Annotated in this window: 113 protein-coding genes, 2 tRNA genes and 1 pseudogene (2 of these 116 only partly in view); 48 read left to right on the top strand and 68 right to left on the bottom strand. The window is 61.5% G+C overall.

Annotated features, from left to right (window positions below):
• A protein-coding gene (locus tag NKH16_RS01070) for a sulfotransferase family protein (protein ID WP_352448858.1) crosses the window boundary here: on the top strand, window positions 1–10 show its end. Its footprint begins 686 nt before the window's first position; the window shows 10 of its 696 coding nt (coding positions 687–696); its start codon lies off the left edge, out of view; the stop codon is at window positions 8–10.
• A 23-nt stretch (window positions 11–33) separates the two neighbouring features.
• Here the strand turns inward: NKH16_RS01070 and NKH16_RS01075 are convergent, their stop codons facing one another.
• Entirely contained in the window at window positions 34–1431 is a 1398-nt protein-coding gene (locus NKH16_RS01075; protein ID WP_352742746.1) for a glycosyltransferase family 2 protein, read from the bottom strand.
• Between NKH16_RS01075 and NKH16_RS01080 the strand changes: the two genes are divergently transcribed.
• The 4 genes from NKH16_RS01080 to NKH16_RS01095 all read left to right on the top strand — a co-directional run bounded on the left by NKH16_RS01080 (window position 1348) and on the right by NKH16_RS01095 (window position 5434).
• Window positions 1348–2403: a glycosyltransferase family 4 protein gene (locus tag NKH16_RS01080; protein WP_352897982.1), complete on the top strand. Its 1056-nt coding sequence runs from the start codon at window positions 1348–1350 to the stop codon at window positions 2401–2403. The two genes, NKH16_RS01075 and NKH16_RS01080, sit on opposite strands and share 84 nt — an antisense overlap.
• A gap of 113 nt (window positions 2404–2516) precedes the next feature.
• The gene (locus NKH16_RS01085) at window positions 2517–3290 is read left to right on the top strand and encodes a glycosyltransferase family 2 protein (RefSeq protein WP_352742749.1); all 774 of its coding nucleotides are present in this window, start codon (window positions 2517–2519) and stop codon (window positions 3288–3290) included.
• Between the two features lie 108 nt (window positions 3291–3398).
• Window positions 3399–4121, top strand: coding sequence for a glycosyltransferase (locus NKH16_RS01090; RefSeq protein WP_352448862.1), 723 nt, complete (start codon window positions 3399–3401; stop codon window positions 4119–4121).
• A gap of 275 nt (window positions 4122–4396) precedes the next feature.
• On the top strand, window positions 4397–5434 hold the full coding sequence (locus tag NKH16_RS01095) for a phosphatidylglycerol lysyltransferase domain-containing protein (protein WP_352742750.1): 1038 nt from the start codon (window positions 4397–4399) through the stop codon (window positions 5432–5434).
• Window positions 5435–6023: 589 nt separating this feature from the next.
• Here the strand turns inward: NKH16_RS01095 and NKH16_RS01100 are convergent.
• The 8 genes from NKH16_RS01100 to NKH16_RS01135 all read right to left on the bottom strand — a co-directional run bounded on the left by NKH16_RS01100 (window position 6024) and on the right by NKH16_RS01135 (window position 14844).
• Window positions 6024–7100, bottom strand: coding sequence for an ABC transporter ATP-binding protein (locus tag NKH16_RS01100; protein ID WP_352742751.1), 1077 nt, complete (start codon window positions 7098–7100; stop codon window positions 6024–6026).
• Window positions 7097–7897, bottom strand: coding sequence for an ABC transporter permease (locus NKH16_RS01105; protein ID WP_352698994.1), 801 nt, complete (start codon window positions 7895–7897; stop codon window positions 7097–7099). The genes NKH16_RS01100 and NKH16_RS01105 overlap by 4 nt, the downstream gene beginning before the upstream one ends.
• 1 nt (window position 7898) lies before the next feature.
• Complete coding sequence (locus NKH16_RS01110) at window positions 7899–8759, bottom strand: ABC transporter permease (protein ID WP_352742805.1); 861 nt, start codon at window positions 8757–8759, stop codon at window positions 7899–7901.
• Between the two features lie 66 nt (window positions 8760–8825).
• Window positions 8826–9845 carry an ABC transporter substrate-binding protein gene (locus NKH16_RS01115; RefSeq protein ID WP_352646106.1) on the bottom strand — a complete coding sequence of 340 codons (1020 nt, stop codon included), beginning with the start codon at window positions 9843–9845 and terminating at the stop codon, window positions 8826–8828.
• An 83-nt stretch (window positions 9846–9928) separates the two neighbouring features.
• Window positions 9929–11404: an aldehyde dehydrogenase gene (locus NKH16_RS01120; RefSeq protein WP_352742753.1), complete on the bottom strand. Its 1476-nt coding sequence runs from the start codon at window positions 11402–11404 to the stop codon at window positions 9929–9931.
• Complete coding sequence (locus tag NKH16_RS01125) at window positions 11401–12459, bottom strand: LLM class flavin-dependent oxidoreductase (RefSeq protein ID WP_352742755.1); 1059 nt, start codon at window positions 12457–12459, stop codon at window positions 11401–11403. Before NKH16_RS01125 ends, NKH16_RS01120 begins: the two co-directional genes overlap by 4 nt.
• A gap of 5 nt (window positions 12460–12464) precedes the next feature.
• The gene (locus tag NKH16_RS01130; RefSeq protein WP_352742757.1) at window positions 12465–14264 is read right to left on the bottom strand and encodes an alpha/beta fold hydrolase; all 1800 of its coding nucleotides are present in this window, start codon (window positions 14262–14264) and stop codon (window positions 12465–12467) included.
• The gene (locus NKH16_RS01135) at window positions 14257–14844 is read right to left on the bottom strand and encodes an amino acid synthesis family protein (RefSeq protein WP_352742758.1); all 588 of its coding nucleotides are present in this window, start codon (window positions 14842–14844) and stop codon (window positions 14257–14259) included. Before NKH16_RS01135 ends, NKH16_RS01130 begins: the two co-directional genes overlap by 8 nt.
• Window positions 14845–14982: 138 nt before the next feature.
• Here NKH16_RS01135 and NKH16_RS01140 point away from each other — a divergent pair, with 138 nt between their 5' ends.
• Both NKH16_RS01140 and dusA read left to right on the top strand, forming a co-directional pair.
• Window positions 14983–15654, top strand: coding sequence for a GntR family transcriptional regulator (locus tag NKH16_RS01140; protein WP_352448871.1), 672 nt, complete (start codon window positions 14983–14985; stop codon window positions 15652–15654).
• Between the two features lie 197 nt (window positions 15655–15851).
• Entirely contained in the window at window positions 15852–16844 is a 993-nt protein-coding gene (gene dusA, locus NKH16_RS01145) for a tRNA dihydrouridine(20/20a) synthase DusA (RefSeq protein ID WP_352897989.1), read from the top strand.
• Between the two features lie 8 nt (window positions 16845–16852).
• Here dusA and NKH16_RS01150 read toward each other — a convergent pair whose 3' ends face one another.
• On the bottom strand, window positions 16853–17557 hold the full coding sequence (locus NKH16_RS01150; protein WP_352897992.1) for a TIGR02281 family clan AA aspartic protease: 705 nt from the start codon (window positions 17555–17557) through the stop codon (window positions 16853–16855).
• A 13-nt stretch (window positions 17558–17570) separates the two neighbouring features.
• Window positions 17571–17804 (bottom strand): DUF1289 domain-containing protein, encoded by a 234-nt coding sequence (locus NKH16_RS01155; RefSeq protein WP_031193575.1) that lies wholly within the window; start codon window positions 17802–17804, stop codon window positions 17571–17573.
• Window positions 17805–18001: 197 nt separating this feature from the next.
• On the opposite strand from NKH16_RS01155, the gene NKH16_RS01160 reads away from it, so the two are divergent.
• On the top strand, window positions 18002–19000 hold the full coding sequence (locus tag NKH16_RS01160) for a nicotinate-nucleotide--dimethylbenzimidazole phosphoribosyltransferase (protein WP_352448874.1): 999 nt from the start codon (window positions 18002–18004) through the stop codon (window positions 18998–19000).
• Window positions 19001–19004: 4 nt separating this feature from the next.
• Here the strand turns inward: NKH16_RS01160 and NKH16_RS01165 are convergent, their stop codons facing one another.
• Window positions 19005–20519 carry a sensor histidine kinase gene (locus tag NKH16_RS01165; RefSeq protein WP_352742762.1) on the bottom strand — a complete coding sequence of 505 codons (1515 nt, stop codon included), beginning with the start codon at window positions 20517–20519 and terminating at the stop codon, window positions 19005–19007.
• Window positions 20520–20594: 75 nt separating this feature from the next.
• Between NKH16_RS01165 and NKH16_RS01170 the strand changes: the two genes are divergently transcribed.
• The 4 genes from NKH16_RS01170 to NKH16_RS01185 all read left to right on the top strand — a co-directional run bounded on the left by NKH16_RS01170 (window position 20595) and on the right by NKH16_RS01185 (window position 23195).
• The gene (locus tag NKH16_RS01170) at window positions 20595–21218 is read left to right on the top strand and encodes a thermonuclease family protein (RefSeq protein WP_352742763.1); all 624 of its coding nucleotides are present in this window, start codon (window positions 20595–20597) and stop codon (window positions 21216–21218) included.
• 41 nt (window positions 21219–21259) lie between these two features.
• Window positions 21260–21871 (top strand): glutathione S-transferase, encoded by a 612-nt coding sequence (locus NKH16_RS01175; protein WP_352448877.1) that lies wholly within the window; start codon window positions 21260–21262, stop codon window positions 21869–21871.
• 13 nt (window positions 21872–21884) lie between these two features.
• The gene (locus NKH16_RS01180; RefSeq protein WP_502894919.1) at window positions 21885–22502 is read left to right on the top strand and encodes a uracil-DNA glycosylase family protein; all 618 of its coding nucleotides are present in this window, start codon (window positions 21885–21887) and stop codon (window positions 22500–22502) included.
• A 201-nt stretch (window positions 22503–22703) separates the two neighbouring features.
• Window positions 22704–23195, top strand: a complete 492-nt coding sequence (locus tag NKH16_RS01185) for an Lrp/AsnC family transcriptional regulator (RefSeq protein WP_023675006.1) — start codon at window positions 22704–22706, stop codon at window positions 23193–23195.
• 11 nt (window positions 23196–23206) lie between these two features.
• Here NKH16_RS01185 and NKH16_RS01190 read toward each other — a convergent pair whose 3' ends face one another.
• From NKH16_RS01190 to NKH16_RS01240, 11 genes and pseudogenes are all read right to left on the bottom strand, one after another.
• Window positions 23207–23779 carry a DUF3299 domain-containing protein gene (locus tag NKH16_RS01190; protein ID WP_352742765.1) on the bottom strand — a complete coding sequence of 191 codons (573 nt, stop codon included), beginning with the start codon at window positions 23777–23779 and terminating at the stop codon, window positions 23207–23209.
• A gap of 62 nt (window positions 23780–23841) precedes the next feature.
• Entirely contained in the window at window positions 23842–24423 is a 582-nt protein-coding gene (locus NKH16_RS01195; RefSeq protein ID WP_352742766.1) for a GNAT family N-acetyltransferase, read from the bottom strand.
• Window positions 24383–25087, bottom strand: a complete 705-nt coding sequence (locus tag NKH16_RS01200; RefSeq protein ID WP_254817259.1) for a DNA alkylation repair protein — start codon at window positions 25085–25087, stop codon at window positions 24383–24385. The genes NKH16_RS01195 and NKH16_RS01200 overlap by 41 nt, the downstream gene beginning before the upstream one ends.
• Before the next feature lie 9 nt (window positions 25088–25096).
• Window positions 25097–25972: pseudogene (locus tag NKH16_RS01205) on the bottom strand (NAD(P)-dependent oxidoreductase); the annotation flags it as partial.
• Window positions 25973–26030: 58 nt separating this feature from the next.
• A complete protein-coding gene (locus tag NKH16_RS01210; protein ID WP_023675012.1) occupies window positions 26031–26858 on the bottom strand; it encodes an ABC transporter permease in 828 nt (275 codons plus the stop codon).
• Window positions 26855–27568: an ABC transporter permease gene (locus tag NKH16_RS01215; RefSeq protein ID WP_352742767.1), complete on the bottom strand. Its 714-nt coding sequence runs from the start codon at window positions 27566–27568 to the stop codon at window positions 26855–26857. The genes NKH16_RS01210 and NKH16_RS01215 overlap by 4 nt, the downstream gene beginning before the upstream one ends.
• A 118-nt stretch (window positions 27569–27686) precedes the next feature.
• A complete protein-coding gene (locus NKH16_RS01220) occupies window positions 27687–28469 on the bottom strand; it encodes an ABC transporter substrate-binding protein (RefSeq protein WP_352742768.1) in 783 nt (260 codons plus the stop codon).
• Between the two features lie 213 nt (window positions 28470–28682).
• A complete protein-coding gene (mobB, locus tag NKH16_RS01225) occupies window positions 28683–29192 on the bottom strand; it encodes a molybdopterin-guanine dinucleotide biosynthesis protein B (protein ID WP_023675015.1) in 510 nt (169 codons plus the stop codon).
• Entirely contained in the window at window positions 29189–29818 is a 630-nt protein-coding gene (gene mobA / locus NKH16_RS01230; RefSeq protein ID WP_352754748.1) for a molybdenum cofactor guanylyltransferase MobA, read from the bottom strand. Before mobA ends, mobB begins: the two co-directional genes overlap by 4 nt.
• 58 nt (window positions 29819–29876) lie before the next feature.
• Window positions 29877–30797 (bottom strand): DMT family transporter, encoded by a 921-nt coding sequence (locus NKH16_RS01235; RefSeq protein WP_352742772.1) that lies wholly within the window; start codon window positions 30795–30797, stop codon window positions 29877–29879.
• Between the two features lie 122 nt (window positions 30798–30919).
• Entirely contained in the window at window positions 30920–31276 is a 357-nt protein-coding gene (locus NKH16_RS01240) for a hypothetical protein (RefSeq protein ID WP_023675018.1), read from the bottom strand.
• Window positions 31277–31474: 198 nt separating this feature from the next.
• On the opposite strand from NKH16_RS01240, the gene NKH16_RS01245 reads away from it, so the two are divergent.
• Window positions 31475–32203 carry a DUF1579 family protein gene (locus NKH16_RS01245; protein WP_352875494.1) on the top strand — a complete coding sequence of 243 codons (729 nt, stop codon included), beginning with the start codon at window positions 31475–31477 and terminating at the stop codon, window positions 32201–32203.
• A 51-nt stretch (window positions 32204–32254) separates the two neighbouring features.
• Here NKH16_RS01245 and NKH16_RS01250 read toward each other — a convergent pair whose 3' ends face one another.
• Together NKH16_RS01250 and moaA are read right to left on the bottom strand one after the other, a co-directional pair.
• Window positions 32255–32728 (bottom strand): hypothetical protein, encoded by a 474-nt coding sequence (locus NKH16_RS01250; protein ID WP_023675020.1) that lies wholly within the window; start codon window positions 32726–32728, stop codon window positions 32255–32257.
• Between the two features lie 55 nt (window positions 32729–32783).
• Complete coding sequence (gene moaA / locus NKH16_RS01255) at window positions 32784–33779, bottom strand: GTP 3',8-cyclase MoaA (protein WP_352742775.1); 996 nt, start codon at window positions 33777–33779, stop codon at window positions 32784–32786.
• A 199-nt stretch (window positions 33780–33978) separates the two neighbouring features.
• Between moaA and NKH16_RS01260 the strand changes: the two genes are divergently transcribed.
• Window positions 33979–34332 (top strand): gamma-butyrobetaine hydroxylase family protein, encoded by a 354-nt coding sequence (locus NKH16_RS01260; RefSeq protein ID WP_352456745.1) that lies wholly within the window; start codon window positions 33979–33981, stop codon window positions 34330–34332.
• Window positions 34333–34355: 23 nt separating this feature from the next.
• Here NKH16_RS01260 and NKH16_RS01265 read toward each other — a convergent pair whose 3' ends face one another.
• A complete protein-coding gene (locus NKH16_RS01265; RefSeq protein ID WP_352821654.1) occupies window positions 34356–34784 on the bottom strand; it encodes a nuclear transport factor 2 family protein in 429 nt (142 codons plus the stop codon).
• Between the two features lie 158 nt (window positions 34785–34942).
• Here NKH16_RS01265 and NKH16_RS01270 point away from each other — a divergent pair, with 158 nt between their 5' ends.
• Entirely contained in the window at window positions 34943–35554 is a 612-nt protein-coding gene (locus NKH16_RS01270; protein ID WP_352898002.1) for a pyridoxamine 5'-phosphate oxidase family protein, read from the top strand.
• A gap of 27 nt (window positions 35555–35581) precedes the next feature.
• Here the strand turns inward: NKH16_RS01270 and NKH16_RS01275 are convergent, their stop codons facing one another.
• Window positions 35582–36034, bottom strand: coding sequence for a MarR family winged helix-turn-helix transcriptional regulator (locus tag NKH16_RS01275; protein ID WP_352448891.1), 453 nt, complete (start codon window positions 36032–36034; stop codon window positions 35582–35584).
• Window positions 36035–36081: 47 nt separating this feature from the next.
• Between NKH16_RS01275 and NKH16_RS01280 the strand changes: the two genes are divergently transcribed.
• Complete coding sequence (locus NKH16_RS01280; RefSeq protein WP_352456749.1) at window positions 36082–36990, top strand: alpha/beta hydrolase; 909 nt, start codon at window positions 36082–36084, stop codon at window positions 36988–36990.
• A gap of 34 nt (window positions 36991–37024) precedes the next feature.
• On the opposite strand, the gene NKH16_RS01285 is transcribed toward NKH16_RS01280, so the two are convergent.
• Window positions 37025–37639, bottom strand: coding sequence for a TetR/AcrR family transcriptional regulator (locus NKH16_RS01285; protein ID WP_352833124.1), 615 nt, complete (start codon window positions 37637–37639; stop codon window positions 37025–37027).
• A 98-nt stretch (window positions 37640–37737) separates the two neighbouring features.
• On the opposite strand from NKH16_RS01285, the gene NKH16_RS01290 reads away from it, so the two are divergent.
• Together NKH16_RS01290 and NKH16_RS01295 are read left to right on the top strand one after the other, a co-directional pair.
• Complete coding sequence (locus NKH16_RS01290; protein WP_352898005.1) at window positions 37738–38484, top strand: SDR family oxidoreductase; 747 nt, start codon at window positions 37738–37740, stop codon at window positions 38482–38484.
• A 219-nt stretch (window positions 38485–38703) separates the two neighbouring features.
• On the top strand, window positions 38704–40596 hold the full coding sequence (locus tag NKH16_RS01295) for a L,D-transpeptidase family protein (protein ID WP_352898006.1): 1893 nt from the start codon (window positions 38704–38706) through the stop codon (window positions 40594–40596).
• A gap of 11 nt (window positions 40597–40607) precedes the next feature.
• On the opposite strand, the gene NKH16_RS01300 is transcribed toward NKH16_RS01295, so the two are convergent.
• Entirely contained in the window at window positions 40608–41084 is a 477-nt protein-coding gene (locus tag NKH16_RS01300; protein ID WP_352774143.1) for a hypothetical protein, read from the bottom strand.
• Window positions 41085–41206: 122 nt separating this feature from the next.
• The gene (locus NKH16_RS01305; protein WP_023675031.1) at window positions 41207–41458 is read right to left on the bottom strand and encodes a PepSY domain-containing protein; all 252 of its coding nucleotides are present in this window, start codon (window positions 41456–41458) and stop codon (window positions 41207–41209) included.
• Window positions 41459–41952: 494 nt separating this feature from the next.
• On the opposite strand from NKH16_RS01305, the gene NKH16_RS01310 reads away from it, so the two are divergent.
• Entirely contained in the window at window positions 41953–42411 is a 459-nt protein-coding gene (locus NKH16_RS01310) for a hypothetical protein (protein ID WP_352898008.1), read from the top strand.
• Here NKH16_RS01310 and NKH16_RS01315 read toward each other — a convergent pair.
• Window positions 42386–42709 carry a RusA family crossover junction endodeoxyribonuclease gene (locus NKH16_RS01315; protein WP_352898010.1) on the bottom strand — a complete coding sequence of 108 codons (324 nt, stop codon included), beginning with the start codon at window positions 42707–42709 and terminating at the stop codon, window positions 42386–42388. The genes NKH16_RS01310 and NKH16_RS01315 overlap by 26 nt on opposite strands.
• A 159-nt stretch (window positions 42710–42868) precedes the next feature.
• Between NKH16_RS01315 and NKH16_RS01320 the strand changes: the two genes are divergently transcribed.
• Entirely contained in the window at window positions 42869–43813 is a 945-nt protein-coding gene (locus NKH16_RS01320) for an anti-phage phospholipase (RefSeq protein ID WP_352898011.1), read from the top strand.
• Between the two features lie 12 nt (window positions 43814–43825).
• Entirely contained in the window at window positions 43826–44740 is a 915-nt protein-coding gene (locus NKH16_RS01325) for an anti-phage nucleotidyltransferase (protein WP_352898014.1), read from the top strand.
• Window positions 44741–45121: 381 nt separating this feature from the next.
• Here NKH16_RS01325 and NKH16_RS01330 read toward each other — a convergent pair whose 3' ends face one another.
• Both NKH16_RS01330 and NKH16_RS01335 read right to left on the bottom strand, forming a co-directional pair.
• The gene (locus NKH16_RS01330) at window positions 45122–45619 is read right to left on the bottom strand and encodes a hypothetical protein (protein WP_352898017.1); all 498 of its coding nucleotides are present in this window, start codon (window positions 45617–45619) and stop codon (window positions 45122–45124) included.
• A 60-nt stretch (window positions 45620–45679) separates the two neighbouring features.
• Entirely contained in the window at window positions 45680–46087 is a 408-nt protein-coding gene (locus tag NKH16_RS01335) for a hypothetical protein (RefSeq protein ID WP_352898020.1), read from the bottom strand.
• 728 nt (window positions 46088–46815) lie between these two features.
• On the opposite strand from NKH16_RS01335, the gene NKH16_RS01340 reads away from it, so the two are divergent.
• The gene (locus NKH16_RS01340) at window positions 46816–47100 is read left to right on the top strand and encodes a hypothetical protein (RefSeq protein WP_352898023.1); all 285 of its coding nucleotides are present in this window, start codon (window positions 46816–46818) and stop codon (window positions 47098–47100) included.
• Window positions 47101–47986: 886 nt separating this feature from the next.
• On the opposite strand, the gene NKH16_RS01345 is transcribed toward NKH16_RS01340, so the two are convergent.
• Window positions 47987–48061, bottom strand: a tRNA-Val gene (locus NKH16_RS01345).
• A gap of 103 nt (window positions 48062–48164) precedes the next feature.
• A complete protein-coding gene (locus NKH16_RS01350) occupies window positions 48165–48848 on the bottom strand; it encodes a phosphoglycolate phosphatase (protein WP_352471880.1) in 684 nt (227 codons plus the stop codon).
• A gap of 144 nt (window positions 48849–48992) precedes the next feature.
• Here NKH16_RS01350 and rpiA point away from each other — a divergent pair, with 144 nt between their 5' ends.
• The 3 genes from rpiA (at window position 48993) to gor (ending at window position 51795) form a co-directional block, all read left to right on the top strand.
• Entirely contained in the window at window positions 48993–49724 is a 732-nt protein-coding gene (rpiA, locus tag NKH16_RS01355) for a ribose-5-phosphate isomerase RpiA (protein WP_352898025.1), read from the top strand.
• A complete protein-coding gene (locus NKH16_RS01360; RefSeq protein WP_352898028.1) occupies window positions 49711–50289 on the top strand; it encodes a DUF2059 domain-containing protein in 579 nt (192 codons plus the stop codon). The genes rpiA and NKH16_RS01360 overlap by 14 nt, the downstream gene beginning before the upstream one ends.
• Before the next feature lie 117 nt (window positions 50290–50406).
• Window positions 50407–51795, top strand: a complete 1389-nt coding sequence (gene gor / locus NKH16_RS01365; RefSeq protein WP_352742788.1) for a glutathione-disulfide reductase — start codon at window positions 50407–50409, stop codon at window positions 51793–51795.
• A 57-nt stretch (window positions 51796–51852) separates the two neighbouring features.
• On the opposite strand, the gene mgtE is transcribed toward gor, so the two are convergent.
• Both mgtE and NKH16_RS01375 read right to left on the bottom strand, forming a co-directional pair.
• Window positions 51853–53217: a magnesium transporter gene (mgtE, locus tag NKH16_RS01370; RefSeq protein ID WP_352821653.1), complete on the bottom strand. Its 1365-nt coding sequence runs from the start codon at window positions 53215–53217 to the stop codon at window positions 51853–51855.
• Between the two features lie 271 nt (window positions 53218–53488).
• Window positions 53489–55378, bottom strand: coding sequence for an ABC transporter ATP-binding protein/permease (locus tag NKH16_RS01375; protein ID WP_352448904.1), 1890 nt, complete (start codon window positions 55376–55378; stop codon window positions 53489–53491).
• Between the two features lie 627 nt (window positions 55379–56005).
• On the opposite strand from NKH16_RS01375, the gene NKH16_RS01380 reads away from it, so the two are divergent.
• Window positions 56006–56440 carry a hypothetical protein gene (locus tag NKH16_RS01380; protein WP_352742792.1) on the top strand — a complete coding sequence of 145 codons (435 nt, stop codon included), beginning with the start codon at window positions 56006–56008 and terminating at the stop codon, window positions 56438–56440.
• Window positions 56441–56453: 13 nt separating this feature from the next.
• On the opposite strand, the gene NKH16_RS01385 is transcribed toward NKH16_RS01380, so the two are convergent.
• Together NKH16_RS01385 and NKH16_RS01390 are read right to left on the bottom strand one after the other, a co-directional pair.
• Complete coding sequence (locus tag NKH16_RS01385; protein WP_352742794.1) at window positions 56454–57131, bottom strand: DsbA family oxidoreductase; 678 nt, start codon at window positions 57129–57131, stop codon at window positions 56454–56456.
• A gap of 23 nt (window positions 57132–57154) precedes the next feature.
• Window positions 57155–58942: an extracellular solute-binding protein gene (locus NKH16_RS01390; RefSeq protein ID WP_502911659.1), complete on the bottom strand. Its 1788-nt coding sequence runs from the start codon at window positions 58940–58942 to the stop codon at window positions 57155–57157.
• A gap of 264 nt (window positions 58943–59206) precedes the next feature.
• Here NKH16_RS01390 and NKH16_RS01395 point away from each other — a divergent pair, with 264 nt between their 5' ends.
• A complete protein-coding gene (locus NKH16_RS01395; protein WP_352448908.1) occupies window positions 59207–59836 on the top strand; it encodes an invasion associated locus B family protein in 630 nt (209 codons plus the stop codon).
• A 123-nt stretch (window positions 59837–59959) separates the two neighbouring features.
• Here the strand turns inward: NKH16_RS01395 and hspQ are convergent, their stop codons facing one another.
• Window positions 59960–60283, bottom strand: a complete 324-nt coding sequence (gene hspQ / locus NKH16_RS01400; protein ID WP_352613626.1) for a heat shock protein HspQ — start codon at window positions 60281–60283, stop codon at window positions 59960–59962.
• Window positions 60284–60504: 221 nt separating this feature from the next.
• The gene (locus NKH16_RS01405; protein WP_352898037.1) at window positions 60505–61713 is read right to left on the bottom strand and encodes a UbiH/UbiF family hydroxylase; all 1209 of its coding nucleotides are present in this window, start codon (window positions 61711–61713) and stop codon (window positions 60505–60507) included.
• Window positions 61714–61816: 103 nt separating this feature from the next.
• Between NKH16_RS01405 and NKH16_RS01410 the strand changes: the two genes are divergently transcribed.
• The 8 genes from NKH16_RS01410 (at window position 61817) to NKH16_RS01445 (ending at window position 70093) form a co-directional block, all read left to right on the top strand.
• Complete coding sequence (locus NKH16_RS01410) at window positions 61817–62713, top strand: DUF2182 domain-containing protein (RefSeq protein ID WP_352747200.1); 897 nt, start codon at window positions 61817–61819, stop codon at window positions 62711–62713.
• A gap of 14 nt (window positions 62714–62727) precedes the next feature.
• Window positions 62728–63342 carry a DUF1326 domain-containing protein gene (locus tag NKH16_RS01415; protein ID WP_352471871.1) on the top strand — a complete coding sequence of 205 codons (615 nt, stop codon included), beginning with the start codon at window positions 62728–62730 and terminating at the stop codon, window positions 63340–63342.
• Between the two features lie 35 nt (window positions 63343–63377).
• The gene (pcsA, locus tag NKH16_RS01420) at window positions 63378–64154 is read left to right on the top strand and encodes a phosphatidylcholine synthase (RefSeq protein ID WP_502894951.1); all 777 of its coding nucleotides are present in this window, start codon (window positions 63378–63380) and stop codon (window positions 64152–64154) included.
• A gap of 18 nt (window positions 64155–64172) precedes the next feature.
• A complete protein-coding gene (locus NKH16_RS01425) occupies window positions 64173–65150 on the top strand; it encodes a quinone oxidoreductase family protein (protein ID WP_352747203.1) in 978 nt (325 codons plus the stop codon).
• A 152-nt stretch (window positions 65151–65302) separates the two neighbouring features.
• The gene (locus tag NKH16_RS01430; protein ID WP_502894945.1) at window positions 65303–66895 is read left to right on the top strand and encodes an ABC transporter ATP-binding protein; all 1593 of its coding nucleotides are present in this window, start codon (window positions 65303–65305) and stop codon (window positions 66893–66895) included.
• Window positions 66892–68004: an ABC transporter permease gene (locus NKH16_RS01435; protein WP_352448966.1), complete on the top strand. Its 1113-nt coding sequence runs from the start codon at window positions 66892–66894 to the stop codon at window positions 68002–68004. The genes NKH16_RS01430 and NKH16_RS01435 overlap by 4 nt, the downstream gene beginning before the upstream one ends.
• Complete coding sequence (locus tag NKH16_RS01440; protein WP_352448916.1) at window positions 68004–68978, top strand: ABC transporter permease; 975 nt, start codon at window positions 68004–68006, stop codon at window positions 68976–68978. Before NKH16_RS01435 ends, NKH16_RS01440 begins: the two co-directional genes overlap by 1 nt.
• Window positions 68979–69025: 47 nt before the next feature.
• Complete coding sequence (locus tag NKH16_RS01445; protein ID WP_352448917.1) at window positions 69026–70093, top strand: BMP family ABC transporter substrate-binding protein; 1068 nt, start codon at window positions 69026–69028, stop codon at window positions 70091–70093.
• 62 nt (window positions 70094–70155) lie between these two features.
• Here NKH16_RS01445 and rimO read toward each other — a convergent pair whose 3' ends face one another.
• The 4 genes from rimO to NKH16_RS01465 all read right to left on the bottom strand — a co-directional run bounded on the left by rimO (window position 70156) and on the right by NKH16_RS01465 (window position 73245).
• The gene (gene rimO / locus NKH16_RS01450) at window positions 70156–71469 is read right to left on the bottom strand and encodes a 30S ribosomal protein S12 methylthiotransferase RimO (protein ID WP_352747209.1); all 1314 of its coding nucleotides are present in this window, start codon (window positions 71467–71469) and stop codon (window positions 70156–70158) included.
• A gap of 151 nt (window positions 71470–71620) precedes the next feature.
• On the bottom strand, window positions 71621–72280 hold the full coding sequence (locus tag NKH16_RS01455; RefSeq protein WP_023675054.1) for a TerC family protein: 660 nt from the start codon (window positions 72278–72280) through the stop codon (window positions 71621–71623).
• A 190-nt stretch (window positions 72281–72470) separates the two neighbouring features.
• On the bottom strand, window positions 72471–72878 hold the full coding sequence (locus NKH16_RS01460; RefSeq protein WP_352747212.1) for a DUF930 domain-containing protein: 408 nt from the start codon (window positions 72876–72878) through the stop codon (window positions 72471–72473).
• Between the two features lie 277 nt (window positions 72879–73155).
• Window positions 73156–73245: transfer RNA gene (locus NKH16_RS01465), tRNA-Ser, on the bottom strand.
• A 306-nt stretch (window positions 73246–73551) separates the two neighbouring features.
• Here NKH16_RS01465 and NKH16_RS01470 point away from each other — a divergent pair.
• From NKH16_RS01470 to NKH16_RS01510, 9 genes are all read left to right on the top strand, one after another.
• Window positions 73552–74436, top strand: a complete 885-nt coding sequence (locus NKH16_RS01470) for a GNAT family N-acetyltransferase (protein ID WP_352747214.1) — start codon at window positions 73552–73554, stop codon at window positions 74434–74436.
• A gap of 271 nt (window positions 74437–74707) precedes the next feature.
• Window positions 74708–75931 (top strand): septal ring lytic transglycosylase RlpA family protein, encoded by a 1224-nt coding sequence (locus tag NKH16_RS01475; RefSeq protein WP_352747217.1) that lies wholly within the window; start codon window positions 74708–74710, stop codon window positions 75929–75931.
• 130 nt (window positions 75932–76061) lie between these two features.
• Window positions 76062–77192: a D-alanyl-D-alanine carboxypeptidase family protein gene (locus NKH16_RS01480; protein ID WP_352448967.1), complete on the top strand. Its 1131-nt coding sequence runs from the start codon at window positions 76062–76064 to the stop codon at window positions 77190–77192.
• Window positions 77193–77256: 64 nt separating this feature from the next.
• On the top strand, window positions 77257–77931 hold the full coding sequence (tmk, locus tag NKH16_RS01485) for a dTMP kinase (RefSeq protein ID WP_352448921.1): 675 nt from the start codon (window positions 77257–77259) through the stop codon (window positions 77929–77931).
• Window positions 77928–78983, top strand: a complete 1056-nt coding sequence (locus NKH16_RS01490; protein ID WP_352448922.1) for a DNA polymerase III subunit delta' — start codon at window positions 77928–77930, stop codon at window positions 78981–78983. Before tmk ends, NKH16_RS01490 begins: the two co-directional genes overlap by 4 nt.
• Window positions 78984–79136: 153 nt before the next feature.
• Window positions 79137–80687 (top strand): methionine--tRNA ligase, encoded by a 1551-nt coding sequence (gene metG / locus NKH16_RS01495; protein WP_352448923.1) that lies wholly within the window; start codon window positions 79137–79139, stop codon window positions 80685–80687.
• On the top strand, window positions 80687–81481 hold the full coding sequence (locus tag NKH16_RS01500) for a TatD family hydrolase (protein WP_352448924.1): 795 nt from the start codon (window positions 80687–80689) through the stop codon (window positions 81479–81481). The genes metG and NKH16_RS01500 overlap by 1 nt, the downstream gene beginning before the upstream one ends.
• A 3-nt stretch (window positions 81482–81484) precedes the next feature.
• Window positions 81485–82303, top strand: a complete 819-nt coding sequence (locus tag NKH16_RS01505; RefSeq protein ID WP_023675062.1) for an MBL fold metallo-hydrolase — start codon at window positions 81485–81487, stop codon at window positions 82301–82303.
• Between the two features lie 202 nt (window positions 82304–82505).
• Window positions 82506–83096 (top strand): hypothetical protein, encoded by a 591-nt coding sequence (locus tag NKH16_RS01510; protein WP_352821645.1) that lies wholly within the window; start codon window positions 82506–82508, stop codon window positions 83094–83096.
• 101 nt (window positions 83097–83197) lie between these two features.
• Here the strand turns inward: NKH16_RS01510 and NKH16_RS01515 are convergent, their stop codons facing one another.
• Genes NKH16_RS01515 through NKH16_RS01530 form a run of 4 tightly spaced genes read right to left on the bottom strand, consistent with a single transcriptional unit; the run spans window position 83198 to window position 85823 of the window.
• Complete coding sequence (locus NKH16_RS01515) at window positions 83198–83752, bottom strand: DUF2076 domain-containing protein (RefSeq protein WP_352747224.1); 555 nt, start codon at window positions 83750–83752, stop codon at window positions 83198–83200.
• Between the two features lie 32 nt (window positions 83753–83784).
• Window positions 83785–84492, bottom strand: a complete 708-nt coding sequence (locus NKH16_RS01520) for a Bax inhibitor-1/YccA family protein (RefSeq protein ID WP_352747227.1) — start codon at window positions 84490–84492, stop codon at window positions 83785–83787.
• A 24-nt stretch (window positions 84493–84516) separates the two neighbouring features.
• The gene (locus NKH16_RS01525; RefSeq protein ID WP_352747230.1) at window positions 84517–85290 is read right to left on the bottom strand and encodes an anti-sigma factor family protein; all 774 of its coding nucleotides are present in this window, start codon (window positions 85288–85290) and stop codon (window positions 84517–84519) included.
• Complete coding sequence (locus NKH16_RS01530; protein ID WP_502894949.1) at window positions 85287–85823, bottom strand: sigma-70 family RNA polymerase sigma factor; 537 nt, start codon at window positions 85821–85823, stop codon at window positions 85287–85289. The genes NKH16_RS01525 and NKH16_RS01530 overlap by 4 nt, the downstream gene beginning before the upstream one ends.
• 218 nt (window positions 85824–86041) lie before the next feature.
• On the opposite strand from NKH16_RS01530, the gene NKH16_RS01535 reads away from it, so the two are divergent.
• Window positions 86042–87226: an amino acid aminotransferase gene (locus NKH16_RS01535; RefSeq protein WP_352747234.1), complete on the top strand. Its 1185-nt coding sequence runs from the start codon at window positions 86042–86044 to the stop codon at window positions 87224–87226.
• Between the two features lie 136 nt (window positions 87227–87362).
• On the top strand, window positions 87363–88187 hold the full coding sequence (gene mazG, locus NKH16_RS01540) for a nucleoside triphosphate pyrophosphohydrolase (protein WP_352747236.1): 825 nt from the start codon (window positions 87363–87365) through the stop codon (window positions 88185–88187).
• Between the two features lie 6 nt (window positions 88188–88193).
• Here the strand turns inward: mazG and hflX are convergent, their stop codons facing one another.
• From hflX to dusB, 8 genes are all read right to left on the bottom strand, one after another.
• Window positions 88194–89585: a GTPase HflX gene (gene hflX, locus NKH16_RS01545; RefSeq protein WP_352747239.1), complete on the bottom strand. Its 1392-nt coding sequence runs from the start codon at window positions 89583–89585 to the stop codon at window positions 88194–88196.
• The gene (hfq, locus tag NKH16_RS01550) at window positions 89586–89831 is read right to left on the bottom strand and encodes an RNA chaperone Hfq (RefSeq protein ID WP_006202172.1); all 246 of its coding nucleotides are present in this window, start codon (window positions 89829–89831) and stop codon (window positions 89586–89588) included.
• 145 nt (window positions 89832–89976) lie between these two features.
• A complete protein-coding gene (locus NKH16_RS01555) occupies window positions 89977–90840 on the bottom strand; it encodes a D-amino-acid transaminase (protein ID WP_352747242.1) in 864 nt (287 codons plus the stop codon).
• An 88-nt stretch (window positions 90841–90928) separates the two neighbouring features.
• Window positions 90929–92290: a nitrogen assimilation response regulator NtrX gene (gene ntrX, locus NKH16_RS01560; RefSeq protein ID WP_352615761.1), complete on the bottom strand. Its 1362-nt coding sequence runs from the start codon at window positions 92288–92290 to the stop codon at window positions 90929–90931.
• Window positions 92280–94565, bottom strand: coding sequence for a sensor histidine kinase NtrY-like (locus tag NKH16_RS01565; RefSeq protein WP_352821634.1), 2286 nt, complete (start codon window positions 94563–94565; stop codon window positions 92280–92282). The genes ntrX and NKH16_RS01565 overlap by 11 nt, the downstream gene beginning before the upstream one ends.
• 129 nt (window positions 94566–94694) lie before the next feature.
• A complete protein-coding gene (ntrC, locus tag NKH16_RS01570; protein WP_023675074.1) occupies window positions 94695–96155 on the bottom strand; it encodes a nitrogen regulation protein NR(I) in 1461 nt (486 codons plus the stop codon).
• Window positions 96152–97294, bottom strand: a complete 1143-nt coding sequence (locus NKH16_RS01575) for a two-component system sensor histidine kinase NtrB (protein ID WP_352747246.1) — start codon at window positions 97292–97294, stop codon at window positions 96152–96154. Before NKH16_RS01575 ends, ntrC begins: the two co-directional genes overlap by 4 nt.
• Window positions 97291–98316, bottom strand: coding sequence for a tRNA dihydrouridine synthase DusB (gene dusB / locus NKH16_RS01580; protein WP_352747247.1), 1026 nt, complete (start codon window positions 98314–98316; stop codon window positions 97291–97293). The genes NKH16_RS01575 and dusB overlap by 4 nt, the downstream gene beginning before the upstream one ends.
• Before the next feature lie 179 nt (window positions 98317–98495).
• Here dusB and NKH16_RS01585 point away from each other — a divergent pair, with 179 nt between their 5' ends.
• Both NKH16_RS01585 and NKH16_RS01590 read left to right on the top strand, forming a co-directional pair.
• Window positions 98496–99716, top strand: coding sequence for a bifunctional 2-C-methyl-D-erythritol 4-phosphate cytidylyltransferase/2-C-methyl-D-erythritol 2,4-cyclodiphosphate synthase (locus NKH16_RS01585; RefSeq protein WP_352747249.1), 1221 nt, complete (start codon window positions 98496–98498; stop codon window positions 99714–99716).
• Window positions 99713–100222, top strand: a complete 510-nt coding sequence (locus NKH16_RS01590; protein WP_352507412.1) for a CinA family protein — start codon at window positions 99713–99715, stop codon at window positions 100220–100222. Before NKH16_RS01585 ends, NKH16_RS01590 begins: the two co-directional genes overlap by 4 nt.
• On the opposite strand, the gene NKH16_RS01595 is transcribed toward NKH16_RS01590, so the two are convergent.
• From NKH16_RS01595 to eno, 11 genes are all read right to left on the bottom strand, one after another.
• Complete coding sequence (locus NKH16_RS01595; protein WP_352457493.1) at window positions 100198–100659, bottom strand: type II toxin-antitoxin system RatA family toxin; 462 nt, start codon at window positions 100657–100659, stop codon at window positions 100198–100200. The genes NKH16_RS01590 and NKH16_RS01595 overlap by 25 nt on opposite strands.
• A 12-nt stretch (window positions 100660–100671) precedes the next feature.
• Window positions 100672–101637 (bottom strand): lipoyl synthase, encoded by a 966-nt coding sequence (lipA, locus tag NKH16_RS01600; RefSeq protein WP_352457494.1) that lies wholly within the window; start codon window positions 101635–101637, stop codon window positions 100672–100674.
• A 137-nt stretch (window positions 101638–101774) separates the two neighbouring features.
• A complete protein-coding gene (locus NKH16_RS01605; RefSeq protein WP_352747251.1) occupies window positions 101775–102032 on the bottom strand; it encodes a GlsB/YeaQ/YmgE family stress response membrane protein in 258 nt (85 codons plus the stop codon).
• A gap of 98 nt (window positions 102033–102130) precedes the next feature.
• A complete protein-coding gene (gene lpdA, locus NKH16_RS01610; RefSeq protein ID WP_352747252.1) occupies window positions 102131–103582 on the bottom strand; it encodes a dihydrolipoyl dehydrogenase in 1452 nt (483 codons plus the stop codon).
• A 374-nt stretch (window positions 103583–103956) separates the two neighbouring features.
• Complete coding sequence (locus NKH16_RS01615) at window positions 103957–104595, bottom strand: SGNH/GDSL hydrolase family protein (protein ID WP_352747255.1); 639 nt, start codon at window positions 104593–104595, stop codon at window positions 103957–103959.
• Window positions 104592–105011 (bottom strand): hypothetical protein, encoded by a 420-nt coding sequence (locus tag NKH16_RS01620; RefSeq protein ID WP_352747258.1) that lies wholly within the window; start codon window positions 105009–105011, stop codon window positions 104592–104594. The genes NKH16_RS01615 and NKH16_RS01620 overlap by 4 nt, the downstream gene beginning before the upstream one ends.
• A gap of 17 nt (window positions 105012–105028) precedes the next feature.
• Entirely contained in the window at window positions 105029–106447 is a 1419-nt protein-coding gene (locus tag NKH16_RS01625; RefSeq protein ID WP_352747261.1) for a pyruvate dehydrogenase complex dihydrolipoamide acetyltransferase, read from the bottom strand.
• Window positions 106448–106465: 18 nt separating this feature from the next.
• Entirely contained in the window at window positions 106466–107869 is a 1404-nt protein-coding gene (locus NKH16_RS01630; protein WP_352448944.1) for a pyruvate dehydrogenase complex E1 component subunit beta, read from the bottom strand.
• A gap of 15 nt (window positions 107870–107884) precedes the next feature.
• Complete coding sequence (gene pdhA / locus NKH16_RS01635; protein WP_352448968.1) at window positions 107885–108874, bottom strand: pyruvate dehydrogenase (acetyl-transferring) E1 component subunit alpha; 990 nt, start codon at window positions 108872–108874, stop codon at window positions 107885–107887.
• 222 nt (window positions 108875–109096) lie between these two features.
• Window positions 109097–109417, bottom strand: a complete 321-nt coding sequence (locus NKH16_RS01640; protein WP_023675088.1) for an FtsB family cell division protein — start codon at window positions 109415–109417, stop codon at window positions 109097–109099.
• A gap of 135 nt (window positions 109418–109552) precedes the next feature.
• Window positions 109553–110256, bottom strand: partial view of a phosphopyruvate hydratase gene (eno, locus tag NKH16_RS01645; RefSeq protein WP_352747263.1) — the 3' portion only. Its footprint extends 571 nt past the window's final position; the window shows 704 of its 1275 coding nt (coding positions 572–1275); the start codon falls outside the window, past its right edge; its stop codon occupies window positions 109553–109555.

Genomic DNA, 110256 nt, shown 5'->3' on the forward strand with positions numbered 1-110256 from the left:
TTATGCATGATCGGCATCTGCTTGAAATGCCGTCTACCAATCAATTTTGTCGATCAAACCCGTTTTGAACAGGCTGTGAGCTCCTTCGTACAGCATTGACTGTTCGCTCATCGCGCTGAGAGCGGCTTTACCGCTCGATACCTCATGATACTGGCGATATTTGGAAGCGCCGTTCCAATACTGACCTTCCGCCACCGCGACCTGCGCCTTGTCGTTGAAATCGGCGAAGAACTTGAAATGAAGCAGGCCAGCCAATCCCTTTATATAGTTTCGCCAGTAGGGCAGCGGTGAGTGAATCGACGTAAAAATCGTCTGGCGATCAACATATATCAGAGGAAACTTGGTCAACTTGTGCTGCCTGGCGAAAAGCCGGGTTCTCGGGCCGCCTGTGATCTTGAGATGCCGGGGGCTCCTCGTCACCTCATAGCCGCTGCCGTCGAAATGGTCCGCAACTTGCCATGGCGGCACGATGGGATCGAAGGGTACGTCCCAGATGTTTCCGCTCGGATACATGTCGATCATCGGCGCCAGCAGGCGTGTCATTCCGCGCCGCTTGAGCCAGTCGGCCATCGCACCGAGCGGATGCTGATCCATACCGTCATAGACAAGATATTCGTCCGCATCCACGGTTAGATACCAGCGAGGCTGACCATAGATCTGCACAATCCGCTGACGCCAAAGGTTTCCCAAGTCCGACTGCGAATAGGTGATCGGCGAGCTGAATAGATCGACATCTGGCTGCTCGGCCAGAAGCTCAGCTGTTCCGTCTGTCGAGCGATCATCAAGGACGGCGAATCTGGTGACGCCGAGTTCGCGATAGTGCTTCAGGAACGGGCGTAGCCTGTCCGCCTCGTTGCGGATGACGAGGATCAAGGGCAGGTCATTCGCTTTAAGGGGCGTTATCGGCCGCAGCGATGACACTTCTGCCCGTCTTCCGAAGGTGTGTCTCAGCCGATATATGGCGGTGTCGGTAATCGTCCGGCGGACAATGGCGGGCCAGGTTGCTTTGCTCAAGCCATCGATTCCCCTCATGGCGGTCACCGCCCGGCTGGAGCTGGCGCTGATCCGCTGTTTGCAGTTAATTTCTACATGCAGCACCGTTAGGCAAATCGCAAGCAGTTGCGGACAATGGACACAGGCCTGTTCTGAGTTCCGGCGGGTGAGCTTTCCAAGTGTTGCCGATGCGAGCTGGCCTCTATAGACATCGTCAGATGGCAACAAGGCCGGAGCCCAGACCCCATGCACGCCGGCATTCGTGGCACCGAAAATCAATTCGACAGGCCGCTCCTGTTCGTGCGCCAGCGTTATGCGCCTTTCGGTGGAGGCGAGATCATGTTGGAAAACATCATGGCCGCATTCGCCGCGCGTCAGCGGCGGGTGGCCGTGCTGTCCGGCGACTGGCCGCGTTATGAAGGCATCGAGTTCATCCATTGTGCCGGCCGCCGGTTTCCGCGTTCGCTGCGGGCGACGTCCTTTGCTCAAGCCGCCTGCCGCAAGATCGCCGAGATGCCGCCGGCACTGGTGCAGAGCAACGATCGTCTCCCGTGCTGCGATGTCTTCCGGGCCGGGGAGGGCGTTCATGCCGCCTATCTTGCCGAGCGGCGGCGTTTCGAGACGCGGCTTGGCAGGGCGGCAATGGCGCTGAGCCCCTTTCACCGCCAGACGCTGCGCCTTGAACGTGCAACCTACGCCAGCCCGAGGCTCAAAGCTGTCATTGCCATTTCGAAGATGGTGGCAGAGGACATTGTCCGTCACTACGATTATCCGGCGGAAAATGTACACCATATTCCCAACGGGGGTGATCTCGACCGCTTCAACCCGCAGCTGCGCCAGCAGCATCGGGCGACAATCCGCGCGCGGCTCGACGTCGACGAAAACAGGCCGGTCGTCCTGTTTGTCGGCTCGGGCTTTGCGCGAAAAGGACTTCTTGCACTGATGAAGGCGGTCGCCAGGCTCGATGGCGAGCCTGAATTGTGGGTCATCGGCCAAGATTCGCGCGCCAACGCCTTCAGGCAGGCCGGTGACAGGCTCGGTCTCGGCGCACGGCTCAAGATGCTGGGGCCGCAGAAAGACATGCTGCCGTGGTACGGCGCGGCCGATATTGCCGTGCTGCCTTCCATCTATGATCCTTTCGGCACAGTGGTCATCGAAGCGATGGCCAGCGGCTTGCCCGCCGTGGTAAGCACCGGCTGTGGAGCGCGCGAGCTTGTCGAGCGGTTCGAGCCGACGCTCGTTTGCGATGCGGCCAGCGAAAGCGACCTCGCTGCAGCGCTCGCGCACGCGCTGCGGTTGTCGTCACGACCTGACACCGCGGCCCGGGTGAGAGCGGCGGCCGAACACTATGATTTCAATGTCATGATCAAGCGAATGATGGCGCTGTATGAAAGCCTTGATCTGAAATGATTTTCGACTTTGTTGAATTAGGTTAGTACCCTCAGTGTGCTAACGGGCCGGGAGCCGATGCTGCAGATGCATTCGAATGACAGTGGCAGCTTTGATGCCGGAGCATTCTGACCGTGCCGGCGCTCTCGGTCATTATCATCACCCGCAACGAGGAGGCGTCCATCGCGCAATGCCTTCGGTCGGTCCATTTTGCCGATGAGATCGTCGTCCTCGACAACAACAGCAGCGACAGGACCAGGGAGATTGCCGGTGCTCTGGGGGCAAAGGTTCTGATGACCGTCGATTGGCCCGGTTTTGGCGCGCAAAAAAACCGTGCGCTGGCCGCGGCAACGGGGGATTGGATCCTGTCGCTGGATGCCGATGAGTGGGTGGAGGCGCCGCTCGGCGCGGAAATAAGGGCCGCAATCGCCAACCCAAAAGCCAATGACGGCTTCGAAATACCAAGAAGATCGCGCTTTTGCGGGCACATTGTCCGCCATAGCGGCTGGTCGCCCGATCTGGTGCTCAGGCTCTTCCGTCGCCGCTCCGGGCGGTTCAGCGACGACACCGTGCACGAGAAGGTATTGGTGAACGGGAAGGTCAGCCGATTGTCCCAGCCGATCGAGCACGATTCCATTACCGACTTGGCAGATGCCCACGACAAGATCGGCCGGTACGCAGAAGCGTCCGCCGTGCAACTGCTTGCCGAGGGCAAAAAAAGCTCGATAGGCAAGGCGGTTTTGCGCTCGGTCTGGGCCTATGTGCGCAGCTATATTTTCCGGCTGGGATTTCTGGACGGTTCCATTGGTGCGATGGTGGCCGCGTATTCGGCCAGCTACACCTATCAGAAATGGGCCCGTGTCGCATTGGGAATGCGAGGCCCGGTCCACCCAAAAAAGCAACGCTGAGGCCAGGACAAATCTGTGAGAAACCGGCTTGGTTGACCGCAATTGTTGCCGAGCCATCGCCAACTAGTTAGTGTACGACCGTAAAAATCGAAAGCCAGGGTAGTGAATATGACTGATGCGTTTAGGGTATTTATCGGATGGGACAGCCGTGAGCCGATCGCGTACGACGTCGCGCGACACTCGCTGCTCAAACATGCGTCGGCGCCTGTCTCCGTCATTCCGATCAAACAGGACGAGATGCGTGCCCGCGGGCTCTATTGGCGGGAAAAAGATCCGCTCGCCTCAACGGAGTTCACCTACACGCGCTTCCTCACGCCCTTTCTCGCCGACTACACGGGTTGGGCCCTGTTTTGCGATTGTGATTTCCTGTGGCTTGGTGACGTCGCAGGCCTGCTGAAATATACGGACTCGGACAAGGCGGTCTATTGCGTCCAGCATGACTATACGCCGAAGGCCACAACCAAGATGGATGGTGTGGTCCAGACGTCCTATCCTCGGAAAAACTGGTCGTCGCTGATGCTGTTCAATTGCGCGCATCCTTCGGTCAGATCGCTCACGCCAGAGGTCGTGAATCAGGAAAGTGGCGCCTATCTTCACCGAATGCAGTGGGTTGCCGACAAAGATTTGGGCTCATTGCCGGTAGAGTGGAATTGGCTCGAAGGTTGGAATGAAAAGCCTGCGGTCGGCACACCTAAGGCGGTCCACTATACCAGCGGCGGCCCGTGGTTTGCCGAATGGCAGAATGTCGACTACGCCGATTTGTGGATAGCAGAACGCGACGAGTTCCTGGCTTCCGATCAAGCGGAATCTTCTCAGAGCGCCGTTCGATAAGAACATCGTGTTTGGCAGGTGACCTGGGCGCTTCCGAAAGTGGCATTGATTTTCGTGTCGCCAAGGGCGCAGCAACCAGCCGTCAGGCGCGGGGCGTCGACAACAATGCGTGTTGCCGCCTGGGGGCGGGACCGGGGCAGATTGCGCCTACGAATCTGGCGGCTCCGGCCGGGTAAACATGCCGCGCTGAGATAAGGATCAGCTCGCGGCAATATGATCGGTTTTTTGGGTCCGTCAGCTCTTTCATCGGCCTAGCCGGCACGCGAAAGTCGACCATGCCGTCACTGCGAAGACGCCTCGATCGTTTCCTGGAGAACCGCGGGCCTAAAATACCGCGGCTGCAGCTGAACCATGTCGAGCGCCTGGCGCTGGTCCGTCGCCATGGTGATTTTTCCCTTGCCTATTCGACCGCCGTGCAGAAGGGGCTTCACTACTTCGGCGATGCCCAGGGCTACATCGCTTACGGCAGCAAAACGCGACATCATTTCGCGCTCGGTGATCCAGTGGCTGCCCCGGCCGATCGGCGCGACTATATCAGACGTTTCATCGAGGTTGCCGGCAGCCCGTGGTTCGTGCAGATCGGCGACCAGACGGCGCGCGTGCTTGCCGGGCTTGGCTATCACGTCAACCGCCTCGGCGTCGACACCAGGCTTGTCCTGCCCAGACACGACTTTTCCGGAAAGCGCAATGAGACAGTGCGCTATTCCGAACGCTGGCTCTTGAAGAAGGGTTTTTCCTTCGCGGAGGACAACGGGACTGTCTTCCTCGACGAGATTGCCAGGCTCTCCCAGAATTGGCGGGCCGACCGCATCGTCAGGCGCTGGGAGATGAGATTTCTCAACAGGCCGTTTGCCGATCACCTTGGCGTCGATATGCGCCGTTTCGTCCTGCACGGTCCGGATGGGGAGCTCGTGGCCTTGCTGGATTTCGATCCGCTGTTCAGCGACGGCAAGGTCATCGGCTACACCACCTCGTTCAAGCGCAAGCACATCGATGCCTCGGCGCATGCCGAGATCGGCCTGACCAAATTCGCGGTCGACCGCTTTCGCGATGAAGGTGCTTCCGTCGTCACCCTAGGCCTGTCGCCGCTTGTCGAAATCGGACCTGGCGGGTTTGCCGAAAGCGATTTCTGGCGGCACGCCTTCCAGCGTGCCTATGACTCCCCCTGGGTCAATCGCACCCGCTTCAATCTGCAGGGGCAGGCGGCCTTCAAGCGCCGGTTCCATGGTGTCGAAGAGCCGACCTATCTTGCCTTTCGCAAGGGGACCTTTTTCGAAGCGCTTTCTCTGCTCCGGCTGATCAGGGCCGTCTAGCGCCTAGTGGCTGGGCGCTCGTCGTCTCCTAGTATGGTCGACCTCACACCGGTCAGGCTTGGTTGTTTAGGTGGGAAAGGAATGCCGCGGCGGGAAGCAAAAGACCGGCTGCGAACCGCCGGCCCATTCTGCGGCGTCCCCCAGTCCCGCCGGGGCACTTTTGGCAGCCTGAGAACGGCTCCGCGTCAGCGCCAAGGGGTCGGATTCACGGTTGCTGCAGCGTACCGCCAGGAATAACGAGGGTACCCTGGCCTGGCCTTGAGTATCTGAAGCCTATGAAGAACAAAGCAACGATGATCAAACAAATGACGATGACCGCGACGACGCTGCCAGGATGGTGTCCGGTATCTGGCGGTTGGACCATTGCCTTCCCGTATGGCTATCGCCGCTGACCTTCTTCATCTTCCAACCGAGCATGACGACTGTCAATGGATACGGGACTTGCGCCCGCCATCCAATCAGCCGACTGCAGCGTCGATCACGTTGCGCGTTGCTGACCGAAGCTGATGATGGACCTAACCACAGCTTGTCCCCAAGCACGCTTCCATCGCTGCGAAGCGTTGAAGGGCGGCGATCCACCGCGGCTTGGTCAGGCCGGAAACAGGAATGCAGCAGCGGGATCGAAAAAGATCTGTCGGCTGCAGGGCCACACATCCTGCGATTGCATAGCGGCGGAGGTCGGCCTGATGTCAACCTCCTGTCCAGCGGCGATGCGCGCGACGATCCGCCGGCGCTCGCCGTAAAATGCGATGTCGACGATCTCGACATTCAGTTCCGCGCTCGCCGGGCTCCGCTCCATGCTAAAGGCTTCGGGCCGGATCATCAGCCTGGTCTTCTGGCCTTTGCCGAACGTGCCGTTGGCCCTGACTCCGGATATGACCGAACCGTCTGTCATGCGGATCGTTGTCGTGCCGTTGGTGGTGCCGAGATGTTCGGCGGCGAGGAAATTCGAATTGCCGATGAAGCCGGCGACGAAATCGGTCGCCGGCCTGAGATAGAGATCCTCGCCGGTGCCGGTCTGCTCGATGCGGCCATCCTTGAACAGGGCGATTCGGTCCGACAGATGCAGCGCCTCTTCCTGATCGTGGGTGACGTAGAGAATGGTGACGCCGGTCTGGCGATGGATGCGGCGGATTTCGCCCTGGATTTCCTCGCGCAGCTTCTTGTCGAGCGCCGACAATGGCTCGTCCATCAAAAGGATCGGAGGATCGTAGGCCAGCGCCCGGGCCAGCGCGACGCGCTGCTGCTGGCCGCCCGACAGCGCACCGGGTAAGCGTCCGGCAAAGCTTTCGAGCCGCACCAAGGCCAGCATGTCGGCGACCTTTTTCTTCACCTCGGCGTCCGGCCGGCGGCGAACCCGCAGCGGAAAAGCGACGTTTTCGGCCACCGTCAGATGCGGAAACAGCGTGTAGCGCTGGAAGACCATGCCGATGTTGCGCTTGTGCGAAGGCACTGCAAGCAGCGACTTTCCTTCCAGCAAGACATCGCCGGAAGTCGGGTCCTGAAAGCCGGCGATCGCGTAGAGCGTCGTCGATTTTCCCGAACCGGAGGGCCCGAGGAAGGTCAGGAACTCGCCCCTGGGAATGTCCAGCGTGACGTCGTGCACGGCGACGATCGCCCCAAACGCCTTGCGCAGATTGCGGATGGAGAGGAAAGGGTGGGTCATGTCCGGAACTTTCGCTGCAGCAGCGCCGTCATCACCATCAGGGCAAGCGTCAGCCCGACCAGCAGGCTGGAGGCAGCGGCGATCACCGGACTGAGGTCCGACCGCAGACTGCCCCAGATCTTGACGGGCAAGGTTTGCAAGCTGGGGCTGGCCATGAAGATCGCCACCACGACTTCGTCCCACGAGGCGAGGAAGGAAAAGATCGCGGCGGAGAAGATGCCGATCCGGATCGACGGCAAGGTGATCCTGAGCCTGGCCTCGAGCGGGCTTGCCCCGCAGACGATTGCCGCGTCCTCGATCGACTTGTCGAACCCTTCGAGCGCGGTGGCGATCGGAATGATGGCGAAGGGCAGCGCCAGCACGGTGTGGGCGATGACGAAGCCGATGGTGGTGCCGCCGAGGCCAAGGCGAAGGAAGAAGGCGTAGATGGCGATGGCGAAGACAACGACGGGCAGCACCATCGGCGTCAGCAGCAGGCCGCGCAGGATCTCACGTCCGGCAAACCTTCCGCGAACCAGGGCAAAGGAGGCGAGCAGGCCGATCGCTACTGCCAGGATCGCCGTCATGGTGGCGATCCGAGCGCTGGTCAGCGCGGCGTCGAGCCAGGCCGGATCGGCAAAAAGCTCCTGGTACCATTTGAGCGTCCAGCTGGGCGGCGGAAAAGCCAGCCAGCGCGACGAGCCGAAGGAGAGCAGGACAATGAAGACCACCGGCAACAGAAGAAAGCCAGCGACCAGCGCGGTGAAGCCGAGCAGGGCAACCCGCAGCCAACCCATGCGGTCATAGTCGAGCAGCATCTCAGATGCCTCCGCTCGTGCGCCTGGCACCGACAAGGCGCAGCTGCAGTGCGTAGAGAACCATGGTGACGACAAGCAGGATGAAGGCAGCGGCGCTGCCGAGCCCCCAGTTGAGCAGCGACTGGACCATCTGCGCGATCATTTCGGCAAGCATCATGTTCGACGTGCCGCCGAGCAGTGCCGGCGTTACGAAGTAGCCGAGCGACATGACGAAGACCATCAGGCCGCCGGCCGCGACACCGGGCAGCGACAGCGGCACGAGGATGCGGCGGAACGCCTGGAAAGGGCTTGCGCCGCACAGCGACGCCGCACGCAGCGTCATCGGATCGATCGCCCGTAACGTGCCGACCAGCGGCAGGATCATGAAGGGCAGCATGATATAGACCATGCCGATAGTGACTCCGGTGAGATTGTTGATGAGTGGCAGCGGCTGGTCGATGACGCCGATGGTCATCAGCGTCCGGTTGATCACGCCGGTACGCTGCAGGAGCACCATCCAGGCATAGGTGCGGGTGAGCAGGTTCGTCCACATCGACAGAATGATGATGCCGAAGATGATCGAGGCCAGTCCCGAAGGCATGATCGCCAGCATCCAGGCGACCGGAAAGGCGACAAGGACCGTGACGATGGTGACCAACGCCGCGACCAGGAATGTGTTGAAGAACACCCGCGCATAGGTGCCGTCACCAAGCAGGGCAGCATAGTTCTGCAAGCCTGGCTCGGGCTCCGTGACACTGCGCAAAAGCAGCGCCAGCACGGGGACGACGAAGAACAGCATAATCAGAATCAGGGCCGGCAGCAGGCCATTGAGACCTGCCGGCACCCGCACCGTTCCAAAGTTCCGGCGTGTTTCGACCGACATGACAGCGACCCGGCTACGGGACGAGACGGCGCGAACCGTCTCGTCCATTGCGGTTCAAGGGCGGGCTTATTTCGCCTGCCAGGCATACCAGCGCGCGGCGATGGTGTCGCGATTGGCGGCCCAGTAGTTCATGTCGAGATTGATCTGTCCGTCGACATGAGCGTCCGGCAGCGATTTCACGGCATCGGCCGGCATCTCTGCCTTGGCCTTGGTGTTGATCGGCGCATAACCGCTGGCTTCGGCAAATTTGGCCTGGCCGGCGGGGCTGCTCGCCGCGGCGAGGAATTTCATCGCCGTATCCTTGTTCTTGGCACCCTTCGGTACCACCAGAACGTCGGCTGCGGTCAGGTTCTGGTTCCAGGAGACGCCGACATCGGCGCCATCCTTGTCCAGTGCGAAGACGCGGCCGTTCCACAACTGGCCGAACGTTGCTTCGCCGGATGCGATCAATTGCTGCGACTCCGCCCCGCCGCCCCACCAGACGATGTCCGACTTGATGGTGTCGAGTTTCTTGAAGGCGCGATCGAGATCCAGCGGATAGAGCTTGTCCGCCGGAACACCATCGGCCAGCAGCGCGATCTCGATGACACCGGGCGCCGACCATTTGTAGAAGGTCCGCTTGCCCGGGAATTTCGTCAGGTCGAACATGTCGGCCCAGCCGGCCGGTTCACCCGAAACGGCGCCCTTGTTCCAGGCGAGCACGAAGGAATAGTAGAAACTGCCGACGGCGTGATCGGTGGTGAAGCGCGGATCGAGGTCGGCCTTCGGCACGGTCTTGAAGTCGATCGGCTCGAGCAGACCGTCCTTGGCCGCCTTGATGGCGAAATCCATCTCGACGTCGACGACGTCCCAGTTGACACTGCCGCTGTCGACCATCGCCTTCAGCTTGCCGTAGTCGGTCGGGCCGTCCTGCATGACCTTGATGCCGGATGCAGCGGTGAACGGCTCGGCCCAGGATTTGGTCTGCGCTTCCTGGGTCGTCCCGCCCCAGCTGGTGAACACCATGTCCTCGGCCTTTGCGGCCGTCGTTGCCAGAACTGTCGTTGCAATAAATCCGGCAAGGAAGCCGGTGATGATCAGTTTCATGTCGTTCTCCTCTGTTGTTTTCGTTGTTGTCTGTTCGCGATCGGTCGTTTTCGCCTTGATCGCGCATCTCCGGCCAGCGGCGGCTACCGCATGACAAAAGGATCGGGAATCGGGTCGTCGGAGGTGCGTATCCACACCGATTTCGAACGCGTGTAGTCGCCGATCGCATCGAGGCCGCCCTCGCGGCCGAGCCCGGATTGGCCGTAGCCGCCAAACGGAACCAGCGGCGAGACCGCCCGATAGGTGTTGATCCAGACCACGCCGGCATGGATGCCGCGCGCCATGCGGTGGGCTTTTGCCAGATTGGTGGTGAACACGCCGGACGCCAGGCCGAACTTCGTGTCGTTGGCGAGCGAAAGCGCTTCAGCTTCGCTGTCGAAGGCTAGCACACAGAGCACCGGGCCGAAGAGCTCTTCGCGCACGCAGGCAAGGGTCTGATCAGGCGCGTCGATAATCGTCGGCGCGTAATAGAAGCCGTCCGCCATGCCCGCGGGGCGGATGCCGCCGGTGACCAGTTGCCCGCCCGCGGCCAGGCTTTCAGCAATGATCTTCTCTATCCATTCGCGCTGGCGCGAGGTGGCGAGCGGTCCCATTTCGATCGCGGGATCCTGCGGATCGCCAATCCTGATCGCCTCGGCCTTGCGCTTGAGCCGGGCGAGGAATTCGTCCTTCACGGAGCGCTGGACCAGCAGCCGCGAGCCGGCGACGCAGCTCTGGCCGGTGGCAGCGAAGATGCCTGCAACGACCGCGTTGGCGGCGCTGTCCAGATCGGCATCGGCAAACACCACGACCGGGCTTTTGCCGCCGAGCTCGAGCGTCGTGAAGGCGAGGTTTTCCGCCGTATTCCTGACGATCTGCCGAGCGGTCGAGGGACCGCCGGTGAAGGCGACGCGGGCGACGAGCGGATGACTGGTCAGCCGGTGACCGCAATCGTGGCCGAAGCCGGTCAGGATGTTCACGGTCCCGGCGGGAAATCCCGCCTCATGGACGAGTTCGGCGAAGGCCAGCAACGGGGCAGGGCCGTCTTCCGATGCTTTCAGAACGATGGTGCAGCCGGCCGCCAGCGCCGGCCCGAGCTTGACGGCGGACAGGAAGAGCTGCGAATTCCACGGCACAATGGCGGCTACGACGCCAATTGGCTCCGGCCGGATGGTCACTTCCATGTCGGCCTTGTCGATGGGAACAAACGAGCCCTCGTGCTTGTCGGCCAGCCCGCCATAATAGCGGTAATAGTCGCCGACATAGGCGATCTGGGCGCGGGTCTCGCGGATGATCTTGCCGGTATCGCGCGTCTCGAGTTCCGCCAGCCGGTCGGCATTGGCGACCACCAGATCGCCGAGCCGCACCAGAAGCTTGCCGCGTGCCGTTGCCGTCATTGCCGGCCACGTGCCGGAGCCAAGCGCCCGGTGAGCAGCTTCGACGGCGCGGTCGACGTCATCAGACGATGCAGCGGGCATCTTCGCCCATGGCGCGCCCGTCGAGGGATCGATGCTGTCGAAGGTCGCCGCCACTTCGACGAAGCTGCCGTCAATATAGTTCCTGAATTGAGTGGTGCTCATCGCAATCCAGCTTTCGGCTCGGAAAAGGCCGGCATCACCCTGTCGATGAAGAGCTGCAGCGATTTCTTCTTGCGCCGATGGGAAAGGCCGCTGTCGATCCAGATCGAATACTGATCGTAGCCGAGCGCTTCGTAGGCCTTCAGCCTGGCGATCACCTCGTCGGCTTCGCCAATGACCAGGTTCTGCTTGATCTTGTCAGGCGCATATTGCGGCATGGCCGCGATCTCGTCTTCGGTCAGCGCTTCCATTATGCCCTGGTGCACCGGCTTCTTGTTCTGGAACCAGGCGCCGAACTGGCAGTAGAACTGCGACAGATCCTGCGCGAGCCGGTCAGCCTCCGCGGCATCCTCGGCGACGAAAGTATGCATCAGCAGCATGATCTCCGGCCTTGGTACGTCGGGGTGGGCATTACACGCCGCGTTGAAACGCTCCATCAGGCTGGTCACTTCGCCATCGCCGGAGGCAAGCGGCGTCACCTGGACGTTGCATTTGCTGGAAACCGCAAAGTCGTGCGAGTTCGGATCGCGTGCGGCCACCCAGATCGGCGGATAAGGCTTTTGCAGCGGCTTGGGCGACGAGGTGGTTGAAGGAAACGACCAGAACTCGCCGGCGAGTTCGAAATCTCCATCCCACAGGCCGCGGATCGCCGGCACCATCTCGCGCATACGCTGGCCGGCACCCCAGGCCTCGAGGCCTGGGAAAAGTCGCTGGTATTCGTAAGCGTAGGCGCCGCGCGCAATGCCGATGTCGAGACGGCCGCCGGTGACGACGTCGGCCATCGCCGCTTCGCCGGCAAGCTTGATCGGGTGCCAGAACGGCGCGACGATGGTTCCGGTTCCGAGCCGGATGCGCCTGGTTTTGGCGGCGAGCCAGGCGATGTTGATGAACGGGTTTGGCGAGATGGTGAATTCCATCCCGTGATGCTCGCCGATCCAGGCAGTCTCGAACCCTGCCTCTTCGGCCTGGACAACCAGGTCCTCCAGCTCGCCGACAAGCTCGGAATGCCGCTTGGCCGGATCCGATCGCTCCATGTGCACGAAAAGCGAAAACTTCATCGGTTTCACCCGCGGCCGGAAAGAGGAATTTGAGAAGGCGAGGGCTTGGCGAGCGGCCGGACTTCGCCTTCGACCTCGTTGCCGACATAGACGCCGAATGCATCTTCCGTACGTTCGCGCGCATAGCGGGCAAGCATCGAACGCACCGCGGGATCGGCGATCTTCAGATCGGCGATCTGCTCGATGTCGACAAGCCGCATCTGGCGATCGTCGGAATAGGATCCCTCGACCGTTCCGCGATAATAAACATGCGTGCGCCAAGGCTCGGCGGCATCGTCCCACACCGCGAACAGGAAGCCGAGCTGGGCGTCTATGGCCCTGGCGGCAAGGCGCCCCTTGAGGCTGCGCGCATCGTTGGGCGTGCCCAGTCCGCGCCCCGCAGGCAATTCATAAATCCCGTCGGCCGTTTCGACGAACAGCACACGGCCCTCGTTCTCGAGAATGGCGCCGACCTCCGTATCGGGGGGCGCCGCCGCCAGCGCCTCCTGGCTGAGGCCAGGCGTGACGTAGGTGCCTCTGCAATAACCGAGGGGCTGGGCTCCGTTGTGGCTGAAGTCGCGGACGCGGCCGATGAGGATCGAGTGATCGCCAGCATCGACCAGCTGCTCCATGCCGCAATCGAACACCGCAACGGAGCCGTCGATCAGCGGATTGCCGGTCCGGCCCGGTTGCCAGCTCACGGCCGCGAACTTGTCCGCTGCTTTGGAAGCGAAGATGCCGGAATGGGCCTTCTGGTCCTCTGACAGGATGTTGATGGCAAAACCTCTCGACGTCGAAAAAGCACTGTGCCCCAGCGCCCTCTTGGCGATGCAGACAAGCACCAACGGCGGCTCGAGCGAGACCGAGGTGAAGGAGTTGGCGGTGAAGCCGCGCGGTTCGCCTTCCGCGCTGATCGTGGTGACGATGGTGACGCCGGTCAGGAACGAGCCGAGTGCGCGCCGGAATTCGCCTCTATCAAAGACTGCATCCGTCTCCGGCTTCACGCCAGCGTCTCCTTCCGTGTCGAGAAACTCCATGATGTGTTTGGTCACTTTTTCAGGAGAAACCATTGCCATCATGTGCCTTTCTCCATTGAGCACGAGGCATTGGCCGTGCGGCGCTAGCCTCGCCATCGCCGCCGACATGACCGGGGTCGAATTGCTGTCTTGCGACCCGGTCATGAACAGGGCCGGCGCGGCAAGACCGGGGAGAGCATCGGCGTGCTCAGCATCGGCATGGGCAAAGAGGCGATAGGTGCGCGCGTAGCCTTCGGGGTCGACCCTTTCAAGGGCGGCGCGCGCTGTGGTGGCCGCCCCGATAAGGTTCGCCGGCAGCGGGTCGCCGAACCAGCGGGCAAGCGTAGCCGCAATGGCGGAAGGGTTGCCATGGGTGCCGAGCGCGGCCGCACGCTGGCGTACGGCCTGCGCCAAGGCCGCGGGGCGGCGGAATACCGCATTGAGACAGACGATGGAGCGAACGCGCGAAGGGGTGCGAAGGGCGATCTCCAGAGCGACCAGCGCGCCCATCGAATGGCCAACGATCGACACCGACGCCACGCCAAGATGGTCGAGAAGGCGAACCGCCTGATCGGCGAAATCCGACAGGCTGGCTTCTTCCGGCGGCAGCGGTGAAACGCCGTGGCCGAGCATGTCGATGGCGATCAGGTCATGATGGTCTTTCATCGCCGCGATCTGATCGTGCCAGATCGCGGCGTTCATGCCGACACCGTGAATGAGCAGAACCGGCGCGCCGGAGCCGGCGCGGATGAAGCCGGTGCCGTCCGGAGCCGTGTCTCGGACCCATGCGGCGGCAGCGACGTCAGCCATGCAGGTCTCCGACCTCCTTGAGGTCCTGATAGCGATCGCCGATACGATGGTGCGGGCGGCCGCCAATCGAAGCGCCAAGCGCCACCACCAGCTCGTCGGGCGCGGGCGCGTCGCCGATCTGGAAATGTACGGTCAGATAGTGGGAGCGGCGGCCTTCGTCGTTCTTGTCCATCAGCGGGATCATGATCGGGGTGTTCGGCCCTCCGCGCAGATTGGTGAAGGCGAGATAGGTCTTGGCGCCGACCGCGCGACGGTAATGGTTGCCGAAATGCAGCGTATGGATCAGCGCCGATGCATGCTCGATCTCGCCCGCCGTGCCGCAGACCGCGGCCTTGCCATAACCCTCTATCGCCTCGCCGGAGCCGGCAACGGCGATAATCTCGCGGGTCAGCAGTTCGCCGAAGACGGGAGCAATGACGCGGATCTCCGGCGACAGGTCGTCGGTGAAACCGCGGCCCGCCCAAGGGTTTGTCAGCACGGCGGCGACGCCGATCAGGCGCAACGGTTTTGGGGCTTCCTTGCCGCCCTCGATTAACGTGTTCTCGATGTAAGTGACGATCTTTCGAATGGCTGGTTTCATGAAGTCCTCGGTCGCCACGGCGCTGTGCAGCGCCGAAATCTTTACGCCATCTTATGGTATACCATACTATGGAGCACCAGAAGTCTTGTCAATCGGCTATGGAATCTGTTTTGTGGCCGGATTGGATGGGGAGAGAAAATGTCAGGCGATACGCTGCGGATCGACCGCTCTGCCAAGACGCTGAGGACGCTGGCGCTGGAGCGCATGCGTGAAGCGATCATGGGCTTCCATTTCCAGCCTGGTGAAAGGCTGGTCGAGCGGCCGCTATGCGATCAGCTCGGGGTGAGCCGTTCCGTCGTGCGCGAGGTGCTGCGGCAGCTGGAGGCGGAAGGCCTGGTGCAGATGATACCGGGCCACGGACCCGCCGTGGCCAAGCCGGATCTCGGCCGCACCGACGAAATCTATGAATTGCGGGCGCTGCTCGAGGGTATCGCGGCGCGGGCTTGCGCCTTAACGGCCACGGACGCGCAGATCGCTTTGCTCGATGCCGCCTTGACGAACCTGCTTGAGGCGTGGGCGTCCGGTGCGCCTGTCGAGGTGATGCGGGCAACGACCAAGTTCTACGAAACGCTGTTCGAGGCGGCGGACAAGCGCATTGCCTGGGAAATCGTGACGGGGCTGAATGTCCGCATCAACCAGCTCCGCTCAATGACGATCGCGTCGGAGAACCGCCGCGAGCCGGCGATCGCCGAAATGACCGAAATCATGGATGCAATCCGGTCGCGCAGGCCGGACGAGGCGGAGGAGGCGGCGCGGCGGCATGTCGAATCCGCGTGGCAGATCGCCCGCAACACGCTTCGCCTTGGCTGACTGGTATGCCGCCGGCGGTCCATCGTTCCACGGCAAGGCATCTAACTGGTGCGTACAGTGACATGTGTAACATGCCAATTTGCTTTCAGTTGCGGCGGCAAAATCGTATATCGGGTTAGCTGGGTGTGCATCTCTTGCCAAATTGCTCTGTCATTCGAACGGAGTATCGGACGGACTGAGACAGAAAAAATAGTAAAATGAATATCTTACGCCACAAAGTTGCCGTGGCGCCGATGATGGATTGGACGGACCGGCACTGCCGGTTCTTCCATCGCCAGCTGACGCGCGAGGCGCTGCTCTACACCGAGATGGTGGTGGCCGATGCGGTCATCCACGGCGCACGCGAGCGGCTGCTCGGCTTCGACGACAGCGAACGTCCGGTGGCGCTGCAACTCGGCGGCGCCGATCCGGGAAAGCTGGCCGAGGCGGCGCGCATCGGCGAAGCCTTCGGCTATAATGAAATCAACCTCAATATCGGCTGCCCGTCCGACCGCGTCCAGTCGGGCACCTTCGGCGCCTGCCTGATGAAGACGCCCGTGCTCGTCGCGGATTGCGTCGCGGCAATGAAGGCGGCGGTGAAAATACCGGTTACCGTCAAGTGCCGCATCGGCGTCGATGAGCAGGATCCGGAACCGGCACTCGATGCGTTGGCCGATGGTGTTTTCGCGGCCGGCGCCGACGCGCTGTGGGTGCACGCCCGCAAGGCCTGGCTGGAAGGACTGAGCCCAAAGGAAAATCGTGACATCCCACCGCTCGACTATGGCCGCGTCTATCGGCTGAAAGCCAGAAAACAAAACAAATTCATCGGCATCAATGGCGGCATTCAATCTCTCGCAGAGGCGCTGACGCACCTCGACCATGTCGATGGCGCCATGCTCGGCCGCGCCGCCTATCACACGCCAGGGATACTGACCGGCATCGATGCCGCGTTTTACGGCAGCACAGCTGAGTCGTTCGATTTTGCCGCACTGATCGATGCCATGGCGGATTACGCGTCACGCCATATCGAGCAGGGCGGACGCCTCGGGCATGTCACCCGGCACATGGTCGGGCTGTTTCACGGCCTGCCCGGTGCACGCCGCTACCGGCAGATCCTCTCCACCAAGGCGACACGGCCGGGTGCCGGAGCGGAGGTGCTGAAGTCAGCCTTCGCAGAGGTCGATTTCGGCCGGACCGCAGAGGCGGCCTGAGGAAAAACTTAATCCCGCAAAATCATGCGATCGCCACGGACGTCGAAGCCCGATAGCGAGCCGATGAAATTCATGCCGAGAAGGCTCTGGCCGAGCGTGCCTGGTGCGGCGATCATGATGGGCATGTCCTTGCGCACGATGCCGCCGATCGACAGTTCGTCGGTTCGCACCGCCGCCGCGCGTGTCATGCCGTTGGCGGTAGAGATCGGTATGGTGAAGCGGAGAGCCGCCGAATTGAACCCGACCGCCAGAGCGTCCTCGGCGGTCAGCACGGTGCTGGTCGCGCCGGTATCGACAACCGTCAGGATCGGCGTGCCGTTGATCGTGACGCGCGCTTCGAAATGGCCGCTGCCGGCCTTGTCCAGGGTGACGGTGGCATGGCCTTCTTCCACGCCCAGCGCCAGCGGACTGCCGGGAACAAGGCCGGCGGTGACGCGGCTGGCGAAATCCTGCAACTCATGGCGGTACTGATAGCCGGCGATCAGCGCCAGCACGATGGCACCCCAGGCGCCGAGGCTGCGGGCCATGGTGCCCAACGGCCTGCCCGATCTGAGCAGGCCGGCGCCGACGAGTGCCGCTAAGGCGCCAAGCCAGATCAACTGGCTGAAATCGTAATTCTCAATGCCGAACGTACTGCCGGCGGAATCGTTGAGCATGAGCAGGAGCACACCCGCCCCGATCGCGACGATCAGAATCCACAACAGTCGGTTCATCTCTGCGGCCGGTTCACGAGAGGGCGTCGCGTTCGCGTGCCATGCGGCTGCGACGGGTTTCCCGGCGGGGGCGTCGCTCGACCGTTTCCAGCCTTGCCGGCAGCTCGGCCATGACGCTGCGGCGGGTTTGCGGGGTCATGTCGATCCAGGCGGCGATTTCCTCGCGCGTGCGCCCGCAACCGAAACAGAAGCCGGTTTTCATATCGATCGAGCAGACCAGGATGCACGGGGATTCAATGGCCGTCATAAGGATTTCCTTGGCTAGCCTCCACATGGTGCAACGACAAAGTCAATGCAAGCCCTCCGGGAAGCGCCGCCAACGAATGCTTTCGCGTCAATACCGCCAAGTTGTACCAGGCCTGGAGGTTGTGCCGGCTTGAGGTTGTGCCGGCTGGCCAAGGCGGCTATGCCGCTCACCAATTCACACGGACGATTGCCATCGACATGACCAGCGCGCTGCCTTTCGACGATTTTCGCGACCTTCTGGTGAGCCTGCCGCCGGCAGATATGGCGGCCAAGGCCCGCGTGCGCCAGTTGTTTGCCAAGGCAGACAAGCCCAAAGGCTCGCTTGGCCGCATCGAGGACATCGCCGCCTGGCTTGCCGGGTGGAGCGGCCGCGCGCCGCCGGCGGTGACGCGGCCATTGGTGGCGATCTTTGCCGGCAATCATGGCGTCACCCGCCACGGCATTTCGCCGCGCCCCGCCGCCGCCACGGCAAATGCAGTCGAGCTCTGCGCCGCCGGCGGTGCAGCAATCAACCAGATCTGCATCGCCAACGATCTCGGCTTGAAGGTGTTCGATCTGGCTCTGCACATTCCGACAGCCGACATTACCGAGGATGCGGCACTGGACCAGCGCGGTTGTGCCGCTACCATGGCCTTCGGCATGGAAGCGATTGCCGGCGGCACCGACCTGCTTTGCCTTGGCGACCTCGGCGTCGGCAATTCGACTGTCGCCGCGGCCCTTTGCACGGCACTGTTCGGCGGCACCAGCGCCGACTGGGTCGGCCCTGGATCAGGGGCGGACGCGGCGATGCAGAAGCGCAAGGCGGAGGTGGTCGATGCCGCGGTCGCGTTGCACGGCGCGAGCCTCAAGGACCCGCTGGAAGCGCTGCGCCGGGTCGGCGGGCGGGAATTCGCCGCGATCTGCGGCGCCATTCTGGCGGCGCGGATGCAGAAGATCCCGGTGCTGCTCGATGGGTTTGCGGTGACTGCCGCCGCTGGTGTCCTACATACCGCCAACCCCGCGGCGCTCGATCATTGTCTCCTCGCAAGCCTGTCGCCGGAGTCTGGCCATGCCAAGGCCGCCGAGCGCCTCGGCCTTCGCCCGCTGCTCGATCTGGGCGTCAGTCAAGGCGAGGGGGTAGGGGCGGCGCTTGCCGCTGGGCTGGTCAAGGCCGCCGCGCTGACCAGCGCCGGCATGGCAGCCGCGGTCCGCGGTTAAGCATTCAGCGCCGGCGCGAGGCAACCGCCTTGGTCGGCAGCGCCGGCAGTTCCTCCATCACCCGGCTCAGCGGGAAGATGGCGATCGCCTCGGTGCCTTCGCGTAGCCTGGAATGGAGCTGGAATTCGCCACCATGCATGGCCAGCAAGCCTTGCACGATCGGCAGGCCAAGCCCGGTGCCCTGTTCGGCGCTCTTGATGGCGATCGAGCCCTGGCCGAAGGCCGAAAGCACGATCGGAATCTCGTCTTCCGGTATGCCCGGCCCATTGTCCTTGACGGAGAGATATTGCCCGCCGCCCGCCGTCCAGCCGACGCGCACGCGGATTTCGCCGCCGGTGGCGGTGAACTTGATGGCATTGGACAACAGATTGAGCGCAATCTGCCGCACCGCGCGTTCGTCGGCGAACAAGCGCGGCAAGGCGTTTTCGAAATGCTGGACGATGCGGATGTCCTTGTTGCGCGCCTTCAGCTCCATCATGTGGCAGCAATCCTCGACGACGGAGAGCAGCATCATCGGCTCCTCGTTGAGCTGGTAGCGGCCCGCTTCGATGCGCGACAAATCGAGAATTTCGTTGATCAGGTCGAGCAGATGCTGTCCGGAGTCGTGCACGTCACGGGCATAGTCGCGATAGGTCGGGTTGCTCATCGGGCCGAGCACCTCGTTGGCCATCACTTCGGAAAAGCCGAGAATGGCGTTGAGCGGTGTGCGCAGCTCGTGGCTCATCGAGGCCAGGAAACGCGATTTCGCCAGATTGGCGTCTTCCGCCCGCCGCCGTGCCTCGTCCGACATCGATTTCGCCGTCTCCAGTTCGGCAATCAGCGCATCCTTTTCGGAGCGGAACGACAGCAGCATCAGCGAGGAACGGTTGAGCTGGCGCGCTACATAGGCGAAGAAAGGCAACGAGGCGATCAGCAAGCCTGCCATGATCACTTCGACCGGCATCCATAATTTCGCACTGGCATAAGCATAGATGGCGACCGGGAGGGCGAAGGTCGCCAACAGCGCACCGCGCAGGGACGAGGCCAGGATCGCGGTTGCCGACATGGCGAGCAGCAGCACCACCGCCTTGGCGACCTGGAACTGATCCGTTTGGCAAGTTTCGCAGCCGAGCCATGCGAACCAGGCCCAGCCAAGCCCGCACAGAAAATGGCCGATCAGGAAATCCCTATGCGTTTCCAGCGGGTTGAGTTCGGACGCTTGAGTGACGCGTCTGGCCATGAATGCAACGATGGTATAGCAGATGAATGTGAACAGCGCCCAGACGCCGATCTCCTTGCCGATGCCCGCGAACAAGCCTGCCGCGGCCGTTGCCAGAACGAGCAGCGGAATGACGATCACGCCGCCGGTCATCGACAGCGCGTGGAGCTTCAACAGCTCGCGGTCGAAGTCGGGATTTCCGGCTTGCTGCGAAAGACGGTCGCGCGTCTTGCGGACCGCGCGCGCGACATCGCTGTTGCGATGGCGTTTCCTGCGGTCCACAATAAACTTGTCCGCCGTGGTCGAGCGTTGCAGGGGCATGAAGTCTTCAATTTACGCGGGCAGCAATTTCAAATCGTTAAGCTACGTTCGAATGATTAACCAACGGTTTGCCATATGAGCCGTTCGTGGTCGCGATGGCCGCGCCAGCGATACTATGCGCCGCGTCCGCGAAGCCTGTGGCGCCGACTGATGGACTATGGGCTGACACTCATCGTGCTCGGCCTGGCGATCCTCCTGGCGGCGCGCCTCGACCGGGTGGAGACGCGCAAGACGGAGGGCGCGGCCACCGTCAATGACGGCGATAGCATCACGCTCGGCGGCGAGCGTATCCGCATGCGTGGCATCGACGCGCCGGAATATTCGCAAATCTGCCGCAAGGACGGTGCCGACTATCCTTGCGGCAAGCTCGCGCGGCAGTCCCTGGTGCGGTTGATCGCCGGCAAAGCGGTCTCCTGCAGCGGCTGGCAGCGCGACCGCTACGGCAGGCTACTCGGCGACTGCAAGGCCGGCGGCAAGGATCTCAACCGCGCACAAGTCGAGGCCGGCTGGGCGGTCGCCTTTGGCGATTTCGAGACCGAGGAAGCTGCTGCGCGCGCGGGCAAAGCCGGCATCTGGGGCGGAACTTTCGACGAGCCGAAGAACTGGCGCGAGAGCCACGGCCACGAGCTGGTTGAAAGAAAGCACGGTACCTTGGCGTCGATCGGCGACGCCTTGCGCGAAATTTTTCGCTTCTGGTGAGCTGTGCCTATAGTTCGTCGAGACGGACGAGGAGGATAGAGATGAAGCTGTTCGACGGCGGGCGCGCGCCCAATCCACGCCGGGTTCGGATTTTTCTGGCCGAAAAGGGACTTCAGGTTCCGCTGGTGCCCGTCGACATGGGCGCGCTGGAGCACAAAGAGCAGCCGGTCAGCTCGCGCAATCCGCTGAAGCGTCTGCCGGTGCTCGAGCTCGATGATGGCACAGTCATCACCGAATCCGTCGCAATCTGTCGTTACTTCGAGGAACTGCACCCCGAGCCGGCTTTGTTCGGGCATGGGGCGCTCGGCAAGGCAATCGTCGAGATGTGGCAAAGACGTGTGGAGTTCAATCTGTTCGGCTGCGTCGCCGCGGCGTTCCGGCATATCCACCCCGCAATGAGGGAATGGGAGATCCCGCAAATCCCCGAATGGGGCGAGGTCAACAAGCCGAAGGCGATCGAATTCCTGAGATTTCTGGACACTGAGCTCGCCAGCAGGGAATTCGTCGCCGGCGATGCCTATTCGATCGCCGACATCACCGGGCTGGTCGCCATCGACTTCATGAAGCCGGCTCGCATCAAGGTACCCGAAGAGTGCACCAACGTGCTGCGCTGGTATCGAGAAATCTCCAGCCGGCCGAGTGCCGCCGCCTGACAATGAGTTCCGAATGACCGAAGAGTTGGAAGCCCTGGCGGCGAGGGTACGCGCCTGCCGCATCTGCGTCGATAAGCCGGCCGCCAGGCCGCTGCCGCACCAACCGCGGCCCGTGCTCAGGCCATCTTCGAGTGCGCGTATCCTGATCGCCAGCCAGGCGCCGGGTACCAAGGTTCACATCACAGGCATGCCGTTCACCGACGCCTCCGGCGACCGGCTGCGAAGCTGGCTGGGCGTCGGCAGCGAGGAATTCTATGACACGGACAAGTTTGCCATCGTGCCGATGGGCTTTTGCTTTCCCGGTCAGGACGCCAAGGGCGCCGACCTGCCGCCGCGCCGCGAATGTGCGCCGGCATGGCGCACATCGCTGATGGCGCTGATGCCGCAAGTCGATATGGTGCTGACGATCGGCATCTACGCGCAAAGCTGGCATATGGGCGCGGCGCGCCGTCCCTCGCTGACGGAAACGGTCATGGACTGGCGTGCCATCTGGGCGGCGGCGACCGACCCGAAAGTCCTGCCGCTGCCGCACCCGTCCTGGCGCAACACCGGCTGGCTGAAGCGCAATCCATGGTTTGAAATGGATTTGCTGCCCTTTCTGAGATCGGAAATCCGCTATCGCCTCGGCTAGGCATTCAGCAAGAAATCACTCGCTTTCGCGCTATCCAACAGAATTTCTTTCTTGTAAAAGGCCATGACAAGAGGGATTATGGTAATCCATTCCTCGAAGCGCGCCGCGCATGAGGGGACGCGCGTTAAATTCTTGTTTTTATGCATGTCGTTGTGCCAAGGCCGCTGCGCACTTGGACGACTTGCATCAGGGGAGCATCCAATGGACCGCCTTGATAGAAAAATTCTCCGCCTGCTGCAGGAGGATGCGACGCTTGCAGTCGCCGACGTCGCCAAGAAGGTCGGCCTGTCGACGACGCCGTGCTGGCGGCGCATCCAGAAGCTCGAGGAAGAGGGCGTCATCAAGCGGCGCGTCGCCATCCTCGATCATGAAAAGGTCAATGTGCGGGTCACGGTGTTCGTCTCGATCCGCACCAATTCGCACAGCCATGAATGGCTGCGGCGCTTTTCGGAGGTCATCCAGGAATTCCCGGAAGTGGTCGAATTCTATCGCATGAGCGGCGACGTCGACTATCTCTTGCGCGTCGTGGTGCCCGATATCGCCGCCTACGACGCCTTCTACAAGCGGCTGATCGCCAAGATCGAGATCCGCGACGTGTCGTCTTCCTTCGCCATGGAGCAGATCAAATACACGACCGAGATGCCGCTGGATTACATGATGCTCGACAAGGAGTCCGGCGCCAACGCCGCCTGAGATTCTTCTGTTTAGTTCTTCTTTTTGTTCAGGAAAGTCCATGGCGAGTTGACCGGCAGCGTGATCGTGTCCGGCACCGTATCGACGTTGACCACCTCGGCCTTGTGCACGGTGTAACCTGACTGGATGACGCTGACGCCGTCAAGGATGAAAAGCTGGCTCTTCTCCATACCCGGTTGCAAGGCGCCGGTCACCGAAACCGGCTGGTAGGCCTCGGACATCCTGTAAGGGTGTGCAGGCGTGACGAGGACGATCTGGTTGGGCGGCGGCGTCGGCATGTGGCTGCAGGCTCCCGTCCACGGCACCAGCAGGAATTGGTAGACGAGATCACCATCGCGGTCGACTGGCAGCGCATAGCCTGCGAGCTGCACGGTCTTGTCCTGCAAGTCGAGTGAGAGCGTCTCGCCACGATCCGGCATTTTGGCCGCGATCATCGGCAGTCCGACGCTTTCGGCGGCTGCCTGGGTAGCCGGGCGCAGATCCTTCCAGAAAATGTGCATGGTTCCGGCGGAAGCGCTTGCCGCGATCGCGGACGCCAACAAGGCAGTTGCTATGATCGTGCCTGATTTAAAACGGTTGCTCATCGCTGCTCCGCCGTTGAGCCTTGATCTGCGAACATCAAGTAAAGCTGCCGCTGCCTCACAGGTCAACGCTCAAGCCGCATCACATGCCGGCGCGAGCCGGTCATGCCGATCTCGCGAAAGCCGCGGGCGACGAACATGTCGCGAAAACCCATGAAGCTGTAGCTCGGCGAAGCCTGGTCGACGGGATAGGCTTCGATCGTCCTGGCGCCTTTGGCAAAGGCGTGATCGATGGCCGCGTCGAGCAATGCGCTTGCCAGCCCGCCGCCGCGCAACGCTCTCGGCACAAAGAAGCAGACGATCGACCAGATGCCCATCTCGCTATCGTCCTGCTGCCGTGACAGCTTGCGGTAGGTCTCCCGCGGCGCGATCGAGCACCAGCCGACGGTCCGGCCATCGATCTGGGCGACAATGCCGACTGGCGTGCCGGCGTCGATCAGCGTCATCATCGCGCGTTTCTTCTCGTCGTTCTCGACGTGCTCGCGGCGGTCGAGATTGCGCCAAGCCATACACCAGCAGTATTTCGGCCCGCCGGGTTGCTCGAACAGGTTTTCGAAATCGGCGCGCGTCGATTGCGTCACCTCCGTGAAGCGCACTTCGCTCAGGTCAAGCTTTTCTGGCGGCGAGCCGCTCGAGCGTCTTGGCATCGGAAAGTTCCTTCACGGCGTCCTTGCCGATCCAGCGTGCGGTCCTGTCTGTCGAGGCCGCCAGTTTTAGCGCCACGGCAAGGGCAGGGCCGTGCAAATTCATCGATCGCTTGCCGATCGAACGAAGCGCCCAGTTCACGGCCTTCTTCACAAAATTGCGGCCGTCGGTCGCATGCGCTTCGATGATCGGCAGGAATTCGAGGAAGGTCGTCTCGGGTTCCTTCTTCCGGTGGACCACCGACCAGGCCATCATCGCAAAAGCCGTGCGTCGAACGAATTCCCGTTCGTCGACCGCGAATTCGGCGATCAATTCCTTCCAGCAATCCGTATCGACAAAGAGATCGGAGACCCCGTCGACGATATCCCACGAGTCGAAAGTCGCCGCCCATCGTCTTGCATCCGCGGCGGAGAACCGCTCCGGATCGGCTGTCACGGAAGCGATGAACTGCGCCTCCATGATGCCTGTCTGCCAAAGCTCGAAGGCACGCTCATGGTTGCGCTTGATTTTCTTGGCAATCTGCCGCTGCACGCCATGCGAGATACCGAGCGCACGTTCGATCTTGATGCCGTAGCGCAGCATGCCAAGTCGATTTTCCTCTGAGGCGATCGAGCGCAGATGAGCGACGATTTCATCGGCGCTGGATTGAGGCGAAAGCTCGGCCACGGTGAAATCCTATTTCTCCAGCCGCGCCAGCAGCGAGGACGTGTCCCAGCGCTTGCCGCCCATCGCCTGCACGTCCTTGTAGAACTGGTCGACAAGTGCCGTCACCGGCAGTTTGGCGCCGTTGCGGTCGGCCTCGGCGAGGCAGATGCCAAGATCCTTGCGCATCCAGTCGACGGCGAAGCCGAAATCATATTTGCCGGCATTCATCGTCTTGTGGCGGTTCTCCATCTGCCAGGAACCGGCGGCGCCCTTGGAGATAACCTCGATTACCTTTTCGATGTCGAGCCCGGCCTGCTTGCCGAAGTGGATACCTTCGGCCAGTCCCTGAACGAGGCCGGCGATGCAGATCTGGTTGATCATCTTGGTGAGCTGGCCAGCCCCTGCCGGTCCCATCAACCCGACCATGCGGGCATAAGCATCTATGACTGGCTTGGCCCTGTCGAAGGCGTCAGGCTCGCCGCCGACCATCACGGTCAGCATGCCGTTCTCGGCGCCTGCCTGACCGCCGGAGACCGGGGCGTCGAGGAACGAAAACCCGAGCGCTTGCGCGTGCTGTGCCAGTTCGCGCGCGACCTCGGCCGATGCCGTTGTGTTGTCGATGAAGATGGCGCCTTTCTTCATGGAATTGAAGGCGCCTTCGGCACCGGTCGTCACCGAGCGCAGATCGTCGTCATTGCCGACGCAGGAAAAGACGAAGTCCTTGCCCGCGGCCGCCTCTGCTGGTGTCGCGGCGAAGCTGCCGCCATGCTGGGCGACCCACTGCTCGGCCTTGGCCCTGGTGCGGTTGTAGACGGTGACGTCGTGACCGCCCTTGTTCTTGAGATGTCCGGCCATCGAATAGCCCATGACGCCAAGACCAAGAAATGCCACCGAAGCCATGTTTTCGAATCCCTTAGAAGCCTGCTTTGCGGTCTTCTTACCGGATCAGGCAAGGCGATGGGAGTCAGCGGTGTAGATGGATGGTGATGCGCCGTTCGATCCACTCGACGCCGTGGCGCAATGTTTCCACGATGATCAGATAGATGATCGCCGCCCAGATATACGACTGAAAGTCGAAGGTGCGCGCATAGGTGAGCCGGGTGATGCCCATCAAATCGTAGACCGTGATGATGGCGACGATTGCCGAGCCCTTGATCATCAGGATGATCTCGTTGCCATACGGGCGCAACGCGACGATCAGCGCCTGCGGCAGGATGATCTTCCACATCGTCTGCAGTTTGTGCAGGCCGAGCGAGGCGGCACCTTCCCACTGGCCCCTCGGCACGCTCTCGATTGCGCCACGCAAAATCTCGGCCTGGTACGCGGCCGTATTCAGCGAAAAGGCGAAGATCGCGCAGTTGAACGCTTCGCGGAAGAAGCCCCACAGTCCGACCATCTCGAGCTCCGGCCGGAAGGAGCCGACCCCATAGTAGACCAGGAAGGTCTGCGCCAACAGCGGCGTGCCGCGAAAGAAATAGACATAGGCATAGGCGAACCCCGAAAGGATCGGGTTCTTCGACATGCGTGCATAGGCGATCGGCACCGACAGGATCGCGCCAAGCACAATCGAGATGGCAACCAGCAACAGGGTGATGCCGAGGCCGGATATGTAGCCGGGTGCATATTTCTGGAAGAACTCCGGGTTCCACGCAGCGACCAGGTAGACGACCATGCCAATGCCGAGAGCGATCCACAGGCCGACCAGGACATGGCCGAGGATGCGTTGGCGCGACCAGCCGCGTGCGGGCGGCGGCGGCCGGTCGACCTTCAGCGTGTCGGTGGCAAGGCTCATCTCTTGACCTCGCTGCCGCCGACCGCTCGTTCGATCGCCTTGATGCCGAAGGAGGAGACGATCGCCAGCAGGAGATAGATGAGGCCGGCAAAACCGTAAAACAGGAAGGCATGCTTGGTGACGCGCGCGGCAACCCCGCTCTGCCGGAGGATCTCGTTGAGGCCGACGGCCGAGACGAGCGCGGTGTCCTTGAGCAGGATAAGCCAGAGATTGGCAAGTCCGGGCAACGCGATGCGGATCAACTGCGGCAGCACGATCAGCCGCATCGTCTGGCCGCTGGACAGGCCAACCGAATAGCCTCCCTCATATTGCCCTTTTGGAATGGCGCGGAAGGCGGATAAAAACACCTCGCTGGAATAAGAGGAAAAAATGAAGCAGAGCGCGATCATGCCGGCGACGAAGCTGTTGACGTCGGCGGAGGTGCCGGGGCTCACCAGCCGGACAATGTACTGCAGGATCAATGGGATGCCGAAGAAGATCAGAAACAGGGTGAGCAGCTCGGGTATTCCGCGAAAAATCGTGGTGTAGATGTTCCCGGCCAGTCTCAGCGACGGCTCTTCCGACTGTTTGGCCAGCGCCACGAAAAAGCCGAGCGTCAGCCCGAAGGGCAGAGTGGCCAGCGCAAGACATACTGTGACAAACACACCCGCGGCGATGTCGTCGAGCCAGCCTTCGGGTCCCCAACTGAGAAGCGTCAGTGCGCTCTGCATCCGCCTGCCTGTTCTCCTTAAGGCTCTTTGAGACCCGTGCCGCGTCACCCCTCGTGCGCGGCATCCTTATAAGAACGGCGGGAATCTCCCGCCGTTCACGTCCTCCTATGTCGGTCGATCAGGACTCGCCGCCATAAACGTCATATTTGAAGTATTTGTCGTTGATTTCCTTGTACTTTCCGTTTGCTCGGATGGCGTCGATCGCCGCATTGAACTGGTTGACCAGATCGGTCTCGCCCTTGCGCACGGCAATGCCGGCGCCCGGACCGTGGATTTCGATAACCGGCTTGATTGTGCCGACCAGCTTGCAGCAGGCGCCGTCCGGCGAATCCAGCCATTGCTGCAGCACGACGATGTCGTCATTGGCGGCATCGAGCCGGCCATTGGCCAGATCGAGCTGGTATTCCTGTGCGGTCGGGTACGGCTTGACGGTGCTGTCGGCATAAGTCTTGGTCGAATAGTTGAAATGCGTGGTGGACGCCTGCACGCCGATCGTCTTGCCGGCCAAATCTTCCTTGGTGACACCCTTGATGTCGGTGTCCTTGGGGGCGGCGATCGCCGGCGGCGTATTGTAATATTTGTGGGTGAAGTCGACCTTCTCGGCGCGTTCCGGCGTGATCGACATCGACGCGACGATGGCGTCGAACTTGCCTGCCTGAAGGGCGGGAATGATGCCGTCCCAGTCCTGCGCGACAAAGGTGCACTTCACCTTCATCTCGTCGCAGAGCGCCTTGGCAATGTCGATATCGAAGCCTACGAGCTGGCCGTCGGCTGTCAGATTGTTGAATGGGGGATAGGCTCCCTCGGTGCCGATCCTCAAGGTCTTTTCCTGGGCCTGGGCAACGCCAAGCGTCAGCAGCGCAGCCGAAGCGGCAAGCGCGATACGCAGTGCAATACGCATAATGGTCCTCTCTGTTGGTCCCGGCCGTCGTTCCCGAACGGCTCTGTGGGCGGTGCTTTTGACCGCCCGCTGATGCGATACTCCCATTCTTTCCCAAGAAAAAGCAACTGCAAAACCGTCGCTTGAGGGAAGGTCATGTTCAGAAAGCGATGACGCTGGGTCAGACGCCTAAATTGGAAAGCAAGTGGGCGGAAACTGTCTTCTGCCGCATTTTCAGCGCGACAGGCTTGTGGCGCGCTCGATGAAGTCAGCTATCGAATTCGTGTCGTCGAGATCGAAGGCCGGCAGGTCTTCGCCGACAATGGGGAAGTCGGAGGCGATGGCGACAATGTGTGGATCGCCTGCCGAGAGCGGTGTCCGGTCCTTGGCCTCGAGCCGTCGCGTCTCGATTTTCTTGTGCGCTTCGCGCTTGTAACCCTCGACCAACACGATGTCGCACGGTGCCAGCCGTGACAGGATCGCGTCCAGCGTCGGCTCGTCCTCGCCGCGCAATTCGTGCATCAGCGCCCAGCGCCTGCCCGACACGACCGCGACCTCCATCGCTCCCGCCTGCCGGTGGCGAAAGCTGTCCGCTCCGGGTTTGTCGATGTCGAAATCATGATGGGCGTGTTTTACCGTCGACACTTTCCAGCCGCGCCGGACGAGTTCGGCTACCAGCTTTTCGGTCAATGTCGTCTTGCCGGAGTTCTTCCAGCCGGTGATGCCGAAAATACGTCTTTTCATGGCTCGATGCTCTGCAACAGATGCACGGCCTGGGCAAGGTCGTCGGGAGTGTTGATGTTGAAGAACGGATCGATCTCGGCCCCGCCGGATTTCAGGATGGGAAATTCCACCTCGACAAAACCGTGCCGGTCGATGAACGCCGCAACGCGCCGGTTGTCTTCCTCGACGAGAAATTGTCGCAAGACCTGATCTAACCCTAGCGGCCAGAGTGCAAAGGTCGGATGCCGTTTGCCGCCGGAACAGGCGACCGCAATCGAGCCGGGGCGTTCGTCGGCTGCCGCGAGCAGCCGCTCGACCATATCCCTGGGCAGGAAAGGCGTATCGCCGGCAGCCGTGACCAGCGCCTGGCAGGTCGTGTCGGAAGCCCATTCGAGGCCGGTCAGGATCCCGGCAAGCGGCCCGGCATAACCTTTGACAGTGTCGGCAAGCACCGGAAGCCCCGTCGCGGCAAACCGTGCCGGATCGCCATTGGCGTTTAGCGCAAGCGGTCCAACCTGCGGGCCAAGGCGCGAAACGACACGGTCGAGCAGGGTGCCGTCGCCAAGCGCAAGCAGCGTCTTGTCGCCGCCGCCCATCCGGCTCGACCTGCCGCCGGCCAGAATGATCCCTGCAATATGTCGGCCCATGGTTTGCTGCCTAGACCCAAAATCCAGTTTTCAAATCAGACAGTCGTCGACAGTCACTCTATATGCCGTCCGGCGCCATGTCCGGTCCAGTGCTTTCGGCGGCTGTTTTTCGCCGTCCAACGATCCGTTCGCGGTAGAGTGCATAGAGGCCTGACGCGATGATGATCGTGGCACCGAGGATCATCGGCAGATCGGGGACATCGCCGAAGATCGTGAAGCCAAGCAAGATCGACCAGAGCAGGGCGGTGTAGCGAAACGGCGCGATGAAGGAGATATCGCCCACCCGCATCGCCGTGATGATGAAGTGATAGCCGATGAGCACGAGCACCGCCGCCAACGCCAGGAACGCCGTGCTTTGTCCTGTCATCGGTTTCCAGCCGCCCATCGGCGAAAGCAGTGCCGCGCCCAGAAACGTCATGGCAAGGGCGGTGGCGCTCGACACCAGCAATGTCGGAATTGCCTGCGGTATCCGCTTGGTAGCGAGATCGCGCACCGCGCAGCATGCGACGCTGGCCAGCGCCAGCAGTGAAAAGACGCTGAACCCTTCGAAGCCGGGCCGCACGATGATCAGCACGCCGGCAAAACCGGCGGCAATGGCCAGCCAGCGCCGCCAGCCGACGCCCTCGTTGAACACAAGCGCGGCGCCCATCGTCACCGCCAGCGGCAGCGCCTGCAGCACGGCGGAGACATTGGCGATCGGAAGATGTGCCAGAGCAACCAGGAACGACACGGTGGCGCCGGCCTCGCCGGCGACGCGCAGCGCAACGGTCGGCTGCAGCATCGAACCGGGCCGGGCAAGCGCGCCCCGTTGCCACGCAAGCAGGCCAACGAAAAGCGAAGCGAAGGCGCCGCGGATCAGCATGACCTGCGCCATGTTCATCGATTCCGATAAGAATTTGGTGATCGCGTCGTTGAGAGTGAAACCAGCCATGGCCACCATCATGAACAACGCGCCGCGGAGGTTTGGCGAAAGAGGCAAGGCGATTACCGGGTGAGTCCTGCAGCAAGCGTCTAGCAGGCACCCACAAGACAGCAACGTCAAAGGGCTGGGCCACAGCCTTTCTGTGGCCCGTGACATCTGCCGCGCAAGAGCGGCAGGGCTTATTTGGGCGTCAGTACCTCGGTGCCGTTGCCTTCCTTGCCGGCAATCGTCCACAGGCCATGCAGCGAGCCGTCTTCCTGCACTTTGTAGACGACTAGACCGACCGCCTTGCCCATGACATAGCCGGCGGAGAAGGCATCGTCGTTGCGCATGCAGATACCGTCCGAGGACGAGCCGCCTGTCTCCCAATGGATCGTGCAGGTCGTCTCGCTGGTCAGCGTGATCGTCGCGTCGCCACCATAGGACGACCCATCGAAATTGGTGCCGGCCACGGCATAGGTGCCGCCGATCGACTGAGCCGCCGCGGGCAGGGCCGCGAGGCTGAGCAATGCAAGAGAAAGAATGAGTTTGCGCATATCGTATTCCCCCACTGGGCGAAGAACCGCTCCAGAGCAGAGGCTAGGCCCGAATGGGCTTGCGGTAAATCCGGTGACCGTTTGCGGACAAGACCTTTTCTGGGTGTGACCCCAAAAAAGGTGCCGTTCTAAAGGATGGGTTCGGAGGGCAAATTTATCACACTGCGGCTCGAGGAAAATTTTTCGATGAGATCAAATTTGCTCGGCAAGATTCACCAAATTGGTCATTGTAAGCTTTTGATCGTGTTGGGGAGATGGTCCATGATGAATGCACGAGGCAATGCGGACTGGCTTGGCACAGGCAGCAGGCGGCATGTTTCGTCGGCTTTCCGGTTCTCTTCTGCCCTGGCGGTTATCCTCATGGCGATAGCGCCTGCGTTCGCCGATAACGGTGCTTCGGCGTCGGCAGTCGAACGGATGTCCACGCCGGGTCACGAAGCGGATGAGCTCGCTCGCCGCGTCGGGAAATGGTCCGTCGTCAACACGATCTGGCCAACGCCCGGCGCCCAGCCGATCGTGATGACGGGGCTGGTGGCCGAGCGCACGATGATCGGTCCCTTCATGCAGGAGGTGATGCGCCCGGCGCCCGGGTCGAAAATGCCGGACTTCCAGCGGATAGCCTATTTGAGCTATGACCGGGTGGAGGGCCGCTGGAAGTATGTCTCCATGGACACCCGTTTCCCGGCAGGGATCATGCCCGCCTGGAGTTTTGGTGGCGAGGAGGACGGCAAGATTTCACTGCTGTTCCAGCCGCTTGGTTTCGTCGGCTTCGGCCCTGAGGTCGAAGGGCGGTTCACGGCCTCCGATTTCGTCATTTCCAGGGACGGCGACAATCACGAAGTGGCCGAGCAACATTTCCTCCAGGCCAATGGCAGCGGCAAAAAATGGCTTGCCGTACGATATGACTACACGCGCCAACAACCGTGACTCGCTAGCAAAAACAATAGGCTGCCAATAAGTTCTGACGTCGCCGGATGCTCACGGTCCCCTGAGGCTGCCGGCGATCGCATCGACGAGCGGGTCGTATTTCGATTTCAGGGCTGGCGGGTAGTCGATCCAGACCGTGCGGATGACACCGTCTTTTCCGAACAGGCGGCGTTCATAGAAGATGTTCCCGCCTTTGATGCCCGACAGCACCGCCCAGTCCTTGCCGGTCTTGCTGTAGGTGATCCTGTAGCCAGGTTCCTTGCTGGCCCTCTCGGCGGAGACGAAGGCTGTAGGGGTGTCATCATCGATGTTGAGGATACCCGAACAGATCAGGCTGGCGCCATCGGCAGTGAGCCATTGTTGTCCATCGCCATTGTCCGGCTCGGGCTGGCGAAGAGTGAAGATTTCATCCGGAAAGGTGCAGATGGTACCGAAGCGCTCGTTCGTGTAGGTAAATGGCGCGGCAACTGCCGTGGTCCCCGCCATCACTCCGAAAAACGTCAGGACTGCAAAAAACCGCTGCACGCTTTGCCTCGCGCCGATACCAAGGCGATTATTCTTGCACGAAATCGGCGAAAAATTAGCCGCCGGTGACGCTCATATGCCGCGACACCGACGGACGGTTGGTGCGGCGATCGATGATGAAGTCGTGGCCTTTGGGCTTGCGGCCGATTGCTTCGTCGATGGCATCGGCGACCAGCTCGTTGCCTTCCGACGCACGCAGCGGCGCGCGCAGGTCGGCCGCATCTTCCTGGCCGAGGCACATGTAAAGGGTGCCGGTGCAGGTCAGCCGGACCCGGTTACAGCTTTCGCAGAAATTATGCGTCATCGGCGTGATGAAGCCCAGCCGTCCGCCGGTCTCGGCGACTTGGACATAGCGGGCCGGGCCACCGGTCTTGTAGGGAATGTCGCCTAGCGTGAACTGGCGTTCGAGAGCCGCGCGCAACAGCGACAGCGGCAAATACTGGTCGGTGCGGTCGGCGTCGATCTCGCCCATCGGCATGGTTTCGATGACCGTCAGATCCATGCCGCGGCCATGCGCCCAGCGCAGCATTTCCGGCAATTCGGCGTCATTGAAGTCCTTCAACGCCACGGCGTTGAGCTTTACCTTTAGCCCGGCCGCCTGCGCGGCGTCGATGCCGTCCATGACCTTGTCCAGATTGCCCCAGCGGGTGATCTGGCGGAATTTGGCGGCATCGAGGGTATCGAGCGAGACGTTAATGCGCTTGACGCCGCAGTCGGCGAGCTCGGTGGCAAAGCGGGAAAGCTGCGATCCGTTGGTGGTCAGCGTCAGCTCTTCCAGTGCACCACTCTCGAGATGCCGCGAAAGCTGGCGTACCAGGTGCATGATGTTCTTGCGCACAAGCGGCTCACCGCCGGTGAGGCGGAGCTTGCGCACACCCTTTTCGATGAAGACCGTGCAGAGCCGGTCGAGCTCTTCCAGCGACAGCAGGTCCTTCTTCGGCAGGAACGTCATGTCCTCGGCCATGCAATAGGTGCAGCGGAAATCGCAGCGGTCGGTGACCGATACGCGCAGGTAGGTGATCGTGCGACCGAAAGGATCGATCATATCCATGCTTGTGCGCTTCCCGTGGCCGTGAACGGCTTCGTTATATATGGCTATGTGATACGAGCCAACGTGGCATTCAAGATAGAAGCTCGCGATCTTCGGTAACATTCCGACGCCGACAGATCATGTCGGAACTTTCCATGCGGCCTTTTCCCTTGACGCGAAGCGGCGTAGGGAAGGGCAGTTCTCCGCAGGATCCACCACCATGACAGCGCCAAAAGAACTCAGGGTCTCGAAGGACCGCAAGCTGCTTTCCGTCACCTTTCCGGGCCATCAGCCGTTCGAATTGTCGGCCGAGCTGCTGCGTGTCGCCTCGCCATCGGCCGAGGTGCAGGGCCATTCGCCCGAACAGCGCGTCACCGTTCCCGGCAAGCGCAATGTAGCGATTCTGAAGATCGAGCCGGTCGGCAATTATGCCGTGCGCATCACCTTCGACGATTTCCACGACACCGGCATCTTCACCTGGAATTACCTGCATACGCTGGGTCATGAGAAGGATGCACGCTGGGCCGCCTATCTCGCCGAACTGGAAGAGAAGGGGCTGAGCCGCGACCGTTGAATGGATCCCGCAGGACTCTCAGGTCAACGCAGGATCGCCAGTATCTCGCTGGTGTCGTGATAAAACGGCGTGCCTTCGATCAGCCGGTCATCCTTGAAGCGCAAGACTTCGGCAAACGGCTGTTTGATGGTTGCACCATTGGCCCGCGATGTCAGCGAAAGCGAGCAGCTCATGAACACCGTGTCATCGTTTTGGGCGACCTGAAGGTCCTCCACCGCCACGTCGCTCCAGATTTCCCGCATTTTGCGGAAAAGGGCGCCAACGCCGTCGAGGCCGCTCCAGTCACCGGCATAGGGCAGGGAGCGCGGCTCATGCACGACAATCTCGGTATGAAATGCGCCGGCAAGCACATCGAGGCTCTCCGACCCTGATTGCAGGAAACGCATTTCAACATTGAACATGTTTTCAATAAGTTCCATGGCGGTGCGTCGCCGGTCGAGCGGTTTATCCATTTTGACCTCCGTATCCCTTGGCACGATCATGCAGGTAAAGCGGTTTGCCCTTGTTTGCGTTGCCGCGACACCCGTTTCCTGATGACCGGCAAACGGGCACTTGTCGTGAAAACGTCATCCATCTGGAGTAGCGCCGGCAAAGCTTTGGAGACGAAAACATGTCCATGATCACCAGCATCGAACAGCTTGAAGCGCTCTATGGCCTGCCCGGCGAGGCATCGGTGGTCAAGGAACTCGACCAGCTGATTCGCGAATACGCAGCTATCATCGAGGCTTCGCCGTTTGCCGCGCTCGCAACCTGCGGGCCAGAAGGGCTGGACTGCTCGCCGCGCGGCGATCTCGCCGGCTTCGTCCGCATCCACGATCCGAAAACGCTGATGATGCCGGACCGGCGCGGCAACAACCGTGCCGATTCGCTAAGGAACATCCTTCGCGATCCGCGCGTCGCGCTTCTGTTCCTCGTGCCGGGTTCCGGCACGACACTGCGCGTCAATGGCCGCGCCCACATCACCACCGATACCGGGCTCTGCGCCTCGTTCGCCGTCGAGGGCAAGCCGGCGCGCTCGGTGACGATCATCGAGATCGATGCGGTTTATTTCCAGTGCGCCCGCGCCATCCACCGATCGGAACTGTGGAATCTGGCAAGGCATGTCGACCCGAGATCGCTGCCGACTCCCGGCCAAATCCTGGAAATCACCAGCCGCAAGAACATTGACGGCGAGGTCTACGACAAGGAATGGCCCGAGCGCGCGAAAAAATCGATGTGGTGAAGCATTTGGTGGTGGAGCACTGGGCTGTCAGGCGGTCTTCAAAACCTCGGCAATCCTACGCATCTGTTCGCCGATCATGTCACATTGTTCCGGCGTCGACTGGCTCATCGCCTTCTCGATCAGCGCCATATGGACCTTCAGCGCCTGCATCAGCAGTGCCTCGCCGGCCTCTGTCAAGGTCAGCCTCAGCACGCGCTTGTCCTTCTCGTCGCCCTCGCGGCGCAGCAGGCCACGGGTCTCCAGCTGAGGCAAAAGCATGGTGATGTTGGAGCGGCCGACCAGCAGCCGACGAGCAAGGTCGTGCTGCGACATGCCGGGATGACGGTAGAGGTTCATCAGCACGTCGAGCTGCGCCGGCTTCAGGTCGAGCGGCGCAAGCTTCACCGCCAGGGTGCGTTCCACCACATGGCAGGCGCGCGCCACCGCGACCCAGTTGCGAAAACGCGGGTTGTCCCAGGGCAGGTCTTGCTTAATGTTCATGTTTGAACTATTATGTTCATGCTTGAACCAATGAATGGATCGCCACTATGGCATCATTTGGACTGAAGGTCATCCGCGGCACGTTCGGCGTGGCCGAGCATGTGGCACCGCGACTCACCGGGCGTGCTGCATTCGAGCTGTTCTGCCGCACGCCGCACGAGAAGAGCTTGAGCAAAGGCGAGCGCCGCGCAATTGATCGCGCCGCCGATTTCATGACCCAGGCACGCCATCACCGGCTAAAGACCAGAACCGGCTGCGTCATGGTGCATGAATTCCGGCCCGAGCCGGGCAGGGCGACTGCCGGCACCGTGCTCGTCATCCATGGTTGGCGTTCGCGCACCGAATACATGCGCACGCTGATCGAAGCCTATCGCGATGCCGGCTACAAGGTGGTCTCGCTCGATCTGCCGGGCCACGGCCAGTCGCAGGGCCGCCGGCTTACCCTGGTCAGTGCGGTCGATGCGGCACGGGTTGCCGGCGAATGGTTCGGGCCGTTCGCGGCCATTGTCGGCCATTCCTTTGGTGGTGCCGTTGCCGCCAACGCCGTCGCCGGTTCGATCAGGAACATCCCGCGATTGGCGGCCGGGCGGCTGGTGCTTATCGCCGCGCCGAGCTCGCTGCCGGCGATCTTCGCTGATTTCAGCCGCATGCTGAATGTCGGCTCGCGCTCGCAGGCCGCCATGGCCGACCGGGTCGAGCGCATCGCCGGCCGGCCGTTGCACGAGTTCACCGGTGACCGCCAGCTCGCAAGCACGCCGCTGCCGACGCTGGTGATCCACGCGCCGGACGACCGCGAAGTGTCCGCCGAGCATGCAAGGCTCTACACGCGCGCCGGAGACCACGTGCGGCTTTACTGGGCCGACGGGCTCGGCCACCGCCGCATTCTCGCCGATAGGGGTGTGGTGGAGCGTGCCGTTGGCTTCGTTGCCGGCAGGCTGGAGCCGTCTCTGCAGTGACCTGAATATCGTTCTTGTCAGCCGGGTTCGACCGTCACGCTGCCCCGGTGCTGGCCATCGCTATCCAAGCTGCCATTGCCCCGGCCACCGTCGCCAGAAGAGCCGAGCGCGACGCGCCGTCGCGCGCCTGGATCGACATGCCGTGCTGCACGGTCGCGTAGAAGGTCGCGGCCGTACCGCAGTCGAAATCGGCCGGCAACTCCCCCTCGGCCACGCCACGCTCGAGCCGTCTCAGCAAGGCTTCGCGGTTTTCGGCGCGGCGACGGCGCAGATCATCGCAGATGGCGCCGCGGCTTGAATCCTGGTGCAAAGCGCCGAGCGCGATAAGGCAGCCTTGCGGGCGACCGGTCTGTGAATAGGCCCTGGCCGTCTGCCGCAGGAACCGCTCGACCGCCTGGCGCGCGGTCGGCGCCTTTTCCAGCGCGGACCAGATCTCGGTTCCCTCGACCCGCGTGTAAAGCTCGGTTGCCTCGAGAAACAGCGCTTCCTTGCTGCCGAAGGCGGCATAGAGGCTGGGTGAGTTGATGCCCATTGCAGCGGTCAGGTCGCTTATCGACGCGCCCTCATAACCCTTGGCCCAAAACACTTCCATTGCGCGTCGCAAGGCGGCGGCTCGATCGAAGGTGCGGGGGCGGCCTCGTTCCGGCATGGCATCCTTTCTGTATTGATCGATACATAATTCGGTTGACGTGGTTCAGCAAGGCTGGCAGATATTTATGTATCAATCGCTACAAAATGGAGAAGCAGATGTCATCCAGAACCTTGAACGGCAAGGCCGCCCTCGTCACCGGCGGCAGCCGCGGCATTGGTGCGGCGATCGCAAGAAGGCTGGCGGCCGACGGCGCAGGCGTGGTGATCACCTATGTGAATGGCGAGGAAGGGGCGCGTGCGGTGGTCAGGGAAATCGAGGCGGGCGGCGGCCGGGCCTTTGCCATCAAGGCCGACAATCGCGATGCTGGGGCGATCGAGGCGGCGGTCGATGAGGCAGCAACAGCCTTCGGACGGCTCGACATCCTGGTCAACAGCGCCGGCATCTGGCGCGCTGCGCCGATCGATGCCCTGTCGCTTGCCGATTTCGACGAGACGATGGAGGTCAACCTCAGAGCCCCGTTCGTCGCCGCCAAGGCGGCAGCAGCGCATATGGGCGAGGGTGGCCGGATCATCTCGATCGGCAGCAATCTGGCCGAGCGTGCCACGGACGCCGGCCTGAGCGCCTACTCGGCCAGCAAGGCTGCCTTGGTTGGCCTGACCAAGGCCTTTGCACGCGATCTCGGTCTGCGCGGAATCACCGCCAATGTCGTCCATCCGGGGTCGACCGATACCGACATGAATCCGGCAGCCGGCCCGCACGCCGAGCATCAGCGCCAGAAGATGGCGATGCCTCGCTTCGGCACGGCCGACGAGATCGCCGGCATGGTCGCCTGGCTTGCCGGTCCCGAAGGGCGCTTCGTGACAGGCACGGCATTGACCATCGACGGCGGCGCCAACGCTTGAGGCTTGGCTCACGGGCGCTATCATTAACGGGGGCGATGACGGATTGACTCGACCCGTCACGATCTTGTGAAACCGTTCTGCAACAGACGTTCCGAAATTTATGAAAGCTTAACGAAATCAGTATGAATCAGTGTAGTCACGCCTTACATCCGCCATGCGGTGGGCGAGACCGTGAAAGCGGTGCGGAACGGGATCCGGTTCAACCGGAGCGGGTGATCCATGAAACTCCTTGGAAACAAAGCAACCGTGCTGCCGTTTGCGGTGGCCGCGGCAATGCTGGCCTTCGGGGCGCCGAAGGCTGAAGCGCAAGGGTTCTTCGACATGCTTTTCGGCGGCGGCGTCAAACACGCACCGCCGAAAAGTGACTTTCCGCCGCCACCGTCAAAATACAAGCCGAAGCCCAGGGCGCCGGCCGCTTCCGGTGGTGGTGCGCAAATCAGCAGCCCGTCCTATTATACCTACAAGAGCGATCCGCTGGTGCGCGTCGATTTTTCGGCACTGTCGGCAGCGCCTGAACCAGCAACGCCTCAGGACGCTGCTTTCGAGCCGGCGGCCACCGGGGCTGCATTCCGCGAAGCCATTGCCGGCCTCGACGGCTATGACCTCTACGCCGAGAAGGACATCGCCAAGGCGCTGATCGCCTATTACTCGGCCAATCCGGATTTCATCTGGGTGACGGGAACCAGTCCCAGCAGCCGTGCCCAGGATGCCGTGCGGGTGCTGGGCGAGGCCGCGAGCTACGGCCTGACGCCCGCCGACTACACCGTGGAAGTTCCGGCAGCAGGCACATCGGCGGGCAATGTCGATGAACGCCTGAAAGAGCTGGTCCGCTTCGAGATGGCGCTGTCGGCGCGTGTCCTGCGCTACGCCCGTGACGCACAAAGCGGCCGCGTCGATCCCAACCGCATGACCGGCTACTACGATTTTCCGCCGAAGCCGCTCGACATGGAAGGGGTGCTGAAGACGCTGGCCCATACCCAGCAAGTGCGCACTTATCTCGAGTCGCGGCATCCACAGAATTCCGAGTATCAGGCGCTGCGCGTCGAACTGGAAGCGCTCCAGGCCAGCGCCGAAGACGAAATCAACATCGATCCCAACCTGCTGTTGAAGCCGGGGCAGACCAGCCCCGAGCTGCCGAAGCTTTTGACAAAGATCGCGCGCAATCTCGATGACGAGATGGGCGGCGCCTATGGCGAGGTCCTGGCGAGGCTCGCTACCAGCGAGGTCTACGATCCGGAGCTGGTGCCGGTGATCAGGGCGGTGCAAAAACGGGCCGGCATGAAAGGCGACGGCGTCATCGGCCCGCGTACCGTTGCATCGTTGGCCGGAACGTCCAAGGCCGACAAAATTCAGAAGGTTCGGGTTGCGCTCGAAGAGTTGCGCTGGTTGCCTTCCGACCTTGGCAGCCCGCGCGTCTTCATCAACCAGCCGGCTTTCACCGCGAGCTATATCGATGATGGCGAGGAGAAGCTGAAGACCCGCGCCGTGGTTGGCAGGCCCACCAACCAGACTGCTTTCTTCTATGACCAGATAGAGCAGGTCGACTTCCATCCCTATTGGGGCGTGCCGCAGTCGATCCTGGTCAACGAGATGCTGCCGCGGCTGCGCCGGGATCCTGGCTATCTCGACCGCGCCGGCTACGAGGTGGTCAATGCCCGCGGCAAGCGCATTCCCTCGTCCTCGGTCAATTGGGGCGCCTACGGCGCAAAGATACCCTACGGCGTGCGCCAGCTGCCCAGCGAGGCCAATGCGCTGGGCGAGCTGAAGATACTGTTCCCCAACAAGCATGCAATCTACATGCACGATACGCCGCAGAAGTCGTTTTTCCAGCGCGACATGCGTGCGCTCAGCCATGGCTGCGTTCGCTTGCAGGATCCGCGCGGCATGGCCGCTGCCGTGCTCGGCACCTCGGTCGACTACATCGAGGACAAACTGAAACACGGACATTCGACCGAGGACGTAACACGCAAGATCCCGGTCTATGTCGCCTATTTCACCGCGTGGCCGGACCTGTCCGGCAAGGTCGAATACTTCAACGACGTCTACGGCCGCGATACAAGGCTGCAGCAGGCGCTCGACAGCACTGAAGCGGTGCGTTCGCCGGCAAGCTGACGAATGCGGTTCTAGCGCTGAAACAGCGGACGCCGGAAACCGGCATCGCGTCCGGCGATGAGCCAATAGACCAGGCCCGCGACAATGCCTGCGGCGGCAATGATGCCGATATCGGCCCAGCGCTCCGGGTTCGTGTCATCCGGTACACTGGGCCAGATCAAGGCGAAGCCGCCAACAGCGGCCGCCGCGCCGAAGACCATATGCAGCCAAAAACTGCGCAGCGAGAAAAACTCGGCAATCAGTGCGAAGATCAGCGTCTGCAGGCCGGTCAGCACGATCGTCAGAAAATAGATGAACATGCCGAGCGGCGGCAACAGCAGCACCGCAATGGGGGTGACACCCATGACGTCGAAATAATTCGGCGCATTTGGCAGCGAACTCAGCCCGCCATAGATCGCTGCCACCGCGATCAGCCCAACCAGTACCGCTATGAAATAGCCCGCGAGCATCATCAGAAAGCGTTTCAATACGTGCTTTACCGTCGCCATGCCCACCCCCGCGCGCAATGATACCACCCAGTCAGCCATCAAAGTCATATCTACGCAAGCGTGTGCCGAAGGCCGGGGGCCTTCGAGGCGCGCCATTTTTTAGAATCTGTTGGCGGCCAGCTTCATTTCGGCGCGGCTGTCACCGGATCATAGGTGATTTCAACTTTGGCCTTGTCGCTCGTGTAATAAATGACGGTGTAGCCATCGCTGTCCCAATCGATTTCCTTGATGTAGCGGAAGTCGTCGCGCTGCTCGACCTTGGCGATGATTTCCGACAGCTTCTTGGCATTCTGCGGCGGCACCGGATTTTCGTCCGCGGCAAAGGCCGATCCGCCGACAAGCAGCACGGCGGCCGCCAAAACAAGTCTGGACATGGCTTTCCCTCACATCTCGATCAGCAGAAACTCACGTCCATGGAGGTTTGTTCCGGGATCGCGGAGGGTTGCGCTACAAGGAGGCGCCGGCCGTGCCTGATTTATGGCTGCCGAAAGAACACGGCGACTGCTTAAAATCATGATGCGTCGCCTCAACATCGCGGCCGTAATAGTGCCGGTGGTCATTCGGGGGTCTACATGCAAATGCGTCATGCCATCTGGCGCCAAGGCGCAGCAGTTAAAGGCCGAGTTAGAGCTAGGGCGCCACCAGTGCGGACCACTGGAGTACGCCGGCTTCAGCAGAGGGTATGCCGCTACGCTACCAGCGCATGGTGTCGAGTTGAGCCAGACACAAAAAGGGCGCGCCTTCTCCAAGCAGAAGAAACTACGACGAGCGTTGCTGGCCCACAAGTCCCGTGCCGATTACTTCCAGCCCGGCCGAGCCTAACGCCACCACCGCGTTTGTGGTATGCCGTGCTTAGGGGGAGGCGCCAATGAACGTCAGGCGAGGGCTTTTCAGGCTGTGGATGGTGCTGTCGGCTATTTGGGCGATCGTGGTCGGCCTCATGTTCTTTGACGAGATCCGGTCGCCCTACCTTCAGGAAAACAATTATTTATACGTCGAGGGCGCCGAGGAGATTGTTAAAATCCCAGACTTCAATAGCCGGTATGAAATGCGGAAAACGATGACGGAGGTCACCTTTCCACACAACGTGAGTTTGTTCACTGGGTTGACCACCCCCGACGAAAAGATGCAGGCGAGGGTTCCCCGATTTCTGATCGAGTACGTCGAGCCACGGCAGGCGGAAATCGACGCAAAGCGGCGGGACAAGGTGGAAATGGCGCTCATGGTGGCTCTCATACCAATCGCCGTGATCTTCGCTCTAGGCGGCGCCTTGTTGTGGGCGCTTTCAGGCTTCGCACGCCCTAAACAGCCGCCACTCGCACCGTAACACCGTCCGCAGCGCCATATCCCTTGCGGCACGTCAGGTCGACCACCTGACTATCATCCAGCCACACACCGGCAGCCGTCATCGCATCGAGGACCGACTTCGCTAGGTTGTCGACATCGCCGCGGGGCCAGCCGCTCGACAGGCGCTCCTCACGTTGCTTTTTGGTATCGCTCTTGGGTGGCAGTTCCACACATTCAATCGTAACGCTCAGGCGCCCCACGAATTGTCCGGAGACTTGCTTCCTAAGGTCAGCTTCAGCCTGCTTCTTCCAGGCGGTGTATGTCTTGGGATAATGCACGCCCCAGCGTGTAATCCTCGGCCGGGGACACGGAGGCGTCTTGTAGGGCAGAACAAATTCCAGGAATTGGGCTTACGTTTATTTCGGGGGATAGTGACACAATCTTCAACTGCCAGCCCTGTCTTCTGCTAACAAAATAGGCATGCCTGCGGGGGCGCAATGCCGAAACGACAGACTAAAGACAAACCCTATCGGATTCTGAGCTTGGATGGCGGGGGCGCCAAGGGCTTCTACACTCTCGGGGTACTCGCAGAAATCGAGGGGCTTATTGGCTGCCGCCTTCACGAGCGTTTCGACCTTGTATTTGGTACCAGCACCGGCGCCATCATCGCTGCGATGATTGCCCTTGGCATGTCAGTCGATGAGATTCACACAAACTACAAGAAGTACGTCCCCGAAATAATGCGCCTGAAAAACGCGCAAGATAAGTCTGCCAAGCTGGCGGAATTAGCCAAGCAGATTTTTGGTGATCAGAAGTTTGATGAAGTCCGAACCGCCGTGGGGATCGTCACTACAAAATGGGTTATCGAACGCCCCATGATATTCAAGGGCAGCATCGCCCAGGCGCACGGTCGCAGGGGAACGTTTCTACCCGGCTTCGGAGTAACCATAGGGGATGCCGTCCAGGCATCCTGCTCGGCATTTCCTTTCTTCGACCCAAAGACAGTGACGACTGGCGCCGGCGACGACGTGAAGTTGGTGGATGGCGGCTATTGCGCGAATAACCCTACGCTTTACGCCATCGCGGATGCTACCAGAGCTTTAAACGTTCCGCATGACCGGCTGCGAGTTGTTAGTGTTGGCGTCGGGGTCTATCCCGAGCCGAAAATCACGGTTTGGAATAAGATGTATTGGGCAAAAAAGTATTTGCTGAGTGTCCAGCTCCTTCAGAAGACCCTTGAGATCAATACGCAATCGATGGATCAGCTCCGGGTTATTCTCTTCAAGGATGTCCCAACGGTGCGAATAAGCGACACGTTCGAGCAGCCGGAAATGGCAACCGACTTATTCGAGCACAATTTGGACAAGCTCAACATTCTCAGACAGCGCGGTCGAGAGTCGTTCGCGAAGAATGAAGCCACCCTTAGAGAGTTTCTCGTTTAGCAAGAGGCCGTAATGGCAATTCCGGAAGCACAACTCAGCACCTGGACCGCGCAAGGATCAGTCCAGCAGTCCGCGGCCACTTATCAGACCATACGCACAGCCCTGAATGATTCACAGTCTCCGTACTATCCAAAGAATTTCGAAATCTTTCTGCAAGGCTCATACGGCAACGATACCAACATCTACGCCGACAGCGATGTCGACGTGGTTATCCGGCTTGATTCCGTCTATTACTCGGACACCAGCCACTTGTCGGCCGATGACAAGACTAACTACGACCGAAATTTCACAAAAGCTGACTATTCGCTGGCCAAATTCAAGGAAGAGGTCGGAGCATGGCTGCTTAGCAAGGTTGGCAAAAGCGTAAAGCCTGGCAACAAAGCCATTTTCGTGCCGGGCAGCGGAAATAGGCGCGACGCCGATGTGCTCCCGTGCGCTCTCCATCGCGCTTACTACACCTATCCCGCCAGCGGCGCCCCCGCCATGTGGGAAGGTGTTGTCTTTTGGACAGGAGAGGGAACCAAGATCGTCAATTACCCAAAGCAGCATTCCGAAAATTGCACAAAGAAGCATCAAGCGACCGGCAATCGATTGAAGCCTGCGGTGCGCATGTTCAAAAACATGCGCAACAAGATGATTGAGGAGGGATTTCTCCAGAAGGGAGTGGCGCCGTCATATTATTTAGAAGGCCTGCTTACAAACGCCCCTGATTATTGCTTTTCAGGAAGCCTCCAGGAAACGTTCAACCAGTGCATGAATTCCCTTAGGCAGGCAGAGCGCGACAAATTGATGTGTGCTAACGGAATTCACTTTCTTGTTCGCGATGGCCAACAAGTTTGCTGGTCAGTGGCAAATTTCACCGCGTTCATGGCGGCCGTACAAAAATTTTGGGATGATGGCGGAAAGCGCAAGGGCCTTTGGCTGTAATCAGACACGCTTCTTCCGCCACTTCTCCCAGCCGCTGCCTTTGCCGCGATCGAGCGCATAGTACGTTTCGCCGCCAAACTCCCGCGCCATCGTCTCCGCCTGCTCAGGCTCCTTGAAGCGGAAAATCAGATACTCCGATACTCCTGCGGGTAGAACCGGCCAACGAACACGCGGCGCTCGGCGGTTCCCATCTCCGCCGCTCGGCCATGGGCGGGCTGGTAAGCCTTTTCGCAACACCGCTCCCACGGGATGACGGCGTGATACGGCCAAAAGCGGTCTAGGTAGGAATCCGTGTGGATTCCCTTGTGGCGGGCGGGCATGGTGACCTCTCGCAGGGTGTAGGAATATATTCCGCACCACCGGGCGAGAGTCAAGGGCGGGCTATTTCGGCGGGTCGACTTGGTGGAGAGCAAACCACCGCCAGCGGCGTCCCCAGACCGGATCGTCCTTTACGCCTTGGCCGATGTTATCCAAGCCCCGCACCATCACGTACAGACCGGCCGCGTATTGGGCGCATGTAGATACGAGGGGAAACGACCAGCCGGGCGGCGCACCGGGCGCCGAGCCTATCCAGTTGTAGGAGGTGACGACAACCACCACGACGGCAAAGGCCACTTCAAGCAGCCCGTACATCCAGCGGCGGTGTTCGCGCAGCCAATAGGCCTTGATGCAGAGCAGGATGAAGGTGGCAATGACCCCGAGCAGCGCGACCGCCACATCCACGAAGATGAGGGCGGTTGGAACTTTTTCAAGGCCGATGCGCGTCAGGATGGAGGCCCCCACCCCGGCAACCAGCACCAGCACAACCGGCACGGCAATGACCGCCTTGCGCAGCCGTTTTTGACCGCGCGTCAGAACTTCCCATTTTTCATATTGCATTCGACCGTCCCCCCCCGCTGCCGTATCCCATACCTCACAATTTGGGGATTCGGATACGGCCTAGAGAGCCAGCCACCGTTCGAGCAGCTTCTTCCGCGCCAGCACGTTGCTCCCAATCGCCAGCTTCACGTCACGGATGAAAGAAGCGAGGGACGGCAGCTTGCCTTCGCCGCGGATAGCCCACTTGTAGGCCTTGCGGATGGCGTACAGCGGGTATTCCTCCAATTCATCAGCCCAGACCTCCACCATGCCGTTTATCTTCCCCTGGTCACCGGTGTAGAGGTTGAAGGCGGCGAACATTTTCAGGATTTGCCCCTCCAGCTCGGGACCACGCTCCCTTGCCGGAATGAGAACCTCAGAAAGGGATCTCACCGTTTGGGAGACGGTCGCGACGAGTTCGGGTGTTTTCTCCGGCGCCTTCGGCGGTCGCCCCCCCGTTGACGCCACCGTCAGAGCGTACGATTCCATATCGTGCAGCCACGCTTGAAGCGAAGGCGGCAGCAAGTCCGCTACAAGCCTTTCCGCCAGCTCGGTAGCCTCGATTGCCGAGGTGGGAGACGCGACGGCAATGGCTCCGCCAGGTTGCGGCCCAGTCGGACTTGACGGCCTCCGGCCTTGGCATTGCCGCTAGTCCAGTAATCAGAGAAGTCGTCCCATTCGAAGCTGATGCGGTCGGTATCCCAGCCGAAGGTGGTGTGAGCCCACTCTCCCCATTCTGCCGGCGGGATGCCTCCGCTTGCTTCAAGATGTTGGAGAAGGGTTGCTGCAGGGGTTGCACGGGAAGGGGCTTTCGGAGGCGCAGATGTGGACTTCCAGCTGGAACGCCGAGAGCCTTACACTATCCCCAGAGGCCAGGGGCAGAGAAATTGCGGCACATTCCATGGCTTTAGGTGGACACAGATTGCCGTAGGCCGAACCAACGCTTGGGCTGATGTTGAACTCTCTGACGATTATCGTGTCACGAGCAGGATAGACGGCTCTGTCGTCCAGGAAGGTCACAAACTACCCAATCCCCCGGCAATTAATGCAGCGTCGATGGCCTGACATGGAGCAGATGTCTTTCCTTTCAGCCCTACAGCCGAAACGAGTGGAAGCTGCGCCGCTGACTAAACTGGAGATTTTGGCCGCCGGGCTGAAATCACAGGATTTGCCTCAACCCGACCGGGTGGATTGGCTACGCGAGCAAGTGAGGATGCATGACCTACGAAACGAAAGATACGGAGATGCTAACGAAAAACACGCCTAATCCGATGAACGTTGCGGAACGGGACCGTCCCAGCTACGTCACCGACGCCCTTCAGGGGATTGTAATAACGGCCACGCAGGCAAGCTTGGAGGCCGTTGGGTTTCCGGTCGATTGGAAGCAGATAGCAGAGAGCCTGGCGCGAGACTGCGGTACGCTCGTTGACCATATGCACGAGTTAGAAGGCAATCCACGCTCCGTAGCACCGGCAGACAAGATGCTGGTGGATGCACTGTAAAGCATTATCGACTACGACCAAACTCGAACAGGCGCAGAGAACCACGACGTTATCAGTCTGTTCCGGAGGACAGCCGCTAAAGCGCTTGCCGAACACCGCGATGCGCAAGCAGCAGCAACCGGCCAAATCACCACGGGATAAAGACCCTTTAGACCCGCGTGAGGGTTGCACGAAATCACGGCGATGAGCAGGGTGGAGAGGCTGAAGGGGGATTTGCGGACATTCCTTGGCCGGAACCGCAAACCTCCCCAACAGCTGGCTCCCCGGAGGGGTGGGGCTGGTGAAAGCCAGCCCCATTTCCGCGGTAAAGCTACCGTGGGGAAAATTGGCCCTCTGTGCAAGAGCCTACGTTTTAAATCACAGCTTTCCTGTAATCGACCCCTTCTGTGGAGCAGGGGGCTTTTTTCGTAGGGATACATTTATCAGCGCCCGTGCTTCGCACCCCCATTCCCGCCCACCCAATAGGGCGCAGTGGAGAACCTGGGAGCGTCGAGCTAATCCGGCCAAGATTCTGCACTAGGCCGAGGTTGAGAAAAAATCAGTCCGCAGACAGCCGTGTCCGGCGAGAGTTTGAGGCGGGTATCTAGGCCGCCTACGATCTCCCCCACCGTTATCCGCACTTCCGCTCCGATATTCGCCGCCTTGCACACAATTTCAATTGCCCGGGTCTCGCTGGAGGAACACACGAACCAACGGCGCGGAACTACTATGCCCCGAGATTTCTGAGTGATCGATCGCGGCAAAGTCTCTGTAGTCATCCATGACGGGCACGTTATCTCGCGAGCGCCAAGCCCGCCATAAAAACCAACGCGCCAGTTACGCGCCAGTGCCGTTTTTCGTGGGTTTCTGTGAGGGCCAATTCATCTAACCTTTTTAGTGGGTTAGATGGTGGGCGATGCAGGGATTGAACCTGCGACCCCACCCGTGTGAAGGGTGTGCTCTCCCGCTGAGCTAATCGCCCGCTCGTTGCCCGAAGGCCAAGCGCGCCGCGATATAAGGGAGGCCGGCCTGCTAAGTCAACCACTTGTCGGTCGGCATCTGGCGGTCCGCCCGATGGGCAGCTTTCAGCCTTCTGCCGCGGCCATCAGCCCTTGTACCAGATCGAGCGTCAGCGAATCGAAATGCGAGATCACCGCCGACGGTTCGAACTCTCGCACATGACGGTCGGTGTAGCCGAAATCGACTGCCACCACCGGAATCCCGGCGGCTTTCGCCGTGTCGATGTCGGTCTGCGAATCACCGACCATCAGTGCACGGTGCGGGTCGCCGCCGGCGCGCGCGATGGTCTGCGTGAGATGGCGCGGGTCGGGCTTGCGGAACGGAAAACTATCCTGACCGCAGATCGCCGCGAAATGCCTGGTCATACCGAGCGCCTCGATCAGCGCCACCGAATTGGCCTCGTATTTATTGGTGCAGATGGCCAGCAGGTAACCGGCTGCCTCGAACCGTGCGATCGCCTCGGGGACGCCGGGGTAGGGGCGCGATTTGCCGGGGATGTTAACGGTGTAATGGTCCAGAAACAGCTTGAGCAGGCGGTCGTGCTCCTCCACTGCCAGCGACCTATGCTGCGCTGCGTGAGCGCGCTCGATCATCACCCGGCCGCCATGGCCGACGAAGCGCTTGAAGCCGGCTTCGTCGACGGCCGCGAGCTGGCTGGCGGCAAGGCTGTGGTTGAGACTGTCGAGCAGGTCCGGCGCCGTGTCGATCAGCGTCCCGTCGAGGTCGAACACGATGATCGGTCGGGTCATGGCCTGTCCTGTGACAATTTGATTGCCGGCAGGCGATAAACGCTGCGGCCCGTTCAGGCAAGCCGGCTTATCCACCGCGGGCAAGGTCCTTTGACCAGCCCGGCAAAAATGCTACGAGCGCCGAAACAAATCTCGGGACCCGGCATGGATGCGAGGCAATTGAAGGTTGAGGCCGCGCGGGCAGCGCTTGCCCATGTCACGGATGGCATGCGGCTCGGCATCGGCACCGGCACGACGGCGGACGAGTTCGTGCGGCTGCTCGCCGACAAGGTCGCCATCGGCCTGACTGTCATCGGCGTGCCGACCTCGGAGCGCACCGCCGTCCTTTGCACCGAGCTTGGTGTGCCGCTGTCCACCCTCGAGGAAACCCCCGAGCTCGACCTCACCATCGACGGCGCCGACGAGATCGATCCGGCGCTGACGTTGGTCAAGGGCGGGGGCGGCGCGCTGCTGCGCGAAAAGATCGTCGCGGCGGCCTCCGCCCGCATGATCGTCATCGCCGACAGCTCCAAGATGGTCGAGATGATCGGCCGTTTTCCGCTGCCCATCGAAGTCAACCGGTTTGGCCTGCGCGCCACCGAAATTGCGGTCGGCGCGGCGGCTGCAAACCTTGGCCTTTCCGGCCCTGTTACATTGAGGATGACGGGGAGCCAGCCATTTGTTACAGACGGCGGCCATTTTATCCTCGATGCATCTTTTGGCCGCATTCCGGATACAAGAGCGCTTTCGAATGCTCTCCACGCCATTCCGGGCGTGGTCGAGCATGGTCTTTTCATCGGGCTGGCATCAACGGCCATCATAGCCGGCGGCGACGGCATCCAAACCGTCCATGCCGCCCGAAAATCAGGGAGTTTTACCGATCATGACGTTGCATAACCGGGTTGGCCGCTTTTTTGCCATTCTGGCGGCCTCGGCCGTTTTCGCGTTTTCGTCGCCTGCGTCTTCGCAGGACGTCACCGATGCGCATTTGAAGGCGGCGCGCGCCGCCGTCGCGGCGATCCATGCGACGGATACGTTCGACAGCATCCTGCCGCAAGCGGCCGCGGCACTGGAGCAGCAGCTGATCCAGAAGAACCCGGACATGCAGGAACTGATCGCCAAGACGATCAACGAGAAGGCGATGGCCTTGGCATCGCGCCGCGCCGACCTGGAAAAGGAAGCGGCGCTCGCCTATGCAAAGGTGTTCTCGGAAAAGGAACTCAATGAAATCGCCGCCTTCTACAATTCCGATTCCGGCAAGAAGCTGCTCGACAACGGCCCGATCGTGACGCGCGAACTGGTGAAGGCTGCCGAGATCTGGCAGAACGGCCTGGCTCGCGATCTCGCCCAGCAGGTCGGCGAGACCCTGGGTGCAGCGGCGAATGCCAAGGCGCCGGCTGCACCTGCCGACGGTACCGCTCCGGCCGATGGCGCAGCTCCCGCGGACGCTACACCGAATTGATTGCGGACTTCCGAGCCGCCTGACCGCCACTGGACCAAAAGCCCGGCAAGTCCGGGCTTTTCTTTTGATAGTCGGCAGCCTACCTGTCTCGGGGTTTGAGGGGCAAGGAGTTCAGCCATGGCCGGTTACGACTACGATCTTTTCGTCATCGGCGGCGGCTCCGGCGGGGTGAGGGCGGCGCGCGTCGCGGCCGCACTCGGCAAGCGTGTCGGCATTGCCGAGGAATACCGCTATGGCGGCACATGCGTGATCCGTGGCTGCGTGCCGAAGAAGCTCTATGTCTACGCCTCGCAATTCCCCGAGCATTTCGCCGACGCCGCCGGTTATGGCTGGACGGTGCCTGAGGCGCGTTTCGACTGGCAGACGCTGGTCGCCAACAAGGACCGCGAAATCAGCCGGCTGGAGGCCATCTACAAGAAGAACGTGCAGGGCGCCGGCGGCGAGGTCTTTCATTCGCGCGCCACCCTGGTCGATCGGCATGTGGTGCATCTTCTCGGTGAGGATCGCACCGTTACCGCCGACCAGATCCTGATCGCTACCGGCGGGCGACCGGCGCCGCATCCGGCATTGCCCGGCCATGAGCACTGCATCTTTTCCAACGAGGCCTTCGACCTCAAGGAACTGCCGAAGGCAATCATGATCGAGGGCGGCGGCTATATCGCCGTCGAATTCGCCAACATCTTTCACGGCCTCGGCGTCGACACGACGCTGGTCTACCGCGGCAAGGAGATCCTCAGCCGTTTCGACATGGACCTCAGACGCATGCTGCACGACACGATGGAAAAGAAAGGGATAAAAATCCTCTGCCACGCCGTGTCCGAGTGGGTCAGGAAGCGGCCTGACGGCCGGCTCGACGCGCTTGTCACCGGCGGCACGGTGCTGACGGGCGACCAGGTCATGCTCGCCATCGGCCGCATTCCCAATACCGAGAACATGGGCCTGGAAGGCGTCGGCATCGAGATGACCAAAACCGGGGCAATCCACGTCGACGAATACTCCCGCACGAACATCGACAACATCTGGGCAATCGGTGACGTCACCCATCGCGTGCAATTGACGCCGGTGGCAATCCACGAGGCGATGTGCTTCGTCGAGACCGCCTTCAAGGACAAGCCGACGGCGCCCGACCATGACACGATCGCTACCGCAGTCTTTTCGCAGCCCGAGATCGGTACGGTCGGCCTGTCGGAGGATGAGGCGGCAAAGCGCTTTTCGAATGTTGAAATCTACCGCGCCACCTTCCGGCCGATGCGGCACACACTTTCCGGCCGCGACGAAAAGATGCTGATGAAGCTGGTCGTCGATGGCGCCTCGAAAAGGGTCCTCGGCGCCCACATTCTCGGGCCGGATGCCGGCGAAATGGCGCAGCTTCTCGGCATACCGCTGAAGGCCGGCCTGACCAAGGATGATTTCGATCGCACCATGGCGGTGCATCCGACCGCCGCGGAAGAACTCGTCACCATGTACAAGCCGACTTACCGGGTGAGAGATGGTGAGCGCGTCTGACGCGACGACAACCCATCGCGGCAACGAAATTGCCGCGATGGCAGTGCGTGCGTTTTCTTACAGCAACGTTCCGCGCAGGATCACCAGCGCCACAGAAAAATAGATCACCAGCCCGGTGACGTCGACCAGCGTGGCGACGAACGGGGCCGATGCGCTGGCCGGGTCGAAGCCCATGCGCTTCAGGGCGAACGGCAGCATCGATCCAGACAACGAGCCGAAGGTGACGATGCCAACCAGCGTGGCGCCGATGGTCATTGCGATCAGCGGCCAGTGCGGGCCGTAGTCGTAGAAGCCGAGATACTGCCAGAGCGCGATGCGGCAGACGCCGACCACGCCAAGAATCGAGCCAAGCACCAGGCCGGTGGGCAGCTCGCGCAATGCCACCCGCCACCAGTCGCCAAGGCCGATCTCGCGCAGCGCCAGCGCCCGGATGACGAGCGAGGTCGCCTGCGAGCCGGAATTGCCGCCGGAGCTCATGATCAATGGAATAAATAACGTCAGCACGATCGCCTTTTCCAGCTCGCCCTCGTAGCTCTGCATCGCGTTTGCGGTCAGCATCTCGCTGATAAACAGCGCGCACAGCCAGCCGGCGCGTTTCTGGATCATCGCCAGAAAGCCCATCTTCATATAGGGCTCGTCGAGAGCCTCCATGCCGCCGAAACGATGCACATCCTCCGTCGTTTCGTCGATCATCGTGTCGATAATATCGTCGATGGTAACGATGCCGAGCAGTTTGCCGTTGTCCACGACCGGAACGGCGAGCAGATCATATTTCGAGATCAACTGAGCAACCTTTTCACTATCGGTCAGCGGTGAAACGGTGATAGGCGCACGATCCGGCGCGATTGCCATGATCAGCTCGTCGGGCCCGCCAGCGATAAGTCGACGCAGGCTGGTCGAGCGCAACAGGACATGCGTTTGCGGATCGACGATGTAGATCGCGTAGACGGTTTCGCGCGTCCGCTCCACCTTGCGGATATAATCCAGCGTGCGGGCCACGCTCCAGTCCGGCGGCACGCTGACATATTCGGTCGTCATGAGCGAGGCGGCGCTGCCTTCGGGATAGCCGAGAATGGCAAGCAGCGTCGCGCGCAGCGGTGGCGCCAGGCCACCAAGCAGTTCGGAACGAGCCGGCTCGTTCAGATCGCGCAGTATGTCGGCGGCGCGGTCGACCGACATGGCGGCAAGCAGTCTGCCTGCCTTGATGCGGGGCAGCGCCTCGACCAGTTCGGATGCGCCGTCGAGTTCAGGCTGGTCGAAGATCTCGACCAGCCGCTCGAACGGCACTTCGCAAAGCAGCTCCGATGCCGTCTCGCGGGGCTCCTGGTTCAAGGCCTCGACGATGTCGGCGACGTGTTCGTTGGCAAGTACGCGAGCGATGGCGATGGCATCGCCGCCCGCGACAGGGGAAAACTCGTTCATGGCTCACTCCTTGCCGTCCGGCAGGACGTGAGCCTGTCAGGCCACGTCAAGCGGACGGCGGTTGCGTTCGACTGTGACTGTCGCCAGGCATGGCGCGGTGACCTTTCTGCTCGCGGGTTCGAGTTGAGATTCTGCAAGCCGGCGCAACATAGGAGCGCGCCTTGCCGAGTCAATCGCGAGAGCGGGTTAAAACGGCGGCAAACCGGCGGATCGCGAGACTGTGATCGGGCGACGTGGCAGGCTGGCTGGACGCTGGCAATGGTGCCCGCGGCTATCTCTGCTTCAGCCGGCGGGGAAAGCGCAGCCATTTGTCCTCGGCCGGCCGTGTCGGCTGCGTGAGGATGGTGGTGAGCTCGACCGGCAAGCTCGGAACCAGCGGCTTCTTGGTAGCGACGCCGTCGGCGATCGCAACCACGCTGTGGTAGAATTCGGTGCCCGCGAGCGATCTCGGCGGCGTCGCCTCATGCATGATCGAGATCACCGTTGCATCAGGGCAATTGTCCTTGATCGCCTGATGGAAGGCGATCCGTCCTTCGGGATCGAGCGCGCCGGTGGCTTCATCGAGGAACAGCAATCCCGGCTGCTGCAGCACGATGCGGGCGACAACCAGCTTCTGCTTCTGCCCACCCGAGAGAACCTGATCCCAGATCTTTCCTTCACGGCTCTCATCAGCCAGATGCTCGATGAAGTCGCCGAGACCGGCCTTGTGCAGGGCGGATGCGACCTGCACGTCGGCGTAATCATGCTCGGAACCGGGCAGGCAGACCAGTTGCTTCAGCGAAACCTGCTGCAGCTTCACCTCCTGAGCGGCGTAGAAACTCCTGACCCCTTCCGGGAAGACGATGGTGCCGCGGCCATAAGGCCACAGGCCGTTGATCGCCTTGATCAGCGAGGTCTTGCCGCAACCGGATTCGCCCTTGAGGAAAGTCCACTCGCCACGCCGGAAGCGCAAGTTCGCGGCACTCAGGAAGGGCGTTGCGTCCTCGCCCTGATGCGCCAGTTCGAGCTTCTGGATGGTCAGGCCGAACACCGGGTTCTGGTGGTCGTAGCGGAACTCGGATCGGCCGGTCTGCTGATAGAATTCCTGCGGGTGCTGGACGTTTTCGATTGCCTGCGCCAATTCGATGACGCGCTGGCTGTTGGCGCGCAAGGTGGCGATCTCCGGCATCACATGGATGAACCACGAACAGTTGCTGATCAGCTTATCGACCTGGCCGGAAGCTGTCAGATAACCCTTGAGGTCGAGGCCGTTGTGGATGAAGGGCACCAGCCCGGGCCCGAAAGCGACAATCTTGGCACCGATGAAATTATAGATCAGCTCGAACGAGGTGTAGCCGGTATTGACGATGTTCAGTCTGGCCCAGGTACGGTCAATGTCTGCATAACGCTGGCTGTGTACAGTCTTCTGCACATTCTCGCCCTGCGATGCGGCGACATGAAAACTGCGGCGCAGGAACGTGATCAACTCGCTGCGGTAATTGCCTTCGGCCTGCTGCATTCTGACGTTTAGCCACTCCAGCATTCGGCCGAGTTTCAACGCGATCCAGGTGTTGAACGGCACATAGACAGCGATTGCCAGGAGAGCAAGGACGGCGCTGCCGTAGCTGCCGAGAAACTCCAGCCCCTTCACCTCGACAGAGTTTTTCAGCAATTCGCCGCCGAGAAAGTAGAACGAAGCGAAGACGCCTAGCACACCCGAAGCAAGCCCGATGGCTCCACCGGTCATGGCCTTGATGGATTCCTGCACGCGCTGGTCGATATTGTCGGGAGCTGCATTCCCGGAAGAGCCATGCTGGGCATGGAAATGCGAATGATTGGAGTCGAGCAAGGCCTCGTTGAATCGGCTATCCAGCCAGCCACGCCATTTGCGATGCAATGTCTTGGAAACAAGGTTGCGAATGCCGGCAATAACCAAGTCCTTGAGCACGACCAGCAGCACCAGCCAACCGGCGTTGGTCAGTATTGTCTTAAGTGGCGTCGTGTTCGCGGCATCGTGGAAAAAAGCGATCGAAGCCGCCAGCTCGGCCCCAGCCACCGTAAACCAGACGTCGGCTTTGCTGGACAGCGCGATGATCAGCGCGATCACCAGCGTCAGCGTCCAGGCTTCCCTCCAGCGGTCCGAGAACCAGTAGACCCGCATCAGCCCCCAGAAGCTGCGCATCGAAGATACGGGCGTCAGGGGCGACTGCCTTGCGGCACCGCGGAGCCATTTTTCCGATATTGAATGTCGCGTTGGTCTATCGACCCGAATCACTATCCCGCCCAAACGATTTTTCTTTTGTTACGGACAGTAACACCAATTGATCATTTTCCATTAGCTTTTCACCAGTCGCAGGTGGCTTAGCTTGCCGGCCGTTGCAGTGGAGCAACAGAATGAATGATCACGGCGCTGTGCCGTCACGTTTCGAAGGGCGGAATACCAACGCAATTTCAAATAGTTACTTGCCTGCGCCCGAGCAAGTAGAGATCTTCCCCAAGGGAAGGTCTTCACACAGCTTTGTGAACATAGAAGCGCCTTCCAGCGGCCGATCTTCACAGCCTGAACCGCCTTCACGGCCAGTCCGGCCTCGTCGGCGGGCAGGACGTGACCGTATGATTCGTGTTTGAAGCCGCCTTGTCAGGAACCCGTAATCGGCCAAGAAATGACTTGCCGACACAGTCCAGGATGAAGATCAATATCAGTTAGCCAGTGCCTTTTTAAGAGCGCGCACAAACCGCGTTTGACAAACACGCGCTTCGGATCGAACCTGCCGGACGCATCCAGGTTTGAACCGGGGGGAAGTTCGCCATGCTTGCACGGACATTGTTTGTGGCGATGCTCGCGATGTTTGCCTGGCTGCCGCAAACATATGCCGGCAGCCAGACCGTTCCCGCAAACGCCGAGGGACAGATCGAGTTCAACACGCCGTCCGGCAATATTGGCTGCATCTACACGCCAAACGGCGGCACCAGCACCTACGAGCCGCAGGATGGCGGACCGGAGTTGAGCTGTTCGCGCGTCGAGCCCAGCTACGTCACCGTCATCCTCGGCCCGAAAGGTCCGGCGACGCTGATCAAGAATCCGGGCGAGCAAGGCTGCTGCGGCGACGTCACCACGCTGGCGTACGGCAACAGCTGGAGCAAGGGGCCGTTTTCCTGCCAGTCATCCGCCAAGGGATTGACCTGCACCGGCAAGCATGGCCATGGCTTTTTCGTCAGCAAGGCCAAGGTGACGGTGAAATAGGAAATAGTCCGACTCAGTTCGCCGTCTCCAGTTCGCCGCGTGCCTTGGCCGCGGCGACCTGGCGGAGTGCATCGGCGAGCGTATCGGCGTCCTGGGCACCCATCACCGCATATTTGCCTTCAAGCAGAAAGCACGGCACACCCGATACGCCCATGCGCGAAGCGGTGGCGATTTCGGTGCGCACCGCCTCGACATCGGCGTCGGTCGGCAGAAGCGTTTCGACCACGGACGCATCCATGCCGGCCTCGCGGGCGGCTTCGATCAGCACGGCATGATCGCCGAGATTGGCGCCTTCCTCGAAATTCAGCTGGAACAGCCGGCGCACCAGCCGGTTCTGAATGGCCTCGCCGGCCGTGCCGGCCCAGCGAATGAGACGGTGCGCATCCAGCGTATTGGGCGCGACCTTGATGGCGTCGAATGCGAAGGAGATGCCTTCAGCCTCGCCCAGCGGTTCGATCCGGGCATGGATTTCGCGGATGCGATGCTCGCTGCCGAATTTCGCCACCATATAGTCGCGGCGGTTCTTGCCTTCGGGCGGGATTGTTGGGTCGAGTTGGAAGGGCCGCCAGCGTATGTGAACGTCGATATCGACGGCGGCAATCGCCTTGTCGAGCCGTTTCTGGCCGATAAAGCACCAGGGACACACGACGTCGGAGACCACATCGACGGTAATCGAGCTCTCGTCGTTCATCTTGATCTCCTGTTGTGAAGAGGTCACTTCGGTTTGCGCCACCAGGTCGGCAACTGATAACCGTACATGGGCGTCTTTTGCGGATGTTCCAGATAGTTCCAATAAGCGAGCCATTGCTGGTTGTTGTGCTGCGTCGGCACCATGTAATTGCCGGAGATCAGCAGCCGGTCGAGAACGCGGACGGCCGCTACATAGTCCTCCTTCGAACGAGCTCTCAGCATCGCCTCGATCGCCGCATCCACTGCGGGGTCGGCGACACCCGCCAGGTTGAACGAGCCTTCGGCCTTGGCGGCAGCGGATCCCCAGCGCCCGGTTTGCTCGATACCGGGCGACAGCGAGTTGTTGAAACCGGTCGAGCCGACCAGCACCTCGAAATCGAAACGCTGCTTGCGCGACTGGATCTGATCACCGTCGAGGCTGCGGATGCCGACATCGATGCCGAGCTTCTCAAGGGTGCGCTGATAGATAGCGGCAAGTCGCTCTTCGTCCTGCGAGGCGGTCAGGATCTCGAAACCGAACGGCTTTCCCTCGGGATCGAGCATCGCGCCGTCCTGCACCGTATAGCCCGCGCTCTTCAGCAGCTCGAATGCCGCCTTCAGCACCTTGCGGTCCTGGCCGGAGCCGTCGGTAACGGGCGGCCTGTAGGTGCCGTCCATGACATCTGCGGGCACGCGGCCGGGGTAGGGGGCCAGCAGGGCCTTTTCCTTTTCGCTGGCCGGGTGGCCGAGCGCGGACAGCTCGGAATTCTGCCAAAAGCTCATCGTGCGCGTGTATTTGCCGCCGAACAGATTCTTGTTGGCCCATTCGAAATCGTAGAGCATGCCGAGCGCGCGCCGCACGACCGTATTGGAAAATTTCGGCAGCCGCGTGTTAAACAGGAAACCGTTGACCACCGGCGGAATGCCGGTATCGAAAGTTTCGGCGATGACCTCGCCCCTGTGGAAGGCCGGAAAATCGAGATCGCGCTCGCGTTTGACCGGGTCGCTGTCGTCGTCGATGGCGCAGATGCCTTTCTTGAACGCTTCCTGCTTGGCGTTGGCGTTGAGGAAATATTCGATGGTGATCTGGTCGTAATTGTCGAAGCCGCGCTTGGACGGCACGTCCTTGCCCCAATAGTCCGGATTGCGCTTGAACACGATGCGCTGACCGGGCACGACTTGCGCCACCGTGTAAGGCCCGCTGCCGATCACAGGCTTTAGCGTCGTCCTGTCGAAGGTGTCCTTGTTGAAGGCGTGTTTCGGGATGATCGGCGTCAGCGCAATGATCAGGGGAAATTCGCGGTCCGCCTTGTCGTTGAAGGTGAAGCGCACACTGCGGTCGCCGGTCTTTTCGAGCTTGGCAATCGCTTTCATTCGCTGGCTGTAAGGTGGGCGGCCCTTCTCGGTGAAGACGTCATAGGTAAACAACACGTCTTCCGGCGTCACCGGCTCGCCGTCCGACCATTTGGCGTTGGGATCGAGGTGGAATTCGATGCTCTTGCGCTCGGGATCCATGTCGGCGGTATCGGCGAGCAGGCCGTAGAGACTGAAGGCCTCGTCGTAGTTGCGCTGCATCAACGGCTCGAAGACAAGATTGCCAAAGGCTTGATCCATCATGCCGCGCGCGGTGGTGCGCAGGCTTCTCAGGATGAACGGATTGAGATTGTCGAAGCTGCCGACGACGCAATAGGTAATGCTGCCGCCTTTCGGCGCGTCGGGGTTGACGTAGTTGAAATGCTTATAGTCGGCCGGCAGCGCCGGCTCGCCCTGCATGGCAAGCGCGTGCTTCGGTTCCGACAGGGCCGGCTGCAGGGAAAGGCCGACAAACAACATTGCGGCGATCAGCCAAACGACAACGCGGCCCATGACCGTCTCCTTCCCGATTCGATGCGCAGCATACATGAGCCGGTCGTGCACCGGCCAACCCCTTGAGCCTATCCCTTGGCCAAGATTCGCGAGACCCGGGCTGGATTCGGCACCGCTTGCAGTGTAACACGCCGTCCGAAGTCATTCTGTTGCCTCATTTCGGCAACAGGTAGCTGGACCACACGGCATGAAAAAAGCCGGTTCCGGGATCATTTGAGAGGAATGCACGACATGACGAGCCTGAACAGCAACGCGTACCGCCTGTCGGTCATGGCCGCTGGCGTGGTCGGCATTCTGGGCGCCGGGATTCCCGCTGCTTCCGCGCAGCAGCAACAGCAGATTCCGCAAGGCTGGTTCAAGGCCTGCACCAAGCAGGAAGACGTCGACATCTGCAATGTCCAGAACATCACCACCGCCGGCAACGGCCAGCTCATCACCGGCGTCAGCCTGATCGAATTGAAGGGCAAGGTGAACCGCAAGGTGTTCCAGGTGACGGTTCCGACCGGCCGTCTCGTTCCTCCCGGCATCGGCCTCCAGATCGACGGCGGCAAGGCGCAGAAGCTCGACTATGTGATCTGTTTTCCGGATCGCTGCGTGGCGGAAGTGCCGCTGAGCGATCAGCTTGTCGCATCCTTCAAGAAGGGATCGGCGCTGACGCTCACCTCGGTCAATTTCCAGAACCAGCCGAACCCGATCAAGATTGCGCTGACCGGCTTCAGCGGCGCCTTCGACGGCCCGCCGCTGCAGCAGTCGGACATCGAGGACCGACAGAAGAAGCTCCAGGAGTTCGTCGCCAAGAACAATCAGGATTTTGCCAAGAAGCTCAAGGAAGAGCAGGAAAAGGCGAAGGCCGCCAACTGATCGACGGGTTTTCGAACCAACAAAAAAGCGGGGTTCATGCCCCGCTTTTTTCGTTTGGACCGGCTGTTTGTCGGGTCCAGCCATGTCTCAAGCCTGTCCCAGTCCAGCCAGATCCCGGCTAAGTCAATGTCTCAATTGGTACTTCGGCTCGTAGCGCCCGTCAGGCTTCTTGTCGAACATTTCACCAATCTGCGGATGCCGGACCGGTTCGCCCGACCGGTCCTCGAGTAAATTCTGCTCGGACACATAGGCGATGTATTCCGTTTCGGAATTCTCGGCGAGCAGATGATAGAAAGGCTGGTCCTTGCGCGGCCGCACGTCAGCGGGGATCGCCTCGTACCATTCGTCAGTATTGGCGAATTGCGGATCGACGTCGAAAATGACGCCGCGGAACGGAAACAGCCGGTGCCGAACCACCTGTCCGATCGAGAATTTGGCTGTCTTCATCGCACTCACCACTTGAACTTCTTGAACGCCACGCATCCTGGAACACGCAAGGAACGCTCCAGGACTTTAGATTCTTACGCACCGGTCCGGCAAAGATTGGCCCAGACCTTAAGGTCGACATCGTCATTATTTGGCGCAGACGCCGCGTCAATTCAATCCCGATCCCCGTGATGCCGGGTTGAGCATCGCGAGATGCGGATCAAGGGCGGTGGCCAAGATCGCTATCGCTCAGCCGGTTTTCGCAATCCGCCAAAAAACGCCGCAAAACCGCTGCCGGGTCGAAGACCCTCGCGCATGAAAAACGCCCGTAACGGCGCAAACCCCTCAAGCGCGCCAAGGCCAGCGCTGCGCACCATCTGAGCCGGCAGTATGTCGGAAAGCAACGACATGTTGAGCAGGTTGACCGCGCTGCTGCGCGCCAGAATGTCCGGCCGCCGCTTGAAATCATAGGCTGCAAGCGCCTTGGGGGCGCCCGGGTCCGAGCGGTTTCTGCTTGCGGCACCAATCAGGTCGTCGATGTCCCGGATGCCGAGATTGAGGCCCTGCGCGCCAATTGGGGGAAACACGTGGGCGGCTTCACCGACAAGTGCCACGCGGCGATGCGCAAACCGCCACGGGCTCACCGCTGAAAGGGGGTAGACCTGCCGGCCGGGCTCAACCGACACGCGGCCCAACATCGATTGCATCCGCTGTTCGACCCGCGTCGAAAGCTCGGCGTCGTCGAGTGCTGCAAGGTCCTTGGCGATATCGGGTTCGAGCACCCAGACAAGGCTGGACCGGTTGCCGGGCAGGGGAACCTGTGTGAACGGACCGGTCTCGGTGTGGAATTCGGTCGAGGTGAAGGCATGGTCGCTGCGGTGACCGAAATTGAGCACCAACGCCGCCTGCGGATAGGATCGGATCGAGGTGCGGATGCCGGCTGCCTCGCGGGCCGGCGACTGACGGCCATCGGCGGCAACTGCCAACGATGCCTCAACCTCGCTGCCGTCGGCGAGAACGGCATGGGCATGGTCGGCATCGAGGCGCCATGCCTCCACCATCGACTTTCGCCATTCGATGCCCGAATGCGCGACGGCCTCGGCTAGCGTGCGGTTGAGAACGCTGTTGGGCAAGTTCAGCCCGAATTGCTCTTCGTTGATCTCGCTGGCGCGAAAGGTCACTGTCGGGCTGCGGATCAGCCGGTTGGTTGCGTCAACGATACGCATCACCTTGAGCGGCGCTGCGTGCGGCCTGATTCCGTCGAAGATCCCTAGCCGTTCGAACATCTTCAGGGCAGGGTTCATCAAGGCTGTCGTCCGGCCGTCGAGGCCGGCTGCCTCGGGTCCGACGAGCGTCACGGGAAAGCCCGCCTCGGCAAAGCCAAGCGCCGCGATCAGCCCCGCAGGGCCGCTGCCGGCGACCAGTATCCGTGCTGTTTCCCGATGGTTCAAATTCGGCTTCCGGATTGCGAGGTGAGGCCCGTCCGACCTGCTGGTCCATATAGGTCAGGTGATGCGGCTTGATCAACGCGGCGATTCGGCCCATTCGGTTGCCATGACCGGCCAACAAGACGATTTCAGCCACCTCGACGGCACCGGCCGCGCGATGGCGAGCGTTGCATGTAGCCCTCGACTGACGGTGGGCGTCGTTGCCGGCATGGGCATCGCCGTTGCCTGGCTCCTTCTCGGCGCAATGGCAGTTCGGGGGGCGGTGAGCCGGCTCCCGGGCGCCGATGTACCCGGCGACGCCGTGCTGGAATACCTGCCGCAACTGCCGCTGCCGGATTTCCTTGCGCGTTTCTTCGCCCTTTGCCTGGCGCCGGCGCCGCTTCGCGCAAGCGTAGGGGCGCAAGGCGGGGCACTCACCGCGATGTGGCTGTTGATGGCCATCGCGACCATGCTGCCCTCCGCGGCGCCGATGATCCGCACCTATTGCGAGATCGCAGATACCGCCAGGATCAAGGGGGAACCTGTTGCCCATCCGCTGATCCTTGTCGCTGGATATTTGAGCGTCTGGCTTGCCGCCTCGGCAATATTCGCTGCCCTGACGCTCGCAGTCCATGCATTCGTGTCATCCGGGCAGATGCTCGATCCGCTGCTTGGAATTGCCGGAGCAGCCGCGCTGTCGATCGCTGGTCTCTATCAGTTCAGCTGGCTGAAGGAAGCCTGTCTGGAGAAGTGCAGAAATCCGTTCTCGGTCCTGTTCGCCAACTGGAGCGCCAAGCCCATTCGCATTTTCCGGCTCGGTATGGAGCAGGGCCTGTGGTGCCTTGGATGCTGCTGGGCGCTGATGCTGGTAATGTTTGCCGTCGGTGTGATGAACGTGTTCTGGATGGCGCTGATCGGCTTGTTCAGCCTGGTCGAAAAACAGACGGCAGGCAATCTGCCGACGCGGTTGGGCGGTGCGATACTGCTTGTCTGGGCAGCCGCGCTACTAGTAGTCTCGGCATGAGGGGGGAGAATTCGATGACAGATCAAAACTGGGCAATGAAGGGAGAGCTCATACTTTCCTGCAATTGCACGGTTTTTTGCCCTTGCGTTCTGTCGCTCGGCAATCATCCGCCTACGGAAGGCTATTGCCAAACCTGGGCGGGGTTCCGGATCGATGCCGGCCATTTCGGCGAGGTCGACCTGTCCGGCCTCAATCTTGGGCTGGTCATGGAAATCCCCGGTTATATGAGCCGCGGCAACTGGACGGCGGGCCTGTTCATCGACAAGCGCGCCTCGGTTTACGCTGTGAAGGGACTGACGAAGATATTCACCGGCAAGGCCGGTGGAACCACATCGCTGCTCTCCATCCTGGTCGGACAGTTCCTCGGCGCCGAGCAGGTGCCGATCACCTACGAGACGCGTGAGAAAACACGCATCTTTCAGATACCGAAGATCATCGATGGTGCGGTGACGCCAATCACCGGCAAGGATCGCGACAAGGATACGGTCATCAGCAATTCGGAATACTGGATTGCGCCGGAAATCATCGTCGCCAAATCCGACAAGAGCAAAATGCGGGCCTTTGGCCGCAACTGGAACTTTGCTGGCCGTTCGGCCGAAATCTGCAAGCTGGACTGGCGGGGCCCGTGAGCAAGAAGACGACGGCCAGGAAAATCGCCGACCGGATTCCGCGGCCGAAGAAGAAAGTCACATGGCCTCAGGCGCGGGCGTTCTCGGTCCATCTCTTGACCGCGTCGGGCTCATTCCTGGCGTTTCTGTCGCTAGTGGCAGCAAGCGAGCAGCGCTGGACGGCGATGTTCTGGTGGCTGGGGCTGGCGCTTTTCGTCGACGGCATCGACGGGCCGATCGCCAGGAAGCTCGATGTCAAGGAAATCCTGCCGACTTGGTCGGGCGAACTGCTCGACAACATCATCGACTACGTGACCTACGTGTTGATTCCGGCCTTCGCGCTCTATCAGCGCGGCTTCATGGGCGAGCGCCTGTCGTTCCTGTCGGCGGCGATCATCGTGGTGTCGAGCGCAATCTACTATGCCGATACCGGCATGAAGACGAAGGAGAATTTCTTCAAGGGCTTTCCGGTCGTCTGGAACATGGTGGTGTTCACGCTGTTCGTCATCGAGCCCGGACAATGGGTTTCTTTCGCGGTGGTCGTGGTGGCCGCCATTCTCACCTTCGTGCCGATCAATTTCATCCATCCGGTGCGGGTGAAGCGGCTGCGGCCAATCAATCTCGGCATGACGCTGCTTTGGTGCGCTTTCGGCGCGCTGGCGCTGGCGCAGGCCGCACTTGCCTCCTTCTACGACCAGATCGGCGTGCTGGGCGAGCAGGTCAGCGATTTCATCAAGTTCGGGATTACGTTCACCGGGCTTTACCTCGCCTGCATCGGCGCTATCATGCAGTTCTTCCCAAATCTCGGCGCCAAGCCGGATAAGAAAGCCTGATCCCAAGAGAGCCAGAAAATGTCCAAAGCGATCCGCATCCATGCCCATGGCGGCCCGGAGGTCCTGACCTATGAGGATGCCGATCCCGGGCAGCCGGGCTCGGGACAGATCCTGGTCAAGCATACCGCGATCGGTCTCAATTTCATCGACGTCTATTATCGCTCTGGCCTTTATCCGCCGCAGGGCGGATTTCCGCTGGTCCCTGGCGGCGAGGCGGCCGGCGTGGTCTTGGATGTCGGCTCGGATGTCGACTGGCTCAAACCCGGCGATCGCATCGCCTACGCCGTGACGACCGGCGCCTATGCCGGGCAGCGCGTGATCGCCGCCGACCGCGTGGTGAAGGTGCCGGACGGCATCAGCGACGAACAGGCCGCAGCCATGATGCTAAAGGGCATGACCGCCGAATATCTGTTGCGCCGTACATTCAAGGTGAAAGCCGGCGACACGATCCTGTTTCATGCGGCGGCCGGCGGTGTCGGGCTGATCCTCGGCCAATGGGCCAAGCATCTCGGCGCGACAGTGATCGGCACGGCGAGTTCCACCGACAAGATCGAGCTCGCCAAGGCGCATGGCTTCGACCACGTGATTAACTATCGCGAACAGGATTTCGTGGCCGGCGTTGCCGCTGTCACCGGTGGCAAGAAATGCGACGTTGTCTACGATTCAGTCGGCAACGACACATTTCCAGCCTCGCTCGATTGCCTGCGGCCGCTCGGCACTTTCGTCAGCTTCGGTCAATCGTCTGGGCCGATCCCGCCCTTCAGCATCTCGTTGCTGGCGCAGAAGGGCTCGCTGTTCGCAACGCGGCCGACGCTGTTCGTCTATAATGCCAGGCGCGAAGACCTCGAGGCTTCCGCCGCCGCCTTGTTCGGTGTGGTGCTCAGCGGCGCCGTCAAGATCAAGATCAACCAGCGTTACGCGCTCAGCGAGGCCGGCAAAGCGCATTCCGATCTCGAAGGGCGCCGGACCACCGGGACAACAATACTTATCCCTTAGGCGCCCGCAGTTTCGGGCCGCCGACGCCGCCGTTCTTGCGAACTGCTCTTTACCGCTTGAGTTTCCGCTGAAATTCTTGAAGCTCTTTCAAGTCGTGAGGCGCTTACCGTAGAGAGCAGCCCGCGCATACGATGGTTGCGGGAACACAGAACATGTCTGGCAAACCAGATGGAGGCACCGTGAGTGCAGATCAGGACGGCGCAAACCTGCTTGAGGTTCGCGGCCTCACAAAGATATTCGGCACGTTGACGGCGTGCGACCATGTCGATCTCAACATCGCCAAGGGCGAGATCCATGCGTTGCTTGGTGAGAACGGCGCCGGCAAGTCGACCCTGGTGAAAATGCTGTTTGGATCGCTGGAACCGAATTCCGGCGAGATTTTCTGGAATGGCCAGGCGGTCAGGATCACCAGCCCCGGCACCGCAAAAAAGCTCGGCATCGGCATGGTTTTCCAGCATTTTTCCCTGTTCGAAGCGCTGACGGCGGCGGAGAACATCGCGCTGTCGCTGGATGACGGCTCGCCGATCAGCACGATCGCGGCCAAGGCGAGGGCGCTCTCCTACAGTTACGGCCTGCCTCTCGATCCGCTATCGCTGGTCGGTGATCTGTCGGTCGGCGAGCGTCAGCGTATCGAAATCATCCGCTGCCTGCTGCAGACGCCGCAACTCATCATCCTCGACGAACCAACTTCGGTGCTGACGCCGCAGGAGGCCGATAAGTTGTTCGAGACGCTCGAACGGCTGCGTTCGGAAGGAAAGTCCATCCTCTACATTTCGCACCGGCTGGAAGAGGTCAAACGGATCTGCGACCGCGCCACCGTGCTGCGTCACGGCAAGGTGGTCGGCCATTGCAATCCGCGCCAGGAAACCGCGTCTTCGTTGGCGCGGATGATGGTCGGCAACGAAGTGCTGGCCGTGGTGCGGGCGCCGGCCGAGGGTATCGAGACCGCGCCGGTGCTGCTTCAAATCCGCGAACTCACCCGCAAGCCAGCGACCCCGTTCTCGATCCCGCTCAGGAACATCAATCTCGAGGTCCGCGCCGGCGAGGTGATCGGCATTGCCGGTGTGGCCGGCAACGGCCAGGGCGAATTCTTCGAATCCGTTTCCGGCGAGGTGCTGCAGCAGGATGCCGGCTCGGTCCGCATCCGCGGCAAGGATGCCGGCGGCCTCACCATCACCGGCAGGCGTCTGATGGGCGCTGCCTTCGTCCCGGAAGAGCGGCTCGGCCATGGCGCAGCACCGCGCATGAAGCTTTCGGAGAACCTGCTTCTGTCGCGCCACGCCACCGATGGCAAGATGTTTGTCGGCGCCGGTGGAATGGTCAAGGCCGATGCGATCCATACCGCTGCCCAGCGCATCATAAAGGCAATGGACGTGCGCAAGAGCGCGCCGGATCCGGAGGCTGCGGCTCTTTCGGGCGGCAATCTGCAGAAATTCATCGTTGGCCGCGAACTCGACCGCCGGCCGAGCGTCTTGGTGGTCAATCAGCCGACCTGGGGGGTCGACGCGGGTGCGGCGGCCCACATCCGCCAGGCGCTGATCGAACTGGCGCGCAGCGGCTCGGCGGTGCTGGTGATCAGCCAGGACCTCGACGAGCTGTTCGAGATTTCCGATGCGATCACGGTCATGCACAATGGCGAACTGTCGAAGCCGCTGCCGATAGCTGAAGCGACGTTCGAGAAAATCGGGCTGCTGATGGGCGGCGCCGAACCCGGTCATGCCGAACATACGCTGGAGACGGCCTGATGCGCCTCGAACTTGTAAAACGCCCGCAGCGCTCGATGCTGTTTTCGGCACTCTCGCCTTTCATCGCTTTCGTTTTGACGATCATTGCCGGTGCCATCATGTTCGCGCTGCTCGGCGTCAACCCGTTGACCGCGTTCCGCATCTACTTCATCGAACCGATCAGCCAGGTCTGGCAGTTGCATGAGCTGGCGATCAAGGCCGCCCCCCTGATCCTGATCGCGGTCGGACTGTCGGTCTGCTACAAGGCCAACATCTGGAACATCGGCGCCGAAGGCCAGTTCATCCTGGGCGGCATTGTCGGCTCGATCATCCCCGTGCTGTTTCCGCAGTTCGAAGGCCCATTGGTGCTGCCGCTGATGCTTCTGCTCGGCATGGTCGGTGGGGCCGCCTATGCTGCAATCCCGGCACTGCTGAAGACGCGCTTCAACACCAACGAGATCCTGACCAGCCTGATGCTGGTCTATGTCGCCCAGCTCTTCCTCGATTGGCTCGTACGCGGGCCGTGGCGCGATCCGCAGGGCCACGGTTTCCCGCAGACCATCCAGTTCAACGACTCGGCCATACTGCCGGAACTCCTCCCGGAATCCGGCCGGGCAAACTGGGGATTTGTCTTCGCGCTGATCGCGGCGATACTGATCTGGATCCTGATGAGCCGTATGCTGAAAGGCTTCGAGGTCCGCGTGCTCGGCTCAAGCCCAAGGGCAGGGCGCTTCGCCGGGTTTGGCCTTAACCGCATGGTCTTCTTTGCCTTCCTGCTGTCGGGCGCACTGGCCGGACTTGCAGGGATTTCGGAGGTCTCGGGAGCCATCGGACAATTGCAGCCGGTGATCTCGCCCGGCTACGGATTTACCGCTATCATCGTGGCATTTCTCGGCCGGCTCAATCCGCTCGGCATCGTCGCCGCAGGCCTTGTGCTGGCGCTGACCTATCTGGGCGGCGAGGCAGTGCAAAGCGCGCTCGGCATCTCCGACAAGGTGGCGCGCGTGTTCCAGGGCATGCTTTTGTTCTTCGTGCTCGGCTGCGACACGCTCATCCATTACCGCATTCGCCTGACCGGCTTTTCCGCGCCGAAGCTCGAGGCAGGGCCGAAGCTGGAGGAAGCCCGCTGATGGACATCACCGTCAACATCCTCTTGACCATCGCGACGGCGGCGACGCCGCTGCTGATCGCGGCGATCGGCGAACTGGTGGTCGAACGTTCGGGTGTGCTCAATCTCGGCGTCGAAGGAATGATGATCATGGGTGCCGTCGGCGGTTTCGGCGCCGGCTATCTCACCGGCTCGCCTTGGATAGGGCTGTTGGCGGCAATCACCATGGGGGCAGTGTTCTCGCTGCTGTTCGCCGTCATGACGCTGTCGCTGGCCACCAATCAGGTGGCCACCGGCCTGTCGCTGACACTGCTCGGCCTCGGCCTTTCCGGCATGATGGGAACGAATTTTGTCGGTCAGCCCGGCGAAAGGCTGCCAAACCTCGATATTCCCGGCCTGACCGCAATCCCGGTCGTTGGCAGGCTGCTGTTCGGCCAGGATCCAATCTTCTACATCTCGATCGCGCTGACCGCCGCCGTCATGTGGTTCCTGTTCAAGACCCGCACCGGGCTCACGCTGCGCTCGATCGGCGACAGCCATGCATCCGCCCATGCGCTTGGCATCCACGTCATCCGCTACCGCTATCTCTCAGTGATTTTCGGCGGCGCTTGTGCCGGCCTCGCCGGCGGTCACCTATCGCTGGTCTACACACCGCAATGGGTGGAGAACATGACCGCCGGCCGCGGCTGGATCGCGCTGGCTCTGGTCGTCTTCGCCTCCTGGCGGCCATGGCGGGTGCTGGCCGGCGCCTATATTTTCGGCGCGATCTGGGTTGGCCAGCTTCACGTCCAAGCCATAAATCTGCAGGACTTCGTCGACGCGCCCTGGTTGCTCTACAAGTTAATTGCGTTCTTAAAATCGTTTCCCTCGCAACTGCTTTCTTCGCTGCCCTATCTGGCAACCGTCGTGGTTCTCGTTCTAATCTCGCGCAACAAGCGTTTGACGATGATGAACACGCCGGCCTCCTTGGGCCAGCCATTCGTTCCGGATCGTTGACAACAAAAAGACGGAAGCTCCAAGGCTTAACTCAGAGAGGTAACACAATGAAAAAACTGCTTATTGCCCTGATGGCGGCGACGGCCGCATTGTCGCTGGCGGCATCAGCCGAGGCGGCGGACAAGCTGAAGGCGTGCTGGGTCTACACCGGCCCGATCGGCGATTTCGGCTACTCCTACCAGCACGACCAAGGCCGCCTCGAGGTGGAAAAGGCACTCGGCGACAAGGTCGAGACCGCCTATCTCGAAAACGTCTCCGAAGGCCCCGATGCCGACCGCGCCTTCGAGCGCCTGGCGCGCGAGGGATGCAAGATCATTTTCGGCACGTCCTTCGGCTTCATGGACCCGGAAGTAAAGATCGCCAAGAAATTCCCCAAGGTGATGTTCGAGCACGCCACCGGCTACAAGACGGCCGAAAATCTCGGCATCTACAATGCGCGTTTCTACGAAGGCCGCTACGTGCTTGGCCAGATCGCCGCCAAGCAATCGAAGTCGGGCGTCGCCGGCTACATCGTTTCCTTCCCGATCCCGGAAGTGGTGATGGGCATAAATTCCTTTATGCTCGGCGCACAGTCGATCAACCCGAACTTCAAGGCGAAGATCGTGTGGGTGAACTCCTGGTTCGATCCGGGCAAGGAGGCCGATGCTGCCAAGGCATTGTTCGACCAGGGCGCCGATATCATCGTCCAGCACACCGACTCGACCGCTGCCTTGCAGGTGGCGGAGGAGCGCAAGCTGCACGGCTTCGGGCAGTCCTCCGACATGATCAAGTTCGCGCCGCACGCGCAGCTGACCGCGCTGACCGACGAGTGGGGTCCCTACTACATCAGCCGCGTCCAGGCGGCGCTCGACGGCACCTGGAAGCCCGACAATGTCTGGCTCGGCATTAAGGACGGCGCCGTCAAGCTGGCGCCGTTCACCAACATGCCCGACGACGTCAAGGCGATGGCCGAAGCCACCACCAAGAAGATCGCCGACGGCTGGAACCCCTTCACCGGGCCGATCGCCAAGCAGGACGGCACACCTTGGCTGAAGGAGGGCGAGGTCGCCGACGACGCGACGTTGCTCGGCATGAATTTCTACGTGAAGGGCGTCGACGACAAGCTGCCGCAGTAGGTGGTCGGAAACATATCGAACGAAAGGGCGCCACGCGGCGCCCTTTTCATTTTGGACGAATATCAGACTGCTGAGCCGTAAAGGTCGTAAGCGTCGGCGCGCTCGATCTTGACCGTGACGATGTCGCCGGCGCGCAGTGGCCGCCGCGACTGGATATGGACCGAACCGTCGATTTCGGGCGCGTCGTATTTGGTCCGGCCCTTGGCCGAATTGCCATGCGCCTCGTCGATCAGGACCGGCAGGCGCTTGCCAATTTTCTTGGTGAGCTGCGTTGCCGAAATCTTCTGCTGGCGCTGCATGAAGCGGTGCCAGCGGGCTTCCTTGATCTCCTGCGGCACTTGCTCGAGGCCGAGCTCGTTGGAGCGGGCGCCTCTGACCGGCTCGTATTTGAAACAGCCGGCGCGGTCGATCTTGGCCTCGTTCAGCCAGTCGAGCAGCATCTCGAAATCGTCATCCGTCTCGCCGGGGAAGCCGACGATGAAGGTGGAGCGGATGGCAAGGTCCGGGCAGACGTCGCGCCAGCCGCGAATGCGCTCGAGCGTCTTTTCGCCATGAGCGGGCCGGCGCATGTTCTTCAGCACCTGCGGCGAGGCGTGCTGGAATGGGATATCGAGATAGGGAAGAATCTTGCCTTCGGCCATCAATGGGATGACGTCCGCGACATGCGGGTAGGGATAGACATAGTGCATGCGCACCCAGACACCGAGCTTGCCCAGTTCTTCCGATAGATCGAGGAATTTCGCCCGCACTTCGCGATCGCCGAACATGCTGGTCCGGTATTTGATATCGATGCCGTAGGCGCTGGTATCCTGCGAGATGACGAGGATCTCCTTGACCCCGGCCTTGGCCAGCTTCTCGGCTTCGCGCAACACGTCGGCGGCCGGCCGCGATACGAGGTCGCCACGCAGCGCCGGGATGATGCAGAAGGTGCAGCGGTTGTTGCAGCCTTCCGAAATCTTGAGATACGCATAGTGGCGCGGCGTGAGCTTGACCCCTTGCGGCGGCAAAAGGTCGATGTGGGGATCATGGCTCGGGGGGGCAGCCTCATGCACCGCCGCCATCACGCTTTCATAAGCTTGTGGTCCGGTGATGGCGAGGACGTTCGGATGTCTTTCACGGATGACGTCCGGCTCGGCGCCGAGGCAGCCGGTGACGATAACTTTGCCATTCTCCGAAAGTGCGGAGCCGATGGCGTTGAGCGATTCGTCGCGAGCCGAATCGAGGAAGCCACAGGTGTTGACGACGACCAGGTCGGCGCCGTCGTGCTTGCGGGCGATCTCGTAGCCTTCGGCGCGCAGGCGGGTGATAATGCGCTCCGAATCCACAAGGGCTTTCGGGCATCCAAGGCTGACGAAACTGACGCGAGGGGCGGACATCAAAGCTTTCCGGATTTTCAGGATTGGCGGCGCAGTACCACACTTGTCGCGGCATTGGTATGGGCAGCGGCTGCGGCGAAACGCAACCGCCAGCGTCGCCGAAGGCTCGCCGAAGCTGAAAGGCCGGCCGATGAGAATTCGAGTCGGCGTGTCAGCTCACCGCACTGCTGACATGCGGCAAGACTTCCACCGCGCCCCGGTAGATCATATCGAGTGCGACATAAAAGATGATCAAAAGGCCGATATAGGCGATCCAGCGATGGCGGTGCAGCAGCTTGGCGATGAAGCTCGCGGCAAGGCCCATCAGCGCGATCGACAGGACGAGGCCTATCACCAGCACCTGGAAGTGATCGCGCGCCGCGCCGGCGACCGCCAGTACGTTGTCGAGCGACATCGACACGTCGGCGATGACGATCTGCAATGCCGCCTGACCCAAGGTCTTCTTGCGCGCCTTGCCGGCCACCATATCATCGCTGTTGATATCGGAATTGGACAGCGCTTCGGTCGCCTCCACCTCGTCAGCATACGACGTGCGCAGCTCGCGATACATCTTCCAGCACACCCACAGCAGCAAGATGCCGCCGGCCAGCAGCAGGCCGACAATCTGTAACAGGGTGACGGTGATCGCAGCAAAACCGATACGCAGCACCGTCGCCGCCACCACGCCGATGAGAATCGCTCTCTTGCGCTGCTCGACCGGCAAGCCCGCCGCGGCCAAACCGATGACGATGGCGTTATCGCCTGCAAGCACGAGGTCGATGGCGATGACCTGGAGCAGGGCCGAGAAGCCCGCGGCAGTGAAAATTTCCATCGACTGGAAGTCCCTTGCTGGTTGGCCGACCGTTCGCGTCGAATGCCTGGAGGGCCTAACGTGTATGGTTCCTGCGCGTCAAGGGACTGGTTGGAACAAGGTCGGCAAACCGCCCGTTATTGCGGCAATATACAGAGTTTGCGACGATCGGCCCGAACACCGGCAAAATGCGGCCACAGGTCGCGAATGCCTAGTTATAGAGATTGTATTTGGGCCAGTCGCTTTCCGGAATTTCATCACCGATCCGATAGCGGAGCTGCAGGACTTGCATATGGTCCGGCGCTGTTTCGCATTTGAATTTCAGCCGGTACCACTGTCCCTTGCTGCGAAACGCAGCACCCGGGCTCTTGATCGCATCGGCGCCCATTTCGGGCGTCGCAAAAGCGTAGGCGACGACACGATCGGCTTTGTATTTGTGGTCGTCGCGGGTAATCCGGTCGAGAATTTCGGCGTCGCATCGCTGCTCCAGCCGGGTTTGCGGATCGAGTTTCAGCAGGCCGGCGCGCAATGCGCTGTCCATCGCGCTGGCCGGCCAAGCCACTATCGTCCATCCGAGGACCGCAGAAAATAGTTTATTCATAGGCGGGAGAAGCATCATATTCGGGCGGAGAAATCAACCCGACGAGCGCGGCTGCGCGGCGGGTGATAGACTTCGCTTTGTGGCAGGTTGTTGATTACGCAATAGTATCACCGGTACTTTGGTATCGTTGCCACGATCAGCACCTGTCGCATTTCAGCGACGCGAGAGGTGGTGCGCTGCATGGGGCAGAGCGGCGGTTCTCCCCGAAGCGGACCGGCCTGTTAAACCCAGGCAGTCGAGAATCCGACGAGCGGAAAACTCGACGTCCATGCCTGCAGGATTCAAGAAACGGATCTGGCGGAGGGAGTGGGATTCGAACCCACGGTGGGCTTGCACCCATGCCGGTTTTCAAGACCGGTGCCTTAAACCGCTCGGCCATCCCTCCAAGGTGATTTTTCAATCACTTAGGATATCGCGAGAGGAGCGGGTTCGAGCTGTCGGTACCGGATTGGCACCAGGACGTTCCCCGACCGGTTCGCGCTCCATCCCTGTAAAGCCGCATTCAACGCCAAGTCAACCGTGGCGGCCGCACCTTTCGGCGCGATCCAGGGCGTGAGCAGCGTCATGGCAAGCTGTGTTTGTGCTGAGTGTGGAAAATCGTTTTTAAAACCCGCACGGACTATTAATCGTTGAGCGCTGATATGTGGAGCGCATTAGGCACATGTAAGTAAATCGTATTCTGGAGTTGATTTTGGCCGTACTTGGCGCTCTCCCGCCCGGTCTTCGCTGTAGACCAATCCGCGAAACCGACTGGGAGGGAGTGGTTGATTGCCTGTGCAGGGGCTTTCCGGCGCGTAACCGGAGTTACTGGATACACGCTCTGACCCGTTTGTCGCAGCGGCCTGCGGTTGCCGAGTTCCCACGATATGGCTTTGTTTTGGAGCATGCCGGTCGGATCGTCGGCGTTGTGCTCACCCTTTATGCTCGCTACCAGGGGCCAGAGGGCGACGAAATCCGCTGCAATCTTTCAAGCTGGTCAGTCGATGCAGATTTCCGTCCCTATGGCGCCATGTTGGTTGCGGCGGTTCTCAAGCGGAAGGACGTGACCTACACGAACATTTCGCCGGCACAAGCGACATTGAAAGCCAACCGGGCGCTAGGCTTTCGGCTCTTCTCCAGCGGACAATTTACCTTCTTGCCGGCTTTAAGTTCGACGCAGCGGTCATGTCGCGTGGTCGAAGTGCGTCCCGATCTTCCGGAATTGGCGATGCTGCCCGAGAGTGAGAGATACATACTCTCGGAACACGCCGCGCTGGGCTGCCTGTCGTTGATCTGCATCTGCGACGGAGCAGCGTTCCCCCTGGTATTGATGCCGCGCCGAATGTTGCACGGTGTTATCCAGTGCCATCAGGTCATCTATTGCCGCTCGCTTGCGGATTTGAGCCGCTGCGCCGGCGCGATGGGGCGCTTTCTCTTGCGAAGCGGAATCCTGGTTTGCTTTGTCGACGCCAAGGAGCCGATTCCAGGCTTGGTGGGATGGTACCGCCCCAACAAGGGGCTGAAATACTACAAAGGTCCCAGACCACCCGCACCTGGAGATCTGACGTTCACCGAACTTGTGATATTCGGTCCCTGAATCTGCGCTCGCAGACACGCCAAGCCAAGGGCAACGCGCCACGAACCACATTGCTGATCGATCAGCGATGATTTTCATGCCGATCAGCGAGGCGGTCCGTGCCACAATCTCGCCCGGTTCCGACCACAATCGGTTAATACGGTGATAAACAATTCCTGCGCACAAAAAGGATTGGGGTAGGGCGTCGCCGGCGTTTCTGGATTGGGTGCTTTGGCATCGCTGACGTTCATGCTGCGGTGCCTTCGTCGATGCTATAGGGGACAATCAAAATATGCAGACCACGGCGCGCCCGCGTCTTCGTCGCGCTTCCGCTTTCGCGCTGTTTGCCTTGTCGGCAGCCTTTCTTGCAGCATGTGCCGGGCCGCAGCAAAAGGCGATGGTCAACAAGAAACCTCGCTCCAAGGAATATTTTTCCGAAGCCGAATACGGCGTGAAAGCCAGCCCGCGCGTCATGTTCAAGACGTCTCGCGGACGCGACCAGCTCGGCAAGCCCTATCAGGTGCGCGGCAAGTGGTATTATCCGAAGGAAGACAAACGTTACGCCAAGGTTGGCCTCGCATCCTGGTACGGTGAGGCCTTCCACGGCCGGTTGACCGCCAACGGCGAAGTCTACGACATGGCAGATCTGACGGCGGCGCATCCGACCATGCCGCTGCCGAGCTATGCGCGGGTCACCAACATGAAGACCGGCAGCTCGGTGATCGTGCGCGTCAACGACCGCGGACCCTATCATGATGGACGCATCATCGATGTGTCGAAGCGCGCTGCTGAAATGCTCGATTATGCCAACATCGGTACGGCCGAGGTGAAGGTCGAATATGTCGGCCGTGCGCCGCTCGAAGGCAATGACGGGCAGTATCTTATGGCTTCGTATCGTCCAGGCAACAGGGCGCCGGATCCGTCGGACGGCCTGCCCAGCGATGTCATGGTCGCGATGAATGGGCCGTCGCCAAGCCTGCCGGTGAGCGCTGCTGCCGTGCCGTTCCCCGGTCAGCTGACGAATTCCGGGCAGGGATCCGATGCAGGGCCTGTCACGGCAGTGCAAGCATCTGCTTTGGGAGACATTGTACTGCCCGATTTCGGCCCGATCGTGCCGGAGCGCCCGGAGATCAACCTGCCGGCGCAATCGCCGTTCACCGTGGCGTCGCTGTCTTACGCGGACGAGCGCGTGCAACGCGCCTCCAACGCGTTTGCCGAGCTGGATGGCGCCGGCATGTCGCCCGCCGAAATTCTTCAATCGTGGAAGCGGCAAGCTCCTCCAACCGGGTCGCCCACGGACTATGTCGCGGCGGGTTCGTTCGAGAATGCCGCCGAAGCGGAGCGTGTGGCGGCCCAGCTTTCCAGCTTCGGCAAGACCGAGATCCAGCGCTCGGAACTTGAAGGCAAGGACTGGTACTCGGTCAACCTCTTTGCCGACGGTCGTGGCAGCCTGGACGAGATGCTGCAGGCAGCGTGGTCGCATGGTGCGCCGGATGCGCTTGCTGTACGCAACTGAGCTCGGGCTGCCTGGTTTTTTCGTGCGCGATTGATACGCCAGGCAAAAGCCTGATAGCTTCTGCCAACTTGCAAAAGCGCCGGCTCACTGGTCGAACCTGATGAAATCTTTTCACCCTTTCACCGGGCTTATGGCGCTCGGCCTGCTGCTGCTCTCGCTTGCGCAGGCCTCAGCTCAGCTTTTCGAGACCAAGGCCGCGCAGGCCTTCATGATCGATGCCGAAACCGGAACCGTGCTGTTTTCCAAGGACGCCGACAGGTTGATCCCGCCGGCCTCGCTGGCCAAGCTGATGACGATGGAAGTGGTTTTCGACGCCATCAAATCAGGGCGCATGACGCTCGATGACACCTTCGTGGTGAGCGAGAACGCCTGGCGCAAAGGCGGCGCTCCTTCGGGGACATCGACCATGTTCGCCAAGCTCAAGTCGACGATCCGGCTGGAAGACCTGATCCAGGGCGTGACCGTGCAGGCGGCCAATGACGGCTGTATCGTCATCGCTGAAGGGATGGCCGGGTCCGAAGCAAACTTCGCGGCGCAGATGACCGAGCGTGCCCGCCAGATCGGCTTGCAGAAATCGACTTTCGTCAATTCCACCGGTCTGCCGGCCGATGGGCAGCAAACGAGCGTTCGCGAACTCGCGCTTCTGGCGCTGCATATCTGGCGCAACTACCCGGATCTCTACCGCTATTACGGCCAGAAGGATTTTACCTGGAACAAGATTTCCCAGAGGAACCGCAATCCGCTACTGGCCATGGACATAGGCGCCGACGGGCTCGCGGTCGGTGCCAGCGAGCAATCCGGGTTCGGCATTGTCGGCTCGGTCAGCCACAACGGCACAAGGGTAATCGCGGCGATGAGCGGCCTGGCAAACGACCGTGAGCGTGCTGAGGAAGCGCGAAAGCTGCTCGACTGGGGCGTTCGCTCCTTCGAGAAGACTGAAGTATTCGCCAAGGACGAAGTGGTTGGCGAAGCCCAGGTCTTTGGCGGCGCCAAGTCCGGTGTCGCGTTAAAGGCAAAAGGACCGGTGCAGATCTTCCTGCCGATCACCAACCGCGACAAGCTCACCGCCAGGATCGTCTATGACGGACCGGTGGCAGCGCCGGTGGAGGAGGGGCAGCCGGTGGGTACGCTGCGCGTCTGGATCGGCGATACGCTGAGCCAGGAGACGCCGCTGTTTGCCGCCGAGTCGATCGGTGTCGGTTCGCTGCCGCAGCGCGCGCTCGATGCCGCCAAGGAACTGGCCGTCGGCTGGCTGCGTTAGCACCGTCGCGGTGGACCTTTTTTCCCGCCGGGACTATACGGTCCCCGAAGTATGGACAAAGGCTTTGGCGCGCGGATTTTTCATCACTTTTGAAGGCGGCGAAGGAGCAGGCAAGTCGACGCAGATCGAGCGGCTGGCAAAGAAGATGCGCGCCAAGAAATACGATGTGCTGGTGACGCGTGAGCCGGGTGGCTCGCCGGGCGCGGAGGCGGTCAGGCATGTCCTGCTTTCAGGCGCAGCCGAGCCGTTCGGCCCCAAGATGGAAGCGCTGCTTTTCGCCGCTGCGCGTTCCGACCATGTCGAACAGGTCATCCGGCCGGCAGTCGAGCGCGGTTCGGTCGTGCTTTGCGATCGTTTCATGGATTCCTCGCGCGTCTACCAGGGCGTCACCGGCGGCCTCGACCCGGCATTTATGGACGCATTGGAGAAGGTCGCCATCAACGGCATGGTGCCGGACATGACACTGATCTTCGACATCGACCCCGCCGAGGGCCTGAGGCGCGCTACCGCCCGGCGGGGCAGCAGTGACGGACCGGACCGCTTCGAGAAAGAAACATTGGCCATCCACCAACGCCGGCGCGAGGCGTTTCTCGCGATCGCCTCAGCTGAACCCGAACGCTGCGTTGTCGTCGATGCCTCAGCCGACCTAGATGCGGTGGAGGATGTCGTTACCGCCGCGGTCTTCGCGGCTCTCGAGAGGATGATGCCGGCGCAAAGAAGGCAGGCGGCGCCAGCATGATTTTCGAACGCATCGCGCCCGAACAGCACGATACGCTGGACGGGGTGCCCGAGCCATCCGAGACGCCGCGTCTTGTCGGTCACCTGCAGGCGGCCAACATGCTCGCCACCGCTTACCGCTCGGGAAAGCTGCCGCACGCACTGATCTTTGCCGGACCGGTTGGCATCGGCAAGGCGACGCTGGCCTTTCACCTGGCGCATCATCTGTTGAAGCACCCGGCCTTCGAGCAGGCGCCGGAGAGCCTTGCCGTTCCAGATCCGGCTTCGTCGCTGTTTCGACAGATCGCCACCGGCGCGCATCCTTCGGTGCTGCATCTTACACGCCCGGCGAACGACAAGACCAAGAGCTTCAAGACAGTGGTGACGGTCGACGAAATCCGCAAGGTCAGCCGTTTTCTGTCGCTGACCTCGCACGACGGCAGCTACCGGGTGGTTATCGTCGATCCCGCCGACGACATGAACACCAATGCTGCCAATGCCTTGCTGAAGAATCTTGAAGAGCCACCCGCGCGCACCTTGTTCATCCTCATCGTCCATGCGCCGGGCAGTCTGCTGCCGACGATCCGGTCGCGCTGCCAGATGGTGCGGTTGGCGCCGCTAGATGCCGAGAGCTTGATGACGGTTCTGGAAGGCATCGAGCCGCCGCCACCGGAGGATCCTGGGGCGCGCGCGGCGCTGGCGGAGCGGGCAGGGGGCAGCGCGCGCAATGCGATCCTGTTGACGCAGTATGGAGGGCTCGAAATCGCCGCCACCCTCGACGCCCTGGTGATGTCCAAGAAGATAGATGTCGCAGGCGCCTACCGTCTTGCCGAGGCGGTCGCCGGCCGCGACCAGGCGATCCCGTTCGAGATATTCAATCGCCGCGCGCTTGATCTGCTGTCGGCCGGCGCCAGCCAGGCCGCGCTCGCCGGCGATCTCGCGCGGGCCAAAACGCTGTCGGATACTTGGCACGAGGCTTTGAACGCTATATCTGAAACCGAGACCTACAATCTCGACAAAAAGCAGCACGCCCTGACCATGATCGACCGCCTGAATTCTGCAATGCGAATGTGACGGCCGCCGGCGTGGCTTTGAAGCCCCTGAGTATTGATCCCAATCAATCGCAGGAACTTCGAAGCCACCACATTGGCGTCGGATGGCAATTGCCGTTTCGATGCGATATCTCACCGCGACATCTTTCATTCAGACATTCATGACGGCTCATCCATGGCACGCGAAAAATACTACGTCACGACGGCTATTTCCTATCCGAACGGCAAACCGCATATCGGCCATGCCTACGAGTTGATTGCCACCGACGCGCTGGCCCGCTTCCAGCGGCTCGACGGTAAGGACGTGCTCTTTCTCACCGGCACCGACGAGCACGGCATCAAGATGCTGCAGACGGCGAAGAGAGAAGGTATTTCAGCGCGCGATCTGGCAGACCGCAACTCGGCCGATTTCGAGCGCATGGCCGTCGCGCTCAATGCCTCCAACGACGATTTCATCCGCACCACGGAAAAGCGGCACTACAAGGCCTCGCAGGCGATCTGGAAGGCGATGGCCGCCAATGGCGACGTCTATAAAGGCGGCTATGCCGGCTGGTACTCGGTGCGTGACGAAGCCTATTACGGCGAAGAAGAGACCGAGGTGCGTAGCGACAATGTCCGCTACGGGCCGCAGGGGACGCCGGTCGAATGGGTCGAGGAAGAGAGCTACTTCTTCCGGCTGTCGGCTTATCAGGACAGGCTCCTTGCACTTTACGAAAACCAGCCCGATTTCGTCGGTCCTGCCGAGAGGCGCAATGAGGTGATGAGCTTCGTCAGGTCCGGCCTGAAGGACCTATCGATCTCGCGCACCACGTTCGACTGGGGCATCCCGGTGCCGGGCGACGAGAAGCATGTGATGTATGTCTGGGTCGACGCCTTGACCAACTACATCACCGCCGCCGGCTATCCGGATCCGGCCAATGAGAGATGGTCGTTCTGGCCGGCAAACGCGCACGTCATCGGCAAGGACATCGTCCGCTTCCACGCGGTCTACTGGCCGGCTTTCCTGATGTCGGCTGGCATCGAATTGCCGAAGCGCGTGTTCGCGCATGGTTTTTTGTTCAACCGCGGCGAGAAAATGTCGAAGTCGGTCGGCAACGTCATCGACCCGTTCGCGATGATCGAGCACTACGGCCTCGACCAGGTGCGCTATTTCTTGCTGCGCGAAGTGCCGTTCGGCCAGGACGGCAGCTACAGCCATGATGCGATCGTCAACCGCACCAATGCCGACCTTGCCAATGGCCTCGGCAATCTGGCGCAGCGCTCGCTGAAGATGGTCGCCAAGAACTGCAGCGGCGCGGTGCCAAAGCGCGGCGAACTGACCGAAGCCGACAGCGCCATCCTCGACCAAGCGGTGGGGGCACTCGCCGTCGCGCGAAAGGCGATGGCGGATCAGGGCATCCATTTGGCGCTGGCGGCGATCTTCGGAGTGGTGGCCGAAGCTGACCGCTATTTCGCCTCTCAGCAACCCTGGGCGCTAAGCAAAAGCGATCCGGACCGTATGAAGACAGTTCTGTGGACGACGATCGAAGTCGTCCGGCGCGTGACGCTGCTCTGCCAGCCCTTTGTTCCGGGGTCGGCTGCAAAGCTGCTCGACCTGCTGGCGGTGCCGGCAAACAACCGTGACTTTGCGCATGTCCACGCCGACTATGCGCTGGTGCCCGGCACGGCATTGCCCGCGCCGGAGGCGGTCTTTCCGCGTTACGAAAAGCAGGACGCGAACGCCTGATGCTGGTCGACAGTCACTGCCACCTCGACTTTCCGGATTTCGCCGAAGAGCGGGCGGCCATTGTCGCCCGCGCCCTAGCGGCCGGCATCGGCCGAATGGTGACGATCTCGACGAGGGTTAGGCGATTTAACCAAGTGCTTGAGATTGCAGAGACTTTCGATGAGGTCTATTGCTCGGTCGGCACCCACCCGCATAATGCGGCCGAAGAGCTTGATGTCACTGTCGATGATCTGGTGCGGCTCTCTGCTCATCGCAAAGTGGTGGCGATCGGCGAGGCCGGACTCGACTATTTCTACGATCATGCGCCGCGCGACGCACAGGCGCAGGGCTTTCGCACCCACATCGCCGCGGCGCGCGTGACCGGTCTGCCGCTGGTCATCCATTCGCGCGACGCCGACGACGACATGGCTGATATCCTCGAAGAAGAAACGGGGAAGGGCGCCTTCCCCTTCATCCTGCACTGTTTTTCGTCGGGGCGCCGGCTGGCCGAGATCGGCGTGGCGCTTGGCGGCTACGTCTCGTTTTCCGGCATCCTCACCTTCAAAAACTCCGCCGAGCTGCGCGCCGTCGCCGCCGATGTGCCGCGCGACCGTCTGCTGGTCGAAACCGACGCGCCATACCTTGCGCCGATCCCGTTTCGCGGCAAGCGTAATGAGCCCGCCTATGTCGCGCATACAGCCAAGGTGCTGGCCGAGACGATCGGCTTCAGCGAGGCCGAGATCGCTAATATCACCACGGATAATTTCTTCCGGCTGTTCAGGAAAATGCCGCGCCCGAGCGCGCCGGGCGCCTGACGCATGAGCGACCGGTTACGTCTTACCGTCCTCGGCTGCGGCTCATCGCCGGGCACGCCACGCATCACCGGCGACTGGGGCAATTGCGATCCCGCGAACCCCCGGAACCGGCGCACGCGCACCGCAGCGCTCGTCGAGCGGATCGCGGCGAGTGGCGCCCGGACCACGGTCGTCATCGACACCGGCCCGGATTTCCGCGAGCAGATGCTGCTGGCATCGGTCAAGCGCATCGATGCGGTGGTCTATACACATCCGCATGCCGACCATATCCACGGCATCGACGATTTGCGCGGCTTCGTGCTCGAGCAGCGCCACCGGATCGACATCCATGCGGATCAGGCTACCATGCTGCGCCTACGCGAGGCGTTCCGCTACTGTTTCGAAACACCGAAAGGCAGTTCGTATCCGCCGATCGTCAACGCCCATATCATCGACCACCACAGGCCGGTGGTGATCGCAGGCGAGGGCGGCGCCCTCACCCTCGAACCGCTGCTGCAGCTCCATGGCGACATCACCTCGCTGGGTTTCCGCATCGGCGGGCTGGCCTATTGCCCTGACGTCAGCGACTTTCCGGAGGCGACCGCCAAGCGTTTGCGCGGGCTGGACATGCTGGTCATCGACGCGCTGCAATACACCGTCCATCCGAGCCATCTGTCGCTTGGCCAGGCGCTTGGCTGGATCGAAAGACTGGCGCCGAAGAACGCGGTGCTGACGCATATGCATGTGCCACTCGACTACGCTACGGTAATGGCCGAGACGCCGGCCAACGTCGAGCCTGCTTATGACGGCATGACGATCGAAATCCCTTACGAATCAGCGTGAAAGACTAAGTTTTTACGTCCTGGGTTCCCGAGTTGGATCTCGCGAGGTGCTAGCTTCACGTCACATCCAATCGGCCATGCCAGTTCCATAATCTATCTTATGCGACTACACCTATAGGATCCGTCGGCGGCGAGATCAGGCCGGTCACTCTAGACATTCGCAACAGCGCTGTGGGGCAACGGGCATGCTAGGGTTGCGAATCATGAACACGCTTCCGCTGCTTGCAAGTCTTGCCCTCACCCTCGCCTGCGCGCTCACTGGCGCGCGAGCGCAGGACCTTGATCGTGCGCCAGGCGAGAACGACCTGGCTTTCGCCAAACGTGTTGTTGGGTTCGCCGACAATGCTGTTCCGCACACCACAGCCGTGAGCTGGAATGGCCTCCAGACACTCTTCGTCGATTACCAGACCGCTGAGGACTATCCGGAACGCCCGCTCGTCGCGCTGCAACGGCTAGCCGACAACAGATATCGCGCAATCCAGGTCACGATCGGTGAACAAGAGGGCGACACACCGGACATAGCGCTCGGCCTCGCCAACGCCGACCACGACCCGGCAAAGGAACTGATCGTGATACTTTCCTGGGCTCAGATGCACTACGATGTCGAAGGGACGCTCTACGAAGTTCGCATCTTCGATGGCCCCAAGCCAGGCCAGAAGGCGCTGACTCAATTGAAAGCGAGCCGGAAGTTCGATGCCACATGCGACTGCCATTGGCGCGACGGCGCAACGAAGCACTTCCGCTTCAAGACGATCGCGGCGGTCAAGGCTGAACTGAAGCGCCTGGGCTATTAGCCGCCGGCGAGGGCTCGCTTCCCGGATGTTGCCTCGCCATCTCGCCTATGCTGACCCGCAATCGTCACCAGCGCCAGCACAGGCACAGGCTGGGTCGCTCGTCAGAACTCCATATCACCGAAGTCACCGCCATTATCGGAGCTGGAATCGCCTGCCTGATCGGCTTCGTCCGGCTGCGGCGTCGGCTGTTCAGCTGCCTTCGCTTCGCTGCCGCCAAACCCGCCGGCGATCGCGTTGCCGAGCAGCACGCCGCCCGCCACGCCCATCGCGGTCTGCGCGGCGCCGGCAAGAAAACCGCCGCCTGCCCGCTGTGGCGAGTCCTGCGGCCCTTCAGTTGCAACGGAGGCGGTGCGCCCTACCCGCGGAACCGAGCCTGAGCGCCTGCCGCCGCTGCGGCCGAAGAAGCCGCTGAGCGGTCCACCGCCGGCCGGCTGCCGCGCCTGCTCCTCCAGTTCTTCTATGCGCGCCTGAGCTGCGTTCAGGGCCTGCTCCTGAACCACGATCGTCTGGGCCATGTAATATGGCGCCCCAGGCTGCTGGGTGATCTGGTCCTGGATGAAGCGCTCTGCTTCGGCATCGCGCGGCGGCGCCTGGCGCTCGGCGCTTGCCAACTTCTCGAAGAGCTGTCCGATCGCTTGCTGATCATTTCTGTCCATGATGTCCAACTCCGGTCTTGGTTCAACGCCGGCTATTCGCGCTCGCCGGTGAAGTTCAACAGCAGTTGGAAGATGTTGATGAAGTTCAGATAGAGCGAGAATGCACCGAAGATAGCGAGTTTCTGCTGTGATTCCGCGCCGAAGTTTTCCGCGTACTGCTCCTTGATCGTCTGGGTATCCCAGGCGGTGAGGCCGATGAAGACGGCGATGCCGATCACAGAGATCGCGAATTGGAGCGCGGTCGAGCCCAGGAAGATATTGACGATGCTGGCGATCACCACGCCGATCAGGCCCATGATCAGGAACGACGAAAACTGCGTCAGGTCGCGTTTGGTCGTGTACCCGTAAAGGCTGGTCGCGCCGAACATGGTGGCGGCGATGAAGAAGGTGCGTGCGATGCTGGTGCCGGTAAAGACCAGGAACACGGAAGCCAGCGACAGGCCCATGACCGCGCAGAACGCCCAGAACATCGCCTGGGCGCCGGCTGCCGACATCGCCTGCATCCGAAAAGAGAACAAGAGCACAAAGGCCAGCGGGGCCAGCATCACCACCCATTTCAGCGGTGTGGAGAAGATCGGCACGTAAAGGGCGGGCGTGGAAGCCACCACGAACGCGATCACGCCCGTAACGACGAGGCCAAGGCCCATATAGTTATAGACGCGCAGCATGTGCCGGCGCAGGCCTTCATCGTAGACGGCTCCGGCTCGGGCTCCGGCCCCGATATATCCGAGATTGTTCATGTGGTTCTCCTTCTTGCAGGTCGATCAGTAAAGCGTTTTGGCGAGCGCTTCGGCCGTGCGATCGAGACCGCCGACATCGCTGCGTCCGACGACCGCGTAGGCGACCTCGCCGATCTGGAAATAAGCCGAGGAAACTTCGCCCGAGGGAACGACGGTCGGCTTGACGACGTCGAATGTTCCGGGCCTGATCGCGAACAACGAGACCAGCCCCATCTCTTTCGTCTCGACAGCCATCTCGACGCTCGGTCCGAATTGCGATGGATAGATCTGCACGTCACGGACCGTCCAGTCCGCTGGCAGCGATGGCATCACGATCGCCGTCGCGGCGCGGATTTCGTCGGCATTGTAACCGGGTGCTTCGAGTTGTGACGACATCGCCTCGCGCACGAGCGTCGTGCGGTGCGCCCGGACCGCGTCCTCCACATAGGCCGGCGGATGGGTCGAAGCGACGACTTCCGTCACCGATATCGGTCCGATGAGCCCGTTCGCAAGCCAGCCGGCAGCGACGAAGACAGCAACTGCCGCAGCTCGCTGCAAAGCACCAAGGACGCGGCCGCGCGCCAATCCCCGCTCCAGCCGCCGTGCAGCATCGGCCGTCGCGGGCCGCGCCATGCCTTTCGATCCGGCAAGCGCCACGCGCAATTCGTCACGCATCCGTAAGTCGGACATCACCCGCGCGGCCGCGTCCGGGCGGGCCGAAAGGAACGCCTCAACCTCGATGCGACGAGCCACGTCCAGCTGATCGTCGACATAGGCGTCGAGATCGGCGTCGGTCACGGGATCGCGCAGTTGGTTCATGATCCACCTCCGACGATCTTCAGATGGCCTTTCGCGCGTGCCGGCACCGCGCCCTCCATCTCGCGCAGGGCCGCACGCGCCCTGCCGATGCGCGACATCAGCGTGCCAAGCGGCACGCCACTCACCTCAGCGGCCTGGCTGTAGCTAAGCCCCTCGATGGCGACGAGATGCAACGCCGAACGCTGCTCCTCCGGCAATTCGAAAAACGCTTCGCGCACCTGCGCCAGACGGACCGAATGTTCCTGCGGAGCCTGGACATTCGCCTCGGCGGCGAGATAGCCGGCCTGTTCGATGCGCATTGCTTCGGATTTGCGGGACCGCAGACCGTCGATGAATGCATTATGGACGATCGACAGCAGCCATACGCGAAGATTTCCGCCGGAGCGGAAGCTGCCGCGTCGCTCATAGGCACGCACCAGCGCATCATGCACCAGATCCTCTGCATCGGCGCTGTCGCGCGTCAGCGAGCGTGCATAGCGGCGCAGCGAATCGAGATGTCCCAGAATATCGAAGCGTGGCATCGGCCGTTTCATGTCCTGTTTACGGAGCAGGTCGGGATGTTAATCCCGCTCTCCCCGAAATTTTCTTACGGCTCGCCGCGTTCTCGTCCTGGGAGATATCGGGCCCGCTCTCGCCCGCCAGATAGTATCGGTCGGCTTCGAGGCAAACCGGCGCCGAGTTGGCGCATATGAAACTGCTGGCAAAGTACGGCCGGTTTGCGTATCACTCCGCCGCCAACGGAACCTTATCGATGTTCGAAAATCTCCAGCCCGCGCCTGCCGACAAGATCCTGGCCTTGATCGGTCTCTATCGCGCCGACCCGCGTCCCGACAAGGTCGATCTTGGGGTCGGCGTTTATAGGGATCGCGACGGCAAGACGCCGGTGATGCGCGCGGTGCGCGAAGCCGAAAAGCGGCTGCTGCAGGGCCAAGATACCAAGACCTATCTCGGCCTTGCCGGCGATACCGCCTTCAACGCGGCGATGGCCAGGTTGGTGTTCGGCCCAGCCGCCGACATGACGCGCATTCGTGCGGCGCAGGCGCCAGGCGGCTCCGGCGCGCTGCGGCTGGTAGCAGAGCTGCTGAAAAGGACCCGCACCGACGCGATGGTCTGGCTGTCGGATCCGACATGGCCGAACCACATGCCGGTGATGCGCGCCGCTGGCCTGCAGACACGCGAATATCCGTATTTCGACGCTGCTTCTGGTGCGGTTCGCTTCGACGACATGCTGAATGCATTGAGAACCGCGAATCCTGGCGACGTCGTATTGTTGCATGGCTGTTGCCATAATCCGACGGGGGCCAATCTAGACATCTCGCAATGGGCTGCCATTGCCGATCTTGTCGTTGGGCGCGGCCTGCTGCCCTTTGTCGACATCGCCTATCAGGGCTTTGGCGAGGGACTTGATGCGGATGCCGCCGGCTTGCGCCTTCTGGCGGCAAAAGTTCCGGAAATGGTCGTTGCCTCCAGCTGCTCGAAGAACTTTGCCGTCTATCGCGACCGAGTCGGTGCAGCGCTGATCATGGCGAAAGGTGGCGCGCAGGCGGATTTGGCGATGGGCCAGATGCTGTCGGCGGCGCGCGCCATGTATTCGATGCCGCCGGACCACGGCGCGGCGGCGGTGCGCATCGTGCTTGAAGACCCCGCATTGCGTTCCGACTGGGAGGCAGAGCTTGAAGAGATGCGGCTGCGCATGCTGCGGCTGCGCGTCCAGTTCGCCGAGGCGCTGCGGCGGCAGTCCAACTCCGACCGTTTCGATTTCGTCGCCAGCCATCGCGGCATGTTTTCCCGGCTTGGCCTGTCGGAAGCGCAAGTCGAGCGGCTGCGCTCCGAGCATGCCATCTATATGGTCGGCGACAGCCGCATCAACGTTGCCGGCCTGCCCGAGGACGGCATGGATGCGCTCGCCAAGGCGATAGTCTCCGTGCTCGACTGATGCTTTTGCTAACTAGGATCTTCCGGAAACCGGCTTCCACTTTCGTATCATGGTCTGGCGGCCCGTCTGTGGACAAGGCGCCCTCACCGGCTGAAGCCGTTGGCCGCACAGCCGTGTACAGGATAGCGTTTCCCAGATGAAACCCTCGAAAGACATTTCCCGACTGATCGAGATCATGGCAGCGCTGCGGGCGCCGGAAACCGGCTGCCCGTGGGATATCGAGCAGGACTTTTCGACAATCGCGCCATACACGATCGAGGAAGCCTACGAAGTGGCGGACGCCATTGCGCGCGGCGACCTCGACGATCTGCGGGATGAACTTGGCGATCTCCTGCTGCAAGTGGTCTACCACGCGCAAATGGCCGAGGAGGCGGGCGAATTTTCATTCGGCGATGTAGTCCAGGCCATCACCACAAAAATGATCCGCCGCCACCCCCATGTCTTCGGCGACGACAAGGCGCGCAGCGCCGGCATGGCCAAGGGCATGTGGGAAAAGATCAAGGCAGAGGAAAAGGCGGAGAAGCGCGGTGCGCGCCTCACCCGTGGGCTCGACCCGGAAGACCATGGCAAGGGCTTTCTCGACAGCGTGCCGGTCGCCCTGCCCGCACTGACCCGAGCGCTCAAACTGCAGGAAAAGGCCGCCCGCGTCGGCTTCGACTGGAGCGAGGCGGCACCGATCCTCGAAAAGATTGAGGAGGAGATCGGCGAATTGCGAGAAGCGCTGGCCAAAGGCGACAGCGCGCCGATCAAGGATGAGTTCGGCGACATGCTGTTTGCGGTCGTCAATCTCGGCCGGCACCTCAAAATTGATTCCGAAGCGGCACTCAGTGGCACCAACGAAAAATTCCGATCGCGCTTCCACTATGTCGAGCGGACGCTGCAAGCGTCGGGAAACAGCCTCGAAGAGGCGACGCTGGACGAGATGGAAGCGCTCTGGCATCAGGCAAAAAGGGCGAAGTAAACGCCTCTACCCGTTGTTTTGACGGCGCAATCGGCTTTCGATCTCCTGCCGAGCGCTGTGTGTAGCCTTGAGCGCGACGGTCACGCTGCCATCCTCATTGTCGTCGCGCGAGACGATGTCGCCGTTGCGGTAAAGCCAGTCGACGACGCCGAGTTGGTCGGGCTTGAGTGTGACGGTGAACGTCTCCAGTTCGCCCGACATCATCGTCTCGATGATCGTCTTCAGCGCATCGATGCCCTCGCCGGTTACCGCCGATATGGCGATCGGCGGTGCCTTCTTGCCGTCAGCACCATCGGCAAGCAGCCGCGCCCGGTTGCCCTCGTCGAGCCGGTCGATCTTGTTCCATACTTCGATGACGCGCTTGCTATCGCGGGCATCGACGCCGAGATCGGTAAGGATGCGCTCGACATCTTCGGCCTGCGCGGCCGTATCGGGATCGGAGATGTCGCGCAGATGAATGACGAGGTCTGCCTCGACCACTTCCTCCAGCGTCGCCCTGAAGGCCGCGACCAGATGCGTTGGCAGGTCGGAAATGAAGCCGACCGTATCGGAAAGGATGATCGGCGTGCCGTGCGGCAGGCGCACGCGGCGCAGCGTCGGGTCGAGCGTGGCAAACAGCATGTCTTCGGCCAGCACCCCTGCTCCGGTCAGCCGGTTGAACAGAGTCGACTTGCCGGCATTGGTGTAGCCGACGATCGCCACCACCGGAAATGGCACCTTCTTGCGCTTGGCGCGGTGCAGGTCGCGGGTGCGGCGCACAGTTTCGAGCTCGTGCTTCAGCTTGGTGATCTTGTCCTGCAGCACACGCCGATCCGACTCGATCTGGGTCTCGCCAGGGCCGCCGAGAAAGCCGGCGCCGCCACGCTGGCGCTCGAGGTGGGTCCAGCTCCGCACAAGGCGGCCTTTCTGGTAGTTGAGATGGGCAAGATCGACCTGCAGCGTGCCTTCCTTGGTGCGGGCGCGCTCGCCGAAAATCTCCAGGATCAGCCCGGTGCGGTCGAGCACCTTGGCGTTCAACTCTTTTTCGAGGTTGCGCTGCTGTACCGGGGTCAGCGGATGATCGACAATGACCACTTCCGCGTGGCCCTCTTTGACGATCTCAGCGAACTCCGCCACCTTGCCGCTGCCGAGCAAGGTCGCCGGGCGTGGATCGTTGACGGTCACCACCGCCGTGTGGACCAGGTCGAGGTCGATTGCGCTGGCGAGGCCGACGGCCTCGTCGCGACGAGCCTCGGCGGAGCGGGTCAGGCGGGGGCGGTTGGTGTCGTCGTCGCCACGAGGCTGCCGGGTAAGCACCGGCACGATAACCACCGCCCGGGTCGGGCCGTTGGCCTCTGTCCCGGTCTGATGTGCTGGTTTTCCGCGAACGCTGCGGTCCGCGTCTTTCTCACGTGCCAATCAGGCGCCCTGGCTTTCCTCACCATCGAACATCTGAACCGGCTGGCTCGGCATGATCGTGGAAATAGCGTGCTTGTAGACAAGCTGGGAATGGCCGTCGCGACGCAGCAGAACGCAGAAATTGTCGAACGAAGTGACCACGCCGGTCAGCTTCACGCCGTTGATGAGAAAGATGGTGAGTGGATTTTTGCTCTTGCGAACTGAATTCAGGAACAGGTCCTGAAGATTTTGCGATCGTTCCGCCATTGTTCTTGTCTTTCGCCGATCCCCTTCGGTTTGCAGGCCAATGCGCCAAATTAGCCGGCACATGTCAAGCACGCAAACACCATCTTGCCGTCAGTAACGACAAGCAGAACGAGATATATTGATGTTCATTCCATCTGTGCGGTTATCAGGCTGGACTTTTTTCCGCAACGTCAAAAAAGGCCTGCCGTAATGAAACTGTTATCGAGCCCGGGTAGCCGTTGGCGACGGGAGCGCCATCGATCGCCACCACCGGCATGGCAATCGTGGTCGCGGAGCTGATGAAAACCTCGCGCGCGGTCTTGGCTTCAGCCACCGAAAAACCGCGCTCCTCGATCTTCAGGCCGAGCTTGGCGGCCACGTCGAACAGCGTCGTACGGGTGATGCCGCGCAGGATGCCGTGCTCGGCCGGCCGCGTCACCAGCACGCCATCCCCGGTGATGATCCAGGCGTTCGACGATCCACCTTCCTTGACGGTGCCGTCGACATCGACGAACCAGGCCTCCTGAGCGCCGGCTTCCTTGGCTTTCTGCTTGGCCAGCACGTTCGGCAGCAGGCCGACCGACTTGATATCGACCCGATCCCACCGGTTCTCCGGCACCGTGATAACCCGGATCCCGCTCTCGGCCCGCTTCGCGGCAGCTGCAGGATCGGCTTTTTTGGCAGTCACCACCAGCGACGGCTTCGTGTCCGCCGGCGGGAAGAAAAACTCGCGGCTGGCGACGCCGCGTGTCACCTGGACATAGACCAGGCCGTCGACGACATGGTTGCGGCGCACCACCTCGCGCATGACGAGCGGCAGCACGCCGCGCGTGATCGGCCAATCGATCGAGAGTTCGGCAAGTGAGCGGTTCAATCGGGCGAGATGGCGCGGCATGTCGACGATGAAGCCTCGTGCCACCTCGCAGACCTCGTAGACGCCGTCGGCGAATTGATAGCCACGGTCCTCGATATGCACGGAAGCTTCGGCGTGAGCGACGTAGCGCCCGTTCACATACGCAATGCGCGGCATGGCTAATCCCTGAAAAAAGTCCAGCTTTCTTATCCGATTCCAAGACCGCCGTAACCGATAATTGGGTGGGCCACGACTGGTTTGGCTGTCAGACGCCCAGCGACTTCAGCTTGCGGTGCAATGCAGAGCGTTCCATGCCGATAAACTCTGCCGTCTTCGAGATATTGCCGCCAAAACGGTTGATCTGGGCGATCAGATAGTCCTTCTCGAATTGTTCGCGCGCTTCCCGCAGCGGCAGCGCCATTATGTGCTGATCGGATTTGTTTGGAGTGCGCGGCATGACGTCGCCGATCTCGGCAGGCAGGAGATCGGCGGTGATCGGCGCATCGACATCGTCGCCGCGCGCCAGGATCATCAGCCGCTCGACATTGTTGCGCAACTGGCGAACGTTGCCCGGCCAGTTATGCGCCTGCAGCACCGCCAGCGCGTCGTCGCCGATGCGGCGCGGCTTGATGCCGGCCTGGCGAGCGATCTGCTTCATGAAATTGTCGACCAGATAAGGAATGTCCTCGCGACGCTCGGCCAGTCCCGGCACCATGACCGGAACCACGGCCAGGCGATGATAAAGGTCCTCGCGGAAACGGCCGTCGGCGATCATGGCTTCCAGGTTCTGCGAGGTCGACGAGATGATGCGCACGTCGACCTTGACCCGCTTGGTGCCCCCTACCCGCTCGAACTGCTGTTCGACCAGCACGCGCAGGATCTTGTTTTGCGTCTCGCGCGGCATGTCGGCCACTTCATCGATGTAGAGAATGCCGCGATGGGCTTCCTCCAGCGCGCCGACCTTGCGTTCGACGCCGTTCGATTCGGTGCCGAACAACTCGATCTCCATACGCTCAGGCGTGATGTTGGCGGCGCTCAGCGTCACAAACGGTGCACTCTTGCGCGCAGAGAGCGCGTGGATGGCGCGCGCCGCCAGTTCCTTGCCCGAGCCGGAGGGGCCGATAATCATGACGCGGCTGTTGGTCGGCGCGACGCGCTCGATGGTCTGGCGCAATTGGCTCATTGCCGATGACATGCCGATGAGGTCGAAAGTCTCGCCGCTGCGCAGCTTGAGATCCGAAACCTCGCGTCTCAATTTGGAGGTTTCGAGCGCCCGTTCGGCAATGAGGATCAGCCTGTCGGCCTTGAATGGCTTTTCGATGAAATCATAGGCGCCGCGGCGGATGGCCGAGACTGCCGTTTCGATATTGCCGTGGCCCGAGATCATCACCACCGGCAGGTTCGGGTGCATCGTCTTGATCTCGTCAAGCAAGACAAGGCCATCGAGCCGCGAGCCCTGCAGCCAGATGTCGAGGAAAATCAGCCTGGGTGCCCGGTCGGCAACCGCCGCAAGCGCGCTGTCGGCGTCAAACGCCGTGCGTGTTTCGTGACCTTCGTCGCTCAGGATACCGGCGACGAGTTCGCGGATGTCTTCCTCGTCATCGACGATGAGAATATCAGACGCCATTACCGACCTTTTCAGTTTCTTTTTCGTGTTCCGTCTTGCCCTCGCCGCGTATCGGAACGGTGGCGGCAACCGGCAGGATGATGCTGATCATTGCGCCCCGCCCATCGTGGAAGTCCGCTGGTGCATCGTGCAATTCGAGTCGCCCGCCATGGTCCTCCACGATCTTCTTGACGATAGCGAGGCCAAGCCCGGTGCCTTTCTCGCGTGTCGTCATGTAAGGCTCGAGCAAGCGCTGCCGGTTTTCGCGCGGCAAGCCCCTGCCGTTGTCGATGACGTCGATTCGAATCGCGCCATTCTGACGCCCGGCTTGAATCCGGATTATGCCGTGCGGACGATCCTCTGCATCAAGTCCGTCGATGGCCTCGGCAGCATTCTTGATGACGTTGCCGAACGCCTGCGCCATCAGGCGGCTGTCGAACGTGCCTTTGAGCGGCTCATTGCCGAAGACGCGCTCGAAGGTGATGTCGGCGCGGCTCACTTCGACCAGGAACGAGGCCTCGCGCAACGAATCGCGCAGATCGATTGCCTTCATTTCCGGTTTCGGCATGCGGGCGAACGCCGAGAACTCGTCGACCATGCGGCCGATGTCCTCCACTTGCCGGATGATGGTGTCGGTGCATTGATCGAAAACCTCACGGTCCTCGGTGATGACCTTGCCGTAACGGCGCTTGATGCGCTCGGCCGAAAGCTGGATCGGCGTCAACGGGTTCTTGATCTCGTGGGCGATGCGCCGCGCCACGTCGGCCCATGCAGAGGAACGCTGTGCCTGGACCAGATCGGTAATGTCGTCGACTGTCACGACGTAGGATTTATCCTCCGAACCGTCGTCGCCGGCTTCGATCGTGATCTGCACGTTGAAGGTCCGTTCGGTGCCGGCACGATAGAAGGTGACCTGTTCGCGATAGACCGGCTTGCCCGATTTGCGGCCGATCTCGAAGACGCGGCCGACATGCGGCAGCACGGCGGAAAGGTTCTGCCCAAGCGCTGCCGTGGCGGATATGGCCAGCATCGTTTCGGCCGAACGGTTGACGATGGTGACGATGCCATATGGATCGACGCCGATGACCCCGGCGGTGACGCCGGCAAGCACCGCCTCCGAAAAGCGCCGCCGCTCGTCGATCAAATCCTTGGCCGACAGGATCTCGTTGCGCTGCGATTTCAGCTCCATCAGCATCTTGTTGAAGGTGTCGCCGAGCGAGGCGACGTCACCGTCGGAGGGGCGGACAGGCACGGCCACGTCGAGATTGCCGGTAGCGACCTCGTCGGCCGCGCCGATGAGCTGACGAATCGGCCGCACCAGGCGGTCGGCCACCGCAATGCCGGTCCAGATGGCGGACAGGATGATGATCAGCGTCAGCGACAGATAGGGAAGCGCGAAAGCCACTTGCGAGGTGCGGCGATTGTCTTCGAGACCGCGATATTCGGCGGTGTTGGATTTGACGATCTGCCGCGCCTTTATCACCTCGGGATCGACGAGGCGAATGGTGTAGAGATAGAGGCCGTCGATCTCGCGCAGCTTGACGATGGCACCCATGATGTTGCGGGTGCGCGGTTCTATCAGCACCGGCTTGCCGTCGGCAGCGCTTGCCACGGCGCCCTCAGGCGGCTCCGGCATGGCAAAGTCCGCGTCGGTCTTGGCGCTCATAACGAAGGAACCATCGGGCTTGATGAGTGCTGCGTGCGCCAGCGAACGTCCCACCGCCTCCTTGTTCATGAGGTCGAGAAAACCGGTACGATCGAGGCCGTAAAGCGTGCGCGAAGCGTCGAGGTCGTAAGCCATCGACAACGTCGTGCCCTGAAGATTTCGCGCGTTTTCCTGCACATAGGCGTCAGCGATCGACAATGACGAATTGACGATCGTCTTGGTGCGGATCTCGAACCAGCGGTCGAGGCCGATGTCGAGCGTGATCGACGCGATGATCGCCACCATGATCGCGGGGATGGCGGCGACTAGCGCAAACATCGCCACTATGCGCACATGCAGGCGCGACGCAGCCTTGCCATGCCGTCGTGCCATCAGGATGCGATGCACCTCGCGGCCGACCAGCAAGATCAGAAACAGGACGAACGCCGCATTAAGCGCAATCAGCGCCAGCGTCGTCCTTGCGTCGGGCTTGATCGGCGTGGCGCCAACGAGAATGGCGAAGGAGATCGCCGCCGTCACCAGCGCGCCGGCAATGGCGACCACGCCCGGCAGCGCAAGCAGCCGGCGACCGTCTCGCGCGCCCGTATTGCTGAAAAGCGATTTGCTCAGTGTCGGTGCGTGCAGGGCCATGTCGCCGTCTAGAGCCAGTGATTGCGTCGGATGTATGCAACGCATTGTGGCGATTATGCAACAAGTGTGGCCGAGACGGAAATCTTTCGGCAATCGATCCCCCGGGAAAGCGCTCGAAAAGGGATTCGTCTAGACCTGCCTGGACGATTTGTAGACGTTGACGCCGAGTTCGCGAATCTTTTTGCGCAGCGTGTTGCGGTTGAGCCCCAGCAATTCCGCAGCCTTGATCTGGTTACCGCGCGTTGCGGTCATCGAGGCGAGGACCAGCGGGTATTCGACCTCGGAGAGGATTCGCTGATATAGCCCGGCCGGGGGCAAGTCGCCGGCAAACGAGGCAAAATAGCGTTGCAGGAAATGCTCCACCGCCTGGCCGATGGAAAGGTCGTCGGGAATGAGGTTGCCGCCACCTGGAACGACAGGCCTTTCACCGGTCTTCAACTCCGCCTCGATGATCTCGGCGGAAATCTCGTCCTGCGAATACAGTGCGGCCAGCCTGCGGATGAGGTTTTCGAGTTCGCGCACGTTGCCCGGCCATGGGTAGCGCTTCATCAGCTCGATGCCGCCGGTGGAAATGCGCTTGGTCTGCAGGCCCTCACTGGCGCCGAGCTTGAAGAAGTGCCGGACGAGGTCCGGAATGTCCTCCGATCGCTCGCGCAGCGCCGGCAGCCTGAGCGGCACAACGTTCAAGCGGTAGAACAGGTCCTCGCGGAAAAGCCCCTGATTGATCAGTGTGCGCAGGTCCTTGTTGGTGGCAGCGACGATGCGCACGTCGGTCTTGATCGGCGTGCGACCGCCGACCGTGGTGTATTCGCCCTGCTGCAACACACGCAGAAGCCGCGTCTGCGCTTCCATCGGCATGTCGCCGATCTCGTCGAGGAACAGCGTGCCGCCTTCGGCCTGCTCGAAACGGCCAGTGGAGCGGTTCTGCGCGCCGGTAAAGGCGCCCTTCTCGTGCCCGAATAGTTCCGATTCGATCAGGTCGCGCGGGATCGCCGCCATGTTGATGGCGACGAAGGGACCGCCTCGGCGGCGGCCGTATTCATGCAGCGCGCGCGCCACCAGTTCCTTGCCGGTACCCGACTCTCCGCTGATCATGACCGTCAGGTCGGTCTGCATCATGCGGGCCAGCATGCGGTAGATGTCCTGCATGGCCGCCGAGCGGCCGACCAGCGGCATCGTCTCCGGCGGCTCGTCGGCCCGCGTATCGATCTTCGGCCGCCGCGGCTCGGAAAGAGCGCGGTTGACGATGTTGAGCAGCTCGGTCAGGTCGAACGGTTTTGGCAGATACTCGTAGGCCCCGGTTTCGGAGGCACGAATTGCTGTCATGAACGTGTTCTGCGCACTCATGACGATGACCGGCAGTTCCGGTCGCGCCTTCTTGATGCGCGGCAGCATGTCGAAGGCGTTCTCGTCAGGCATGACAACGTCGGTGATGACCAGATCGCCCTCGCCCGCCGCCACCCAGCGCCACAGCGTCGAGGCATTGGAGGTGACGCGCACGTCGTGGCCGACGCGCGAAAGCGCCTGGTTGAGGACAGTGCGGATGGCCGCATCGTCGTCAGCGACGAGAATATTGCCGCGAACGGTCATTTGCGGTCTCCTTCAACGTCGTCGTCGGTGCCAAACTGGGTTTCTTTCCACGCCGGCATCAGGATGCGGAAGGTGGTCCCGCGCGGCGTCGATTCGCATTCAATGATGCCGCCATGCTCGCCGACGATCTTTGCGACCAGCGCCAGACCGAGACCGGAGCCGTTCGGCTTAGTGGTGATGAAGGGATCGAACAGGATCGGCAGGATATCCTCGGAAACACCCGAACCGTTGTCACGCACGCAGAATTCCAATGGCAGCGACACGCGGTCCTGCGTTCCGGGTACGGAAACACGGATGCCCGGACGGAAGGCGGTCGACAGCATGATCTCGCCCTGCGGATCGCTGCCGATCGCCTCGGCGGCATTTTTTACCAGATTGAGAAACACCTGGATGAGCTGGTCGCGATTGGCAAAAACCGGAGGCAATGATGGATCATAATCCTCCAATATCTTGATCCGCTTGGCAAAACCGTTCTTGGCGATTGCCTTGACATGGTCGAGCACGACATGGATGTTGACAGGGTAGCGGTCGATCGGCCGCTCGTCGGAAAACACCTCCATGCGGTCGACCAGCGAGACAATGCGGTCGGTCTCGTCGGTGATCAGCCTGGTCAGTGCGCGATCCTCGTCGGACGCCGACAGCTCTAGCAACTGCGCCGCACCACGAATGCCGGACAGCGGGTTCTTGATCTCATGGGCAAGCATCGCGGCAAGGCCGGTGACCGAGCGCGCCGCACCGCGATGCGTCATCTGCCGGTCGATCTTGTCGGCCATTGAGCGTTCCTGGAACATCACCACGACGGAGCCTGGAAATTCCGTCACAGGCGCGACGTAGAGATCGACCACCTTCTCGATGCCGAGCCGCGGCGACGACACGTCCACCCGGTATTCGTTGACTGGCGCCCGGCGCTCGCGCACCTGGTCGACAAGCGTCAGCAGCGGACTGCCGAAAGGAATGAGCTTGTGCAGCGTATTGCGCGCGAGCATCGTGGCGCTCGACCGGAAAAAATCCTCGGCATCGGCATTGGCGAAGGTGATGAAGCCTTGCGGATCGACCATGATCACCGGCCGACGAATGGTGTTGAGCACAATATGCGCGGCGTCCGCCATATCCGTGCTCTGTGTGACGGTGGCGTTCATGCCGCACTCCGCAGGTTCGCCGCTTCGGGAGCGCTTGAAAATACGTCGCGCAGCAAGGCAATGACACGCCCAGGCTCGAAAGACGTGAGTATGGCCTTGCGCCGGTCGTCGCTTGTGGCGGCGTGGCGGTCGAGATACCAGCCGAGATGCTTGCGCGCCTGGCGCAATCCGCTTTCCACGCCATAGAGCGTCAGCATGTCTTCGTAATGGGCAATGACGTAATCGGTCAGCGCTTGCGGGCTTTCCGGCATGCCGGATACCGGCTCGGCCAGCGCGGCCGCTACAATGCTGCCGGCGGTCCACGGCGCGCCATAGTGCGCACGGCCGATCATCACCGCGTCGGCGCCGGATTGGTCAAGGATCGACGCAGCCTCTGCCGGCGAGCCGACATCGCCATTGGCAACCACAGGGATCGAGACGGCCTGCTTGACGCGTGCGATGGCACGCCAGTCGGCCGTGCCCTGATAGAACTGGCAACGTGTGCGGCCATGCACCGTCACCATCATCACCCCGGCCTGCTCGGCGCGTCGCGCCAGCATCGGCGCGTTGAGCGCGCCTTCGTCCCAGCCGAGCCGCATTTTGACCGTGACCGGCACGTCGACCGCGCCGACTACCGCTTCGATCAGCGACAGCGCGTGGTCGAGGTCTCGCATCAGTGCCGAACCGGCATAGCCGCCCGTCACCTTTTTGGCCGGACAGCCCATGTTGATGTCGATGATGTCGGCGCCTTCGCCGACCGCGATTCGCGCGCCCTCGGCCATGTGCATCGCCTCGCGGCCGGCAAGCTGGACCATGTGGACAGGCAGCCCGGAATGACGGATGCGCAGGCCCGAGCCAGCCCTGCCCTTTGCAAGCTCACCGCTCGCCACCATTTCCGACACGACCAGCCCGGCGCCATGGGCATGGGCGCGCTGCCGGAACGGCTCGTCGGTGATGCCCGACATCGGCGCGAGAAACACGCGGTTGCGGATTCTCACGCCACCCACACCCAGCGGCGAAGCCAATTTGGTCACATCAGGCATGCACAAAAACCAAGCACCTTCGGTTGCTGCACATTCTCTAGCCAGAACGACGGCAATGTGCAACGCGCAATGTCGTGACATTAAGGCGCATTTGGGAAAAAAGGTTCGCCGGATAGCATCAATCCTAGGTCTTCCGAAAGCGATACCACTTTTCGGGATCATGCGCTAAGCGTCTCGGCATGAGAGATGTGAGCGAAAAGCAAGCTGCGGACGACAAGGTCGCGGTGGTCATCGTTGCCGCCGGCCGCGGCGCGCGCGCCGGACAGGCCAATGGGCCGAAGCAGTACCAGCAGATTGGCGGCGGCGCCGTTATCGCACGCACGCTCGACGCCTTTCTGACGCATCCGAAAATTGGAGCTGTCGTCGTTGCTATACATGCCGAAGACGACGCGCTTTTCCGCCGCGCCGCCGGCGCGAACGCCGACCGTGTCGTCGCGGTGACTGGCGGTACGTCACGGCAGGAGTCCGTCCGCCTTGGACTGCTGGCGTTGAGAAGCCATGCGCCGGGCCGGGTGCTGATCCATGATGCGGCTCGGCCGTTTGTCGATGCGGAACTGATAGACCGTACGATCGCCGCCATTGAAGAGCGCCAGGGAGCGCTGCCTGCTTTGCCCGTTGCCGATACGCTGAAGCGCGAAACGGCCGAAGGCATGATCGGCGAAACAGTGTCCAGGGCCGGGCTCCATGCCGCACAGACACCACAAGGCTTTCCGTTCTGGCCGATCCTGGCCGCGCACGAAAAGGCTCATCATCTGGGCAAGGCGGATTTCACCGACGATGCGGCAATCGCCGAATGGGCGCATATTCCGGTGAAGATCGTTCCCGGCTCGCCGGACAATGTCAAACTAACCTGGGCAAGGGATATTGCGATGGCGGATCAGCGGCTTTCCAGCGCCCCACGTTTTCCCGACATCCGAACCGGCAATGGCTATGACGTGCATGCGTTCGAGCCCGGCGACCATGTCACCCTGTGCGGCGTCGCCATTCCACACGACAGGAAGTTATCCGGCCATTCGGATGCCGATGTCGGTCTCCATGCCTTGACCGACGCCCTGCTGGCCACCTGCGGCGCCGGTGACATCGGCACGCATTTCCCGCCCTCCGACCCGCAGTGGAAAGGGGCCGCTTCACGCATCTTCGTCGAACACGCGGTGAAGCTGGTGCGCGCGCGCGGCGGGCGCATCGCCAACGCCGACATCACCCTGATCTGCGAGGCCCCGCGCGTTGGCCCGCATCGCGAGGCCATGACCGAAACGCTTTCTGCAATGCTGCGAATTTCGCGCGACCGCATCTCGATCAAGGCGACAACCAATGAGAAGCTCGGCTTCGTCGGCCGTGAGGAAGGCATAGCGGCCATCGCGACCGCCAGCGTTGTGTTTCCAGGGGATGTCCCCGAGTGAGCAATAGCGATCTCGCAGATGCCCTGCTTCAGGCCTGCCAGCAGCGCGGCATCATGCTGGCGACGGCGGAGAGCTGCACCGGCGGCATGATCATCGCCGCGCTGACCGACATCGCCGGCTCTTCCGCGGTGGTCGATCGCGGCTTCATCACCTATTCCAACCAGGCCAAGACCGAGATGCTCGGCGTCTCGGCCGCTACGCTCGAGGCGCACGGCGCGGTCTCGCGCGAGACTGCGGTGGAGATGGCGGCCGGTGCCCTGGCCCATTCGCCGGCCGGGCTCGCCCTGGCGGTGACCGGCATCGCCGGTCCGGACGGCGGCTCTGCGGAAAAACCTGTCGGCCTGGTCTGGTTCGGCGTTGCCGTGGCTGGCCGGCCGGTAGTCAGCGAATGCCAGCTGTTCGCCGACAAGGGCCGTGATTTCATCCGCCGGGAGACGGTCCGACATGCGCTTGAACTGGGTCTACGCGCGCTCGCCGCGGATCAGGCTGCCGATGGCGCGCCGTAGATGATTTCGGCACGTTTCTCGAACGCCTCGGAGAACATGCGGAAGGCGCGGTCGAACATGGTTCCCATGAGCGCACCCAGAATGCGGCTCTTGAACTCGTAGTCGATAAAGAAACAGACGTTGCAACCGCCGCCGTCCGCCGGGTCGAAGCGCCAGACATTGCTGAGATATTTGAACGGGCCGTCGATATATTTGACGTCGATGGCGTTCTCGTCAGGCTTCAGCAGCACCTGCGTGGTGAAAGTCTCGCGGATCGCCTTGTAGCCGATGCTCATGTCGGCGATGAGCAGGGTGCGTCCGTTGCGTTCCTTGCGCGAACGAACCGTAAGTGCCTCGCAAAGCGGCAGGAATTGCGGATAGGATTCGATATCGGCAACCAGAGCGAACATCTGTTCCGGCGTATGCGCAACGCGGCGATGGGCTTCGAATTGTGGCATGAAACCAGTGGGTTAGGCGGACTTCCTGAGAAACGCTTCGCGCGCCGCGCGCAACCTGGCAAAGTCGTCCCCGGCGTGGTGCGACGAGCGCGTCAGCGGGCTCGACGCCACCAGCAGGAAGCCCTTGGTCCTGCCGATCGTCTCAAAGGACTTGAATTCCTCCGGCGTGACGAAGCGGATCACCGGATGGTGCTTCTTCGACGGCTGCAGATATTGGCCGATGGTCATGAAGTCGACATTGGCCGAACGCAAATCGTCCATCAGCTGCAGGATTTCGTTCCGCTCCTCGCCAAGGCCGACCATGATGCCGGACTTGGTGAAGATCGAGGGGTCGAGTTCCTTGACCCGCTGCAAGAGCCTGATCGAGTGGAAATAGCGCGCACCCGGCCGAACAGTCAGATAGTTCGACGGAACGGTCTCGAGATTATGGTTGAAAACATCCGGCTTTGCCGCCACGACGATCTCCAGCGCACCGTCCTTGCGCAGGAAATCGGGCGTCAGGATTTCGATCGTCGTCGACGGGGTTGCTGCCCTGATCGCACGGATGACATCGGCAAAATGCTGGGCCCCGCCATCGGCGAGATCGTCGCGATCGACGGAGGTGATGACGACATGGCTCAAGCCCATTTGCTTGACCGCATGCGCGACACGCGCCGGCTCGTCGGGATCGAGTGCGGTCGGGATGCCGGTGGCGACATTGCAAAAGGCGCAGGCCCGCGTGCAGATCTCGCCCATGATCATGAAGGTGGCGTGCTTCTTCTCCCAGCACTCGCCGATATTGGGGCAACCCGCCTCTTCGCAAACCGTCACCAGTTTGTGAGACTTCACGATTTCGCGCGTCTCGGCATAGCCTTTCGACATCGGCGCCTTGACGCGGATCCAGTCAGGCTTGCGCAGTACGTCCTGATCCGGCTTGTGCGCCTTTTCGGGATGCCGCAGGCGCGGCGCATTGGCAATCGTGTCGAGGACGGTGACCATGTGAAACCCGGCTCATTGGCAAGCGCTTGTCCAGCCCTCGCTCTACCCACGTCATCTAGGACTTTTCGGCGAAAAGAAAAAGGCCGCGATCACGCATGCCGCGGTGGCCTTTTTCGCATAGCAAGTGCCGACAGAGGTTAGCGGCGCACCAGTCGTCCGACCGCAATCAGAATGCAGGCACCGATGAAGCCGGTGATCAGATAGGCTATCCAGCCGACGCCGAAGATGCCGATGTTCAGGGTCTGCAAGATGGCGTTCAACACGATTGCGCCGACAATGCCGAGAACGATGTTCATGAGGATGCCGGTATTGCTCTTCATGACCATCTCGGCGAGCCATCCCGCCAGGCCGCCGATGATGATGGCTGCAACCCAGCCCACGCCGTTCATTTCCATATGCCCTCTCCTTGTATGATGGATCATGCCTGCGAAACGAATTGCTCTGCCGTCGAGTTCCTTTGTGTCTTCCGTGTGAGACTCGCCCCACTAATTTATCATGCATTCAGTGCGCGGCCATAGGCGTCGAGTACACTCTCCTTCATCATCTCCGACAGCGTCGGGTGCGGGAAGATCGTGTGCATCAGCTCTTCCTCGGTGGTCTCCAGATTCATCGCCACGACGAAGCCCTGGATCAGTTCGGTTACTTCTGCGCCAACCATGTGGGCACCCAGCAACTGGCCGGTCTTCTTGTCGAAAATGGTCTTGACGAAGCCTTGGTCCTCGCCGAGCGCAATCGCCTTGCCGTTTGCCGCGAACTGAAAACGGCCGACGCGGATGTCCTTGCCATCGGTTTTCGCTTTGGCTTCCGTCAGTCCGACCGAGGCGACTTGCGGATTGCAATAGGTGCAGCCCGGGATCTTCAGCTTGTCGATGGCATGCACGCCGGGGAAATTGGCGATCTTTTCCACACAGACCACGCCCTCATGCTCGGCCTTGTGGGCGAGCATCGGCGGTCCGGCAACGTCGCCGATGGCGTAGACGCCCGGCACATTGGTCTTGCCGTAGCCGTCGACGACGACGCAACCGCGGTCCGTCTTCACGCCGAGCGTCTCGAGGCCGAGGTTCTCGATATTGCCTTGTACGCCGACGGCCGAGATCATGCGATCGGCGGTGATCTTCTCGACCTTGCCGTCCTTCATCTCGACATGCGCGGTGACCGAGTTAGTGCCCTTCTCGACCTTGGTCACCTTGGCTTCTAGGATGATCTTCATGCCCTGCTTCTCGAACTGCTTCTGGGCGAATTTCGAGACCTCGGCGTCCTCGACCGGCATCACAGCCGGCAGCAGTTCGACCACCGTCACCTCGGCGCCCATGGTGCGGTAGAACGAGGCGAACTCGATGCCGATGGCGCCCGAGCCCATCACCAGCAGCGATTTCGGCATCTCTTTCGGCACCATCGCCTCGAAATAGGTCCAGATCAACTTGCCGTCAGGCTCGATGCCGGGCAGCGCGCGCGGCCTGGCGCCGGTCGCCAGGATGATGTGCTTGGCGCTATAGGTGCCCTCGCCCTTGACGCCCTTGGGCGCCGGCGGCTGCGGCTCCATCGGCTTCTTCGACGATTTCGACACGACGATCTCGCCAGGTTTGGTCAGCTTGGCTTCGCCCCAGATGACGTCGACCTTGTTCTTCTTCATCAGGAAGCCGACGCCGCCGTTGAGCCGCAGCGAGACCTTTCGCGAGCGATCGACGACGGCGGCTGTGTCGACGCCGACCTTGCCATCGATCTTCAGGCCGTAGTCCTTCAGATGATCCGAATAGTGCATGATCTCGGCGGAGCGCAGCAGCGCTTTGGTCGGAATGCAGCCCCAGTTGAGGCAGATGCCGCCCAAGTGCTCGCGCTCGACGATCGCCGTCTTGAAGCCAAGCTGGGCCGAACGCACTGCAGTGACATAGCCGCCGGGGCCGGAGCCGATGATGATGACGTCGTAGGATTCAGAGTTACTCACGTTAGCTCTTTCCATTTGTGATCGGTGAACAGCAAGTCTAATGCATATGACAGCGTCGTCTTTCGTAGCGCTTTTCGTGGCGCTCCTAGGAGATGCTCAATCAAATAATCCCTTAGGTATTTTCGCTGCTCTCCAGTAAATCGAGGGTAGCATTCGACGGCTTCAACAAGAGTTGGATTTTTCAATAAGTCTCTCACAAATTTGTCAATTTGAACTCCAGCTCTTCTCAACTCTAGTTCTCCGCGACTCCACTTCGACGGAGTATAAGCGCGTCCTTTTTTCCGGTATTGAATCTTAAGCCGAGATCCACGCCCACCGTAACCGATTGGGTGTGCTCTGATAATACTCGATCCACCTAGATAGTGTTTGGCCATCTATAGCTCCAGCATCACGCGCACGAGCGGCGCCAGCGCTTGCCCGACGTTCCGCGTGTTTTCCGCGTCCAGGTGGACGCCGTCGAGCGGCGTGGTTTTGGCCACCGTGCCGGCATCGAAGAAGCCGCAGCCGGCCTCGTCGGCAAGGGCGGAATATTGCGGCGCCAGCCGCTTTGACGCGTCATCGCCGCCGGCGAACATTTCCTTGAACTCGGCGTTTTCCGTGCGGCTGACTACGGGCGGCGCCACGATCAGGATCTGCGGCGCCGGCCAATCGAACGGGTAATCATGACCGCGCACGATGTCGATCAGGCGTTGCATGCCTTGTTTGGCCGCGACCGGATTACCGTGAATCCACGGCTTCATATCGTTGGCGCCGAGCATGATGACGATCAAGTCGATCGGCGCATGCGTCGTCAGGATGGTTGGCAACAGCCTTGCGCCATTGCGGTCCGCTCCGGCCAAGTGATCGTCAAAGGCGGTGGTTCGGCCATTCAGGCCTTCGGCGATGACCTCGACGCCGCTGCCCAATGCCGCCTGCAGCACGCTCGGCCAGCGATCTTCCAGCGGATGCCGGCCGAGGTTTGCCGCGTCATAGCCCCAGGTAAGCGAATCGCCGTAGCAGAGGACCGTCTTCATGTGCCTGCCCCGCCGAAACCTGGTTGCGAGCGCGCCAATCGCCAGCGCACGAAAAGCCAGTGGACCAGCACCGTAGCGATGCCCGGCAGGACGAGACCGGCGACTATGGGAAGATCGCCCGACCACTGGCTCTTGCCTGGGGGCTGGGAGAAAGTCCAGCCGATCAGGGAAACGCCAACGAGCACAAAAAACGCTACCCCTATGGTCGCCGTCAGCTTTGTTGCCCGTCGTGGGTCTGACATGAATTGTGCGATGAAGAACGCGACCGTCACGAGGACGGTGACGAGAGCCGAGATCATGAATACAAGGATGTACTCTACGTCGGCATTGGTGGCGACGGCGAGCCACTGCGCCACCAATCCGCCCGCCAAACCGGAAAGAAAGAAGGCAAAAAGGCTGGTGAAGAATTTCCGCACCGCCCTGTTCCCCTCTCTTAAACCAGCATGCCCATCGGGTTTTCGACCATGCGTTTGAAGGCGACGAGCAGCTCGGCGCCGAGCGCACCGTCGACGGCGCGGTGATCGGTCGACAACGTCACCGACATGATCGTGGCGATCTTGATCTCGCCGTTCTTGACCACCGCGCGTTGCTCGCCGGCGCCGACCGCCAGGATCGTCGCATGCGGCGGGTTGATGACGGCAGAAAAATCCTTGATGCCGAACATGCCGAGATTGGACACCGCCGTGGTGCCGCCCTGATATTCTTCCGGCTTCAGTTTGCGGCTGCGGGCGCGGCCGGCAAGATCCTTCATCTCGTTGGAGATGACGGACATCGTCTTTTCGTCAGCACGCCGGACGATCGGGGTGATCAGGCCGCCGGGGATCGATACGGCAACGCCGACATCGGCGTGCTTGTGCTTGATCATGGCGTTTTCTGTCCACGACGCATTGGCATCCGGAACCGCCATCAGCGCCATGGCAAGAGCCTTGATGACCATGTCGTTGACCGACAGCTTGTAGGCCGGCGTTTCGCCCTTCTCGGTCTTCTTCACCGGCGCGGCCGCATTGATCTGCGTGCGCAGGGCCAGAAGTGCGTCGAGCTCGCAGTCGAGCGTCAGATAGAAATGCGGGATGGTGGTCTTGGCTTCGACCAGCCGCCTCGCGATGGTCTTGCGCATATTGTCGTGCGGGATCAGCTCGTAGGAGCCTTCGGCAAACAGTTTGAGCACCTGCTCGTCCGACATCGCCTTGGGTGCTGCGGCCGCAGGTGCCGGAGCGCCGGCGGGCGCCGCTTTTGCTGCTGGTGCCGCCTTGGCGCCGCCACTGGAAATTGCGGCATCGACATCGGCCTTTACTACGCGGCCGCGGGGGCCGGAGCCTGTCAGCGCCGCGACATCGACGCCGGCTTCCCTGGCGATGCGCCGGGCCAGCGGCGACACGAAGATGCGCTCACCGCTTGCGGATTGGCTGATCTCCCCCCGTGTGGGGGAGATGGCCGGCAGGCCAGAGGGGGGCGCCTCGCTCCCTGCGGCAGCAGGGACAGCGCCCCCCTCTGTCGACTTCGTCGACATCTCCCCCACGGGTGGGGAGATTGGTGCTTTTTCCTGCTTCGCCTCAGCCTTAGCCGGCGCAGCGCCGTCACCGCTTTTCGCGGCGGCCGCCGCATCCTCGCCCTCGGCAGCCAGCACCGCGATCAGCGCATTGACCTTGACGCCTTCTGTGCCGGCCGGAACCACCAGCTTGGCGACCGTGCCCTCGTCGACGGCTTCGACTTCCATCGTCGCCTTGTCGGTCTCGATCTCGGCAATCACGTCGCCGGGCGAAACCTTATCGCCTTCCTTGACCAGCCACTTGGAAAGATTGCCCTCTTCCATTGTGGGCGACAGCGCCGGCATGGTGATGTTGATCGGCATTTTGTCCTCCCGCCCTGCTCAGCGATACGTGACGGCTTTGACCGCCTCGACGACCTCGCCGACATTGGGCAGCGCCAGCTTTTCGAGGTTCGCCGCATAGGGCATCGGCACGTCCTTGCCGGCAATTGTAATGACCGGTGCATCGAGGAAATCGAAGGCGCGCTGCGAGACCTGATTGGCGATATGGTCGCCGACCGAGTTCTGCGGAAAGCCTTCCTCGACCACCACGAGGCGATTGGTCTTTTTGACCGAGGCGATGATCGTGTCGAAGTCGAGCGGGCGGATGGTGCGCAAGTCGATGATCTCGGCATCGATGCCCATGCCGCGCAACTCCGCCTCCGCCTTGAGCGCGTAGGTCATGCCGATGCCGAACGAGACGATGGTCACGTCCTTGCCGGATTTGTGAATGCGCGCCTTGCCGATCGGCAACACGAAATCGTCCATCTTCGGCACGTCGAAGGAGTGGCCGTAAAGGATTTCGTTTTCGAGGAAGATGACCGGGTTCGGATCGCGGATCGCCGCCTTGAGCAGACCCTTGGCGTCGGCGGCGGTATAAGGCATCACCACCTTCAATCCAGGAATATGGCTGTACCAGGCGGCATAGCACTGCGAATGCTGCGCGGCGACGCGGGCAGCAGCGCCGTTCGGACCGCGAAAGACGATCGGGGCGCCCATCTGGCCGCCGGACATGTAGAGCGTCTTGGCGGCTGAATTGATGATCTGGTCGATCGCCTGCATGGCGAAGTTGAAGGTCATGAATTCGACGATCGGCTTCAGGCCGGCCATCGCCGCGCCAACACCAACGCCGGCAAAGCCGTGCTCGGTGATCGGCGTGTCGACCACGCGTCTCGGACCGAATTCCTGCAACAGGCCCTGTGTGATCTTGTAGGCGCCCTGGTACTCGGCGACTTCCTCGCCCATGACGAAGACGTCGCCGTCGCGGCGCATTTCCTCCGCCATTGCGTCGCGCAAGGCTTCACGCACTGTGGTCGAGACCATTTCGGTGCCGGCCGGGATGTCCGGATCGGCGGCAATTTCCAGCTTGGGCGAGGCGGCAACAGGTGCTGCCGCTTCGTTCTTGGCCGGAGCAGCCGCGGGCGGCGGAGCCGCCGCGGGCGCTTCCGCTTGCGACTCAATAGCCTCCTCGCCGATACCTTCGCCTGCCTCGTCGATGTCTTCGCCATCGACGGCCAGCACAGCGATCAGTGTGTTGACCTTGACACCCTCGGTGCCGGCAGGAACCACGATCTTGGCAAGCGTGCCGTCGTCCACGGCTTCGACTTCCATCGTTGCCTTGTCGGTCTCGATCTCGGCAATGGCGTCACCGGCCGCAACCTTGTCGCCCTCTTTCTTCAACCACTTGGAAACGTTACCCTCTTCCATGGTCGGCGAGAGGGCGGGCATGAGAATTTCGATCGGCATGTCCTTGCCCTCTCGTTAAAGTACGATGTCGGTCCAGAGCTCGGACAGATCCGGCTCCGCGTCGTTCTGGGCAAATTCTGCGGCGTCGGCGACAACGTCGCGGACTTCCTTGTCGATGGCCTTGAGCTCGTCCTCGCTTGCCCATTTCTTGTCGAGCAGCCGCGCTTTGACCTGCTCGATCGGGTCACGTTCGGAGCGCATTTTCTGCACTTCTTCCTTGGAGCGGTATTTTGCCGGATCCGACATCGAATGGCCGCGGTAACGATAGGTCTGCATTTCGAGAATGAGCGGCCCGTTGCCGGCGCGGCACCATTCGGCGGCGAGGTCGCCGGCTGCCTTTACAGCGCGCACATCCATGCCGTCGACCTGGATGCCTGGAATCTTGAAGGACGCGCCGCGGTGCGAGAAATCCGTCTCGGCCGACGAGCGCGAGACCGAGGTGCCCATGGCGTAGCGGTTGTTCTCGATAATGTAGATCACCGGAAGCTTCCACAGCGAGGCCATGTTGAAGCTTTCGTAGACCTGGCCCTGGTTCGCCGCGCCATCGCCGAAATAGGTCAGCGTCACATTGTTGTTGCCGCGATAGCGGTTGGCGAAGGCAATGCCGGTGCCGAGCGACACTTGCGCGCCGACGATGCCGTGGCCGCCGTAAAAATGCTTCTCCTTGGAGAACATGTGCATGGAGCCGCCCTTGCCTCTCGACAGGCCGCTACGGCGCCCGGTCAGTTCGGCCATGACGCCGCGCGGTGACAACTCCATGGCCAGCATATGACCATGGTCGCGATAGGCGGTGATCATCTGGTCGCCGTCGATCAGCGCCATCTTCATGCCGGTAACGACCGCTTCCTGGCCGATGTAGAGGTGGCAGAAACCGCCGATGAAGCCCATGCCGTAAAGCTGGCCGGCCTTTTCCTCGAAGCGGCGGATGAGCAGCATGTGCCGGTAGGCGGCAAGCTCCTGGTCTTTGGTGAATTCAACAGGCTTCGGGGTGGAAAGGCCCGGCATCTTGCCGTCTGATTTGGATTTGGCAGGCGCTTTTCTGGTGGCGGTGGCCATGCATCACTCCCTGTTGGCGTCTCTTGGCGGACAGCGAGGGAGATCAGTTCTCCCACCGATTTGAGACAGGCTAACATGCAGGGAAGGCTTTCGCCATGCCGAAAACGCATGGCTGTCATGCATCTAAGCAATTAAAATCATTGCAAATATCGCTGATTAACTGAGATCAGGTTATCTTGCGACCGGCAGCATGATGGTGATCTCGTCGGCGTGGGACAGATTAAGCGCCTTGCGCGCCTGCTCGTCCAGCATGTCCTTCTCCAGCGTGCCCTCATGCATCAGCTGAACGCGGCGCTCGAGATCGATCCGGCGCGCCCTGACGGCATCGAGCCTGCCCTGCAATTCGGCAGTCTCAGCTTCGAGCTGATACTTGGAATAGATGCCGAACTCGCCATGATAGGCATGGAAACCGAAATAAGTCAGGAACACCACGCAGAGCGAGGGGATGATCAGCCGGCCGGTGTTTCTTTGCTTGTGCTGGCGTGTCCACATGGTCCGAATCCTCTACGCCGCCTTTGTCGCCCGATTGTGCTTAATGGACGGTTACAGCCTGTTGGATTCAGAGCCTGGAAGCAAAAAAAGGGCGGGAATGTCCCCGCCCTCGTCGCCACGGTTTTTCTCTCGAAATCAGATTTTCACGATCGACTTGCCGGCATATCGCGCCTGCTTGCCGAGCTCCTCCTCAATGCGGATGAGCTGGTTGTACTTGGCCATGCGATCCGAGCGCGACAGCGAGCCCGTCTTGATCTGCCCGCAATTGGTGGCAACGGCGAGGTCGGCGATGGTCGAATCCTCGGTCTCGCCCGAGCGGTGCGACATCACCGCGGTATAGCCGGCCTTGTGCGCGGTCTCGACGGCGTCGAGCGTTTCGGTAAGCGAGCCGATCTGGTTGACCTTGACCAGGATCGAATTGGCGACACCCATGCGGATGCCGTCGCGCAGCCGCGCCGTGTTGGTGACGAACAGATCGTCGCCAACCAACTGCGTTTGCTTGCCGATGAGATCAGTCAGCATTTTCCAACCGTCCCAATCATCCTCGGCCAGGCCGTCCTCAATGGTGATGATCGGGTAGTCGGCAGCGAGTTTGGCCAGATATCTGGCCTGCGCCTTCGGGTCGCGGGTTTTCCTCTCGCCTTCATAGACGTAGTTGCCATCCTTGAAGAATTCGGTCGCCGCGCAGTCGAGGCCTAGGGCAACCTCCTCGCCGGGCTTGAAGCCAGCCTGCTCGATCGATTCCATGATGAAGTCGAGCGCGGCCGGCGCGCTCTTCAGGTTGGGGGCAAAGCCGCCCTCGTCGCCGACATTGGTGTTATGGCCGGCGTCCTTCAGCT

This window comes from Mesorhizobium sp. M1307 (assembly GCF_040318155.1).
Taxonomy (GTDB): domain Bacteria; phylum Pseudomonadota; class Alphaproteobacteria; order Rhizobiales; family Rhizobiaceae; genus Mesorhizobium.

What these genes read in the sequence shown, in the direction of transcription:
- NKH16_RS01385 (WP_352742794.1), bottom strand. Translation starts at nt 57,131, where the DNA reads ATGAACGACGAGAGCTCGATTACCGTCGATGTGGTCTCCGACGTCGTG.
- NKH16_RS01260 (WP_352456745.1), top strand. Translation starts at nt 33,979, where the DNA reads ATGACAGCGCCAAAAGAACTCAGGGTCTCGAAGGACCGCAAGCTGCTT.
- NKH16_RS01195 (WP_352742766.1), bottom strand. Translation starts at nt 24,423, where the DNA reads ATGCCAAGACGCTCGAGCGGCTCGCCGCCAGAAAAGCTTGACCTGAGC.
- NKH16_RS01170 (WP_352742763.1), top strand. Translation starts at nt 20,595, where the DNA reads ATGAGCCGTTCGTGGTCGCGATGGCCGCGCCAGCGATACTATGCGCCG.
- NKH16_RS01530 (WP_502894949.1), bottom strand. Translation starts at nt 85,823, where the DNA reads ATGAAACGGCCGATGCCACGCTTCGATATTCTGGGACATCTCGATTCG.
- NKH16_RS01330 (WP_352898017.1), bottom strand. Translation starts at nt 45,619, where the DNA reads ATGCAATATGAAAAATGGGAAGTTCTGACGCGCGGTCAAAAACGGCTG.
- rimO (WP_352747209.1), bottom strand. Translation starts at nt 71,469, where the DNA reads ATGTCCGCCCCTCGCGTCAGTTTCGTCAGCCTTGGATGCCCGAAAGCC.
- hfq (WP_006202172.1), bottom strand. Translation starts at nt 89,831, where the DNA reads ATGGCGGAACGATCGCAAAATCTTCAGGACCTGTTCCTGAATTCAGTT.
- mazG (WP_352747236.1), top strand. Translation starts at nt 87,363, where the DNA reads ATGAAACCCTCGAAAGACATTTCCCGACTGATCGAGATCATGGCAGCG.
- NKH16_RS01110 (WP_352742805.1), bottom strand. Translation starts at nt 8,759, where the DNA reads ATGTCGGTCGAAACACGCCGGAACTTTGGAACGGTGCGGGTGCCGGCA.
- NKH16_RS01630 (WP_352448944.1), bottom strand. Translation starts at nt 107,869, where the DNA reads ATGCCGATCGAAATTCTCATGCCCGCCCTCTCGCCGACCATGGAAGAG.
- NKH16_RS01075 (WP_352742746.1), bottom strand. Translation starts at nt 1,431, where the DNA reads ATGGATGAACTCGATGCCTTCATAACGCGGCCAGTCGCCGGACAGCAC.
- NKH16_RS01100 (WP_352742751.1), bottom strand. Translation starts at nt 7,100, where the DNA reads ATGACCCACCCTTTCCTCTCCATCCGCAATCTGCGCAAGGCGTTTGGG.
- NKH16_RS01080 (WP_352897982.1), top strand. Translation starts at nt 1,348, where the DNA reads ATGGCCGCATTCGCCGCGCGTCAGCGGCGGGTGGCCGTGCTGTCCGGC.
- NKH16_RS01305 (WP_023675031.1), bottom strand. Translation starts at nt 41,458, where the DNA reads ATGTCCAGACTTGTTTTGGCGGCCGCCGTGCTGCTTGTCGGCGGATCG.
- NKH16_RS01165 (WP_352742762.1), bottom strand. Translation starts at nt 20,519, where the DNA reads ATGCCCCTGCAACGCTCGACCACGGCGGACAAGTTTATTGTGGACCGC.
- NKH16_RS01555 (WP_352747242.1), bottom strand. Translation starts at nt 90,840, where the DNA reads ATGCCGCGCATTGCGTATGTGAACGGGCGCTACGTCGCTCACGCCGAA.
- ntrC (WP_023675074.1), bottom strand. Translation starts at nt 96,155, where the DNA reads ATGACCGTTCGCGGCAATATTCTCGTCGCTGACGACGATGCGGCCATC.
- NKH16_RS01265 (WP_352821654.1), bottom strand. Translation starts at nt 34,784, where the DNA reads ATGGATAAACCGCTCGACCGGCGACGCACCGCCATGGAACTTATTGAA.
- NKH16_RS01090 (WP_352448862.1), top strand. Translation starts at nt 3,399, where the DNA reads ATGACTGATGCGTTTAGGGTATTTATCGGATGGGACAGCCGTGAGCCG.
- NKH16_RS01515 (WP_352747224.1), bottom strand. Translation starts at nt 83,752, where the DNA reads ATGGACAGAAATGATCAGCAAGCGATCGGACAGCTCTTCGAGAAGTTG.
- NKH16_RS01375 (WP_352448904.1), bottom strand. Translation starts at nt 55,378, where the DNA reads ATGCGCAGCTTCTGGGGGCTGATGCGGGTCTACTGGTTCTCGGACCGC.
- NKH16_RS01640 (WP_023675088.1), bottom strand. Translation starts at nt 109,417, where the DNA reads ATGTGGACACGCCAGCACAAGCAAAGAAACACCGGCCGGCTGATCATC.
- NKH16_RS01180 (WP_502894919.1), top strand. Translation starts at nt 21,885, where the DNA reads ATGACCGAAGAGTTGGAAGCCCTGGCGGCGAGGGTACGCGCCTGCCGC.
- NKH16_RS01290 (WP_352898005.1), top strand. Translation starts at nt 37,738, where the DNA reads ATGTCATCCAGAACCTTGAACGGCAAGGCCGCCCTCGTCACCGGCGGC.
- NKH16_RS01605 (WP_352747251.1), bottom strand. Translation starts at nt 102,032, where the DNA reads ATGGAAATGAACGGCGTGGGCTGGGTTGCAGCCATCATCATCGGCGGC.
- NKH16_RS01115 (WP_352646106.1), bottom strand. Translation starts at nt 9,845, where the DNA reads ATGAAACTGATCATCACCGGCTTCCTTGCCGGATTTATTGCAACGACA.
- NKH16_RS01565 (WP_352821634.1), bottom strand. Translation starts at nt 94,565, where the DNA reads ATGGCCCTGCACGCACCGACACTGAGCAAATCGCTTTTCAGCAATACG.
- NKH16_RS01430 (WP_502894945.1), top strand. Translation starts at nt 65,303, where the DNA reads ATGTCTGGCAAACCAGATGGAGGCACCGTGAGTGCAGATCAGGACGGC.
- NKH16_RS01280 (WP_352456749.1), top strand. Translation starts at nt 36,082, where the DNA reads ATGGCATCATTTGGACTGAAGGTCATCCGCGGCACGTTCGGCGTGGCC.
- NKH16_RS01160 (WP_352448874.1), top strand. Translation starts at nt 18,002, where the DNA reads ATGACCAGCGCGCTGCCTTTCGACGATTTTCGCGACCTTCTGGTGAGC.
- NKH16_RS01135 (WP_352742758.1), bottom strand. Translation starts at nt 14,844, where the DNA reads ATGAAACCAGCCATTCGAAAGATCGTCACTTACATCGAGAACACGTTA.
- NKH16_RS01310 (WP_352898008.1), top strand. Translation starts at nt 41,953, where the DNA reads ATGAACGTCAGGCGAGGGCTTTTCAGGCTGTGGATGGTGCTGTCGGCT.
- NKH16_RS01120 (WP_352742753.1), bottom strand. Translation starts at nt 11,404, where the DNA reads ATGAGCACCACTCAATTCAGGAACTATATTGACGGCAGCTTCGTCGAA.
- NKH16_RS01130 (WP_352742757.1), bottom strand. Translation starts at nt 14,264, where the DNA reads ATGGCTGACGTCGCTGCCGCCGCATGGGTCCGAGACACGGCTCCGGAC.
- NKH16_RS01275 (WP_352448891.1), bottom strand. Translation starts at nt 36,034, where the DNA reads ATGAACATTAAGCAAGACCTGCCCTGGGACAACCCGCGTTTTCGCAAC.
- NKH16_RS01150 (WP_352897992.1), bottom strand. Translation starts at nt 17,557, where the DNA reads ATGAACCGACTGTTGTGGATTCTGATCGTCGCGATCGGGGCGGGTGTG.
- NKH16_RS01300 (WP_352774143.1), bottom strand. Translation starts at nt 41,084, where the DNA reads ATGGCGACGGTAAAGCACGTATTGAAACGCTTTCTGATGATGCTCGCG.
- hspQ (WP_352613626.1), bottom strand. Translation starts at nt 60,283, where the DNA reads ATGAAGACAGCCAAATTCTCGATCGGACAGGTGGTTCGGCACCGGCTG.
- rpiA (WP_352898025.1), top strand. Translation starts at nt 48,993, where the DNA reads ATGGATGCGAGGCAATTGAAGGTTGAGGCCGCGCGGGCAGCGCTTGCC.
- NKH16_RS01440 (WP_352448916.1), top strand. Translation starts at nt 68,004, where the DNA reads ATGGACATCACCGTCAACATCCTCTTGACCATCGCGACGGCGGCGACG.
- NKH16_RS01270 (WP_352898002.1), top strand. Translation starts at nt 34,943, where the DNA reads ATGTCCATGATCACCAGCATCGAACAGCTTGAAGCGCTCTATGGCCTG.
- NKH16_RS01520 (WP_352747227.1), bottom strand. Translation starts at nt 84,492, where the DNA reads ATGAACAATCTCGGATATATCGGGGCCGGAGCCCGAGCCGGAGCCGTC.
- NKH16_RS01425 (WP_352747203.1), top strand. Translation starts at nt 64,173, where the DNA reads ATGTCCAAAGCGATCCGCATCCATGCCCATGGCGGCCCGGAGGTCCTG.
- metG (WP_352448923.1), top strand. Translation starts at nt 79,137, where the DNA reads ATGGCACGCGAAAAATACTACGTCACGACGGCTATTTCCTATCCGAAC.
- NKH16_RS01335 (WP_352898020.1), bottom strand. Translation starts at nt 46,087, where the DNA reads ATGGAATCGTACGCTCTGACGGTGGCGTCAACGGGGGGGCGACCGCCG.
- NKH16_RS01285 (WP_352833124.1), bottom strand. Translation starts at nt 37,639, where the DNA reads ATGCCGGAACGAGGCCGCCCCCGCACCTTCGATCGAGCCGCCGCCTTG.
- NKH16_RS01360 (WP_352898028.1), top strand. Translation starts at nt 49,711, where the DNA reads ATGACGTTGCATAACCGGGTTGGCCGCTTTTTTGCCATTCTGGCGGCC.
- NKH16_RS01525 (WP_352747230.1), bottom strand. Translation starts at nt 85,290, where the DNA reads ATGAACCAACTGCGCGATCCCGTGACCGACGCCGATCTCGACGCCTAT.
- NKH16_RS01490 (WP_352448922.1), top strand. Translation starts at nt 77,928, where the DNA reads ATGATTTTCGAACGCATCGCGCCCGAACAGCACGATACGCTGGACGGG.
- NKH16_RS01340 (WP_352898023.1), top strand. Translation starts at nt 46,816, where the DNA reads ATGACCTACGAAACGAAAGATACGGAGATGCTAACGAAAAACACGCCT.
- NKH16_RS01480 (WP_352448967.1), top strand. Translation starts at nt 76,062, where the DNA reads ATGGCGCTCGGCCTGCTGCTGCTCTCGCTTGCGCAGGCCTCAGCTCAG.
- NKH16_RS01445 (WP_352448917.1), top strand. Translation starts at nt 69,026, where the DNA reads ATGAAAAAACTGCTTATTGCCCTGATGGCGGCGACGGCCGCATTGTCG.
- NKH16_RS01190 (WP_352742765.1), bottom strand. Translation starts at nt 23,779, where the DNA reads ATGAGCAACCGTTTTAAATCAGGCACGATCATAGCAACTGCCTTGTTG.
- lipA (WP_352457494.1), bottom strand. Translation starts at nt 101,637, where the DNA reads ATGGTCACCGTCCTCGACACGATTGCCAATGCGCCGCGCCTGCGGCAT.
- NKH16_RS01125 (WP_352742755.1), bottom strand. Translation starts at nt 12,459, where the DNA reads ATGAAGTTTTCGCTTTTCGTGCACATGGAGCGATCGGATCCGGCCAAG.
- mgtE (WP_352821653.1), bottom strand. Translation starts at nt 53,217, where the DNA reads ATGAACGAGTTTTCCCCTGTCGCGGGCGGCGATGCCATCGCCATCGCT.
- NKH16_RS01105 (WP_352698994.1), bottom strand. Translation starts at nt 7,897, where the DNA reads ATGCTGCTCGACTATGACCGCATGGGTTGGCTGCGGGTTGCCCTGCTC.
- NKH16_RS01215 (WP_352742767.1), bottom strand. Translation starts at nt 27,568, where the DNA reads ATGCAGAGCGCACTGACGCTTCTCAGTTGGGGACCCGAAGGCTGGCTC.
- NKH16_RS01415 (WP_352471871.1), top strand. Translation starts at nt 62,728, where the DNA reads ATGACAGATCAAAACTGGGCAATGAAGGGAGAGCTCATACTTTCCTGC.
- NKH16_RS01395 (WP_352448908.1), top strand. Translation starts at nt 59,207, where the DNA reads ATGACGAGCCTGAACAGCAACGCGTACCGCCTGTCGGTCATGGCCGCT.
- NKH16_RS01595 (WP_352457493.1), bottom strand. Translation starts at nt 100,659, where the DNA reads ATGCCACAATTCGAAGCCCATCGCCGCGTTGCGCATACGCCGGAACAG.
- NKH16_RS01615 (WP_352747255.1), bottom strand. Translation starts at nt 104,595, where the DNA reads ATGAAGACGGTCCTCTGCTACGGCGATTCGCTTACCTGGGGCTATGAC.
- dusA (WP_352897989.1), top strand. Translation starts at nt 15,852, where the DNA reads ATGAATATCTTACGCCACAAAGTTGCCGTGGCGCCGATGATGGATTGG.
- NKH16_RS01185 (WP_023675006.1), top strand. Translation starts at nt 22,704, where the DNA reads ATGGACCGCCTTGATAGAAAAATTCTCCGCCTGCTGCAGGAGGATGCG.
- NKH16_RS01585 (WP_352747249.1), top strand. Translation starts at nt 98,496, where the DNA reads ATGAGAGATGTGAGCGAAAAGCAAGCTGCGGACGACAAGGTCGCGGTG.
- NKH16_RS01390 (WP_502911659.1), bottom strand. Translation starts at nt 58,942, where the DNA reads ATGTTGTTTGTCGGCCTTTCCCTGCAGCCGGCCCTGTCGGAACCGAAG.
- NKH16_RS01575 (WP_352747246.1), bottom strand. Translation starts at nt 97,294, where the DNA reads ATGAACGCCACCGTCACACAGAGCACGGATATGGCGGACGCCGCGCAT.
- NKH16_RS01140 (WP_352448871.1), top strand. Translation starts at nt 14,983, where the DNA reads ATGTCAGGCGATACGCTGCGGATCGACCGCTCTGCCAAGACGCTGAGG.
- pdhA (WP_352448968.1), bottom strand. Translation starts at nt 108,874, where the DNA reads ATGCCGGGCCTTTCCACCCCGAAGCCTGTTGAATTCACCAAAGACCAG.
- NKH16_RS01175 (WP_352448877.1), top strand. Translation starts at nt 21,260, where the DNA reads ATGAAGCTGTTCGACGGCGGGCGCGCGCCCAATCCACGCCGGGTTCGG.
- NKH16_RS01240 (WP_023675018.1), bottom strand. Translation starts at nt 31,276, where the DNA reads ATGCGCAAACTCATTCTTTCTCTTGCATTGCTCAGCCTCGCGGCCCTG.
- NKH16_RS01455 (WP_023675054.1), bottom strand. Translation starts at nt 72,280, where the DNA reads ATGGAAATTTTCACTGCCGCGGGCTTCTCGGCCCTGCTCCAGGTCATC.
- moaA (WP_352742775.1), bottom strand. Translation starts at nt 33,779, where the DNA reads ATGGATATGATCGATCCTTTCGGTCGCACGATCACCTACCTGCGCGTA.
- NKH16_RS01475 (WP_352747217.1), top strand. Translation starts at nt 74,708, where the DNA reads ATGCAGACCACGGCGCGCCCGCGTCTTCGTCGCGCTTCCGCTTTCGCG.
- NKH16_RS01210 (WP_023675012.1), bottom strand. Translation starts at nt 26,858, where the DNA reads ATGAGCCTTGCCACCGACACGCTGAAGGTCGACCGGCCGCCGCCGCCC.
- NKH16_RS01095 (WP_352742750.1), top strand. Translation starts at nt 4,397, where the DNA reads ATGCCGTCACTGCGAAGACGCCTCGATCGTTTCCTGGAGAACCGCGGG.
- ntrX (WP_352615761.1), bottom strand. Translation starts at nt 92,290, where the DNA reads ATGGCGTCTGATATTCTCATCGTCGATGACGAGGAAGACATCCGCGAA.
- NKH16_RS01460 (WP_352747212.1), bottom strand. Translation starts at nt 72,878, where the DNA reads ATGATGCTTCTCCCGCCTATGAATAAACTATTTTCTGCGGTCCTCGGA.
- gor (WP_352742788.1), top strand. Translation starts at nt 50,407, where the DNA reads ATGGCCGGTTACGACTACGATCTTTTCGTCATCGGCGGCGGCTCCGGC.
- NKH16_RS01350 (WP_352471880.1), bottom strand. Translation starts at nt 48,848, where the DNA reads ATGACCCGACCGATCATCGTGTTCGACCTCGACGGGACGCTGATCGAC.
- NKH16_RS01380 (WP_352742792.1), top strand. Translation starts at nt 56,006, where the DNA reads ATGCTTGCACGGACATTGTTTGTGGCGATGCTCGCGATGTTTGCCTGG.
- dusB (WP_352747247.1), bottom strand. Translation starts at nt 98,316, where the DNA reads ATGCCTGATGTGACCAAATTGGCTTCGCCGCTGGGTGTGGGTGGCGTG.
- NKH16_RS01505 (WP_023675062.1), top strand. Translation starts at nt 81,485, where the DNA reads ATGAGCGACCGGTTACGTCTTACCGTCCTCGGCTGCGGCTCATCGCCG.
- NKH16_RS01155 (WP_031193575.1), bottom strand. Translation starts at nt 17,804, where the DNA reads ATGACGGCCATTGAATCCCCGTGCATCCTGGTCTGCTCGATCGATATG.
- mobB (WP_023675015.1), bottom strand. Translation starts at nt 29,192, where the DNA reads ATGAAAAGACGTATTTTCGGCATCACCGGCTGGAAGAACTCCGGCAAG.
- NKH16_RS01510 (WP_352821645.1), top strand. Translation starts at nt 82,506, where the DNA reads ATGAACACGCTTCCGCTGCTTGCAAGTCTTGCCCTCACCCTCGCCTGC.
- NKH16_RS01625 (WP_352747261.1), bottom strand. Translation starts at nt 106,447, where the DNA reads ATGCCGATCAACATCACCATGCCGGCGCTGTCGCCCACAATGGAAGAG.
- NKH16_RS01220 (WP_352742768.1), bottom strand. Translation starts at nt 28,469, where the DNA reads ATGCGTATTGCACTGCGTATCGCGCTTGCCGCTTCGGCTGCGCTGCTG.
- NKH16_RS01410 (WP_352747200.1), top strand. Translation starts at nt 61,817, where the DNA reads ATGACCGGCCAACAAGACGATTTCAGCCACCTCGACGGCACCGGCCGC.
- NKH16_RS01320 (WP_352898011.1), top strand. Translation starts at nt 42,869, where the DNA reads ATGCCGAAACGACAGACTAAAGACAAACCCTATCGGATTCTGAGCTTG.
- NKH16_RS01500 (WP_352448924.1), top strand. Translation starts at nt 80,687, where the DNA reads ATGCTGGTCGACAGTCACTGCCACCTCGACTTTCCGGATTTCGCCGAA.
- mobA (WP_352754748.1), bottom strand. Translation starts at nt 29,818, where the DNA reads ATGGGCCGACATATTGCAGGGATCATTCTGGCCGGCGGCAGGTCGAGC.
- NKH16_RS01325 (WP_352898014.1), top strand. Translation starts at nt 43,826, where the DNA reads ATGGCAATTCCGGAAGCACAACTCAGCACCTGGACCGCGCAAGGATCA.
- NKH16_RS01295 (WP_352898006.1), top strand. Translation starts at nt 38,704, where the DNA reads ATGAAACTCCTTGGAAACAAAGCAACCGTGCTGCCGTTTGCGGTGGCC.
- NKH16_RS01535 (WP_352747234.1), top strand. Translation starts at nt 86,042, where the DNA reads ATGTTCGAAAATCTCCAGCCCGCGCCTGCCGACAAGATCCTGGCCTTG.